Below are 113,559 nucleotides of genomic sequence, written 5' to 3' on the forward strand. Positions count from 1 at the left end.
CACCCACACCCCCCACAATCCGCCGGCCGCCGCTTTTTTTTCTCAACCCCCCCCCCCCCCCCCCCGGGGGGGCCCCCCCCCCGGGGGGGGGGGGGGGCCCCCCCCCCCCCCCGCGGCTGGTTCTTTTTGAGGGGTCAGGCCGTCTGGGCGGACCGGCCCGGGAGTCCCGGCTGGCGGGACGTGGTGGTTACTGGTTGAAGGTGTCGCTCTTGACGTCGATCCACTTGCCGCCCTCGACCTTGTAGACCGTGAGCTGCTTGTTGGTGGTGTCGCCGTACTGGTCGAAGGCGACCTTGCCGGTCACACCCTCGAAGGAGACCTTGCCGAGAGCCTCGACGACCTTGGCGCGGGCGTCGGTGGGCAGCTTGCCGCTGTTGGCGGCGACGACGGCCTTGACGGCCTGGATGACGGACCAGCCGGCGTCGTAGGAGTAGCCGCCGTAGGCCGCGTAGGGGTCCTTGTAGCCGGCTGCCTGGTAGTCGGCGATGAAGGTCTTGGCGGTGGGGAGCTTCTCGACCGGGTAGCCGATGGAGGTGGAGAGGTCGCCCTCGTTGGCCTCGCCGGAGGCGGTGATGAAGGCGGGGTCCTGGATGCCGTCGCCGCCCATGAGCGGGATGTTGGCGCCGGTCTTCTTGATCTGGTCGGCGAGCAGGCCGCCCTCGGGGTACTGGCCGCCGAAGTAGACGGAGTCGGCACCGGAGGTCTTGACCTTGTCGGCGGTGGAGGAGAAGTCGGTCTCCTTCACGGTGACGTGGTCGGTGCCGACGACCTCGCCGCCGAGCTTCTTGAACTCGTCGGAGAAGATCGCGGCCAGGCCGGCGCCGTAGGTCTGCTTGTCGTCGACGACGAAGACCTTCTTCTTGCCGGCGTCCTTGAAGAGGTACTGGGCGGCGAACTTGCCCTGGACCACGTCGGTGGCGGCGGTGCGGAAGTAGGTGTCGAAGGGGCGCTTGAACTCGCCCTTGCCCCAGTTGTCGCCCTGGCTGAGCGAGGGGTTGGTGTTGGCGGGCGAGACCTGCGCCAGCTTGGCGGAGGCGAAGACGCCCTGCATCTGCTGGGCGACGCCGGAGTTCAGGGGGCCGACGACGCCGACGACGTCCTTGTTGCCGACGAGCTTGGTGGCGTTGGCCTGACCGGAGGCGGGGACCGCCTGGTCGTCGAGGGCCTCGACCTTGAACTCGATGCCGGGGACCTCGTTGTTCTTGTTGGCCGTCTTGGCCGCGAGGTCGACCGAGTTCTTGATGCCCTGGCCGAGAGCGGAAAGCGAGCCGGTGAGGGGGGCGTCCACGCCGATGACGACGACGGTCTTCTTGCCGTCGGTCTTGTCCCCGGACTTCGCCTCGTCGCGCGATCCGCAGGCGGTGAGGGTCAGTGCTCCCGTGGTGATCACGGTGGTGAGGACGAGCAAAGAACGGTGTCGCACGATTCTTCCTTTCCCTGGCGCGGCTCCCTCTGTGAGGTGCCGTTCGGTCGCCGGGCCGCACTGGGATGTACAGCGGCCGTGCTGGTCGCGCCCAGCGGCGCGGTGACTGGCCGTGACTCTAGGCCCGAGGTGGTGAACACGGGGAGCGGAGAAAGGAGGATGTGACGCTCTTGTTATGCCAAGGCCAAGAATGCGTGGTGGGAGTGTGGACAAAACGGACGTTTTGCGACACCTGGGAATGTCCGCATCGTGAGAATTACCTGTTCCCCTAAGGGGCTTGAGGCCTCCATGCACCTGTCTTAGATCAAATCCCGCCAAATGTGGCTGCGTGTGTCCGGAAGAATTCACCGGGTGGTCATTCCCAGGGGAAAAGGCGGGATTACATACGACGTGACCATTACGCAGAGTGATGCGCGAGGGTGCGCGGGGATGGTCCACATCGCTCGGACGGATCTTGCTCTCGGGGTGAATGTGCCCCTCACCTGCGGTTCGTCCCTGCGGTGCCGAGTGCCCGGAAGGCGGACAGCGCGCTCGGGAATGCGGTGACCTGGCTCACGTCGGGGGGCGCCAGTTCTCCGAGCTCCACGTCGCGCCGCCCTGCTCGGCGCACCGCTGGGCGACGAGCCGGTCGATCAGCTCAAGTGCCTTGTCCCGCCCGGCAGTTCGCTCCTCGGCGCGGCCTGCGGCCACGGCTTCCTCGTGGATCGCGTACTGGTCGTTGGACAACCCCTTCTGCTCCCAGTCCAGACCGGACCACTTGGTGCCCAGGAGGGTCTCGTTCGCCCAGTAGGACACGAGGCTGGTGCAGATCTGTGCGGGGGAGGAAGGGCTGGACGCCGGGGTCTCGGTGCCGGCCGCGGGGGGTGGGGCGGAAGGCGAGCATCCGGTCAGGGCGAGCGCCGCGAGCAGGGTGGAGGCGGCGTACCGGACCGTGGAGCGTGGCTGGGTCCCCATGAGGGGAAGGTAGGCGGTCACCATCGGTGACACAACAGCGGCGGCCGCAACGGGCGCGGACTGGCGGATTCCGGTCGGGTCGGGGCCCGATGGGGGCAGGCCCGGACCTGCCGCGCGCGGGGCGGGGTCCGGGCCTGCTGGTGGTGCCCGTGTGCGGGCGCGCTGCCCTGTCCCGGGTGGCGGCAGGGACCGGGCGTGCTGCCGCTGTCCCGGGTGGCGGCAGGGACCGGGTGTGCCGCCGCCGCCCCGGGTGGGGTGCTGTAGGGACGGGGCGTGCTGCCCGTGTCCCGGGGGATCAGGCTCCGGCGGAGGCCTCGTCGGCCGGGGCGGCGTCGCGCAGCAGGCAGGTCAGGCGGGCGCTGCACACCCTCCGGTCCTGCTCGTCGCTGATCGCGATGTCGAAGGTGGTGGTGGAGCGGCCGCGGTGCACGGGGGTGGCGACGCCGGTGACCGTGCCGGAGCGGACGCCCCGGTGGTGGGTGCAGTTCAGGTCCACGCCGACGGCGATCTTGCTGATGCCGCCGTGCATCATCGCGCCGATGGAGCCGAGGGTCTCGGCCAGCACGGCGGAGGCGCCGCCGTGCAGCAGGCCGTACGGCTGGGTGTTGCCCTTGACCGGCATGGTGCCGACGACCCGCTCCGCGGAGGCCTCCAGGATGCGGATGTCCATCCGCTCGCCGAGGTCGCCCGCCGAGAACAGCGCGGGCAGGTCGATGCCCAGGGCCGCGTACTCGTCGAGGACGTCCTGCGGGAACTTCACTGCGTGCTGCTCGCCCATGGGCCGGCTCCGTTCGTCAACGCTCGTTAACCTGCTTGTCCTGAGGTCGTTCTATCAGGCCGGTTCGAAGCGGATGACGACGGACTTGCTCGCCGGGGTATTGCTGGTGTCCGCGGTGGAGTCGAGCGGCACCAGCACGTTGGTCTCGGGGTAGTACGCGGCCGCGCAGCCCCGGGCGGTCGGGTAGTGCACGACGCGGAAGCCGGGCGCGCGCCGCTCGACGCCGTCCCTCCACTCGCTGACCAGGTCCGTGTAGGAGCCGTCCGCGAGCCCGAGCTCCTCGGCGTCCTCGGGGTTGACCATGACGACGCGGCGGCCGCCGGTGATCCCGCGGTAGCGGTCGTCGAGGCCGTAGATGGTGGTGTTGTACTGGTCGTGGCTGCGCAGGGTCTGGAGCAGCAGCCGGCCTTCGGGGACCTTCGGGTACTCGACGGGCGCGGCGGTGAAATTGGCCTTGCCGGTATTGGTGGGGAAGCGGCGCTCGTCGCGCGGGGCGTGCGGGAGCCGGAAGCCCTCGGGGCGGGCCGCGCGGGCGTTGAAGTCCTCGAAGCCGGGGATCACGCGGGAGATCCGGTCGCGGATGGCCGCGTAGTCCCGCTCGAACTCCTCCCACGGGGTGGCGGAGGCCGGGCCGAGGACCGCGCGGGCCATGCGGGCCACGATCGCGGGCTCGGAGAGCAGGTGCGGGGAAGCCGGGGGCAGGTTGCCGCGGGAGGCGTGGACCATGCCCATGGAGTCCTCGACGGTGACGAACTGCTTGCCGGCGGCCTGTACGTCCTTGTCGGTGCGGCCGAGGGTGGGCAGGATCAGGGCGCGCCGGCCGGTGACCGCGTGGGAGCGGTTGAGCTTGGTGGAGACGTGCACGGTCAGGGAGGCGCGGCGGATCGCGGCCTCGGTGACGTCGGTGTCGGGGGTGGCGCCGACGAAGTTGCCGCCCATGGCGAAGAGGACCTTGGCCCGGCCGTCGCGCAGGGCCTCGATGGAGCGGACCACGTCGTAGCCGTGTCCGCGCGGCGAGGTGATCCGGAATTCGCGGTCGAGGGCGTCGAGGAAGGCGGGCGCGGGGCGCTCGAAGATGCCCATGGTGCGGTCGCCCTGGACGTTGGAGTGGCCGCGGACGGGGCAGACGCCCGCGCCGGGGCGGCCGATGTCGCCGCGCAGCAGGAGGAGGTTGACGACCTCGCGGATGGTGGCGACTGCGTGCTTGTGCTGGGTGAGGCCCATGGCCCAGCAGACGATGGTGCGCTTCGAGGCCAGGATCATGGCCAGCGCCCGCTCGATCTCGGGGCGGGTCAGGCCGGTGGCGGTGAGGGTCTCGGCCCAGTCGGCGTCCTTCGCGGCGGCGGCGAGCTCCTCGTAGCCGTGGGTGTGCTCGCGGATGAAGGCCTCGTCGGTGGCGCCCTCGGTCTCGATGACGAGTTTGTTGAGGAGGCGGAAGAGGGCTTGGTCGCCGCCGATGCGGATCTGCAGGAAGAGGTCGTTCAGGGCGGTGCCCTTGAGCATGCCGATCGGGGTCTGCGGGTTCTTGAAGCGTTCCAGGCCGGCCTCGGGCAGCGGATTCACCGAGATGATCTTCGCGCCCGCGGCCTTGGCCTTCTCCAGGGCGGAGAGCATGCGCGGGTGGTTGGTGCCCGGGTTCTGCCCGGCGACGATGATCAGTTCGGCCTGGTGGAGGTCTTCGAGGGAGACGCTGCCCTTGCCGATGCCGATGGTCTCGTTCAGTGCGGAGCCCGAGGACTCGTGGCACATGTTGGAGCAGTCGGGCAGGTTGTTGGTGCCGAACTCGCGGGCGAACAGCTGGAAGAGGAACGCGGCCTCGTTGCTGGTGCGGCCCGAGGTGTAGAAGAGGGCCTCGTCGGGGGAGTCGAGGGCCGTCAGCTCCTCGGCGATGATCTCGAAGGCCCGCTCCCAGGGGACGGCCTCGTACCGGTCGGCGCCCTCGGGCAGGTACATCGGCTCGGTGATCCGGCCCTGCTGGCCCAGCCAGTACCCGGAGCGGCCGGCGAGGTCGGCCAGCGGGTGCGCGGCGAAGAAGTCCGGGGTGACCCGGCGCAGCGTGGCCTCCTCGGCGACCGCCTTGGCGCCGTTCTCGCAGAACTCGGCGGTGTGCCGCTTGTCGCCCTCGGGCCAGGCGCAGCCCGGGCAGTCGAAGCCGTCCTTCTGATTGACCTTGAGCAGGGTGCGCGCGGTGCGGACGACGCCCATCTGCTGCTGCGCGATCCGCAGGGTGTGCCCGATCGCGGGCAGGCCGGCGGCGGCATGCTGGGGGGGCGCTACCTGCGGCGCGTCCTGTACGGGATCACCTGCGGGCGGCTTGGTGGCCATGTCGCTCCCCTTTGAGCAGTCGAGCATCGCAGCGTCGGCCGCTGCGCGTATTCGCGTACACGTCCGATCCTGTCACGCCCTGCGGACATCGCCGACGCCGTCATTGTCGGCGGGGCCGCCTAGGATCGGGGGCGTGGCAGAGAACGCATCGCAGAAGACCGACCAGACGACCGCAGCGGACCGCCCCCGCCTGATGCTCATGGACGGGCACTCCCTGGCGTACCGGGCGTTCTTCGCGCTGCCCGCGGAGAACTTCACGACCGCGACCGGCCAGCCGACGAACGCCATCTACGGCTTCGCGTCGATGCTGGCGAACACGTTGCGCGACGAGGCGCCCACGCACTTCGCGGTGGCGTTCGACGTGTCCCGCAAGACGTGGCGCTCGACGGAGTTCCCCGAGTACAAGGCGAACCGCTCCAAGACCCCCGACGAGTTCAAGGGGCAGGTCGAGCTGATCGGTGAGCTTCTCGACGCGATGCACGTGCCGCGGTTCGCGGTCGACGGCTTCGAGGCCGACGACGTGATCGCGACGCTGGCGACGCAGGCGGAGGCGGCCGGCTTCGACGTGCTGATCGTCACCGGCGACCGCGACTCCTTCCAGCTCGTCTCCGAGCGCACCACCGTGCTGTACCCGACCAAGGGCGTCTCCGAGCTGACCCGGTTCACCCCGCAGAAGGTGGAGGAGAAGTACGGACTCACCCCCCAGCAGTACCCGGACTTCGCGGCGCTGCGCGGTGACCCGTCCGACAACCTGCCGGGCATCCCGGGCGTCGGTGAGAAGACCGCCGCCAAGTGGATCACCCAGTTCGGTTCGTTCGCGGAGCTCGTGGAGCGCGCCGAGGAGGTCAAGGGCAAGGCCGGGCAGAACTTCCGGGACCACCTGGAGGCCGTCAAGCTCAACCGCGTCCTGACCGAGATGGTCAAGGACGTGGAGCTGTCCAGCGCCCCCGCCGACCTGGCCCGCGTCCCGTACGACCGGTCCGCCGTGACCGGGGTGCTGGACGTGCTGGAGATCCGCAACGCCTCGCTGCGCGAGCGGCTGCTGGCGGTGGACCCGGGAGCGGCCGAGGAAGCGGCCCCGGTTCCGGCGGCGGCGGGTGTGGAGCTGGACGGCTCGGTGCTGGGCGCGGGCGAGCTCGCGCCGTGGCTCGAAGCCCACGCGGGCGGGCCCCTGGGCGTGTCCACCGTCGACAGCTGGGCGCTGGGCCAGGGCAACATCAGCGAGATCGCGCTGGCCTCGGCCGCGGGTGCGGCCGCCTGGTTCGAGCCGTCCGAGCTGGACGAGGCCGACGAGCGGGCCTTCGCGGCCTGGGCGGCCGACCCGGCGAAGCCGAAGGTCGTGCACAACGCCAAGGGCCTGATGCGGGTCTTCCCCGAGCACGGCTGGAGCCTCGCGGGCGTCACCATGGACACCGCGCTGGCCGCCTACCTGGTCAAGCCGGGCCGTCGGTCCTTCGCCCTGGACGTACTGTCCAACGAGTATCTGCACCGGGAGCTCGCGCCGGCCGCCGCCGACGGCCAGCTGGCCTTCGGCGCCGACGAGACCGCCGAGGCGGAGGCGCTGATGGCGCAGGCCCGCGCCGTCCTGGACCTGGGCGAGGCCTTCACCGGCAAGCTCGCCGAGGTCGGCGCGGCCGAGCTGCTCCACGACATGGAGCTGCCCACCTCCGAGCTGCTCGCCCGGATGGAGCGGTCCGGCATCGCCGCCGACCGCGACCACCTGGAGGCCATGGAGCAGCAGTTCGCCGGAGCGGTGCAGCAGGCGGTGAAGGAGGCGCACGCGGCGGTCGGCCACGAGTTCAACCTCGGCTCGCCCAAGCAGCTCCAGGAGGTCTTCTTCGGCGAGCTGGACCTGCCGAAGACGAAGAAGACCAAGACCGGCTACACCACGGACGCGGACGCGCTGGCCTGGCTGGCCACGCAGACCGACCACGAGCTGCCGGTGATCATGCTGCGGCACCGGGAGCAGGCCAAGCTGCGCGTCACCGTCGAGGGCCTGGTCAAGACCATCGCCGCCGACGGGCGGGTGCACACCAGCTTCAGCCAGACCGTCGCCGCGACCGGACGCCTGTCCTCCACCGACCCCAACCTGCAGAACGTGCCGGTGCGCACCGACGAGGGCCGCGCGATCCGCCGCGGCTTCGTCGTCGGCGAGGGCTTCGAGTCCCTCATGACCGCCGACTACAGCCAGATCGAGCTGCGCGTGATGGCCCACCTCTCCGAGGACGAGGGCCTGATCGAGGCCTTCGCGACCGGCGAGGACCTGCACACCACCGTCGCCTCCCAGGTGTTCGGCGTGGAGCGGTCCCAGGTCGACGCCGAGATGCGCCGCAAGATCAAGGCGATGTCGTACGGCCTCGCGTACGGGCTCTCCGCGTTCGGTCTCGCCCAGCAGTTGAACATCGAGCCCGCCGAGGCGCGCGGCCTGATGGACACCTTCTTCGAGCGGTTCGGCGGGGTCCGGGACTATCTGGGCCGCGTGGTGGACGAGGCCCGGGCCACGGGCTACACGGCGACGGTCTTCGGGCGCCGCCGGTACCTGCCGGACCTCAACAGCGACAACCGCCAGCGGCGCGAGGCCGCCGAGCGGATGGCGCTCAACGCCCCGATCCAGGGCACCGCGGCCGACATCGTCAAGGTCGCGATGCTGCGCGTGGACAAGGCGATCGTGGCGGCCGGCCTGAAGTCGCGGATGCTGCTCCAGGTCCACGACGAAATCGTGCTGGAGATCGCCCCGGGCGAGCGCAAGGAGGTGGAGGAGCTGGTGCGCCGCGAGATGGGCGCCGCCGTCGAGCTGCGGGCCGCGCTGGACGTGTCGGTGGGCGTCGGCCCGGACTGGGAGTCCGCCGCGCACTGACGCCCGTACGGCAGGTCCGGCGCCCGTCCCCGTCGCTCAGGCGGTGGGGACGGGCGTTCGCGTTTCCTCGTCCGCGGGGCGCCCGGTCCGGTCGTGGCGGTGCCTCAGCCGTACGAGGATCCCGTAGACCAGCAGGGCCACGGCCAGGCCGCCGCCCGTGCCGAAGCAGATGGTCGGGATGATGTCGAGCGGCGTACGGATCCGGTCGAAGAAGGTGAAGAAGCGGATGATGCGCACGGTGACGGCGACGCCCACGCACACCACCAGCAGGGCGAGCGCACCCAGGAACTCCGCGCGGGATAGCACGGGCACCGATGCCGGGACGGCGGAGGCGGGGAGCCGGCGCAGGGCGGTCGTCGTGAACCACAGCAGCAGGCACGCCGACGCGGCCGAAGTGCCGTACTGGAGGAAGGTGTAGGGCGGGAAGCCGAAGGCGATCGGCTCGCCGAGCCAGGGCAGCGCGTTCGTCCCCCAGCGGTCCATGTGCGTGAAGCTGTCCCACACCACGTGCGTGAGGGAGCCGACGACCGCCGAGACGTAGAACCAGGCGAGGAGCGCGGCCGGCCGGGGACGCTCGCGCCACTCCTCGCCCCGTACGAAGGCGTGCACCCTGCCGCGCCGGTTGCGTGGCAGGAGCGCGATCAGCGGCTCGCGCAGCAGCAGCCAGAAGGCCACCAGGACGGCCGTCAGTACGGCGTCCAGGGTGAAGATCCCGGGCAGCGAGTGCGTGAAGCTCCCGTACGCCATGGCGCCCTCGACGACCGCGTCCGTGAAGTAGAAGGTGTCGGGCGCGAACGACCCGAGGACGAGCGCCGAGGCGACGAGGGGGCCCCGCGCACGCCCGGTCCGGCGGATGGCCGGAAGTACGGCGGCCGCGTGGCTGAGAGTGAACGGCATGGCGCCTCTCCTCGGTGTTCCCGTGGACGTTCCCTACTTCGGGCCATTGCTCCCGAAGGGTCCAGACAGTATGCGTGACCTGCCTGGGGACGTGGGGATGTGGTGAATTCCGGGCGACCTTGCGTGCTGTGTGCAGTGAGTTGACGTAGGGTCACGCGGACGTCGAGGGGGAGGGGTCCGGCTCATGTCGGCTCGAATAATCGGACGCAGGCTGCGCAGGGGTACGACAGCCGCCCTGGTGTCCGCTCTGGTGATCGCCGCGGTGACCGCGTCCCAGGGCCCGGCGGGCGGGAGCGGCGACCGGCTCTCCGCCACCGGGGAGAACGGCGCACAGCCGTCGCCGGCCGCGGACACGGCGGGTGGCGACTCCACCTACCTCACCGAACTCCCGCCGCTGGTGAGCCCGCAGCCGCCGGCCGTGCTGCTGCCGGAAGAGGGTCCGCCGGCGGCGCCGCAGGCGCCTACGGGCTCGCAGGCCGCGCCGGCGTCGGCCGTGACCGGGCCCGCGGAAGGGGCGCAGGGGATACCGGCGAGCGTGCTCGCGGCGTATTTGGGCGCGGAGCAGAAGGTCGGGCAGAGCGACCCCGGATGCGGACTGCGCTGGCAACTCCTCGCGGCGATCGGCAAGGTGGAGTCCGGGCAGGCGCGCGGCGGCCAGGTCGACGCGGGCGGGACGACACTGCGGCCGATCCTGGGGCCCGTGCTCGACGGCAACGGCTTCGCGAACATCTCGGACACGGACGGCGGGGCCTACGACGGGGACTTCCGCTACGACCGGGCGGTCGGGCCGATGCAGTTCATCCCCTCCACATGGGCGGCGTGGGGGCAGGACGCGGACGGCGACGGCCGGCGCAACCCGAACAACGTGCACGACGCGGCCCTCGCGGCCGCCCGGTACCTGTGCGCGGGGACCCGGGACCTGAGGGCGGACGCGGACCTGGACCGGGCCGTGCTGTCGTACAACCGGTCCACGGAGTACCTGCGGACGGTCCGCTCCTGGTTCGCGTACTACCTGAAGGGCGCGCACGAGATCCCGGACCGGGCCGGCACGGGCGCGGGCCCGAAGCCCACCCCGCCGAAGCCGAGCCCGACGCCCACCCCGACGCCGGACCCGAAGCCCACCCCGACGCCTTCGCCGACGCCCACTCCGACGCCGGACCCGAAGCCTTCGCCCACGCCGACCCCGACGCCTTCGCCCACGCCGACCCCGACGCCTACGCTCAGGCCGACCCCGACACCCACACCCACGCCGACACCCACACCCACGCCGACACCCACACCCACGCCGACGTCCAGCCCCACGCCGACCCCGACGTCCAGCCCGACGCCAAGCTCGTCACGCACGCCGAAGCCCACCGTGTCGCCGTCCTCCACTCCGGCGGTGCCCCGGCCGACCCCGGGGCAACGCGGCTAGGCCGTGTCTTGTGGATCAGGCCGGGCCCGCGGATCGAGTCGGGATCAGTTCGTGCAGCCGGAAATCGCCCCGACGGGCCGGCAGTTGTTGGGCGTGTTCTCGAAGATCCGGCTCCTGACGAGGGTCAGGGCGGTGCCGGCGGAGGTTCCTTGCCAGACGCCGCCGCCGTTGAGCGCGATGTTGCGCCGCACCTTTGTGTCCGTCAGCGTGGTGGTGCCGTCATTGGCGATGCCGCCACCCGTTTGGCCCGCGCGGTTGTCCGCGATGGTCGTCGAGGAGATGTGCAGCGGAGAGCGGTCGTTGTAGATTCCGCCGCCCTGCTGGAAGGCGCGGTTGCCCTCGATGCGCGAGTTCTTGATGGTCATGGAGACCCCGGCGGTGAAGATGCCGCCCCCCAGCTCCGTGGCCTGGTTCCGCACCACTTTGGTCTTCTGCAGCAGGGTGGTGCTTCCCGGCCCGTTGTAGATGGCACCACCCCGCTGGGCAGCACTGTCCCGCACGACGCTGTCGTACATCTCAAGGGTGCTGCTCTGGTTCACGAAGATGGCGCCCCCCTGGTTCGCCGTGCTGTTGGTCACGGTGCTGCGCTTGAGGATGAGCGTCCCTCCGTCCGTGGGCAGGTAGGTGCCGGCGTAGTCGAGATAGCCGCCGCCGGTCGCGGTGACACCCTCGACGGTCAGGCGCCCGCCGGGGCCGTCGATCTGCGCGATGCGGAAGCCCTCGGTCGCGTCGGGATCCCGTCGGATGGTGGTCTTGTTCCCCAGCAGCGTGACGGTGCCCGTGATCAGGGGCAGGGCGTTGGGGCCGAGACCGCCGGTCGACGCGGGAGTGAGGACGTTGTAGACGCATCTGGGTGCGAGCCGGATGGTGTGCGGTCCGGTGTTGTTGTTCGCGGCGACGATTGCGTTGTTGAGTGCGGTGACGTCGCACGGAATGGCCGCCAGGGAGGTCGCGTCCGCGGTGTTGCCGAGACTGAGCGCGGCCACGACCGGCACAACCAGGGCCGCGGCCTTGAGTCGACGTCTCTGCATCGCTTCTCCGATCATTTTGTGTAATCGTTTGATTACGTTCCGTTGATAATCAGTGTTCCATGGGGTGGGTGCCCCGCCGTGCGCAACGCGGGGGCGGGCGTGCCGGCGGGGGTCGAGGTCCCCCGGGCGGCCCAGTGGTGATCTGTGGCTCGAACGGTTCTCATCTCGCCTCCGCGTTGCTACGGTGCCCCCTCTCTGACGACTCATCAGATTTCGGAGCCCCGGCATGCGCGCATTCGTCGCCGCCGTCATCGGCCTCGCGGCCGCGCTGGCCCTCGTGTTCGCCATCACGGCCTTCGGGGTGCCCGAGGGCGAGACCTCACCCAAGCCCCTGCTCACCACCGCGCCCCCCGCGCCCGGAAAGTAGAGGAGGGCCCGGCCATGCGACGCAGAGTGAGCCTTGTCCTGCTGGCCCTAGCCGTGTTCTGCGCGGCCCTCGCGCCGCTGCTGCGCTGGTACGCGTACCCCCGCCTCGCCAAGATCCCGCCGGGCCAGTACCAGGAGGTGGTCCTGGAGGCGAAGGACGCGACGCTCCTCGACTACACCGGCGGCATGCAGCCCAAGAAGGTCGACAAGGTCACCATCGTCCAGACCCTCAAGGGGAACGTGGAGGCGTCGAGGGAGATCGAGTCGAGCGCCGGCAAGGACGTCGTCGTCTGGGACACGCTGACGTACATCATCGGGCCGGACGGGAAGATGGTCTCGCAGATCCCCGAGCGCTACATTTTCGACGCCCACACCCAGGACCCGGTGCACGCCACCGGTGAGATGGTCGACGGCGACGCCGTCACACGCGAGGGCATCGAGTTCAAGTGGCCCTTCTTCACCGAGCCGCGCGACTACCTGTACTTCGACGCGCAGACCCGTACCTCCTCGCCGATCCACTACGTCGGCCCGCGCACCTACCGGGGCATGGACGTCTACTACTTCGAGCAGACCGTCCCGTGGACCAAGGTCCCCATGCCGAAGAAGATGCCGGTCGAGGGCATCGACCCGGCGACGATCGAGGCGGCCACCGGCACCACCCTCTGGTACACGACGAAGGCCATGTTCTGGGTCGACCCGGTGACCGGGGCGCCCGTCAACGCCGAGCAGGAGATCCAGCAGGAGATGCGCGGCGGGATCGCGGCGGGCGGCCCCGACGGCAAGCTCACCGCCTTCGCCGGGCACGTGAAGATGCGCGAGGACTACGCCGACCACACCCTCGACCTGGTCGCCTCCAACCGCACGAAGGTCCTCGCACTGCACACCTACGCGCCGATCGGCCTGGCGGCCGGCGGGTCGGCGCTACTCGGGCTGGCCCTGTGGCTGGAAGCCCGCGGCCGGCGCGGGCGGGCGCAAGAGGTCAGCGCCTGAGGCGGGCGTTGGTGTGGCGGGTGGGCTCCGCGGTGGCCGGGTCCTCCGGCCAGGGGTGCTTGGGGTAGCGGCCCCGGAGCTCGGCGCGGACGGCGCGGTAGCCGCCCCGCCAGAACGAGGCGAGGTCGGCGGTGACGGCGGCGGGACGTCCGGCGGGCGACAGCAGGTGCACCAGGACGGGCACGCCCGCCACCCGGGGCGTCTCGGCCAGCCCGAACAGCTCCTGGAGCTTCACGGCCAGCACCGGCTGCTCGGCGGAATAGTCCACCCTGATCCGGGACCCGCTGGGGACCTCCAGTCGTTCCGGAGCCAGCTCGTCCAGCCGGGAGGCCTCGCCGGTGGCCCACGGCAGGAGCCGGTGCAGGGCCTGCCCGGCGTCGATCCGGCCGAGGTCCGAGCGGCGCCGGGCGCGGGACAACTCCGGCTCCAGCCAGTCGTCGGCCCGGTCCAGCAGCGCGCCGTCGTCCGCGACGTCGGGCCACGCGCCGCCGAGCGTCCGGTGCAGGAAGCCCAGCCGGGCCCTGAGCCCTTCCGCGTCCGCGGACCAGCGCAGCAGGCCGAGGCCCTCGGTGCGCAGCCCGTCGAGCAGGGCGGCCCGAACGAGGAGCGGGTCGGGGCTGCGCAGCGGGCGTACCGCGAGCTCGATCGCGCCCAGCCGCCTCGCCGCGCGGGCGACGACGTCCCCGTCCTCCCAGTGCACCTCCTCGGCGGCCGTGCGCAGGTGCCCGGCGGCGGCCATGGCGGTGTCCTCGTCGATGACGGCGGCGAGCCGGATCCGCGCGGACGCGGAGTGCGGGGGCCTGTCGGCGACGGCGACCGCGAGCCAGGGGGCGCGGCGCAGCGGTGACCCGTCGCCGAGCTCGGCCGCCGTGCCCGAGGCCATGAGGAAGGCCGTCTCCGCCCTGGCCTTCGCCACCCGCTCCGGGAACGCGAGCGCGGCCACCAGCCCGGCGGCGCCGTCGTCGGGCGCGGGCCCGCTGCCGGGGCCGCGCCCCGGAGCCCGCTCTTCGGACGCCGGAGGGGCCGGAGCCCGGCCGGTGCCGTCCGCCCGGCGAGACCCGGCCCCGCCCGGGGCCCCCGCCGGATCCGGGGCGGAGCCCGGGGAGCGGCGCCCGGCGTCGCGCGCCCCGGTGTCGGCGCGGGGCGGGGTGGGGGAGGGCCCCGCGGGGTCCTGGGCGGCCCGCTCCAGCCGACGGACCTCGGCGCGCCAGCGCGACGCGTAGGGGTCCGACCCCCGCCGCGCCTGCCGCCAGGCACCGGCCAGGTCGTCCCCGTACTCCCGCGGCGGCTCCTCGCTCAGCAGCGCCACCACCTCCGCGGCGCGGCGTGCCCCGACGGCCGAGGAGCCGTCCAGCAGGGCCCGGGCCAGCCGGGGGTGCAGGCCCAGCCGGGCCATCCGCAGCCCCCGCGGGGTCGGCCGTCCCGCCCGGTCCACGGCGCCGACCGCGACCAGTACCTCGCGCGCCGCGGCCATCGCCCCGGCGGGCGGCGGGTCCAGCAGCGCCAGACCCGCCGCGTCCGGGTCGCCCCAGCAGGCGGCCTGCAAGGCGAACTGCGCCAGGTCCGCGATGCGGATCTCCGGCGCGGGGAACGCGGGCAGGCGGACGTCCTCCGCCTCCGTCCAGCAGCGGTACACCGCACCCGGCGCCTCACGCCCGGCCCGGCCCGCCCGCTGGCGCCCGGCCGCGCGGGAGGCCCGTACCGTCGCCAGCGCGCCCAGTCCCCGCGCATGGTCCACCCGGGGCTCGCGGGCCAGCCCGGAGTCCACCACCACCCGGACACCCGGCACGGTCAGGCTGGACTCGGCGACCGCCGTCGCGAGGATCACCCGGCGGTGCGGCGAGGCCGTCAGCGCCGCGTCCTGCACGGCCGCCGGGGCCCGCCCGTGGACCTGGAGCACCTCGGCGTCCACCGCACCCAGCTGCCCGGCCACCCGGGCGATCTCCCCGACGCCGGGCAGGAAGCACAGGACGTCACCCTCGCGCTCCGCGAGGGCCCGCCGCACCACCGACGCCACGTGCGTCAGCTGGGCCGGGTCCACCCGCATCCCGTGCGGGGGCCGCACCGGCCGGGCCGGCGGGGCCCACACGGTCTCCACCGGGTACGAGACCCCGGCCGCCTCCACCACCGGCGCGTCCCCCAGTACCCGCGCCCATCCGGCGGCGTCGGTCGTCGCCGAAGCCGCGACCAGGCGCAGCTCCGGACGGAGGGTTTCCCGTACGTCCAGGAGGAAGGCGGCGACCGTGTCGGCGTCCAGGTGCCTCTCGTGGCACTCGTCCAGGACCACCAGGTCCACGCCGGCCAGCTCCTGGTCCCGCTGGAGCCGCTGCAGCAGCACTCCGGTGGTGACCACCTCCACCACGGCCGACGGGCCCACGACCCGCTCCCCGCGCACGGTGAAGCCCACCGAGTCGCCGACGGCCTCGCCGAGCAGCCAGGCCATCCGCCGCGCCGCCGCCCGGGCGGCGATCCGTCGCGGCTCGGCGACCACGACCCGGCGCCGCGGGCCGCCGCCCACCAGCCCCGCCAGCACCAGCGGCACCAGCGTGGTCTTGCCCGTGCCGGGCGGGGCGCACAGCACGGCGGTGCCGTGGACGTCCAGCGCCGAGACGAGGGCGGGCACGGCCTCCCGTACGGGAAGGGCGTCGAGGGCGGCCTGGCGGATCAAGGGATCAGTCCCTCACACAGACGAAGACCGCGGTGCCCGGGATCAGGTTGCCGCGCAGCGGGGACCAGCCGCCCCACTCCTGGCTGTTCCATTCGGGCCATTCGGGCTCGACCAGGTCGACGAGGCGGAATCCGCCCGCCACGACGTCGCGGACCCGGTCGCCGATCGTGCGGTGGTGCTCCACGTACACGGCGCGGCCCTGCTCGTCCTGTTCCACGTACGGGGTCCGGTCGAAGTAGGAGGCGGAGACGGAGAGCCCCTCGGGACCGGGTTCGTCGGGGAAGGCCCAGCGGATGGGGTGGGTGACGGAGAAGACCCAGCGGCCGCCGGGGCGCAGTACGCGGCGCACCTCGCGCATCACGTTCACCGGGTCGGCGACGAAGGGGACGGCGCCGTAGGCGGAGCAGGCGAGGTCGAAGGAGCCGTCGCGGAAGGGCAGCCGGCCGGCGTCGGCCTCCACGAGCGGAATGTCGTCACCGATGCGCAGGGCGTGCTGGAGCTGGCGGTGGGAGAGGTCGAGGGCGACGGGGCGGGCGCCCTGGGCGGCCAGCCAGCGCGAACACTGGGCGGCGCCGGCGCCGATCTCCAGGACGTCCTTGTCCTTGAGGGAGGCGGCGGGGCCGAGGAGGGCCGCCTGCGCCTCGTCCAGGCCTTCCGGCCCCCATACGAAGCGGTCGTCGCCCAGGAAGGCGCCGTGCTCGTTCTGGTACTCGTCGGCGTTGCGGTCCCACCAGCCGCGGCTCGCCCGGCTGCTCTCCGCTTCACCGGCGTCACGCCGCGTGGCCTCGGCGTCGTCGGAGTCATGGCTGGACCCCGAATCGGCCTCGTACGCGTCTTCGGGGGCGTAGTCCTCTTGGTTCATGGGGCCCGTCGTCGTAGTCTGCGAATGTCTTCGGATGGCCGCGGACGTCCGAGGATGTCCGCGGAAGTGGCAGGGACGTGCCATCACGGCCTCCCCGCCCACGAATTGTGCCGGTTATGCGGCGATCCGTCGGGGGTGTCCGCCTTCGCGCATTGACCGTGTCCGGCTGCCCCCGTATGCTACAAGTTGCGCTGCGAGCCTGTGCTCCTCAGACCTAGCAGGCTGCGCTTGCATCTGTTGATGTCCCCTCGGTTCTCGAGGCCCTTCCCGCTCAGGCGGATCCAGGGCTTCCTTGGCTGTCCGGCTTCTTCGGCAGATGCCGATAAGGGCTCCCGGCGTAGCAGTACCTACGACTTTCTGTCCGTAACCGGAGCCCTTTCCCACATGACGAGCAGCACCGAGACCACCTCTACCACTCCGCAGGTAGCGGTCAACGACATCGGTAACGAGGAAGCCTTCCTCGCCGCGATCGACGAGACGATCAAGTACTTCAACGACGGCGACATCGTCGACGGCGTCATCGTGAAGGTCGACCGGGACGAGGTCCTGCTCGACATCGGTTACAAGACCGAAGGCGTGATCCCGAGCCGTGAGCTCTCGATCAAGCACGACGTCGACCCGAACGAGGTCGTCAAGGTCGGCGACGAGATCGAGGCCCTGGTTCTCCAGAAGGAGGACAAGGAAGGCCGTCTGATCCTGTCCAAGAAGCGCGCTCAGTACGAGCGTGCCTGGGGCACGATCGAGAAGATCAAGGAAGAAGACGGCATCGTCACCGGTACCGTCATCGAGGTCGTCAAGGGTGGTCTCATCCTCGACATCGGCCTCCGCGGCTTCCTGCCGGCCTCCCTCGTCGAGATGCGTCGCGTCCGCGACCTCCAGCCCTACGTGGGCAAGGAGCTCGAGGCGAAGATCATCGAGCTGGACAAGAACCGCAACAACGTGGTCCTGTCCCGCCGCGCCTGGCTCGAGCAGACCCAGTCCGAGGTTCGCCAGACGTTCCTCACCACCCTGCAGAAGGGTCAGGTCCGCTCCGGCGTCGTTTCCTCGATCGTCAACTTCGGTGCCTTCGTGGACCTGGGTGGCGTCGACGGTCTCGTCCACGTCTCCGAGCTGTCCTGGAAGCACATCGACCACCCGTCCGAGGTCGTCGAGGTCGGCCAGGAGGTCACCGTCGAGGTTCTCGACGTGGACATGGACCGCGAGCGTGTCTCCCTGTCGCTGAAGGCGACGCAGGAGGACCCGTGGCAGCAGTTCGCCCGGACCCACCAGATCGGTCAGGTCGTCCCGGGTAAGGTCACCAAGCTGGTTCCGTTCGGTGCGTTCGTCCGCGTGGACGAGGGCATCGAGGGTCTGGTCCACATCTCCGAGCTGGCCGAGCGCCACGTGGAGATCCCGGAGCAGGTCGTCCAGGTCAACGACGAGATCTTCGTCAAGGTCATCGACATTGACCTCGAGCGTCGCCGGATCTCGCTGTCGCTGAAGCAGGCCAACGAGTCCTTCGGTGCCGACCCGGCGTCGGTCGAGTTCGACCCGACCCTGTACGGCATGGCCGCGTCTTACGACGACCAGGGCAACTACATCTACCCCGAGGGCTTCGACCCCGAGACCAACGACTGGCTCGAGGGCTTCGACAAGCAGCGCGAGGCATGGGAGACCCAGTACGCCGAGGCGCAGCAGCGCTTCGAGCAGCACCAGGCTCAGGTCATCAAGAGCCGCGAGGCCGACGAGGCCGCCGCTGCCGAGGGCGCTGCCGCCCCGGCCGCCGGTGGCAACGCCGGTGCGGGCATCTCGGGTGGTTCGTACTCCTCGGAGTCGGACGAGACCTCCGGCGCCCTGGCGTCGGACGAGGCCCTGGCCGCGCTCCGCGAGAAGCTGGCCGGCGGCCAGAGCTGATCGCAGCGCGCATCACACCCCGGTGTGAGCCGAGCTGGTTGATGTGAACGGTGAGGCCCGTCCCCTTCGGGGGGCGGGCCTTTCCGCGTCTCCCGTGATCCTTTCGGCCAACTGGGGAATGGTGGCGCCCCCTTGGACGTTCTTCGCAGGGAACGCGACGAGGGAGGAGTGGTGACGGTGCTTGATCCACAGGGTCTGTACGAATGGGACGCCAAGGGCCTGGCGGTGGCCGACCTGGCGCTCGCCCAGGACTCTGCCGGGCTGGTCATGCTGTACCACTTCGAGGGGTACATCGACGCGGGTGAGGCCGGCGAGCAGATCGTCGAGCGACTCCTGGACACCCTGCCCCACCAGGTCGTGGCGCGTTTCGACGCGGACCGGCTGGTGGACTACCGGGCCCGCCGCCCCCTGCTGACCTTCCAGCGCGACCACTGGACCGAGTTCGAGGAGCCCCGGCTGGAGGTCCGGCTCGTCCAGGACGCCACCGGAGCCCCCTTCCTGCTGCTGTCCGGCCCGGAGCCGGATGTGGAGTGGGAGCGCTTCAGCGTCGCCGTCCGGCAGATCGTCGAGCGCCTCGGCGTCCGCCTCTCGGTCAACTTCCACGGGATTCCCATGGGCGTCCCGCACACCCGGCCCGTCGGCATCACCCCGCACGGCAACAGGACCGACCTCATGCCGGGCCACCGCAGCCCCTTCGACGAGGCGCAGGTGCCGGGCAGCGCGGAGTCGCTGGTCGAGTTCCGCCTGGCCCAGGCCGGGCACGACGTGCTGGGTGTCGCCGCGCACGTACCGCACTACGTCGCGCGCTCCCCGTATCCGGACGCCGCGCTGACGGTGCTGGAGGCGATCACGGCGGCGACCGGGCTGGTCCTGCCGGCCGTGGCGCACGCCCTGCGTACGGAGGCGCACCGCACCCAGACGGAGATCGACCGGCAGATCCGCGAGGGCGACGAGGAGCTGGTCAGCCTGGTGCAGGGGCTGGAGCACCAGTACGACGCGGCGGCCGGCGCCGAGACCCGCGGCAACATGATGGCCGAGCCCGCGGAGATCCCGTCGGCGGACGAGATCGGCCGCGAGTTCGAGCGGTTCCTCGCGGAACGCGAGGGCGAAAGCTGAGGGCTGCCGCTTCGCGCCGGGCCGGGGGCCTGTGGCCCGGGCAGGGGCGGGGTTTAGGCTGCGAGCATGCTGAAAGTGGGCCTGACGGGCGGAATCGGTGCCGGTAAGAGCGAGGTCTCGCGGCTCCTGGCGGGGTACGGGGCGGTCGTCGTGGACGCCGACCGGATCGCGCGGGAGGTCGTCGAGCCCGGTACGCCGGGGCTCGCGGCCGTCGTGGCGGCCTTCGGGGAGTCGGTGCTGACCGAGGAGGGGGCGCTGGACCGGCCGAAGCTCGGATCGTTCGTGTTCGCCGACCCGGCCAAGCTCCAGACCCTCAACACGATCGTGCACCCGCTGGTCGGGGCCCGGTCGGCCGAGCTGGAGGCCGCCGCGGGGGCCGGCGCGATCGTGGTGCACGACGTACCGCTGCTCACGGAGAACGGCCTGGCGCCGCTGTACGACCTGGTGGTCGTGGTGGACGCGGCGCCGCAGACGCAGCTGGCGCGGCTCACCGCGCTGCGCGGGATGGCCGAGGAGGAGGCGCGGGCCCGGATGGCCGCGCAGGCCACGCGGGAGCAGCGGCTCGCCGTGGCGACACTCGTGATCGACAACGACGGGCCGCTGGAGGCGCTGGAGCCGCAGGTGCGCAAGGTGTGGGCCGAGCTCACGGCCCGGGCGGCGCGGGACCGGGCGGCGGAATAGCGGCTGCGGGGGCGGGCGTTGAACACGCCCGCAGAGGGAAGGAACTCACACGTGTCCGACACCACGCCGCACTCCTCGTCCTCCCCGAACCCGCCGCCGAGCCCCGAGACGCACGTCATCGACTACCGGGCCGCCGAGCAGCTGCTCGCCGCACGCGACCCGCGCGGCGCGGTCAAGCTGCTCGACTCCGTCATAGCCGCCCACCCCGAGAACACGGCGGCCCGGCTGCTGCGCGCCCGGGCCTTCTTCGCCGCCGCGCAACTGCGCCCGGCGGAGCTGGAGTTCGAGCTGGTGCTGGAGCGGGAGCCGGACAACGCCTTCGCCCACTTCGCACTGGCCCGTACGTACCAGCGATCCGGGCGGCACGAGCAGGCGCGCAAGCACTTCCGCCTCGCCGCCGCCCTGGACCCGCAGCCGGAGTACATGGCGGCGGCCCGCTTCGAGGACTGAGCCTCACGGGCCCCCGGGCGGCTCGTACGGCGGGACGTCGGGGCCGGGCTGGTAGTGCGGGCCCTGGTGGATGTGGTGGACGACCACGGCCAGGTCCACGGCCGCCAGCAGCACGACGACACCGCAGGCCACCGCCCACCCGGGACGGCCGGCCAGCGAGAACAGGGCCGTCCCCGCGGCGGCCCAGATCAGCCCCCACAGACTCAGCCAGAACCGCAGCCGCAGCGGACTGCGGGCGGTCACCGGCTCGTTCCCGGAACGCATGGGCATCGCCTCACGTCCATGGTCCCACCGCGGCCCGTACGTACGGGCCGAGCCTGCCCACGGCCGCCGCGCACCGGCGCGGCTTTCGGACGCCCCGTGCACGGATACGCACGGATACGCACAGATCCGCACGGATGCGCACGGATACTCCGCGGATCAGGGCCGCTGCGGGCGCTGATCCGCAGGTCAGGGGTGTTGTCAGTGGTCGCGCCTAGACTCGTCGGCAAAGGGGTCCGTCTGGACGTCGACCGGGGAGGGGGACACCGTGACAGTGCAGCCGCAGGCACCAACGCAGCCGCAGCCGCAGCCGCCGACATCGGCACTGCTGGGCCACGCCGCCGTCTTCCTGCCCGCCGCCGTTCCCCGGCAGGGGCGCGTCGTCTTCTGGGCGCCCGACGGGGACGCCCTGCCCGAGGCGGGTACGGCGATGCCGCTCACCGTCGTCCGCCCGCACGGCGACGGGATCCGCAGCCGGACCGTGCCCGCCGTGGCCTTCTCCGTCACCGCCGCCCTGCCCCTGCTCGCCCGGGCACCCCACAGCCCTGCCTCGCACCCCGCCACCCGGGCGTGGGGCACCGCCGCCACCCAGGCGCTCACGCTCGTCGCCCGGGGCCGCCTGCTCCCCGGGATCACCCCGGAGGGCATCGACGCCTGGCGCGCCGGGCCGCTCGACGCCGCCGACGTCGACCACCTCCGGGCGATCGCCGTCGCACTGCCCCACGAGGGGTACGCGACCCCGCTGGCCGGCCGCCGCCCGCTCCAGCTGCCCGAACCGGAGGCGCTGGTCCGCGCCTTCCTCGACGCGGTCGCCGACAGCCTGCCCCGCACCCCGGCCGCGCCGGTCGCGGCCGGACGGCCGTTCGCCGCCCGGGAGCCGCAGCGGGTGCCGGGCATACAGGAGTGGGCCGCGCAGGTCGCGGCCGGAGCGGACACCGGCGTGGGGATCTCGCTGCGCCTCGACCTGTCGTCCTTCCGCCTCTTCGACGAGGCGGAGGACGAGGACGTCCGCCGCGCCGGGGCCGCCGTGGTCCAGGTGCACAGCCTCGCCGACCCGACCCTCGTCACCGACGCCGCACAGCTGTGGGCGGGCGCGGCCGCCGCGGGCTTCGGACCGCGCGCCCGGATCGATGCCGTGCTCGCGCTGCGCCGGGCGGCGCGGGTCTGGCCGCCCCTGCTGCGCCTGCTCGACCAGCCGGTCCCCGACGCCCTCGCCCTGTCGGACCCGGAGCTCGAAGACCTGCTGGGCGCGGTCGCGACCCGGCTGGCGGCCGCAGGAGTCCTGGTCCACTGGCCGCGCGAGCTGGCCCGTACCCTGTCGGCGACCGCCGTCGTCCGGTCCACCGCGCCCGGGTCCGCCACCGACGGCACGGCCTTCTTCGACGCCGCGCACCTCTTTGCCTTCTCCTGGGAACTGGCGCTGGGCGGCGACCGGCTCACGCCGGGCGAGATGGACGCCCTCGCGCAGGCCCACCGGCCGGTGGTGCGGCTGCGGGACCAGTGGGTGCGGGTCGATCCCGAGCTGGTGCGCAAGGCCCGCAAACGGGAGCTGGGCCTGCTGGACCCGGTGGACGCGCTGGCGACCGTACTGTCGGGGACGGCCGAGGTCGACGGCGAGCCCGTCGAGGCGGTTCCGGTCGGGGCGCTGGCCGCCCTGCGCGAGCGCCTGACGGGGGAGCTGGCCCCGCTGCCGCAGCCGGCCGCGCTCAAGGCCACCCTGCGGGACTACCAGGCGCGCGGCCTGGCCTGGCTGGACCTGATGACCTCCCTCGGCCTCGGCGGCTGCCTCGCCGACGACATGGGGCTCGGCAAGACCGTCACCCTGATCGCGCTGCACCTGCACCGCGACCGCCCCGAGCCGACGCTCGTGGTGTGCCCCGCGTCCCTGCTGGGCAACTGGCAGCGGGAGATCGAGAAGTTCGCCCCCGGCACACCGGTGCGCCGCTTCCACGGCGGCGGCCGCAGCCTCGACGACGTGGAGTCCGCCGCCGGCGGGTTCGTGCTCACCACGTACGGGACGCTGCGCGCCAGCGCCCCGCTCCTGGCCGGGCAGAGCTGGGGCATGGTCGTCGCCGATGAGGCGCAGCACGTCAAGAACCCGCATTCGGCGACCGCCAAGGCGCTGCGCACGATCCCGGCGCCGGCCCGGGTGGCGCTGACCGGCACCCCGGTGGAGAACAACCTCTCCGAGCTGTGGGCGCTGCTCGACTGGACGACGCCCGGGCTGCTGGGCCCGCTCACCGCCTTCCGGGCCCGCCATGCCCGCCCGGTGGAGCACCAGCAGGAGGAGGACGGCGGCAACGAGGCGGCGGTGGCCCGGCTGTCCGCGCTCGTACGGCCGTTCCTGCTGCGGCGCAAGAAGTCGGACCCCGGCATCGCGCCCGAGCTGCCTGCGAAGACGGAGACCGACCATCCCGTCTCCCTGACCCGGGAGCAGGCCTCGCTGTACCGGGCCGCAGTGGACGAGGCGATGGCGGTGATCGAGTCGAGCGAGGGCATCGAACGACGCGGCATGATCATGAAACTGCTGGCCTCGCTCAAGCAGATCTGCAACCACCCCGCGCAGTACCTGAAGGAGGCCGAGCCGCGGATCCCGCACCGTTCCGGCAAGCTCGCCCTGCTGGACGAGCTGCTGGACACGATCCTCGCCGAGGGCGGTTCGGTGCTGGTCTTCACCCAGTACGTGACGATGGCCCGGCTCATCGAGCGGCACCTGGCGACGCGGGGGATCTCCCACCAGCTGCTGCACGGAGGGACTCCGGTCCCGCGCCGGGAGGAGCTCGTCGACCGCTTCCAGGCGGGCGAAGTCCCGGTCTTCCTGCTCTCCTTGAAGGCGGCGGGCACCGGGCTGAACCTGACGCGGGCCGGCCACGTCATCCACTTCGACCGCTGGTGGAACCCGGCCGTCGAGGAGCAGGCCACCGACCGCGCCTACCGGATCGGCCAGACCCAGCCCGTGCAGGTGCACCGGATCATCGCCGAGGGGACCGTGGAGGACCGGATCGCCGAGATGCTGGAGGCGAAGCGGGCCCTGGCCGATGCCGTGCTGGGCTCGGGGGAGTCGGCGCTGACCGAGCTGACCGACCGTGAACTGGCCGACCTCGTCTCCCTGCGGAGGCCGGCGTGATCACCGCGCGGGACGACCGCCGCCGCACCTTCGAGACCGTGCCCGCCGGGGCGGAGGCGGTGAGCTGGTGGGGCCGGGCCTGGGTGTCCGCCCTGGAATCGGTGTCCCGCGACCCGGCCCGGCTCGCTCGGGGTCGTGCGTATGCGGCGGAAGGGAACGTGGACGCCGTCACCGTCACCCCCGGCCTGATCGTGGCGTACGTCCGGGGCAGCCGGCCCCGCCCGTACCGTACCCAGCTGGCACTGCCCGCCTTCGCGGACGGGGAATGGCGGGAACTGCTGGAGACGGTCGCGGCCGACCCCGCGGTGCTCGCCGCCCTGCTGGAGCGGGAGGTTCCGCAGTCGCTCGCCGAGGCGATCCTGCCCGGCACGGGCGAGCTCGTGGCGCGCTGCTCCTGCCCGGACGTCGTGCGGCCGCCCTGCAAACATGCGGCGGCCCTCTGCTACCGGGCGGCCCGGCTCCTCGACGAGGACCCGTTCGTGCTGCTGCTCCTGCGCGGCCGCGGCGAGCGGGAGCTCCTCGACGAGCTGACCCGCCGCAACGCCGCCCACGCCGCACGCGAACAGCCCGGAGCCACACCGGACTTCCCCGGCGTCCCGGCGCGGGCGGCGCTCGCCCGCGCCAGTCTGCAGCTGCTGCCCGCGCCGCTGCCCGCGCCCGCCGCGGCGGGGCTCCCGCCCGCCTGGCCGGCCGACCCGGCCGCGCCGGACCCGCTCGCGCTGGACCAGCTCGCCTCCGACGCCGCCGCCCGCGCGCTGGCCGTCCTCACCACGGCCGAGGACCCGATCGCCGGGCTCAGCGTCTGGCAGGACGCGGTCCGGCTGGCCTCCGCGCACCCCACGGCCGGGCTCACCGGCGCCGCCCGTACCCTCTACCGCGACCTGGCCCGCGCCACCGGCCGTACCACCACCGACCTCGCCCGGGCAGCGGCGGCCTGGCGCCAGGGCGGCCTCCCCGGGCTCGCGGCCCTCGAAGAGCCCTGGGACCCGCCGGCCGGGCCCTTCGACCGGGCCCGCCCGGCGCTCCTCGCCGCCGCCCAGGGTCCTTTCCGCCCCGACCGCAACCGCCTCACGGCCCACACCCGCCAGCTCCGCCTCGGCCGCGACTCCCTCTGGTACGCCTACGAGTCCCGCCCGGACGACGACGACTGGTGGCCCACGGGCCGCCCCTCCCAGGACCCGGTCTCGGCCCTGCTGCACTGAGCGGGCCGCGCCCGGTCAGCGGCCGAGGCAGAGGAAACGGAGGTAGCGGGCGTACGAGAGTCCGCGGCTGTGGCGCTGCGCCTCGGCCAGGGAACCGCGCAGCGCCTCGTACCGGGCCGTGGTCTGCCGGAGTTGGACGGTCCGGCGGCTGAACTCCTGCCGCTGCCGCCGGGCCCGGGCACCGGCGGTGGTGGCGTCCCCTCGGGCCGGGCGGCGGGGAGCCGCAGGGGACGATCACGATCTCCCGTTACGGGCCGTCCTGTCCCGTCAGTTGGGCCGCCCAGCGGGTCAACGTGGTGAAGTCGCGGTCCCGGAGGCCGCGGCGGGGGTGGATGCGCAGGAGGAGCGCCGGGGCCGGGTGGTGGGCGCCGACCCAGACGCGATCACGGGGGGTGATCATGTCGTCGACCCAGGCGAAGGGGCGGCCGGCCGCCCAGCCGACGAGGGCGCGGGTCTTCCAGGAGAGGCCGTCCGGGTCGCGGGCGAAGAGTTCCGGCCATTCGACGACAGGATGATCACCGGGAAGCCCGATGTGCGGGGCGATCATCGTGTTGGCCTGGTGCGTCCAGGCGGTGGCCCAGGTGAGTTCGAAGGGCAGGGCCAGCAGCCGGGCGCCGTGGGAAGGGTGGAGCCGGACCCGCGCGCCGCGCCGGGCGCTGCGGGATTCCGGGTCGCGGTGGGCGAGCCAGACGTCCGGTCGCATCCGGTGGCTCCGGTAGCCGCGCAATCCGGCGAGGGGCGAGCGGAAGGGGTTGAGCGGGCCGTCCACGTCGAGGAGGAGCAGCGGTCGTTCAGTCATGAGGTAGGCACTACCCAGTACACGATGGAGTGAAATGCCTACCGGCTCTATAACCCGAATGGGTTCAGGGCGTTGTTTGCGGTGCGGGTGCAGCGCCCGTGAACTCCTCCGGAAGGCGGGAAATACTGATGCGTCACAGTCGTCGGAATGGCGTGATTGCGGCGGTGGTTGCGGGAGGCGGGCTGGCGGTCGCGGGTGTGAGCGGCCTCGCCTACGCCGATGCGGACGCGGGCGGTCAGGCCGCACGCTCGCCGGGGCTGCTGTCCGGGAACCTGGTGCAACTGCCGGTGCACGTACCGGTGAACGTGTGCGGCAACACCGTGAGCGTGATCGGTGTGCTCAACCCGGCCGCCGGCAACCGCTGCGCCAACGGGGCGCCGGGGGGCGGCGGTGGACGTCCGGAACCGAGGCCCTCGGATCCGTCGAAACACGGAGCCGGCAACGGCGGAGGGGCCACCGCCGACGGGCGCGGAAAGGGTTCGCCAGGGGTGCTGTCCGGGAACGGGCTCCAGCTTCCCGTCGACCTGCCGCTGAACATCAGCGGCAACGCGGTGAGCGTCGTCGGCGTCGGCAACGGCTCCCACGGCAACAGGTCCGTCAACGGTGAGGCGCCCGGCGAAGCCGTGCCCGCCCAGCCCCCCGCCCAGCCCCCCACCCCCTCCCGCCCCGTGACCCCGCCCGCACCTCCCGCCCCGCCCGCACCTCACACCCCGCCCCGGCACACCGAGGCGCTCGCCCACACCGGGGCCGACGGCGTCGGCTACCTGCTGCCGGGCGGGGGAGCGCTGCTGCTCGGCGGGGTGCTCCTCTACCGCCGCTTCCGCCTCAACTAGGCGCCCGGCGCCAGCCGTCCAGCACGGCGTCGATCCGGGCGGCCAGCCGGGCCCGCGCCGCGAAGCGGGGGACTCCGGCCATGAGCAGGGCGTCGTACTCGGTGTCGGTGTGCCGCACGGCCGCCCGTACCGCGTACGAGACCGCCAGTTCGTCGAGGGCCCGGCCCGCCGCGCTGCGGCCCACCCGGCCGCTTCCGCGCACCGAGGCGTGGGTGGCGATCGCCACGGCCCGGTCGGCCGGGCAGCCGGGGAACAGCCGCACTATCTCGGCCGCGAAGGCCGCCGTGAACCGGGTATCCTCCGCGGCGCGCCGCAGCCGGTCGCGCTCCCGGCGCCGGGCCCGTGCCTCGGCGTCCGCGAGGCAGGCCCGCTCCGCGCCCGCCAGGGCGGCGTCCTCGACGAGGATGCCCTGGCGTTCGTAGCGGCGGCGGCGCCTGTTGAAGCGGACGACGACGGCGCAGAGCGAACTCCCCTCGCGGGCGCGGCGGGTGAGCGCCGCGTCCCCGCGCGGGAGGTACACCAGATGCCCGAGATCGGCGCAGTCCAGGCAGCGCGGCACGCCCGCCTCGCGCACGAGGTGCCGGAGCGGGCCCTGTCGGCACTCGGCGCAGTGGATCTGCTTCGCGGACTCGAAGACGACCAGGCTCATACGGGTGTGATACCGCCGCCGGCACCTCCTATCACCTGGTGGAGAGCGGTGGTTGATGTTCGATCATCTCTTCCTCGATGACATGCGCCGCTCCTACGGTGGAGCCGGGTCGACGACGGCCGGTCCACCGAGGAGGACACGTGCACATGGCTGGACAGCAGACGATGACGATTCGGCCGACGAGGTCACGCGCGGGCGCGGGTACCGGGGCGCGAGAGGTCGTCATACCCCCGGGCGGCTGCACCGGCTGGCACTACCACCGGGTGCGGCTGAACGCCGTCGTGCTCGCCGGGACGCTGACCCGCGTCCTGCACGACCGCTCGGTCGTGGTGCACCGCGCCGGGGCCGCCTTCGTGGAGCCCGCGGGCATCCGCCACATCCACCTGGGCCACAACCTCGGCAGCGAACCGGTCGTGATCCACGTGACCCCGGCGGTTCCCGCCGGGACCGCCCTGACCCCGTTCTCCATACCCGCCCCGGCGCCGGCCGGGATCACCCCGGCCGTCTGCCGGGAGCACGCCGCGTGACAATGGGCCGGTGCAGCTGGAAGCGATCACATGGCAGCGGATGGCCGAGCGGCTCGCCGGTCACCTCGACGAGCGCGAGAGCGCCGGGGACGGCCGGCAGCGGGTGGGCATCGACGGAGCGCCGGCCGCCGGTACCGGCGTACTCGCCGGACACCTCGCCGAGGCGCTGCGGCTGCGCGGACGGGCGGTCCTCGTGGTACCGGCCGGGGGCTTCCTGAGGCCTGCCTCCCTGCGCTTCGAGTTCGGCCGCGAGGACGTGGACTCGTACCTCGGCGGCTGGTACGACACCGCCGCGCTCTGGCGGGAGGTGTTCGGCCCGACCGACCCCGGCGGGACGGGGCGGGTGCTGCCCGACCTCTGGGACCCGGTGACCGACCGGGCGACGCGCAGCCCGTACGTCGAACTCCCGCCCGGCGGCGTGCTGATCGTGCACGGCCCGCTGCTGCTGGGCCACTGGTTCCCCTTCGACCTGAGCGTCCACATCCGGCTCTCCCCGGGCGCGCTCGCCCGCCGCACCGAGGAGTCCGCACGCTGGACCCTGCCGGCCTTCGCCCGCTACGAGGCCGAGACCGACCCCGCGGCGCAGGCCGACGCGCTGGTCAGGGCCGACGACCCCCGCCACCCGGCATGGACGGGCATCCGCGACAGCTGACGGGGCCGGGCCGGGGCATCCGGGACGGCGGCCACGGCCATGACTACTGCCACTGCCACTGCACTGCACTGCCGACTGCCACGGCTACGACCACGGCCATGGTTACGGCCTTCCGCCCAGCCGGGAGACCGCCAGCGCGGCGGTACGGCAGCCGGCCCGCGCCGCCTCCACCGGGTCCGCCCCCGCCAGCCGCGCCGCCAGGAACCCCCCGGTGAACGCGTCCCCCGCACCCGTGGAGTCCACCGCCTCGGCCGGCTCCGCCGTGACCTCGGCGGTGATCCGGCCCCGCTCGGCGACCAGTGCTCCGGCCGCCCCCCGGGTCACCACCACCAGCGGCACCCGGCGGCTCAGCCGCGCCGCCGCCCGGGCCAGCCCGGCCGGCTCCGGCAGCCCGGCCAGCAGCCGCGCCTCGCCCTCGTTGGGCAGCAATACGTCCGCCCCCCTCACGGCGTCGAGGAACCGCCGCGGGCCCAGCCCGGCCAGGAATCCGGCCGAGGCGGGATCCACGCTCACCGGCACCCCCCGGGCCCGGGCCGCCCGCAGTGCGACCAGGGCCAGCTCGCGGCTGCTGTCGGCGAAGAACAGGTACCCGGACAGGTGGAGGTGGGCCACCCCGTCCAGCAGGGCCGGCGTCCAGTCGGCGGGGCACAGCCGCAGCGCGGCCCCGCTGTCGGTCAGGAAGGTCCGCTCGGCGTCCTTGCCCACCAGCGCGACCACCGTCCCGGTCGGCTCCTCCCGGTCGATCACCAGCCGGGGCCGCACTCCCGCGTCCACCAGCGCCCGCTCGTGCCACCGCGCCGACTCGGCGCCGACCCGTGCCAGGAGACGTACCTCCGCGGCCCCCGTCAGGGCCGCCCAGCAGGCGGCGTTGGCCCCGGCTCCACCGGGCAGGGTCCGGATCCGGGCGGCCGTGTCGGTGGCCGGAGTCAGTGGTTCCGGATGCACCGCCACGACATCGGTCACCACGTCCCCGACGATCAGCAGCGCTCCCGGGACGGCCGGTCCCGACGTGGTCATGCCCGCGCCGCCCAGGCCCCCGCGATCGCGGCCCCCAGCCGCACGTTGCCCCGTACCGCCGCCAGGTTCGCCTCCAGCGAGGCCCCGGCCGTCGCCCGTACCAGGAACCCCAGCAGGAACGGCGTCACCGCCTGCCCCGTGATTCCGCGCTCACGGCACTCGGCGAGCGCCTCGGCCAGCACCCGGTCGTGCAGCTCCGGATCCAGCTGCTCCGACTCCGCCACCGGATTGGCCACCAGCAGCGCCGACTCCAGGCCGCCCAGGGCGTCCTGGGCGGCCATCACCGCCGCGACCTCGTCCGGCCCCTCCACGGTCCAGTCCACCGGCTCACCGGAATCGGCCAGGTAGAAGCCGGGGAACCGCCGGGTCCGGTACCCGAGCACCCCCACCCCCAGCGTCTCCAGCCGCTGCAGGGTGGCCGGCACGTCCAGGATGGACTTCACCCCCGCGCACACCACCGTGATCCGCGTCCGTGCCAGCAGCGACAGGTCCGCCGACTCGTCCTGCGTCTGCGCCCACTCGCGGTGTACGCCGCCCAGCCCGCCGGTGGCGAAGACCCGCAGGCCCGCCCGGGCCGCCAGGAAGGCCGTCGCGGACACCGTCGTCGCCCCCGTGGCCCCCGCCGCGAGCGCGGGCGCCAGATCCCGGTGGCCGAGCTTGCGCACGCCCTCGCCGCCCGCGATCCGCTCCAGCTGCGCCTTGTCCAGACCCGCGTACGCCACCCCGTCCACGACGGCGATCGTCGCCGGAACGGCGCCTTCCGAACGGACCAGCGCCTCCAGTTCGAGCCCCACCGCCATATTGCGGGGACGCGGCAGGCCGTGCGCGATGATCGTCGACTCCAGGGCGACCACGGGCCGGTGCCGGGCGAGCGCCTCGCGTACCTCTTCCGACAGGACCGGTCCGCCGGACAGGGATGCAGTTGCTGTGTGCTGTGACATGTCCCCATCCATGGCACGGGATCCGCGCCCGCAAACGCGCTCCCGCACCACCCGTCACAAGCTGTCCGAGTACCGTTCCCCCGACGGCCGGACTGGACAGGGTGACCCGCCGAACCGGCGGTTCCTGGACGCTCTGGTCACCGCGCCGGGCGGCCGGGCCGGATTAGGGTGGCGCGCCATGAGCACCAGCGACCACTCCGCAGCCCCCGCAGCCACACCCTCCTTCGCCGTCTCCGTACCGGACGCGGAACTGGAGGCCGAAGACCTCGACCCCGCACAGATCGTCTCCGGCGAGCCCGTCGTGACGGGCAAGGTGCTCTGGGAGTCGGCGGACGGCAGGCAGGTGCGCGGGATCTGGCAGATCACCCCCGGCGTGGTCACCGACACCGAGGCCGACGAGCTGTTCGTCGTGGTCGGCGGCCGCGCCACCATCGAGGTCGAAGGCGGCGAGACCCTGGAGGTGGGCCCGGGATCCGCCTGTGTGCTCCGGGAGGGCGACAAGACCACCTGGACCGTGCACGAGACGCTCCGCAAGGCCTACCACATCAGCTGCTGACGCCCTTCGCGGGAGCGGGGTGGCGGCGCGCGGTGAACAGCGCGAGCGCCGCCATCGGCAGCAGCAGGCAGGCCCCGATGGCGTTCAGCCAGCCATAGCTCGCCTGGGACATGACCAGGCCCGCGGCGGCGCCGCCCACCCCCGCGGCCGTGTTCATCGTCAGGTCGCTCAGGCCCTGTACGGCGGCCCGCGCGGGCTGCGGCACGGAGTCCGTCAGCAGCGCCGAGCCGGACACCATCCCGGCGGACCAGCCGAGGCCGAGCAGGAACAGGCCGGCCGCGGTCTGGCCGTGGTGCGGCCCGGCCGTGCCGGCGAGCAGGGCGGCGACCGAGAGCAGCCCGGCCGCCAGGCCGATCACGGACAGCCGGCCGATCCGGTCCGCGAGCCACCCCATCAGGGGCGAGAAGGCGAACATGCCCGCGATGTGGCCGCTGATCACCAGGCCGATGAGCTCCAGCCCGGCGCCGTGGTGGCCCAGGTCCATCGGCGTCATCACCATGATCGAGACCATGGTGGTGTGGGACACGGCGACGGTGACGAGGGCGAGCCGGGCCCGCGGGGAGGCCTTGACGGCGGCGATTCCGGCCCGCAGGGAGCGGGCCTCGCGGGTCTGCCCGCCGGCCGTGGCCAGCGCACGGGCGGTCAGCAGCGGGTCCGGGCGCAGGAGTACGCCGATCAGCGTGCCGGTGAGCAGGAAGACGGCGGCGGCCCACACGAACGGGCCCGCCGTCTCGGGTATGGAGGTCCCGGCGAAGCTGCGGCTGGCCGGGGCGGACAGGTTGGGGCCGAGCACCGCGCCGATGGTGGACGCCCACACGACGACGGAGATCGCCCGGGCCCGGCGGTCCGGGGCGGCGAGGTCGGCGGCGGTGAACCGGGCCTGCAGGTTCGCGGAGGAGGCGGCGCCGAAGGCCGCCATGCCGAGCATCAGCAGCGGGAAGTTCTTGATGGTGGCGGCGAGGACGACGAGCAGCGCGCCGGCCGCGCCGATCGCGTACGCGAGGACGAGCCCCGGGCGGCGGCCGCGGGCGGTCATCAGGGCGGCGAGCGGCAGGGAGACCAGGGCCGTACCGATCACCGCGGCGGTGGAGGCGAGGCCGGACAGGGCCTCGGTGCCGCTGACCTCGGTCGCGAGGACGGGGGCCAGGGCGATGCTGATGGGCACGCCGAGCCCGCCGAGGATCTGGCTCGCGATGAGCACGCCGATGGTACGGCGCTGCAGCCGGGCCGGTTCCGGGCCGGTGGCCGTGACTGCGGGCCGGTCGGTGCCGGGCGAGGCGGTCACGCCGGGCACCCCCTTCGCGGGGACGGGTGCGGGGCGCGGGCGGACGCGGTGAGACCGGGTGCGGCGGCTGGAGTAGTCACCGCGGAAGTGTGACACCCCTTACCGCGCGGCGGAACGGGGTATCGGTGGCCGCCGCGCCGGGCAGCCCGGCCCGTGGGCCCGGCCCGTGGGCCCGGGCCGCCCGGCGCGGCGGCACCCGCTCAGAACAGCGGCCGCGGGAGGACGCCTTCCAGCGCGAGCAGCTGCCGCTTGGTCTCGACCCCGCCGCCGAAGCCCCCGATGCCCCCGTCGTTCTCCACGACCCGGTGGCAGGCCACGACCACCGGGAGCGGATTGGACCCCATGGCGTTGCCCACGGCCTGCGCGGCGCCGGGCTGGCCGACCCGGGCGGCCAGTTCCCCGTAGCCGACGACCGCTCCGTACGGCACGGAACGGTCCAGCTCCTGGAGCACCTGCCGGTTGAAGCCGGAGCTGAGGCGCCAGTCGAGCGGCAGCTCGAAGCGCCGCAGCGAACCGGAGAAGTACGCGGCCAGCTGGCGTACGGGCTCGGCCAGCAGCACCTCCTCGCCCGGTGCGGGCCGCCGGGCGTCGGCGCCGAGCCGGGAGACGAGCGAACCGATCATGGAGTCGACCCGGTCCGGCCCGGCATGGAACTCGACCCGGACCAGACCCTCCGGGGTCGCGGCCAGGAGCAGGTCCCCGATGCCGGTGCTTCCGCTGGGGACGACGGTCCATTCGAGGTGCGGCCCGCGGGGCCGCTCGGTGCTGTCCACGCGTCCACGGTACGGCGCTCCACTGACAGCGCAGGCAACCCGGGCAACGCCGCTGCCGCTGCCGCCGACGCCGACAGCACCGCCGGCCCGGGCCCGGCTCAGTAGCCGCCCACCGCCTCCCGGACGACGTCCGGGGCGTTGGTGATGATCCCGTCCACGCCCATCGACTGGACCTTCCGGGCGGTCGCGGCGTCGTCCACGATCCAGGTGTCCACCTCCATGGCCTTGCCGTGGGCTCCCAGCAGGCCGTGCACCGCCGCGACCCAGTCGGCCGAGATCGTGGTGTGCCACGGGTTGATCCGGTCGGTGAACTGCGCGTAGCGCGGCAGGTCCGCCACCGCCGGGGTGCCCAGGAAGGCCGTCACGAGGTCCGGGCGCAGACCGTGCACGATGCGGACGCTGTCGGCGCTGAAGCTCTGCACCACCAGGCGCCGCGTCACGTGGCGCTCGTCGAGCCAGCCGGCATCCTCCAGTACCGCCAGGGTCTGCTCCTCGATCCCGGGGTAGAGCTCCGGCTTCTTGATCTCCAGCAGCAGCCGCTGCTGGTTGCGCTGTACCCGGTGCAGGTACTCCCGCAGGGTCGGCACCCGCGCGCCCCCGTACTCCTCCCCGAACCAGCTGCCCGCGTCCAGCCGGGCGATCTCCGCGGCCGTGAAGTCCTTGACCCGCCACGGCTGGCGGCCGGGGAACACCTGCTCCACGTCGGTGGTCCGGGCCAGGGTGTCGTCGTGGATGACCACCAGCTCGCCGTCCCGGGTGCGCTGCACGTCGTTCTCGACCCAGTCGAAGCCCAGCTGCATCGCCAGGTCGATCGATTCGAGGGTGTTCTCCGGGGCGTAGGCCGAGGCCCCGCGGTGGGCGTACACGACGGGTCCTCCGAACGCCGCCCGGGCGGTCGTGGGGGAGTCGGGGCCGGCGACGGCGTACGAGGCCGTCCCGCCCAGCAGGGTGAGGGTGAAGCCCAGGAATGCGGCGGCGGCCGCGGCGGCGGGTCGGACGTACATGTGCGTTCTCCTCTTGTCGGGAGCCCTGTTCCTGCGTCAGACGCATGCGGAGCGGCAGACTTTGTGGCGATGCACTTCACGGCGGGTCTTCACCGCGATCATGGGGTTGAAGATCACCGGGCCGCCACCGAACTACGACAAACGGACCAGAACGGGTGAGCCGGGGCCCGAGCCGATGCGCCCGCGCGTGACGTGAGTGTCAGTGGGGGGTCGTACGGTTGAGTCATGCGGCCCGTATCGAAGATCGAACGCACGGTGGCGCCTTTCGAGGTCGTCAGCCCCTACAAGCCCAGCGGCGACCAGCCGGCGGCCATCGCCGAGCTGGAGAAGCGCATCCGTGCAGGTGAGAAGGATGTCGTCCTGCTGGGCGCGACCGGCACGGGCAAGTCGGCGACCACCGCGTGGATGATCGAGAAGCTCCAGCGCCCCACCCTGGTGATGGCGCCGAACAAGACCCTCGCCGCCCAGCTGGCGAACGAGTTCCGGGAGCTCCTGCCGAACAACGCCGTCGAGTACTTCGTCTCGTACTACGACTACTACCAGCCCGAGGCCTACGTTCCGCAGTCGGACACCTACATCGAGAAGGACTCCTCGATCAACGAGGAGGTGGAGCGGCTGCGCCACTCCGCCACCAACTCGCTCCTGACCCGGCGCGACGTCATCGTCGTCGCCTCCGTGTCCTGCATCTACGGCCTCGGCACCCCGCAGGAGTACGTCGACCGGATGGTCTCCCTCAAGGTGGGCGAGGAGACCGACCGGGACCAGCTGCTGCGCCGCTTCGTCGACATCCAGTACACCCGCAACGACGTGGCGTTCACCCGCGGCACCTTCCGGGTGCGCGGCGACACCATCGAGATCTTCCCGGTCTACGAGGAACTGGCCGTCCGCATCGAGATGTTCGGCGACGAGATCGAGGCCCTGTCCACCCTGCACCCGCTGACCGGCGAGGTCATCAGCGAGGACCGCGAGCTGTACGTCTTCCCCGCCAGCCACTACGTCGCCGGTCCCGAGCGCATGGAGAAGGCGGTCCGCGGCATCGAGGCCGAGCTGGCCCAGCGCCTCGCCGAGCTGGAGAAGCAGGGCAAGATGCTGGAGGCCCAGCGGCTGCGCATGCGCACCACGTACGACCTGGAGATGATGCGCCAGATCGGCTCCTGCTCCGGCATCGAGAACTACTCGCTGCACATGGACGACCGCGAGCCGGGCTCCGCGCCCAACACCCTCATCGACTACTTCCCGGAGGACTTCCTCCTCGTCATCGACGAGTCGCACGTCACCGTGCCGCAGATCGGCGCCATGTACGAGGGCGACGCCTCGCGCAAGCGGACCCTGGTCGACCACGGATTCCGGCTGCCGTCCGCGCTCGACAACCGGCCGCTGAAGTGGGAGGAGTTCCAGGAGCGGATCGGACAGACCGTCTACCTGTCGGCGACCCCCGGCAAGTACGAGCTCTCGCGGGGCGACGGCTTCGTCGAGCAGATCATCCGCCCGACCGGCCTCATCGACCCCGAGGTCGTGGTCAAGCCGACCGAGGGCCAGATCGACGACCTGGTGCACGAGATCCGCGAGCGGGTGGCCAAGGACGAGCGGGTCCTGGTCACCACCCTCACCAAGAAGATGGCCGAGGACCTCACGGACTACTTCCTGGAGCTCGGCATCCAGGTCCGCTACCTGCACAGCGACGTGGACACGCTGCGCCGCATCGAGCTGCTGCGCGAGCTCCGGTCCGGCGAGTTCGACGTCCTGGTCGGCATCAACCTGCTGCGCGAGGGCCTCGACCTGCCCGAGGTGTCGCTGGTGGCGATCCTCGACGCCGACAAGCAGGGCTTCCTGCGCTCGGGGACCTCCCTGATCCAGACCATCGGCCGCGCGGCGCGCAACGTGTCGGGCCAGGTCCACATGTACGCGGACAGCATCACCCCGGCGATGGCGCAGGCGATCGACGAGACCAACCGCCGGCGGGAGAAGCAGGTCGCCTACAACACGGCCAACGGGATCGACCCGCAGCCGCTGCGCAAGAAGATCAACGACATCGTCGCCACCATCGCCCGCGAGGAACTGGACACCGAGCAGCTCCTCGGCACCGGGTACCGGCAGGCGGCGGACGGCAAGGGGGCCAAGGCTCCGGTGCCGGCGCTCGGCGGCAAGGCGGCCCAGGCCAAGGGCAAGGCCGGCGGCAAGGCCGCGAAGGCCGCGGCCAAGGGCGAGGTGCTCACCGACCGGCCCGCCGCCGAACTGGCCTCGCTCATCGAGCAGATGACCGAGCGGATGCGCGCGGCGGCCGCGGAGCTGCAGTTCGAGGTCGCGGCCCGGATCCGGGACGAGGTCGGCGAGCTGAAGAAGGAGCTGCGACAGATGAAGGAAGCGGGCCTCGCCTGACCCCGGGCCTGTCAGTAGGGTTGGGTCACAGCCGCAGGTACACGCTGCGCTCCCGTTATCGGGGCGGGCTATGGAGAGGGGACAGCGCGTGACGGTCAACATGACCAAGGGTCAGGCCATCAATCTGCAGAAGGCGGACGGGGGCACGCTGACCGCGGTCCGGATGGGCCTCGGCTGGCAGGCGGCCAAGCGCCGCGGGCTGTTCGGATCGCGGACCCGGGAGATCGACCTGGACGCGTCGGCGGTACTCTTCGCCGACAAGCAGCCGGTGGACGTCGTCTTCTTCCGGCACCTGCAGAGCGACGACGGCTCGGTACGGCACACCGGTGACAACCTCGTCGGCGGCGTCGGCCAGGGCGGGGACGACGAGGCGATCCTCGTCGACCTCCAGCGCGTGCCGGTGCACATCGACCAGATCGTCTTCACGGTGAACTCCTTCACCGGCCAGACGTTCCAGGAAGTGCAGAACGCGTTCTGCCGCATCGTCGACGAGACCAACGGCCAGGAACTGGCCCGCTACACGCTCGACGGCGGCGGCCAGTACACGGCGCAGATCATGGCGAAGGTGTCGCGTTCGGGCGCGGGCTGGCAGATGACGGCCCTCGGCAACCCGGCCAACGGCCGCACGTTCCAGGACCTGATGCCGGCGATCCTGCCGCACCTGTAGTACGCAGCGAGAGAAGAAGGCACGGGGGAGGGCTGCACGATGACGGCCGAACTGGTCCGGGGGCAGAACCACCCCGTGTCCCAGAGCCGGGTGGAGATCAGGGTCTCGGCGGGCACACCCGTGCTCGCCCTGGCCTCGCTCGCCGACGAAGAGGGCCGCCTCGCCGGCCCCGGGGCACTGGCGCACCCGGGCGCGCGGACCCTCCCGGGGGTCCGCGCGCCGGGGGAGCTCGCCCAGCGGCACACGTTCGCCGTCGACCTCGACGCCGTCGCGGCGGAGGTCCACCGGCTCGGCGTACTGCTCGTCCTGCCGCCCGGCGGCCCGGCGCGCTTCGGCGCGGTCCCGGCGTCCCACGTGGCCGTGGCCGACCCGGAGGGCGCCGAACTCGCCGGATACACCCTGACCGGGCTGGAGGCCGAAACGGCCGTCGTGGCCCTGGAGCTGTACCGCCGCCAGGGTGCCTGGAAGGTCCGGGCCGTCGGCCAGGGGTACGCCGACGGCCTCGGCGCCCTGCTGGCCGACGGCGGACTGGCCGCACCGGAGGCCGCCGCGCTCGCCGCCGCCGCACTGGCGACGGCCGCGGGTACCGGGCAGGGCGACGACGCGCACGCCGCCGCCCCGAGCCTGGCCGGCGAGCTGCGCGCCCCGTGGACCGCGGCCGGGACGGCCCCCGCCCAGGGCCCCGCCCAGAGTCCCGCCCAGGCAACCGCCCCCACTCCCGAGCCCACGGACGCGGTCCCCGTCTCCGGGGTGCCGTACGCCGGTACGCCCGGCCCCGCGCCGCACCCCGCCCCGGGCGCCGCCGCGGACTCCCCGCCCACCATCAGCTACGCCCACCCGGGGCGCCGCCGCACCACCACCGAGCCGCCCGAGCCGGCGCCGCGGGCCGCCCCGCCGGCGGAGTCCGGGCAGTTCCCCCGGCCCGTCGCCGGAGACGCCAGCGGATGGTCCATGGAGGAGCGGCTCTACAACCAGGTGTGGGGCATGTTCGAGGACCTGGCCCGCACGGTCGCCGCGTACCGCAGCGCCGTCGACTTCGCCGACTCCCGCATGGACCGCGAGCTCGACGAGGCCCTGTCCGACCCGCGCCACCGCCTCGGAGGCTCCGGGAACGCGGCCCGCGACACCGCCCGGGCGCGCCGCGAGGAGCTCGTCGCCCAGGCCCGGGCCGTCCTCGACCGGGACCTCGCCCAGCTGATCGCCGAGGCGGAGGTCGTCGAGCCCGCGCTGCCGCCCGCGTACGCCCGCTGGGGCAACCCGGTCTGGCACGACAGCCGGTCGAACGGGCTGCCCGAGGAGAACCCGCTGGCCCTGCGCCTGGGCGACCTGCACCTGCCCGAGCGGCCCGATCTGCGCATCCCGATGCTGATGCGGCTCCCGCTGGAGCGCGGCATCTGGATCGACAACGGCCGCACCGGTTCCGAGTCCGCGATGGCCATGGACACCGACCGGCTGCGCCGGGCCGCCATGGACATGGCCGTCGCGCACGCGGCGCGGCTGCTCGCCGTCCACCCCGGCGACCGGTTCTCCGTCCACGTCATCGACGCGGCCGGGGCCGGGGCCGCCTCGCTGGCGCCGCTGGTCCGGGCCGGGGTGCTGGCGGCCCCGCCCGCAGCCGGGGCCGCCGCGGTCACCGAGACCCTGGCGCGGCTGACCCGGCGGGTGGACCTCGTACAGATGGCGGTGCGGGCCGGAGCGCCCGAGGACCTGCCGGCGGACGTGGACACGGCCGACCAGCTGCTCCTCGTCCACGACTTCCCGCACGGCTTCGACGACCGGGCGGTCACCCAGCTGCGCTACCTCGCCGACGAGGGTCCGGCGGTCGGCGTGCACCTGCTGATGGTCGCGGACCGTGACGAGGCCTCGGCCTACGGACCGCTGCTGGACCCGCTGTGGCGCTCGCTCATGCGGCTGTCGCCGGTGCCGGACAACCATCTCGCCGATCCCTGGGTCCACCACGCCTGGACCTTCGAGCCGGACCTGCCGCCGCACGGCAGCCGTGTCCTGGAACAGGCACTGGACCGGATCGCGGAGGCCCGCCGGCGCACCCGGCCGTGAGCGTCGGCGGCAGGTCGATGACCTGCCGCTGACCAGTCCTTGGGATTCCCTTTACCTTTCCCGTCCGCGACGGGTACCCTGGTGAGCGCGGAGGGGAGTATTCCTGCTTTCCTGCTACGGCGTACCCGTCAATACGGACCACTTCGGCGATATGAGCGAACCGGTCCCGGGGCGCCGGCCCACGGCCTCCAGGCCGCCCGGGTGGAAGAGACCTCCGGCAGCGATGACGCTGACGAAGTGCTGAGCCATCCGCCGGAGGCGTGTTTACCGTGGAAGTTTCCTGGACCCTGTGGGCGCTGACCATCCTTGGTCTCTCCCTCCTCATCGGCGCCGATTTCTTCATCGGCCGCAAACCGCACGACGTATCGATCAAGGAAGCGGGCACCTGGACGGTCGTCTGGGTCGTCCTCGCCGCGCTCTTCGGCCTCGGCCTGTGGTTCTTCGGGAACGGCCAGGCCTCCCAGGAGTTCTTCGCGGGATTCATCACCGAGAAGTCCCTGAGCGTCGACAACCTCTTCGTCTTCGTCCTGATCATGGCGAAGTTCGCGGTGCCCTCCCACCTCCAGCAGCGCGTGCTGCTCGTGGGCGTGCTGATCGCCCTGGTCCTGCGCGCGGTCTTCATCGCGGCCGGCGCGGCGATCATCGCCAGCTTCTCCTGGGTCTTCTACATCTTCGGCGCCTTCCTGATCTACACCGCGTGGAAGCTGATCCAGGAGGCCCGCAAGGACGAGGAAGAGGACGAGTTCGAGGAGAACCGTCTCCTCAAGTCCGTCGAGAAGAAGTTCGGCGTCGCCGACAGGTACCACGGCACCAAGCTCTTCATCCAGAGCAACGGCAAGCGCGTCCTGACCCCGCTGATGGTCGTTATGCTCGCCATCGGCACCACCGACGTGCTCTTCGCCCTGGACTCGATCCCCGCGATCTTCGGCCTCACCCAGGACCCGTACATCGTCTTCACCGCCAACGCCTTCGCCCTCATGGGTCTGCGCCAGCTGTACTTCCTCATCGGCGGCCTGCTCAAGAAGCTGGTGCACCTCAGCTACGGCCTGTCGGTCATCCTCGGGTTCATCGGCGTCAAGCTGGTGCTGCACGCGCTGCACGAGTCCGGGGTGCACGTCCCGGTGATCTCGATCCCGGTGTCCCTGGGCGTCATCTGCGGCGTCCTGGTCATCACCACGATCACCAGCCTGATGGCCTCGAAGAAGCAGGCGGCGGCCGAGGCCGCCGCCCGCCCGGAGAGCGTCGACGCGTAAGCGGGGCTACGGGGCTACGGGGGCTGAAGGGCTACGGGCCCACGGGTTCACGGGTCACGCGGGGGCGGCCGCTTCGGCCGTCCCCGTTCCTGTCCCCGTCCCCGTGCCCGCCCCCGGGCCCGTCTCGCGGTCCCGCACGACCAACGGAGCGGTCTCGGGCAGCAGCGCGAAGCAGGCCAGCGAGACGAGGGCCACCCCGCTCAGGTACACGGCGACCCCCCACGGCGGACCGGAGCCGCCCGCCAGAGCCGTCGCCACGATCGGGGTCAGCGCCCCGCCCAGCACGCCGCCCAGGTTGTAGCCGACGGCCGCCCCCGTACACCGCACGCGCGGCGCGTACAGCTCCGGCAGGTACGCACCCACGACCGCGAACATCGTCACCATCCCGAACAGCGCCACCACGAGACCCACCGTCATGAGCAGCGGATCCGCCGTGCGCAGCAGCGCCACGAACGGGAACATCCACAGCACGCAGGCCGCGCAGCCGATGAGGCACAGGGGACGCCGTCCGAGCCGGTCGCCGAGCAGCGCCACCATCGGGGTCGCCAGGCCCTTGAGCGCGACCGCGGCCATGATGCAGGCGAGCATCACGGTGCGGTGCACGCCGAGGCGTTCGGTGGCGTACGCGAGGGACCAGGTGGTGACCGCGTAGAAGACGGCGTACCCCACCGAGAGTGCCCCGCCGGTCAGCAGGAGCAGCCGCCAGTGGTCCCGTACGACCTCTGTCAGCGGGGCCTCGGCCCGGCGGCCGGTCTCGGTGAGCGCGCGGAACTGCGGGGTCTCCTCCACGGAGCGGCGCAGCCACAGGCCGGCCAGCGCCAGCAGCCCGGCCGCCCAGAACGGCACCCGCCAGCCCCAGGCCCGGAACTGCCCGTCGGTCAGGGTGGCGGACAGGGTCAGCATCAGGCCGTTGGCCAGCAGGAACCCCACTGCCGGGCCGATCTGCGGGAAGCTCGACCACAGTCCGCGCCGCCCCTCGGGGGCGTGCTCGGCGGTCAGCAGTACCGCGCCGCCCCATTCGCCGCCGAGCCCGAGTCCCTGCACGAAGCGCAGCAGGAGCAGGAGCACCGGGGCGGCCATGCCGATGGAGGAGTACGTCGGCACGCAGCCGACGGCCACGGTCGCGAGGCCGGTGAGCAGCAGGGAGGCGAGGAGCACCGGGCGCCGGCCGTAGCGGTCGCCGATGTGGCCGAAGACCGCTGAACCCAGCGGGCGGGCGAGGAAACCCACACCGAAGGTGCCGAAGGCGGCGAGGGTCCCGGCGAGCGGGGAGAAGGACGGGAAGAAGAGCGGGCCGAGCACGAGCGCGGCGGCCGTCCCGTAGACGAAGAAGTCGTAGAACTCGATGGCGGTCCCGGCGAGCGAGGCCGAGGCGAGGCGCAGCATCGAGGGCGCGGACGGGGCCGGGGCCGGTGCCGGTGCCGGGGATCGCGGCGAGGCCGCGGCGGAGGACGGAGGGAGGGACGGAGGGAGGGACGGGGAGAGGGACGGGGAGGAGTCTTGTTGCATGGTGCAGCAAGTACCCCGCCCCCGTCCCTCAGGACGTGAGTTCGGCCGTCATCGACCGGAAGGAGTGCACCGCGTACCGAAGTTGACGGATTGCGGGTCTACCAGCCGCGCTCGCGCCACTCCGCGAGATGCGGACGCTCGGCGCCGAGCGTGGTGTCGTCGCCGTGCCCCGGGTACACCCAGGCCTCGTCCGGCAGCTGCTCGAAGATCTTGTGCTGGACGTCGTCGATCAGCTGCGCGAAGGCCTTCGGGTCACCCCCCGTGTTGCCGACGCCGCCGGGGAAGAGGCAGTCCCCGGTGAAGACGTGCGGGTGCCCGTGCGGGTCGTCGTAGATCAGCGCGATCGAGCCGGGGGTGTGGCCGACGAGGTGGCGGGCGGTGAGCTCGACCCGCCCCACGCGCACGGTGTCCCCGTCCGTCACCAGGACGTCGGTCGCCACCGGGATGCCCTCGGCGTCGAGGGCGCCCGCGTACGTGGTCGCCCCCGTCGCGTCGACGACGGCCTGGAGGGCGCCCCAGTGGTCGCCGTGCCGGTGGGTGGTGACGACGGACTTGATGCCGTCGTCGCCGATCAGGCTCAGCAGCGTGTCCGCGTCCGCCGCCGCGTCGATCAGCAGCTGCTCGTCGGTGGCCCGGCAGCGCAGCAGGTAGGCGTTGTTGTTCATCGGGCCCACGGCGACCTTGGAAATCATCAGGTCCGCGAGTTCGTGCACGTCGGCCGGACCGCCGACCTTGACCTCTCCGGTGTACGTCATGTCTTCGATCCTAGAGCGGGGGGAGCCCGGGAAGGTGATCGCCTTCTTCCACCACCAGGTGCGCGCCCTTGTCCCCGCGCCCCGCGAGCCAGCCGAGCAGCTCGGCGCCCGTGCCCGCCAGGGTGACGGGCGAGCCCTCGGTGCCACCGGTGCGCCAGGTGGGGCCGGTGCCCTGGTGCCCCAGCCGCAGGAGCACCGGCGGGACCTCCGGACGCCCGGACCAGCGGTCGGCGAGGAAGGTGATCTCGCGCTCGGTGAACTCGTCCGAGAGGTCGTGGAGCTCGTATCCGATGTTCAGGTCGACGTGGTGCAGCTCGACCTCGATCCAGCGGCGGAAGGGCACGTTCGCGGCGAGGTCGGTGACGCCGTTGCGCAGCTCGACGGTGCGGGACCAGTCCTGGTCGGGCTCCGTGGTGGCGAGGAAGCGGGCCCCGGAATCACGGAGGTCCCCCAGGTGTTCTTCCAGGAGCCGGCCCGCGTCGCGCTCGATGTCCGTGTCGCGCGCGGTGGCGCTCTCGTACATGGGCCGGCCCTCGAAGACGTTGACGAGGGCGTCCGCGTTGCGCGCGAGGTGGGCCAGGATGTGGCCCCGGCTCCAGCCGGGGAGCCGTGACTCCGCGGCGAGGGCGGCGTTGTCCAGCTTCGCGACCGCGGCTAGGAGCCGGTCGGTCGCTTCACGTACAGATCGCAGGTCGTGCACATGATCAGTCATGAAGGCGAGCCTAGTGGTCGTGGACCCGTGGCCACACGATCGGGTGAAGCGGTCGGCGGAGTGCCGTAAATCGAATGTGCGTGCTATACGCTCGGAAGTCCAAGACAGCAAGTCCATCGCAGAGGCGCCCCCCATACCCTGGGACGGGGGCCCCGTGCCCCCCGCTCTCTCAAGAAAGGTGCGGACCGGCGTGACCGACCGTCTCATCGTTCGTGGCGCTCGCGAGCACAACCTCAAGAACGTCTCGCTCGACCTGCCCCGCGACTCACTCATCGTCTTCACCGGACTCTCCGGTTCGGGCAAGTCCTCCCTGGCCTTCGACACGATCTTCGCCGAGGGCCAGCGCCGCTACGTCGAGTCGCTCTCGTCGTACGCCCGTCAGTTCCTCGGGCAGATGGACAAGCCCGACGTCGACTTCATCGAGGGCCTCTCCCCGGCCGTCTCCATCGACCAGAAGTCGACCTCGCGCAACCCGCGCTCGACCGTGGGCACCATCACCGAGGTCTACGACTACCTCCGCCTCCTCTTCGCCCGCATCGGCAAGCCGCACTGCCCCGAGTGCCGCCGGCCGATCTCGCGCCAGTCGCCGCAGGCCATCGTCGACAAGGTGCTCGCGCTCCCCGAGGGCAGCCGTTTCCAGGTGCTCTCGCCGCTGGTGCGCGAGCGCAAGGGCGAGTTCGTCGACCTCTTCGCCGACCTGCAGACCAAGGGCTACAGCCGGGCGCGGGTGGACGGGGAGACCATCCAGCTCTCCGAGCCGCCGACGCTGAAGAAGCAGGAGAAGCACACCATCGAGGTGGTCATCGACCGCCTCACCGTCAAGGACAGCGCCAAGCGCCGGCTCACCGACTCGGTGGAGACCGCCCTCGGCCTCTCCGGCGGCATGGTCATCCTGGACTTCGTCGACCTCGCAGAGGACGACCCCGAGCGTGAGCGGATGTACTCCGAGCACCTCTACTGCCCGTACGACGACCTGTCCTTCGAGGAGCTGGAGCCGCGCTCCTTCTCCTTCAACTCGCCGTTCGGCGCCTGCCCCGAGTGCACCGGCATCGGCACGCGCATGGAGGTGGACCCGGAGCTGATCGTTCCGGACGAGGAGAAGTCGCTGGACGAGGGTGCGGTCTCGCCGTGGTCGCTCGGCCACACCAAGGACTACTTCCAGCGGCTGGTCGGCGCGCTCGCCGGGGAGCTGGGCTTCCGCACCGACATCCCGTGGGCCGGGCTGCCGGTGCGCGCGAAGAAGGCCCTGCTCTACGGGCACAAGACGCAGATCGAGGTCCGCTACCGCAACCGGTACGGGCGGGAGCGGGCGTACACCACGGCCTTCGAGGGCGCCGTGCCCTTCGTCAAGCGCCGGCACTCGGAGTCCGAGAGCGACGCCAGCCGCGAGCGCTTCGAGGGCTACATGCGCGAGGTGCCCTGCCCGACCTGTGAGGGCACCCGCCTCAAGCCGATCGTGCTCGCCGTCACGGTGATGGAGAAGTCCATCGCCGAGGTCGCGGCGATGTCGATCAGCGAGTGCGCGGACTTCCTCGGCCGGATGCGGCTCGACGCCCGCGACAAGAAGATCGCCGAGCGGGTCCTGAAGGAGGTCAACGAGCGGCTCCGCTTCCTCGTCGACGTCGGCCTGGACTACCTCTCGCTGAACCGCGCCGCCGGCACCCTGTCGGGCGGCGAGGCCCAGCGCATCCGCCTCGCGACGCAGATCGGCTCCGGCCTGGTCGGCGTGCTCTACGTGCTGGACGAACCCTCCATCGGCCTGCACCAGCGCGACAACCACCGGCTGATCGAGACGCTGGTGCGGCTGCGGGACATGGGCAACACGCTCATCGTGGTCGAGCACGACGAGGACACCATCAAGGTGGCCGACTGGGTCGTGGACATCGGCCCCGGCGCGGGCGAGCACGGCGGCAAGGTGGTGCACAGCGGTTCGCTGAAGGACCTGCTGAAGAACACCGACTCGATGACCGGGCAGTACCTGTCCGGCAAGCGGTCCATCGCGATCCCGGACGTACGCCGGCCCGTGGACGGTGAGCGGAAGCTGACCGTCCACGGTGCCAAGGAGAACAACCTCCAGGACATCGACGTCGCCTTCCCGCTGGGCGTGCTCACGGCCGTGACGGGTGTGTCGGGCTCGGGCAAGTCGACGCTGGTCAACGACATCCTCTACACGCACCTGGCGCGCGAGCTCAACGGTGCGCGGTCGGTGCCGGGACGGCACACCCGGGTGGACGGGGACGACCTCGTCGACAAGGTCGTGCACGTCGACCAGTCGCCGATCGGCCGGACCCCGCGCTCCAACCCGGCGACGTACACGGGTGTCTTCGACCACGTGCGCAAGCTGTTCGCGGAGACGATGGAGGCGAAGGTGCGCGGCTACCTGCCGGGCCGCTTCTCCTTCAACGTGAAGGGCGGCCGGTGCGAGAACTGCTCCGGCGACGGCACGATCAAGATCGAGATGAACTTCCTGCCGGACGTCTACGTCCCGTGCGAGGTCTGCCACGGTGACCGGTACAACCGGGAGACGCTGGAGGTCCACTACAAGGGCAAGTCCATCGCGGAAGTCCTGAACATGCCGATCGAGGAGGCGCTGGACTTCTTCGAGGCGGTGCCGACGATCGCGCGCCACCTGCGGACGCTGAACGAGGTCGGGCTGGGCTACGTCCGCCTCGGCCAGTCCGCGCCGACCCTGTCGGGTGGTGAGGCGCAGCGCGTAAAGCTGGCCTCGGAGCTCCAGAAGCGGTCGACGGGCCGCACGGTGTACGTGCTGGACGAGCCGACGACGGGTCTGCACTTCGAGGACATCTCGAAGCTGATCAAGGTGCTGTCGGGGCTGGTGGACAAGGGGAACTCGGTGATCGTCATCGAGCACAACCTGGACGTCATCAAGACCGCGGACTGGGTCATCGACATGGGCCCGGAGGGCGGATACGGCGGCGGCCTGGTGGTGGCCGAGGGCACGCCGGAGCAGGTCGCGTCGGTGGGAGCGAGCCACACGGGCAAGTTCCTGCGGGACATCCTGGGGGCGGACCGTGTCTCCGACGCGGTGCTGCCTCCGGTCAGGGCCGCGGCGAAGAAGGCCCCGGCCAGGAAGGCCCCGGCCAAGAAGGCCCCGGCCAAGAAGGCGGAGGCGGCCACGGCCGCTGCCGCGAAGAAGGCGGCCCCGGCCAAGAAGACGGCGGCGCGGGCCCGCAAGGCGTAGCACTGCGCGGAGCGGGATCAGGGGAAGGGCCCGGCCTGACGGCCGGGCCCTTCGCCGTCCGTGTACGGGCCCCTGGGGGATTGCCCGGTGCGGTCGGATGCGGCGCCGTCGCCGGGGGGGCGAGCCGCCCGCCCCGACGCCGCGCCTCACGCGGCGGGGTGCTTCGCCCCGCGGGCGGGAGCCCGCGTCGGCGGACGCCACCCGTCGGATCCAGCCGATCCAGCCCTGCCGTCGTACGAGGTTCCCGGACGGAGCCCGGCGGAGGGGCCGGTGCGGAGCCCCGGGGCTCCGAGGCGCGCCCGCGAGCGGGTGGGGCAGCGCGGAGGCCGGTCGGGCCGCGACGCCCACCGCGTGGCCGGTGCGGGCGACCCTGCGGGGACGACCAGCTGCACGTGGTCGTCGTAGAGCCGCGTGCAGCCGCGCACGTCCGCCCCGGGTCCGTCAGGGATGCCGCAAGGGCGTGGGCCGCGTCCGCGCGGGGGCTGACGCGACAGGCCGGAACGCCGGCGCCGATCACGCGGCTCGGCGCCTGCTGCCGGCGGGCCTTCTCCCCGCACTTCTCCGGGGCGGACGGGGTCCGGCCGGTGGCGGAATCCGCCCCCGTGGCCCGGGCCGTCCGGGCGGGGCCGCGCCGGAGCGCTACAGCTCCGCCGCGTACGGCGGCTCCGCGCCCGCCCGCGTACAGGTCAGGGCCGCCGCGTGCGCGGCGTAGGCCAGCACGTCGGGCCAGTCCACCGCCCGGTCCGGCGCGCCCGAAAGCCGGTGCAGCAGAGCGGCGCTGACGGTGTCGCCCGCCCCGATCGTGTCCGCCACCGCGACCCGGCGGGCCGGCGCCGAGTGCTCCGCCCCCTCCCGCGTCCAGACCGTCAGTCCCGCCGCGCCCCGGGTCAGCACCACGGCCGACGGCCCCGCCGCCAGCCAGTCGCGGGGCCGGCCCCCCAGCCAGAACGCGTCCTCCTCCGACAGCTTGAGGACGGACGCGTGCGGCAGCAGCCGGGTCAGGAACCGATCCCGGTAGGCCACCGGCTCCGAGATCAGCGCCGGCCGGATGTTGGGGTCCAGCAAGGTCAGCAGCCCGCGCCGCGACTCCCGGCGCAGCAGGGCCTCGTACGCGCTCGCGCCCGGCTCCAGCACCAGCGAGCAGGTGCCGAGCGCGAGGGCCCGTACGGAGGCCGGGAGGGTGGGCGGCAGGGTGAACAGCCGGTCCGCGGTGCCCTCGACGTAGAAGCCGTACGAGGCCGAGCCGTCCGGGGCAAGGGAGGGCACGGCGAGGGTGGTCGGCTCCGGCCCGCGCTGTACGAGCGACAGGTCCACGCCGGCCGCCCGCAGCCCGCTCAGCAGGCTCTCGCCGAAGCCGTCGGCCGACACCCGGGAGCAGAAGGCCGCCTCGGCGCCGAGGCGGCCGAGCGCGAGCGCGGTGTTGTACGGTCCGCCGCCCGGCCGGGGCAGCAGGGCGCCCGGCGGCCGTGCCACGGGCACCAGGTCGATGAGGGCTTCTCCGCCGACGACGATCACGCGGGGGAAGGTACCCCATCGGACGGCGGTATCGTCGGGTGCGCCGTGCCCCGCCCGCTTCTCCAGGAGAGTTCCATGTCCGCGTCGCCGTCCCCCGCCCGCCGTACCGTGCTCAGGGGCGCCGCCGCGCTCGCGGGAGCGGCCGGCGCCGGAGCGGCCCTCGCAGCCTGCTCCACCGCGACCAATTCCGGCGGGAACACCCCCGCGACGCCCACCGCCCCGGTGGAGCTGGGGGCCGCGGCCGACGTCCCGGTCGGCGGGGCGAAGCTGTACCGGGAGCGGAAGCTGATCGTCAGCTGCCCGGCGGAGGGCGAGTACAAGGCGTTCAGCGCCCAGTGCACGCACGCCGGCTGCGTACTGGACAAGATCGTCGAAGGTGCGGGCAACTGCCCCTGCCACGGCAGCCGCTTCGACGTGGCGACCGGCAAGGTGCTGCGCGGCCCGGCCACCGACCCGCTTCCCGCGGTCCCCGTCAAGGCGGAGAACGGCAGACTCGTCGCGGGCTGACCCGTGAGGCCGGCCGGTCAGTCCCAGTCCCAGAGGATCCCGAGGATCCCGCGCCGTACCCCCTGCTCCACCAGGTGCACCGCCCGGTGCCGGCCGCTCGGCGTGAGGTCCGCGAGGCCGGTGCGCGGGGCCATGGGCCCGCTGCGCGCGAAGCGGCGGCAGCGCACCGGCAGGGCGGACTCGTCGAAGCGGACCTGGAGCATGTACTGGCCGCCCGCGTAGTTGAAGCCGCGCACGTACTCGCCGCTGCGGGCGCCCGTGCCGTCCTCGATGCCGTAGCCGAAGACGTACGTGTCCTCGCGCCGCAGCCGGGCGTCGAAGAGCAGTTCCGCGACCACGACCCCGGCTTCCGGGTGGCACCGCACACGGCCCGTGCGGCAGTTCTCGTACGCCGTCACGCGGATCCGGGACACGTCGCAGCCCGGATCGCCGTGGTGGACGGCGAGGTAGCGGTCGACGCCGTCCCGGTGGGCCCGGACGATCTGCTGCGACTCCCGGGCCAGCATCTCGCCCGCCGGTCCGATGCGGACCCGCTCGTGGTGGGCGAGCGTGTGCAGTCCGCCGTCCGACGGGAGCTCCATCCCGTCCAGCAGCCGCTCCACCGTCCCGCCGACGCTGAACAGGGCCCGGTACGAGCGGGCGGCCGGGCGGGCGGGCCCCGGCGCGGCTTCCGGGGCGAGGAGCAGCCGGACGAGGGCCCCGTCGGGCAGCTCCAGGATCTGCTCCAGCGCGGTCACGGCCCGCAGGGACTCGGCGTGCCGTGGCCGCCGGGCGCCTCGCTGCCAGTAACTGAGGCTGGTGACACCGAGCTTGATGCCCTGCGCCGCGAGCCGGTGCTGCACCCGGTGCAGGGGCAGCCCGCGGGCGGCGAGGGCGGCGCGCAGGGCGAGGTGGAAGGGGCCGCCGCGCAACAGCCGGCTGAGTTCCGCCGGGTCCGCCGGGTCTGCCGTGTCCCCGGTCGGCCGCATGGCACCTCCACTGTGAACGTTCACGCGCGCGGGCACGGGGGACCGCGCAGGATGCCGGCGGCTCTGGCGGACCAGGTGAAACGACAGTCACCGTTCACACCGCAGCCCCACCGTTCACACTGCGACGTCATCGCGTATTGAAGCGTGTTGACCGGATCCCGACAACACCCCGATGCTCCTCCACAGCGTCCGGACGCGCTCCTCCACCCCCACATCCCCGCCTCGGGAGGAACGCGATGCGCAACAGAATCCGGCGGCCGTCCCCAGCCGCCTTCATCTCCGCCCTGATCCTCGCCCTGACCCTCGGCGCCGGCACCGCCACCGCCGCCGATACCGCCACCGATACGGCCACCACCGCCACCGCCACCGCCACCGCCGCTGACACCGCCACCGCCACCGGAAGCGCCGCCCTCGCGTCCAAGCGCCTGAACATCACCATGCAGGCGCAAGAGAAGACCAACTGGTGCTGGGCCGCCGGCGGCAACACCATCGCCACCTGGTTCGGCCGCAACTACAGCCAGAACCAGTTCTGCAATGCCGCCTTCAACCGCCAGCAGGGCTACGACTGCCCCAACGACCAGGCCACCCTCGGCAACGTCCAGACCGGCCTGCGCTGGGCGGGCATCAACTCCGGCTCCTACGTGACCGGGTGGCTCCAGTACTCCACCGTCCAGACCGAGATCGACAACAACCGTCCCGTCGAGACCCGGATCCAATGGGCCAACGGCGGTGGCCACATGCACGTGGTCTACGGCTACGACACCGCGAACAACTGGGTCTACTGGGGCGACCCGTGGCCCTCCAGCTACCGCTACAACTGGGCCTCGCACGCCTGGTACGTGGACAACGGCACCTTCTCCTGGACCCACTCCCTCTACCGGATCGGGGCGTGAGCGCCATGACCCTGCGCGCCACCCCCACCGCCGGAACCATCGCCGCCGCCGTCCTCGCGGCCACCGCCCTCCTCGGCCTCGCCCCGCGGGCCGTCGCCGCCCCCGTACCGCAGCCCCAGGCCGCCACGGCCGAGACCCGGGCCGCCGCCGCGCAGGCGGCGGCCGCCCCCGAGACCCTGGCCACGCTCTCCCGCTTCTTCGCCCGGGAGGGCAGGGTCTCGCCGACGGCCGCGCAGCCCCGGATCGAGGGGGAGGCGATACCGGTGAGCTACCTCTCCCCGGAGTTCGTCGCGGGCAGGGCGGGGGCGCCGGTCGCCCGCCTGGAGTTCCTCGCCAGCAGGGCGGTCTCCTCCGACGGGCAGCAGGCCGCCCTGTGGACCGCGCGGACGGAGGCCGGCTGGCAGGTCGTGAACATCGCCACCGGCGACGACGAATTCCGCTACGCGCGGCTGGGCGCCGAGAAGCTGCCCGGCGGGACCGTGTTCCGTGAGCCGCAGATCGACGCCTGGTACGTGGCCGGGGGCAGCAGGGTGCTGCCGCTGGACGAGGACGCGGTGCGGGCCGTGGGAGCCGGGGGGACGAGCCTGGGCGCGTACCGGGCGCGGGTCGCCAAGGCGTACGGGGACAAGCTGCCCGGCTCGGCCTATGCCAAGGGGGGCGCGGCCGGTGGTTTCGCGGCCTCCCCGGAACCCGACGCGACGCGGACGGCCCCGGGGACGGTGACGGCCGCGGCCGCGGCCGCCGGGGCGCTCGCGCTGGCCGGTGCCGGGGCGCTGGCCCTGCGCCGTCGGCGCACCACCGCCGCGGCGTAGCCCGCACGCCCCCGCGGGGCCTGGCTTCCGCCAGGGGCCAGGCCCTGCGGGCACCACCAACGGGCGCCGCCGGGCGCCCCGCCGCCGGGGCTCGCGCCCCCGGAGCCTCCCGGCTCCGTCCGGGGCACCCCACGCCCTGGACTTTCCCGGCCGCCTCCCCCGGACCCCACCGAGGGAGGCGGCCGGGGGAGGCGCCCCCGGGCGGGGGCCGGATCCGGCCGGTGCCCTCCGCCCGGCGAGGGCGCGGCCGGGGGGCGGGCTCCGCGGTGCGGACCACCCGGCCCCGGCCGGAGGCGACGGGTACGGCCCGTTGTCAGCACGCGCCAGTAGGGTGGTTGGCATGGCCGACCCTTCCAGCTACCGCCCCAAGCCGGGACAGATCCCCGACTCCCCGGGGGTCTACCGATTCCGCGACGAGCACCGCCGGGTGATCTACGTCGGGAAGGCCAAGAGCCTGCGCCAGCGCCTGGCCAGCTACTTCCAGGACCTCGCCGGGCTGCACCCCCGTACCGCCACCATGGTGACCACCGCCGCCTCCGTCGAGTGGACGGTCGTCTCCACCGAGGTCGAGGCGCTCCAGCTGGAGTACTCCTGGATCAAGGAGTACGACCCGCGGTTCAACGTCAAGTACCGCGACGACAAGAGCTACCCCTCCCTCGCCGTCACCCTGGGCGAGGAGTACCCGCGGGTCCAGGTCATGCGCGGGCCCAAGAAGAAGGGCGTGCGCTACTTCGGTCCGTACGGGCACGCCTGGGCCATCCGCGAGACCGTCGACCTGATGCTCCGGGTGTTTCCGGTACGGACGTGCTCGGCGGGCGTGTTCAAGCGCTCCGCGCAGATCGGCCGGCCCTGCCTGCTCGGCTACATCGGCAAGTGCTCCGCGCCCTGCGTCGGCCGGGTCACCCCCGAGGAGCACCGCGAACTGGCCGAGGACTTCTGCGACTTCATGGCGGGCAGGACCGGGACGTACCTCTCCCGCCTGGAGAAGGAGATGCACGAGGCCGCCGAGGAGATGGAGTACGAGAAGGCCGCCCGGCTGCGCGACGACATAGGGGCGCTGCGCCGCGCCATGGAGAAGAACGCGGTCGTCCTCGCCGACGCCACCGACGCCGACCTCGTCGCGGTCGCCGAGGACGAGCTCGAAGCCGCCGTGCAGATCTTCCACGTGCGCGGCGGCCGGGTCCGCGGCCAGCGCGGCTGGGTCACCGACAAGGTCGAGGCCGTCGACACCGCCGGCCTCGTCGAGCACGCCCTCCAGCAGCTGTACGGCGAGGAGCAGGGCGAGGCCGTCCCCAAGGAGGTGCTCGTTCCGGCGCTCCCCGAGGACACGCCCGCGCTGAGCCAGTGGCTCGCCGAGCGGCGCGGGTCTCAGGTCAGCCTGCGCATCCCGCAGCGCGGCGACAAGAAGGCCCTCATGGAGACCGTCCACCGCAACGCGCAGCAGTCCCTCGCCCTCCACAAGACCAAGCGCGCCAGCGACCTGACGACCCGCTCCCGGGCCCTGGAGGAGATCGCCGAGGCCCTGGAGCTGGACAGCGCGCCGCTGCGCATCGAGTGCTTCGACATCTCGCACCTCCAGGGCGACGACGTCGTCGCCTCCATGGTCGTCTTCGAGGACGGGCTGGCGCGCAAGGGCGAGTACCGGCGCTTCCAGATCAAATCCTTCGAGGGGCAGGACGACGTCCGCTCCATGCACGAGGTCGTCTCGCGGCGCTTCCGCCGCTACCTGCAGGAGAAGCTCAAGACCGGGGAGTGGGAACCGGAGGAGGGCGACGGCGGGTCGCCCGAGGACGACGGGCGGCCCAGGCGCTTCGCGTACCCGCCGCAGCTCGTCGTGGTCGACGGCGGGCAGCCGCAGGTCGCCGCCGCCAAGCGGGCCCTGGAGGAGCTCGGGGTCGACGACGTGGCCGTGTGCGGGCTGGCCAAGCGGCTGGAGGAGGTCTGGCTGCCCGGCGAGGACGACCCGGTGGTGCTGCCCCGCACCAGCGAGGGCCTCTACCTGCTCCAGCGGGTACGTGACGAAGCCCACCGGTTCGCCATCCAGTACCAGCGCAACAAGCGCGGAAAACGGCTCAAGGCGGGCCCGCTGGACGAGGTGCCCGGGCTGGGCGAGACGCGCAAGCAGGCCCTGGTCAAGCACTTCGGTTCGGTGAAGAAGCTGAGACAGGCGACAATCGACCAGATCTGCGAGGTCCCCGGCATAGGCCGCAAGACGGCGGAGACCGTGGCCGCGGCCCTCGCCGGGGCGGTTCCCGCCGGTCCTGCCGTCAACACGGCCACAGGAGAGATCATTGAGGATGAGAACCCCGCCCCGGCGGGCGGGGGCTCCTCCCAGCGGTAGCCGGGTGGGGGCACCTCCCAGCGCCAGCTGGGGGAACATCGTCCGAACGGGGGTTCGAGCAATGACCGAACACGAGACCACGCGCGACCGAGACGGAGCACAGGTGAGTACGGGCACGACAGTGGAGCCCGGCGAGACCGCCGAGGCGGCCATCCCCGAGCTGGTGATCATCTCCGGGATGTCCGGGGCCGGCCGCAGTACGGCGGCCAAGTGTCTGGAGGACCTCGGCTGGTTCGTCGTCGACAACCTTCCGCCCGCGCTGATCCCCACCATGGTGGAGCTCGGCGCCCGCTCCCAGGGCAACGTGGCGCGCATCGCCGTCGTGGTCGACGTCCGCGGCCGCCAGTTCTTCGACGCCCTGCGCGAGTCGCTCGCCGACCTCGACAGCAAGGGCGTCACCCGCCGCATCGTCTTCCTGGAGTCCTCCGACGACGCGCTGGTCCGCCGCTTCGAATCGGTCCGCCGCCCGCACCCCCTCCAGGGCGACGGGCGCATCACCGACGGCATCGCCGCCGAGCGCGACCTGCTGCGCGAGCTGCGCGGCGACGCCGACCTGGTGATCGACACCTCCAGCCTGAACGTGCACGAGCTGCGCGCCAAGATGGACGCCCAGTTCGCCGGGGACGAGGAGCCCGAGCTGCGGGCCACCGTCATGTCCTTCGGCTACAAGTACGGCCTCCCCGTCGACGCCGACCTCGTCGTCGACTGCCGCTTCATCCCCAACCCGCACTGGGTGCCGGAGCTGCGCCCCTTCACCGGGCTCAACGAGGAGGTGTCGGGGTACGTCTTCAACCAGCCCGGCGCCAAGGAGTTCCTCGACCGCTACACCGAGCTGCTCCAGCTCATCGCCACCGGCTACCGCCGCGAGGGCAAGAGGTACGTGACCATCGCGGTCGGGTGCACGGGCGGCAAGCACCGCAGCGTGGCCATGTCCGAGAAGCTCGCCGCCCGCCTCGCCGCCGAGGGAGTCGAGACCGTCGTAGTCCACAGGGACATGGGGCGCGAGTGACCGCACGGACCCCGCGCCTGAGCCGCCTGCGCCGTCTGGCCCCCTCCCGGGGCGAGGACGGCGCACGCCGCTCCGGCCGCCGGCGCGGCACCGCGCCCAAGGTGGTCGCGCTGGGCGGCGGACAGGGCCTGTCGGCCTCCCTCGCCGCCCTGCGCCGGATCACCGGTGACCTCACCGCCGTGGTCACCGTCGCCGACGACGGCGGCTCCAGCGGCCGGCTCCGCGAGGAGCTCGGCGTGCTGCCGCCCGGAGACCTGCGCAAGGCGCTGGCCGCGCTGTGCGGGGACGACGACTGGGGCCAGACCTGGGCCCGCGTCATCCAGCACCGCTTCCAGTCCGAGGGAGACCTGCACGGACACGCCGTCGGCAACCTGCTGATCGTCGCCCTGTGGGAACAGCTCGGCGACCCCGTCCAGGCCCTCGACCTGGTCGGCAAGCTGCTCGGCGCCCAGGGCCGCGTGCTGCCCATGTCGGCCGTGCCGCTGGAGCTCCAGGCCCTGGTCAGGGGTCACGACCCGGCGCGCCCCGAGGACGTCGACACCGTCCGGGGGCAGGCCACCGTCGCCCTCACCCCCGGCGAGGTGCTGTCCGTACAGGTCGTGCCCAGCGACCCGCCGGCGGTGCCGGAGGCCGTCGCGGCCGTCCTGGACGCCGACTGGGTGGTACTCGGCCCCGGGTCCTGGTTCTCCTCCGTGATCCCCCACCTGCTGGTGCCGGAACTGCTGGACGCACTGGTCGAGACGAAGGCCCGCAGGGTCCTCTCGCTGAACCTCGCGCCGCAGCCCGGCGAAACAGAGGGCTTCTCTCCGCAGCGTCATTTGGAGGTTTTGGCCCGACACGCCCCTAAACTCGCCCTGGACGTGGTGCTGGCCGACGAGGCCGCCGTGCCCGACCGCGAGTCCCTGGCCGATGCCGCAAAACGGTTCGGTGCCGCGGTCGAGCTGGCGCCGGTGGCCAGGGAAGACGGCTCTCCGAAGCATGATCCGGAGCTGCTCGCCGCCGCGTACGACCGTATTTTTCGGATGCATGGAAGGATCGGCCCATGGCGATGACGCCCGCGGTGAAGGATGAGATCTCCCGCCTCCCCGTCACCCGGACCTGCTGCAGGAAGGCGGAGGTCTCGGCGATCCTTCGGTTCGCGGGCGGGCTGCACCTGGTGAGCGGCCGCATCGTCATCGAAGCGGAGCTGGACACCGGGATCGCCGCCCGCCGGCTGCGCAAGGACATCCTGGAGATCTTCGGCCACTCCTCGGACCTCGTGGTCATGGCCCCCGGCGGACTGCGCCGCGGCAGCCGCTACGTGGTCCGGGTCGTGGCCGGGGGCGACCAGCTGGCGCGCCAGACGGGCCTCGTGGACGGCCGTGGGCGCCCCATCCGGGGTCTGCCGCCCCAGGTGGTCTCCGGTGCCACCTGTGACGCCGAGGCGGCCTGGCGCGGCGCCTTCCTGGCCCACGGCTCGCTCACCGAGCCGGGCCGGTCCTCCTCCCTGGAGGTCACCTGCCCCGGTCCGGAGGCCGCCCTGGCCCTGGTGGGCGCCGCCCGCAGGCTCTCCATCGCCGCCAAGGCGCGCGAGGTGCGCGGTGTCGACCGGGTCGTGGTCCGCGACGGCGACGCGATCGGCGCGCTGCTGACCCGGCTCGGCGCCCACGAGTCGGTGCTGGCCTGGGAGGAGCGGCGGATGCGGCGCGAGGTGCGCGCCACCGCCAACCGCCTCGCCAACTTCGACGACGCCAACCTGCGCCGCTCGGCGCGCGCCGCGGTGGCCGCCGGAGCCCGCGTCCAGCGTGCGCTGGAGATCCTCGGCGAGGAGGTCCCCGAGCACCTCGCCGCAGCCGGCCGGCTGCGCATGGAGCACAAGCAGGCCTCCCTGGAGGAGCTCGGCGCGCTCGCCGACCCGCCGCTGACCAAGGACGCCGTCGCGGGCCGGATCCGCCGTCTGCTGGCGATGGCCGACAAGCGGGCCCAGGACCTCGGCATCCCGGGCACGGAGTCCAACCTCGACCTCAGCGAGGAGATGGCCGACAACATGGCCGGCTAGCACGTACGAGCCGTACGTCGAAGGGACCCGCCCGGGTGACCGCGCGGGTCCCGTTCCCCAGGGCCCGTCGTGCCGGTCGGGCCGACCCGCGGGGTTCGGCGCCGCGCCGGGCCCCGTTCCCGTCGGTGGCCGGCGCCCCGCGTCGACCCCTCCCCGGCCCTGCGGAGCACGGCACCGAACCCTGCGAGCTGATCCAGCCTGACCGGCACGACAGGCCCGACGCCCCATTGACATGAGCACGGGCCGGTCTTGAGGCTGGCGTTCGAACGCTTTCGTGGCAGACGACGCCCAGGGGGGCACATGAGGCACCGCGCGAGATCGATCCTCGCCGCAAGCGCACTCGTCTTCGGAACCACAATTGCCGTACTGCCCGGCGCGGCGCAGGCCCAGCCGGGTTCCACCACCGCATCCACCAACGCCTCCGATGCCGAGGTGCGGGTCTACGACGCCGACATCACCCGGGAGCAGGTCCCGCTCGTCCTCGCCGCCGGCCAGGACGCCCACGAGCTCAGCGAGCAGGTCCCGCAGACCGGCACCGCCGGCGTCGAACTCTTCCTCACCGGCGCCCAGGCCAAGGAGCTCGCCGCCCAGGGCGTCAAGCTCACCGAACACAAGGTCCCGGCCGAGGGCCTGGCCCGCGCCAAGGCCGCCGGGGACGGCGTGTTCCGCCCGTACAGCGGCAAGGGCGGCCTCCAGGAGGAGATCCTGCGGACCGCCCAGCAGAACCCGGGGCTCGCCAAGGTCGTCTCCATCGGCAAGACCGTCCAGGGCAAGGACATCCTCGCCCTCAAGGTCAGCAAGAACGCCAGGAAGACCAAGGACGGCGACAAGCCGTCCGTGCTCTACATGTCCAACCAGCACGCCCGTGAGTGGATCACCCCCGAGATGACCCGGCGGCTGATGCACCACACCCTCGACAACTACGGCAAGGACCCGCGGATCACCGGCCTCGTGGACTCCACGGAGCTGTGGTTCCTGCTCTCGGCCAACCCCGACGGGTACGACTTCACGCACGCGCCCGACGGCGAGCGGCTGTGGCGCAAGAACCTGCGCGACAACAACGGCGACGGCAAGATCACCACCGGCGACGGGGTCGACCTCAACCGGAACTTCGCCTTCAAGTGGGGTTACGACAACGAGGGTTCCTCGCCCAGGCAGGCGAGCGAGACCTATCGCGGCCCCAAGGCGTCCTCCGAGCCCGAGACCGCCGCCCTCGACGCCTTCGAGAAGCGCATCGGCTTCGAGTACGCCGTCAACTACCACTCCGCCGCCGAGCTGCTGCTCTACGGCGTGGGCTGGCAGGTGGCCACCCCCACCCCCGACGACATCGTCTACAAGGCGCTCGCCGGCACCCCGGAGAACCCGGCCGTGCCCGGCTACTACCCGCAGGTCTCCTCCGAGCTCTACACCACCAACGGCGAGGCCGACGGCCACGCCTCCAACGTCAACGGCATCATGATGTTCACGCCGGAGATGACCACCTGCCAGACGGCCTCCGCGAGCGACCCGAACGACCAGTGGAATCCGGAGGACTGCGCCTCCGGATTCAACTTCCCGGACGACGAGAAGCTCATCCAGGCGGAATTCGCCAAGAACATCTCCTTCGCCCTCTCGGTCGGCGAGAGCGCCGCGCACCCGGACCGGCCGGCCTCCTCCGTGGGACTGGGCGCCGCCGACTTCACGCTCGACCCCTTCACCACCTCCTACGCCGCCCGCGGCCAGGACCAGACGGTCGCCGTCACGGCCCGCAAGGCGCTGAAGGACAAGGAGCTCAACTTCAGGATCAACGGCGGCCGCACGCACGACGAGGACCTCAGGGCCTGGAAGGGCGGCGACGTCTACGGCGGCGACGACAACAACTGGTTCGACGAGTACCGGGGCGAGGTGGACGGCGCCAGGCCCGGCGACAAGGTCGAGGTCTGGTTCACCGGCCGCGACCGTTCCGGCAAGAGGGTGTCCAGCGAGCACTTCACGTACACGGTCGCCGAGCGGCCGCGCGCGGACGTACTGGTGATCGCGGAGGAGGGCGCCAAGGCCCAGCACGCCCAGACCTACGTCGACGCCCTGCGCGCAGGCGGCAGGTCCGCCGCGGTCTGGGACGTCGCCGCCCAGGGCGTCCCGCACCACCTCGCAGTGCTCTCCCACTTCGGTACGGCCGTCCACTACACCGGCGCCAAGACCCCCGGCGGGGACACCCAGCTGGCGGTGCGCGACTATCTGAACGAGGGCGGCAAGCTGATCGAGGCCGGTGAGCTGGCGGGCGGCAACGCCCAGGTCGGCCGCGCCGTGACCAACGACTTCAGCCAGTACTGGCTCGGGGCGTACGGGCGTACCAGCACCCCCGGAGCCACCGGATTCACCGGCGCCGGGCCCCTGAACGGCGCGAAGGGCGGCCTCGGCGACGCCGCGGGCAACCCGCTGAACGCCCCCGGCTCCTACACCGTGACCTCCGAGACCCTGGCCCCCGAGCAGTTCCCGCAGTTCAAGAGCGCGCAGGGGGGCCGGTTCACGGGGGTCGTGAACCCGTACGCCCCCTACGCCGGCACCTCGATGGCCTCGGCCCTCCACGAGGACGACGACTGGAAGCGGCTGGTCCGCACGGTCGACCTCACCAAGGTCACCGCCGCCGACAAGCCGCAGCTGGCAATGGCCCTGAGCTGGAACACCGAGGAGGCCTACGACCACGCCGTGCTGGAGGCGCGCACCGTGGGAGGGGACGACTGGACCACCCTGCCGGACGCCGGCGGCCTGAGCAGCGCCACCGTTCCCGAGGAGTGCGGGGCCGGGTTCTTCGTCAACGGCCACCCGTTCCTGCGCCATTACCTCACCCTGGAGGGCGGCGGCTGCACCCCCAAGGGCACCAGCGGCGCGTGGAACAGCTTCACGGGCTCCTCCGGCGGCTGGAAGCAGGTCTCCTTCGACCTGAGCGCCTACGCGGGCAAGACCGTCGAGGTCTCGCTCTCCTACATCACCGACGGAGGCTCCGGCGGCCGCGGCGTCTTCGCGGACGAGGCGCGCCTGAAGGTCGGCGGCGCCGACCAGACCGTGGAGGGGTTCGAGGCGTCCCTCGGTGCCTGGACCGTCCAGAGCGCCCCCGCCGGAAGCCCGGAAGTTCCGGGCGATTGGTCCCGGACCGGGGAACTGTTCAAGTCCTATGCGGCGGTCACTACGCGTGACACCGTGCTCCTCGGCTTCGGCCTGGAACACCTGCCGGCCGCCGCGGACCGCGCCCTACTCGTCGGTAAGGCGCTGCGCACGCTGAACCGCTGATCAGCGGGCCTCCCGGCACTCACCGTGAGTGACGGGGGGCAAGGTCCCGAGGCCCCGTTCCGGCCTGTCCGGTACGGGTCCCCGGGGCGTGTCAGGTCCCCGCCGATGTCACTCCGAAGCTCACGGAGAGGTAGGGTCGTAAGCGGTCGGGGACATCCCATACAGCTCTCGCCGGCGCACTTACCGGCGCACCAACGAGGAGATCGGTTCGTGACGATCCGCGTAGGCATCAACGGTTTTGGCCGAATTGGCCGCAACTACTTCCGGGCGCTCCTTGAGCAGGGAGCGGACATCGAGATCGTCGGTGTCAACGACCTGACTGACAACGCCACCCTGGTGCACCTGCTCAAGTACGACACGATCCTGGGCCGCCTCAAGCACGAGGTCTCCCACACCGCCGACACCATCACGGTCGGCGGCAACACCTTCAAGACCTTCGCCGAGCGCGACCCCGCGAACCTCCCCTGGGGTGAGCTGGGCGCCGACATCGTCATCGAGTCGACCGGCATCTTCACCAAGAAGGCCGACGCGGCCAAGCACATCGCCGCCGGCGCGAAGAAGGTCCTCATCTCGGCTCCGGCCAAGGACGAGGACATCACGATCGTGATGGGCGTCAACCAGGACAAGTACGACGCGGCCAGCCACCACGTCATCTCCAACGCCTCCTGCACCACCAACTGCGTGGCGCCGATGGCCAAGGTCCTCGACGAGAACTTCGGCATCGTCAAGGGCATGATGACGACGGTCCACGCGTACACGAACGACCAGCGGATCCTGGACTTCCCGCACTCGGACCTGCGCCGCGCCCGCGCCGCCGCCGAGAACATCATCCCGACCTCGACCGGAGCCGCCAAGGCCACCGCGCTGGTCCTCCCGCAGCTCAAGGGCAAGCTGGACGGCATCGCCATGCGCGTGCCGGTCCCGACCGGCTCGGTCACGGACCTGGTCCTCGAGCTCTCCCGCGAGACCACCGTGGAAGAGATCAACGCGGCCTTCCAGAAGGCCTCGGAGGGCCAGCTCAAGGGCATCCTCGACTACACCGAGGACGCGATCGTCTCTTCCGACATCGTGAACTGGCCCGCTTCCTGCACCTTCGACTCCTCCCTGACGATGGTCCAGGACGGGACGCAGGTTAAGGTCGTCGGCTGGTACGACAACGAGTGGGGCTACTCCAACCGTCTCGTCGACCTCACGGTCTTCGTCGGTGGCCAGCTCTAAGGTCGCCCGGTTCTAGGTAAGGCACCACGGTGTGAGCACAGGGTCCGGCAGCGCGACGAAGCGCCGCACGGGCCCTGTTGCTTGCCTCGTTCTCCCTTCCTCGCCCTTCGAGCGAAGGGCACAAAGGAGTAGAAACACATGAAGACGATCGACGAACTGCTCGCCGAAGGCGTCAAGGGCAAGCGGGTCTTCGTCCGCGCGGACCTCAACGTTCCGCTGGCCGGGGGCACCATCACCGACGACGGCCGCATCCGCGCCGTCCAGCCCACGATCGCGAAGCTCGCCGCCTCCGGCGCCCGCGTCATCGTGGCCTCGCACCTGGGCCGCCCCAAGGGCGCCCCGGACCCGGCCTTCTCGCTGGCCCCGGCTGCCGCACGGCTCGGCGAACTGCTCGGTGCGGACGTCGCGTTCGCCACCGACACCATCGGCGACTCCGCCAAGGAGACCGTCGCCGCCCTCACCGACGGCCAGGTCGCCGTCATCGAGAACCTGCGCTTCAACGCCGGTGAGACCGCGAAGGACGACGCCGAGCGCGGCGCCTTCGCGGACCAGCTCGCGGAGCTCGCCGACATCTACGTCGGCGACGGTTTCGGCGCCGTCCACCGCAAGCACGCCTCGGTCTTCGACCTCCCCGCGCGCCTCCCGCACGCGGCCGGCTACCTCATCGCCACCGAGGTCGGCGTCCTGAAGAAGCTGACCGCCGAGGTCGAGCGCCCCTACGTCGTCGTCCTCGGCGGCGCCAAGGTCTCCGACAAGCTGGCGGTCATCGACGAGCTGCTCGGCAAGGCCGACCGCATCCTCATCGGCGGCGGCATGGCGTACACCTTCCTCAAGGCCCTCGGCCACGAGGTCGGGATCTCCCTCCTCCAGGAAGACCAGATCCCGCAGGTCACGGAGTACATGAAGCGCGCGAAGGAGACCGGCGTCGAGCTGGTCCTCCCGGTCGACGTGCTGGTCTCGGCGGAGTTCCCCGACCTCAAGGGCAAGACCCCGGCGACCTTCGAGACGGTCGACGCGGACGGCATCCCCGCGGACAAGGAGGGCCTGGACATCGGCCCCAAGACCCGCGAGCTCTACGCGTCCAAGATCGCCGATGCCCGGACCGTCTTCTGGAACGGCCCGGTCGGCGTCTTCGAGCACCCGGACTACGCGGGCGGCACCTCGGCCGTCGCGCAGGCCCTCGTGGACAGCAGCGCCTTCACCGTCGTCGGCGGCGGCGACTCGGCCGCGGCCGTGCGTACGCTCGGTTTCGACGAGAAGGCTTTCGGCCACATTTCCACCGGTGGTGGCGCTTCCCTCGAATACCTCGAGGGCAAGACGCTCCCCGGCCTCGCCGCCCTGGAGGGCTGACCCGCAATGACCGCAGTAGAGAACGGCCGCACCCCGCTGATGGCGGGCAACTGGAAGATGAACCTCAACCACCTCGAGGCCATCGCCCACACCCAGAAGCTCGCCTTCGCGCTCGCCGACAAGGACTACGACGCCGTCGAGGTCGCGGTCCTGCCGCCCTTCGTCGACCTCCGCTCGGTCCAGACCCTGGTCGAAGGCGACAAGCTGAAGATCAAGTACGGCGCGCAGGACATCTCCGCGCACGACTCCGGTGCCTACACCGGCGAGATCTCCGGTTCGATGCTCTCGAAGCTGAAGTGCACGTACGTGGCCGTCGGCCACAGCGAGCGCCGCCAGTACCACGGCGAGAGCGACGAGCTCTGCAACGCCAAGGTCAAGGCCGCCTACCGCCACGGGCTCACCCCGATCCTGTGCGTCGGCGAGGGCCTCGACGTCCGCAAGGCCGGCCAGCAGGTCGCGTACACGCTGAACCAGGTCGACGGCGGCCTCAAGGACGTCCCGGCCGAGCAGGTCGAGTCCATCGTGATCGCGTACGAGCCCGTGTGGGCCATCGGGACCGGCGAGGTCGCCACCCCCGAGGACGCCCAGGAGGTCTGCGGGGCGATCCGCGGCCGTCTCGCGGAGCTGTACTCGCAGGAGCTGGCCGACAAGGTCCGCATCCAGTACGGCGGCTCGGTGAAGTCCGGGAACATCGCGGCGATCATGGCCCAGCCCGACGTCGACGGCGCCCTGATCGGCGGTGCCGCGCTGGACGCGGACGAGTTCGTCAAGATCGTCCGCTTCCGCGACCAGTGAGTATGCGGTAGGACGGATCCGTCGTACTCTTGCGGGGGCCAGGAGGCTGAACACCAGCCACTGGCCCCCGCGCACATCCAGCACAGCCGGAAAGCCAGAAAAGCCAGAAAGTAGGAATCAGCCGTGATTATGGGGTTCTCGATCGCCCTGATCGTCTTCAGCGCCCTGCTGATGCTGCTCGTGCTGATGCACAAGGGCAAGGGCGGCGGCCTTTCCGACATGTTCGGCGGCGGCATGCAGTCGTCCGTCGGTGGCTCCTCCGTCGCGGAGCGCAACCTGGACCGCATCACCGTCGTGGTCGGTCTGCTGTGGTTCGCGTGCATCATGGCGCTCGGCCTCCTGATGAAGTCGAGCAGCTGACCGTTCTGGCCATTCGGGCAGTCCGGTCGGCTCCGCCCGGCCTATCATGAGGTCCGGCGTCCAGCCGTGGAACCAGTAACTCCGCTCGCTGGACGTGCGTTGGGCCTTACGTAGACTTGGGCGCCCGCGGCGGAAATTCCACTCACGCTCCGCGGCACCATCACGCAGGGAGTTACGACCGTGGCAAGTGGCAACGCGATCCGTGGTAGCCGGGTCGGCGCGGGGCCGATGGGTGAGGCCGAGCGCGGCGAGTCCGCGCCCCGCCTGCGCATCTCCTTCTGGTGCTCGAACGGGCACGAGACGCAGCCGAGCTTCGCCAGCGACGCGCAGGTGCCGGACACCTGGGACTGCCCGCGCTGCGGGTTCCCGGCCGGCCAGGACCGGGACAACCCGCCGGCGCCGCCGCGCACCGAGCCGTACAAGACGCACCTGGCGTACGTACGGGAGCGGCGCACGGACGCCGACGGCGAGGCGATCCTCGCCGAGGCCCTCGCCAAACTGCGCGGCGAGATCTGAATCCGCCCGGCACGTGGGAATTGAGGCCCGGTCACTCAGGAGACTTCTCCTGCGTGACCGGGCCTCTTCGTGCGTCCGGGCCGAAGGCGATGTCCGATACGCCGCTTCGGATCCCTTAAGTTGGAGCCCGGCGGGGCACGACAGGACGGAAGAAGTGGGTTGATGTCCGAGATGAACGCAGACAGCCGTGGGAAGCTCAACCGGACGCCGGAGTGGCTCGCACTCGGCAAGCACCGGGAGGAGCTCGGGCAGACGCATCTGCGGGAGCTGTTCGAGGAGAATCCTGGCCGCGGCGCCGGCTACACCCTGCGGGCCGGGGACCTGCACATCGACTACTCGAAGCACCTCGTGACGGACGAGACGCTGACGCTGCTGCGCGAACTGGCGGCGGCGACGGGCGTGGCCGGGCTGCGCGAGGCGATGTTCCGCGGCGAGAAGATCAACGTGACCGAGGGCCGGGCGGTCCTGCACACAGCCCTGCGCGCCCCCGCGGACGCCGTCGTCGAGGTGGACGGCGAGAACGTCGTCCCAGAGGTGCACGCCGTCCTCGACAAGATGGCGGCCTTCTCCGGCCAGGTCAGGTCGGGGCAGTGGACCGGCTTCACCGGCAAGCGCATCAGGAACGTCGTCAACATCGGCATCGGCGGCTCCGACCTGGGTCCCGCGATGGCGTACGAGGCGCTGCGCGCCTTCGCCGACCGCGACCTGACCGTGCGCTTCGTGTCCAACGTGGACGGCGCGGACCTGCACGAGGCCGTGCGCGACCTGGACCCGGCCGAGACGCTGTTCATCATCGCCTCCAAGACCTTCACCACCATCGAGACCATCACCAACGCCACCTCGGCGCGCGAATGGCTGCTGGCGGGGCTCGGTGGTGACCCGGCGGCCGTGGCACGGCACTTCGTGGCGCTGTCGACCAACGCCGAGAAGGTGACCGGCTTCGGCATCGATCCGGCCAACATGTTCGGCTTCTGGGACTGGGTCGGCGGCCGCTACTCCTTCGACTCGGCCATCGGCCTCTCCCTGATGATCGCGATCGGCCCGGACGCCTTCCGCGAGCTGCTCGGCGGCTTCCACACCATGGACCGGCACTTCCGCACGGCGCCGCCGGAGGAGAACGCCCCGCTGCTGCTGGGCCTGTTGGGCATCTGGTACGGCAACTTCTTCGACGCGCAGTCGCACGCCGTGCTCCCGTACAGCCACTACCTCTCCCGCTTCACCGCCTACTTGCAGCAGCTGGACATGGAGTCCAACGGCAAGTCGGTGGACCGCGAAGGCAGTCCGGTGGAGTGGCAGACGGGTCCGGTGGTGTGGGGCACGCCCGGCACCAACGGGCAGCACGCCTACTACCAGCTGATCCACCAGGGGACGAAGATGATCCCCGCGGACTTCATCGGCTTCGCGCGCCCGGTGGCGGAGCTGGGGTCCTCGCTCGCCGCCCAGCACGACCTGCTGATGGCGAACTTCTTCGCGCAGACCCAGGCGCTGGCCTTCGGCAAGACGGCCGACGAGGTACGGGCGGAGGGCGCCCCGGAGTCGCTGGTCCCGCACAAGACCTTCCACGGGAACCACCCGACGACCACCATCCTGGCCGCCGAACTCACCCCGGCGGTGCTGGGCCAGCTGATCGCGCTGTACGAGCACAAGGTGTTCGTACAGGGCGCGGTGTGGAACATCGACTCCTTCGACCAGTGGGGCGTGGAGCTCGGCAAGGTCCTCGCCAAGCGGGTCGAGCCCGCGCTGACGGAGGGCGCGGACGTCCCGGGCCTGGACGCCTCGACGAAGGCCCTGGTGGCCGCCTACCGCGAGCTGCGCGGCCGCGGCTGACACGCCTGACATGAGGAAGCGCCCCGCACCGGTCGGTGCGGGGCGCTTCGCCGTACGTCAGGAGGCCGGCGGGTACATCCCGGAGGGGAGCTTCGCGGCCGCCGCGCGGTCCAGGAGCCACAGGGTGCGGGAGCGGCCGTAGGCGGCCGCCGCCGGGGCCTGGAACTCCCCGGCGCCGCCGAGGGCGAGGGACACCGCGCCGGCCTTGTCCTCGCCCGCCGCGAGGAGCCAGACCTCCCGGGCCGCCCGGATCGCCGGGAGCGTCAGGGAGATCCGGGTGGGCGGGGGCTTCGGGGCGCCGTGGACGCCGACGACCGTGCGTTCGGCCTCGCGGGTCGCCGGGTGCTCCGGGAAGAGCGAGGCCACGTGGGTGTCCGGGCCGACGCCGAGCATCAGCACGTCGAAGCGGGGGACCGGGCCGTGGTCCTCCGGACCGGCCGCCGCCGCCAGCTCGGCCGCGTACGCCGCCGCGGCGGCGTCCACGTCGTCCTCGTACGGGCCGTCCGAGGCCGGCATGACGTGTACCCGGGCGGGATCCACCGGGACGGAGTCCAGGAGGGCCGCACGGGCCTGGGTGTGGTTGCGCTCGGGGTCGTCGGCGGGGACGTAACGCTCGTCGCCCCACCACAGGTCGAGGCGCGACCAGTCGACCGCGTCCCGGGCCGGGGCGGCGGCGAGCGCCGCGAGGAGGCCGTTGCCGTTGCGGCCGCCGGTGAGGACGACGGACGCGGTGCCGCGAGCCGTCTGCGCGTCCACGATCTTCGTGATGAGCCGGGCCGCCGTGGCCTGGGCCATCAGCTCCTTGTCCCGGTGGACGACGACCTGGGGAGTCGTCATACCCATGTGCTGCCGCCTTCGTTGGTAGTGCGGGTGGGCCGCCGCGCGGAGCCGTTCCCCCACCCCGCCCCTTTCTCCGTTTCCCGGGGCTCTGCCCGGACCCCGGTTTCCCGGGGCACCTCCCAGCGGTAGCCGGGGGAGAAGGGGCGGGGCGGGGGAAGCCCCGCAGGGTACGGCTACTTGGCCGTTGCCTTCTTCGCCGGCTTGGCCGCCGGCTTCGCGGGCTCGGCCTTGGCGGGGGCCTCGGCCTTGGCACGAGCCCCGGTCCCGGCCCCGGCCCCGGTGCCGGCCCCGGACCCGGCCGGAGCCTCGACCGGGCCGGAGTCCGCGGACTGCAGCTTCGACACGCCGAACTTCAGTGAAGCCTCGAACGTGTTGTCCGGGTCCAGCCGGCGCAGCTCCTCCGCCAGGAGCTCGGCCGTGTCGCGGCGCTTGAGCGCCACCGCACGGTCGGGCTGCCCCGGCATGCACAGCGTGGCCAGCGCCCCGTCCGCCCGGTCCAGGACGATCGCGCCGTCCTTGGTCTCCAGCCGCACGGCCGTCAGGCCGGGGCCCGACGACAGCGTGCGCGTGACGGGGACCTGGAGCCGGTCCGCCAGCCACATGGCCAGCAGCTCGCAACTCGGGTTGTCGGCCTCGCCCTCGACGGTCGCCGAGGACACCGACAGGCTCTGCTGGTCCAGCGCGGCCGCCAGCATGGAGCGCCACGGCGTGATCCGGGTCCACGACAGGTCCGTGTCCCCGGGCGCGTACGCAGCGGCCCGCGCACCGAGGGCCCCGATCGGGTCCTCGGTGGAGTACGTGTCCGAGATCCGGCGCTGGCCCAGCGCACCCAGCGGGTCGCCCGCCAGGTCCGAGGGGGCGCCGTCCGGCCACCAGACCACCACGGGGGCGTCCGGCAGCAGAAGAGGGAGAACCACGGACTGGGCGTGGTCGACCAGTTCGCCGTGAAGGCGGAGCACGACCGTCTCGCCGGTGCCGGAGTCCGCCCCGACACGGACTTCCGCGTCGAGACGGGCGACCTGGCGGCTGCGCGGCGAGCGGCTGACCCGCTTGACGACGACGACGATCCGCGAGGGGTGTTCGTGGGACGCGTCGTTCGCCGACTTGAGCGCGTCGTACGCGTTCTCCTCGTCGGTCACGATCACCAGCGTGAGGACCATGCCGATGGCAGGCGTGCCGATGTCCCGGCGCGCCTGCACCAACGCGGCGTTGATCTTGCTGGAGTTGGTCTCCGTCAGGTCGATCTTCATGGCCGGCGCCAGCTCCGTCCGTCTCGTGCGAGCATCTCGTCCGCCTCGACCGGACCCCAGGTGCCCGCCGGGTACTGCGCGGGCTTGCCGTGCTTGTCCCAGTACTCCTCGATCGGGTCGAGGATGTTCCAGGAGAGCTCGACCTCCTGGTGACGCGGGAAGAGGTTCGCGTCGCCGAGGAGCACGTCGAGGATGAGCCGCTCGTACGCCTCGGGGCTCGACTCCGTGAAGGACTCGCCGTAGGCGAAGTCCATCGTGACGTCCCGGACCTCCATGGAGGTGCCCGGAACCTTGGAGCCGAAGCGGACCGTCACGCCCTCGTCCGGCTGGACCCGGATGACCAGGGCGTTCTGCCCCAGCTCCTCGGTCGCGCCCGACTCGAACGGGAGGTACGGGGCCCGCTTGAAGACCACCGCGATCTCGGTCACCCGGCGGCCCAGGCGCTTGCCGGTCCGCAGGTAGAACGGGACGCCCGCCCAGCGGCGGTTGTTGATCTCCAGGCGGATGGCCGCGTAGGTGTCGGTCTTCGACTTGGGGTCGATGCCGTCCTCTTCGAGGTACCCGACGACCTTCTCGCCGCCCTGCCACGCCGCCGAGTACTGGCCGCGCACGGTGTGCTTGCCCAGGTCGTCGGGCAGCTCCACGGCGGTCAGCACCTTGAGCTTCTCGGCCACCAGCGCCTTGGGGTGGAAGGAGCCCGGCTCCTCCATCGCCGTCAGCGCGAGCAGCTGCAGCAGGTGGTTCTGGATGACGTCACGGGCCGCGCCGATGCCGTCGTAGTAGCCGGCCCGGCCGCCGATGCCGATGTCCTCGGCCATGGTGATCTGCACGTGGTCGACGTACGACCGGTTCCAGATCGGCTCGAACATGGTGTTGGCGAAGCGGAGCGCCAGGATGTTCTGGACGGTCTCCTTGCCGAGGTAGTGGTCGATCCGGAAGACCTCGTCACGCGGGAAGACCTCGTGGACGACCTTGTTGAGTTCCTCGGCGCTCTTCAGGTTGTGGCCGAAGGGCTTCTCGATGACGGCGCGCCGCCAGGAGCCCTCCTTCTGCGCGAGACCGTGGTCCTTGAGCTGCTGGACCACCTTGGGGAAGAACTTCGGCGGGACGGACAGGTAGAAGGCGAAGTTCCCGCCCGTTCCCTGCGCCTTGTCGAGCTCCTCTATCGTCGCCTTCAGCGTCTCGAAGGCGGCGTCGTCGTCGAAGTCGCCCTGGACGAAGCGGCAGCCCTGCACCAGCTGCTGCCAGACCTCCTCGCGGAAGGGCGTGCGGGAGTGCTCCTTGACCGCGTCGTGGACCTCCTGCGCGAAGTCCTCGTCCTGCCACTCGCGACGGGCGAACCCGATCAGCGAGAAGCCCGGCGGGAGGAGACCGCGGTTGGCCAGGTCGTAGACGGCAGGCATCAGCTTCTTGCGCGACAGGTCACCCGTAACGCCGAAAATGACCAGGCCGGACGGCCCCGCGATGCGCGGGAGCCGCCGGTCCTGTGCGTCACGAAGCGGGTTCGCTCCGTTTACAGACAAGGTGTTCAGGCCTCCGTGGGGGCGAGGCGCTCAAGCTCCGCCTCGGTCGACTTCAGCAGGTCGTTCCAGGACGCCTCGAACTTCTCGACGCCCTCGTCCTCGAGCAGCTGCACCACATCGTCGTACGAGATGCCCAGCTTCGCGACCGCGTCGAGCTCGGCGCGCGCCTGCCCGTAGGTCCCGCGCACGGTGTCGCCCGTGATCTGCCCGTGGTCGGCGGTGGCCTCCAGCGTGGCCTCCGGCATGGTGTTCACCGTGTTCGGGGCGACCAGGTCGTCCACGTACAGGGTGTCCTTGTACGCCGGGTCCTTGACGCCCGTCGAGGCCCACAGCGCACGCTGCTTGTTGGCGCCGACACGCTCCAGGGCGTTCCACCGGTCGGAGGAGAAGACCTCCTCGTACGCCTCGTAGGCCAGACGGGCGTTGGCGAGTGCCGCCTTGCCCTTGAGGGCCTTCGCCTCGTCGGTGCCGACGGCGTCCAGGCGCTTGTCGATCTCGCTGTCCACACGGGACACGAAGAAGGAGGCGACCGAGTGGATCAGGGAGAGGTCCAGGCCCGCGGCCTTGGCCTTCTCCAGACCCGCGAGGTACGCGTCCATGACCTCGCGGTAGCGCTCCAGCGAGAAGATCAGCGTGACGTTGACGCTGATGCCCTTGCCGATGACCTCGGTGATCGCCGGCAGGCCGGCCTTGGTCGCCGGGATCTTGATGAGCGTGTTCGGGCGGTCCACCAGCCAGGCCAGCTGCTTGGCCTCGGCGACGGTCGCCGTGGTCTGGTGTGCCAGACGGGGGTCGACCTCGATGGACACGCGGCCGTCCTGGCCGTCGGTGCGGTCGTAGACCGGGCGCAGGATGTCGGCGGCGTCGCGGACGTCCGCCGTCGTGATCATGCGGATGGCCTCGTCGACGGTGACCTTGCGGGCGGCGAGGTCGGCGAGCTGCTGCTCGTAGCCGTCACCGCTGCTGATCGCCTTCTGGAAGATGGACGGGTTGGTGGTGACACCGACCACGTGCGACTGGTCGATGAGCTCGGCCAGGTTGCCGGACGTGATGCGCTTGCGGGACAGGTCGTCCAGCCAGATCGCCACGCCCTCGTCGGAGAGGCGCTTGAGTGCGTCTGTCATGGGATTTGCATCTCCTACTGGTGTTGTACGGGCGTCAGCGCGCGGCTGCGGCGAGGCGTGCCGATTCGATGCTGGCCTTGGCGGCGGCGGTCACGGCCTCGGCGGTGAAGCCGAACTCGCGGAACAGCACCTTCGCGTCGGCGGAGGCGCCGAAGTGCTCCAGCGACACGATCCGGCCGGCGTCGCCGACGTACCGGTGCCAGGTCAGGCCGATGCCGGCCTCGACCGCGACGCGGGCCCTGACCGAGGAGGGCAGGACGCTGTCCTTGTACTCCTGGTCCTGCTCCTCGAACCATTCGACGGACGGCATGGAGACGACCCGGGTGGGGATGCCCTCGGCCTGGAGCTGCTCGCGGGCCTCGACGGCCAGGTGCACCTCGGAGCCGGTGCCGATGAGGACGACCTCGGCGGCTGTGCTCTCCCCCTCGGAGCCCTCGGCCTCGAACATCACGTAACCGCCCTTGGCGGTGTCCTCGTTGCGCTCGTAGGTCGGCACGCCCTGGCGGGTGAGCGCCAGGCCGTGCGGGGCGCCCTTGCCGAACACCTTGGTGTGGCGGCGCAGGATCTCGCGCCAGGCGATGGCGGTCTCGTTGGCGTCGGCCGGGCGGACGACGTTGAGGCCCGGGATGGCGCGCAGCGAGGCCAGGTGCTCGACCGGCTGGTGGGTCGGGCCGTCCTCGCCGAGACCGATGGAGTCGTGCGTCCACACGTACGTCACCGGGACGTGCATCAGCGCGGAGAGGCGGACGGCGTTGCGCATGTAGTCGGAGAACACCAGGAAGGTGCCGCCGTACACGCGGGTGTGGCCGTGCAGGGCGATGCCGTTCATGGCCGCGGCCATGGCGTGCTCGCGGATGCCGAAGTGGATGGTGCGGCCGTACGGGTCGGCCTCCGGCAGCGGGTTGCCCACCGGCAGGAACGAGGAGTCCTTGTCGATGGTCGTGTTGTTGGAGCCGGCCAGGTCGGCCGAGCCGCCCCACAGCTCCGGGATGACCGCGCCGAGCGCCTGGAGCACCTTGCCGGAGGCGGCGCGGGTGGCGACACCCTTGCCGGCCTCGAAGACGGGGAGCTCGTCCTCCCAGCCCGCGGGCAGCTCGTTCGCGTTGACGCGGTCGAACTCGGCGGCGCGCTCCGGGTTGGCGGTGCGCCAGGCGGAGAAGTCCTTCTCCCACGCGGCCTTGGCCTCGCGGCCGCGGTCGAGCGCCTTGCGGGTGTGGGAGATGACCTCGTCGGAGACCTCGAAGGTCTTCTCCGGGTCGAAGCCGAGCACGCGCTTGGTGGCCGCGACCTCGTCGTCGCCGAGCGCGGAGCCGTGCGAGGCCTCGGTGCCCTGGGCGTGCGGGGCCGGCCAGGCGATGATCGAGCGCATCGCGATGAAGGAGGGGCGCTCGGTCTCGGCCTTGGCGGCCTGGAGGGCGGCGAACAGCGCCTTCGGGTCGAGGTCGCCGTTCTCCTGCTGCGCGACGCGCTGGACGTGCCAGCCGTACGCCTCGTACCGCTTGAGGGTGTCCTCGGAGACGGCCGTCTCGGTGTCACCCTCGATGGAGATGTGGTTGTCGTCCCACAGCAGCACCAGGTTGCCGAGCTTCTGGTGGCCGGCCAGCGCGGACGCCTCGTGGGAGATGCCCTCCTGGAGGCAGCCGTCGCCCGCGATCGCGTAGATCATGTGATCGAACGGGGAGGCGCCCTGCGGGGTCTGCGGGTCGAACAGGCCGCGCTCGTAGCGGGCGGCCATGGCCATGCCCACCGCGTTGGCGATGCCCTGGCCCAGCGGGCCGGTGGTGGTCTCGACGGCGGCCGTGTGGCCGTACTCCGGGTGACCGGGGGTCTTGGAACCCCAGGTGCGGAACGCCTTGAGGTCGTCCAGCTCCAGGCCGAAGCCACCGAGGTAGAGCTGGGTGTAAAGGGTGAGGGACGAGTGCCCCGCGGAGAGCACGAAGCGGTCGCGGCCGACCCACTCATGGTCCGCCGGGTCGTGCCGCATCACCTTCTGGAAGAGGGTGTACGCGGCGGGGGCCAGGCTCATCGCCGTACCGGGGTGGCCGTTTCCGACCTTCTGGACCGCGTCAGCGGCCAGGATGCGGGCGGTGTCGACGGCCCGCTGGTCCAGTTCGGTCCACTCGAGCTCTGTGGTGGTCGGCTTGGTGCTCACCGTTGGTCAGGGCTCCTCTCCACATGTCTGTTCCCGGTGACGAACGGTCGCACCGGCGCGATTCCGAGCCTACCCCCGCAACGGCGTGGGGCTATTCGAGTGCCCACGGTCCGTCACCACGCCGGCAGCCCGTGTTCACCTGCCCGCCCCGTCCGATCGGCCCAACACGAAGCGACCCCGGCGCGGGGCGACCGAAGCGCAACGTCTAGAGTGGCGTGGTACGCGCAAGCCTCCACCGGCCCTTCATTTACTGAACGGTGCGAGCCGGGGCTTGCTGGATTCTCTCTCAGGGGTGCGTGTGACGGCCGTCGAATCCCGTCCAGCGGGGGTGCTCGGGACGAGCCCCGTCCACCGGCCGTTCGGGGCCCGGGTCATGGCTTTCGTGGCTTTGACCAAGCCGCGGATCATCGAACTTCTGCTGATCACCACAGTGCCGGTGATGTTCCTCGCCGAGCAGGGTGTGCCGTCGCTGTGGCTGGTCCTCGCGACCTGCTTCGGCGGCTACCTGTCCGCGGGCGGCGCCAACGCGCTGAACATGTACATCGACCGCGACATCGACGCCCTGATGGACCGGACCTCGCAGCGCCCGTTGGTGACCGGCATGGTCAGCCCACGGGAGTGCCTGGCCTTCGGCATCACCCTCGGTGTGGTCTCCACGCTCTTCTTCGGCCTGCTGATCAACTGGCTCTCGGCCGCCCTCGCGCTCGGCGCGCTCCTCTTCTACGTCGTGGTCTACACGATGCTGCTGAAGCGGCGCACCGCCCAGAACATCGTCTGGGGCGGCATCGCGGGCTGCATGCCGGTGCTCATCGGCTGGTCCGCGGTCAAGGACGAGGTCTCCTGGGCCGCGGTCATCCTCTTCCTCGTCATCTTCTTCTGGACGCCGCCGCACTACTGGCCGCTGTCCATGAAGGTGAAGGACGACTACGCGCGTGTCGGCGTGCCGATGCTCCCGGTCGTGGCGGGCAACAAGGTCGTGGCCCGGCAGATCGTCCTCTACAGCTGGGTGATGGTGGCGGTCTCGCTGCTGCTGACCCCGCTGGGCTACACCGGATGGTTCTACACGGCGGTCGCGCTGGTCGCGGGCGGCTGGTGGCTGTGGGAGGCGCACGCGCTGCACGCTCGCGCCAAGGCCGGCGTGACAGGGGCGAAGCTCAAGGAGATGCGCCTGTTCCACTGGTCCATCACCTATGTGTCGCTGCTGTTCGTGGCGGTGGCCGTGGATCCCTTCCTCCGCTGATTACTCACCGGTAGCATGCCTTTCATGGCAGACACCACCGCAGACAAGAAGCAGGACCGCACGGCGGCGAAGCTGGCCAGGCAGATCGGTGCCTTCGCCGGCCTGCACGGCGGCGCCGAGGGCCACCTCGCCCACATCGGCCAGGCCGGCACCCGGATCGTGCTCGTGGGCACGGACGGCGAATGGGGCGACCTGGTCGCCCCGACCTTCGCAGTGGCCCGGCTGGCCGCCGAGAAGGCCGGGCTGACCCTCCACGAGGAGTTCGACGGGGAGTTCGCCGCGCGCGTGCGCACCGGCCCGTACGAGTGGACGCGGATGGCCGGCATCCAGCTCGGCGGGCAGCAGAACCCGGCGGCCTAGCCCTCCCGGAGGCCGCCGGGGGCGCGGAGTGGCCGCTCGGTCAACAGCACGAGCAACACCTCGCACCCCGCTCACCCGTTAGGACGTGTGGAAGCTCCTTCCCCACGTCCGCAACGGGATGCCCGGATGATCGAAACGCCGCCCCTGGTGGACCAGTACTGCCACGGATTCCTCCGTACGGAGCTGGGCCTGGCCACCTTCGAGGCCCAGCTGATCCGCTCGGTCGGCCCGCCCGCCGCGGGCACCACCTTCTTCGACACGCAGGCCGGTTTCGCGGTGCGCCGCTGGTGCCCGCCGCTGCTCGGGCTGGAGCCGCACTGTGCGCCCGCCCGGTACCTGGCCCGGCGGCGCGAGCTGGGCGCGGCCGAGTCCGCGCGGCTGCTGCTGCGGGGCTCGGGGGTCGGCGCCCACCTGGTCGACACCGGCGCGGCGGGTGACGTCACCGGCCCCAAGGAGCTGGCCCTCGCCGGGGACGCCGAGAGCTTCGAGGTGGTCCGGCCCGAACTGCTGGCCGAGCAGGTCGCCGACACCTCCGGGACGGTGGCCGCCTTCCTCGCCAATCTCGCCGAGGCCATGCACCACACCGCCGCCGGGGCAGTGGCCTTCAGCTGCGGCGCTGCCGCCGACTACCCGGTCGTCCTGGACCGGGCGCCCGAGCCGCCCGATCCGGGCGAGGTGCGCGGGGCGGCCGGCCGGTGGCTGGCCCGCCGGGTCAAGGGCGAGCCCGTACGCGACCCCGTACTCCTGCGGCACCTGCTGTGGAGCGCGGTGGCGTCCGGGCTGCCGCTCCAGCTGCACACGGGCGCGGGGGACCCGGTGCGCCTCACGCGGTTCGTGCAGGCCACCGCCGGTCAGGGGACGCGGCTGGTGCTGCTCGGCGGATACCCCTACCACCGGCACACGGCGCAGCTGGCCGCGTCCTTCCCGCACGTCCACGCCGACGCCGGCGCGGCCCTCGGGCGGACCGGGGCGCGGGCCGCGGCGGTCCTGGCCGAGCTGCTGGAGATCGTCCCGTTCGGGAAGCTGCTGTTCTCCAGTGGCGGGCGGCAGCTGCCCGAGCTGCACGCGGTGGGTGCCCTGGTGTTCCGGGAGGCGCTGGGCCGGGTGCTGGGCGGCTGGGTCGGCGAGGGGTCCTGGTCCTGGCGGGACGCGGGCCGGGTGGCCTCCATGGTCGCGGCGGGCAACGCCCGCCGCGTCTACCGGCTGGACGGGCGGGGTTGAACCCCGCGGTTCAGACGGTGGAGAGCTGGGGGTCGCCCTGAGCGGGGATCTCCGCCTGCCCGGCCGGCCGCTCGCGCAGGCTCAGCGCGAGCCGGAGCACCGAGATCCACACCAGGCAGGAGCCCAGCATGTGGGCGGCGACGAGGAGCTCGGGCAGCTCGGTGAAGAACTGCACGTAGCCGATGGCGCCCTGCGCGAGCAGCACGATCAGCAGGTCACGGGCGCGGGCCCGGGTGTCCGCGGGGGCGTCGACCACGCGCAGCACCAGCCACATCGCCACAGCCAGCGCGCACACCACCCAGGCGGCGACGGCGTGCACATGGGCGGTGGCCGACCAGTCGAACGGCATCCGCTCGATCTCGCTGCGGTCACCGGCGTGCGGTCCGGAACCGGTGACCACCGTGCCCGCCGCGATCAGTACGAAGGTCACCGCGAGCAGCGCCCACGCCAGCTTGCGCACCGGGCCGGGCACACGCGGCCGGGGGGCGCGGTCGCCCTCCCGGGTGCGCTGCCAGGTCACCGTCGTCACGGTGATCAGCGAGGTGGCGAGCAGGAAGTGCCCGGCCACGCTGTAGGGGTTGAGACCCGTCATGACGGTGATGCCGCCGAGCACGGCGTTGGCCACCACGATGGCGAACTGGACCCACCCGAGCTTCGTCAGCGCGGCGCGCCAGGGCTTGGCCGAGCGGGCCGCGAGGATGACCCAGCCGACGGCCGCGCTGAGCACGTACGTCAGCATCCGGTTGCCGAACTCGATGGCGCCGTGGAAGCCCTGGGCCGGAGTCGCGACGAGGCTGTCGTCGGTGCACTTGGGCCAGGTGTCGCAGCCGAGTCCGGATCCGGTCAGCCGCACCGCGCCGCCGGTGACGACGATGACCACGCTCATGAGGAGCGCGGCGGCCGCGGCCCGCCGGACGATCCGGGGTGACGGAGTCCAGCGACTGGCGATGTATGCGAATGGGTTCAACACGGCACCTATCGTAGGCCGAGCCTTGTGCAAAGTTTCACGAGGGGGTGTCCGTGGGGGCGTCGGGGCCGGAGGCCAGCCGGAAGAGCGCTCCGGCCGGGTCGCCCTCCGCGTGCCACCACAGGAGGACGCGCCAGTGGCCGCCGTCGCCGGGGTGGTCCGCCGAGCCCAGGAACTCTCTTACTAATTCAGTTCCTATGTCCTGGGCCGTCCTGTTCCTCACCTCTGTGGCGCTGTGCCATGGATGCTCCAGTACGTTCCACATGCCGTCAGGGCCGCGCACCTCGACGCGCCACACCGCGAGCCAGGGCGTGACCTCCAGCATCGTGCGCACCTGCCCGGCGCCGAGGCGCAGCCGGGCCGCGATCTCGGACTCCTCGAACCCCTGGGCGCGGGCGGCCACCACGGCCTGGGGCAGCAGCCGTTCCGGCAGCAGCCGCTCGGCGCGCAGGCTCACCAGGGAGCCGAAGGCCAGGAAGCGCAGGCGCAGTTCCAGCTGCCTGCCGATGTGGTCGAGCGCCTCCTCGGCCTCCTCGGACGCCTCCGGGCCGTGGCCCGCGAGCAGCAGCTCGCGGAAGTCCGACTCGGCGTCCACCGCCCAGGCCACCGCGTCCTCGGTGGAACCCAGCTCCGCGAGACGGTCCCCGAGGAACACCTTGGCCTGGGCGAGGCCCCGGCGGTTGACCGGGTCGTTCTGGTCCAGGCCCGCCCACACCCCCACCGCCGTGCGGGTCAGATCGCGGGCCCGCTCACCGGCCGCCCGCTCCATGGCGCTCGGCCCCTCCGTGGCGGTCCGGCCCAGCGGGTGCTTGGGCAGCCGGTCCCCGTCGCTCAGCGGCCAGGCCAGCCACACCCCGTGGTTGATCAGCCCGCGGGCGTACCAGCGGGTGAAGTCGGGGGAGTACGCGGCCGCCCGCTGGGAGCTGCGCAGCCCCTCCTCGATCGTGGCGAGGGCGGTCGCGCGGTCCCCCTCGGCGAACCGCAGGGCGGCCCGGTCGGCGAGGCGCAGTCCCAGCAGCGCGATGCAGTCGGGGTCGTCGGGTCGGGTGCGCAGGGCCGCGACCAGCTCGTCGAGCAGCCGCTCGCGCTCCGCCGGCTCCGCGTGCGCCGCCCCCGACCGCACGTGTGCCCATTGCTCGTCCAGCCGTAGAACGGCCTCCCGCTGCACCATGTCCGCCCCCCCGGCTTCATGTGTGGAGGCGCCCATCCTCGCGGCTGCGCCGCCGCGAGGGGAAGGGTTTCATTCCCAGCGGAAGAAGCGCGCCGCGGCGCCCAGGCCGAGTGCGGCCCAGGCCGCCAGCACGGCCGCGTCGCCCCAGGGCAGGGCGGCCCCGTGCTGGAGCACCTCGCGCAGCCCGTCGGACAGGGCCGAGATGGGCAGCAGCTCCAGTACGGACCGCAGGGCGCCCGGGAACTTCTCCATCGGCACGATCACCCCGCCGCCGACCAGCAGCAGGAGGAACACCAGATTGGCGGCGGCCAGGGTCATCTCGGCCTTGAGGGTGCCCGCCATCAGCAGGCCCAGCCCGGAGAACGCGGCGGTGCCGAGCAGGATCAGCGCGGCCGCCGACAGCGGGTTCCCGTGCGGGGACCAGCCGAGCGCGAAGGCGATCGCGGTGAGCAGGGCGATCTGGAGCACCTCGGTGACCAGGACGGACAGGGTCTTGGCGGCCATCAGAGCCCAGCGCGGCAGCGGGGAGGCCCCGAGGCGCTTGAGGACCCCGTAGCGGCGGTCGAACCCGGTGGCGATGGCCTGGCCGGTGAAGGCCGTGGACATCACGGCGAGGGCCAGGACGCCCGGGGCGAGGAAGTCCACGGACTTCTCGGCACCGCCCTCTTGAATGGGCACGGTCACGATGTCCACGGCGGAGAAGAGGGTCAGCAGCAGCGCCGGGATGATCACGGTCAGCAGCAGCTGCTCCCCGTTGCGCAGCAGCATCCGGGTCTCCAGTGCCGTCTGCGCGAGGATCATGCGGGAGACGGGGGCCGCCCCCGGGGCGGGGGTGAACGTGCCGGCGCTCATCGGCGCAGCTCCTTGCGGGTCGGTTCCGGGCTCATGAACGCAACTCCTTGCCGGTCAGCTCCAGGCTGTGTCTTCCCGGGGGGGCGACCCCCGGACCCCCGGCGGGTGCCGGGCCCGTGCGCGGTCATGAACGCAACTCCTTGCCGGTCAGCTCCAGGCTGTGTCTTCCCGGGGGGCGACCCCCGGACCCCCGGCGGGTGCCGGGCCCGTGCGCGGTCATGAACGCAACTCCTTGCCGGTCAGCTCCAGGAACACGTCCTCCAGGGTGTGCCGCTCCACCGAGAGGCTGTCCGGCATGACGCCGTGCTGCGCGCACCAGGAGGCGACGGTGGCGAGCAGCTGGGGGTGGACGTCGCCGGTGACCCGGTAGACGCCCGGGGTGAGCTCGGCGGCCTGGGTGCCGTCGGGCAGCGCCTTCAGCAGCGAGGCGAGGTCCAGGGAGGGCCGGCCGGTGAAGCGCAGCGTGTTCTCGGCGCCGCCCCGGCACAGCTGCTCGGGGCTGCCGTGGGTGATGACCTTGCCCGCGTCCACGATGGCGACCTCGTCGGCGAGCTGCTCGGCCTCGTCCATGTGGTGGGTGGTGAGCACGACGGTGACCCCGTCCGCGCGCAGCTCCCGTACGAGGTCCCACGTCGCCCGGCGGGCCTGCGGGTCCAGTCCGGCGGTGGGCTCGTCCAGGAAGACCAGCTCGGGACGGCCGACGACGGCCATGGCGAGGGCCAGACGCTGCTGCTGGCCGCCGGAGAGCCTGCGGTAGGGGGTGCGGCCGCAGCTGCCGAGGCCGAGGCGTTCCGCCAGCGTGCCGACGTCGAGCGGGTCGGCGTACAGCCCGGCCATGTGGCGCAGCATCTCGACGGCGCGGGCCCCGGAGTAGACGCCCCCGGACTGGAGCATCACGCCGATCCGCGGGCGCAGGGCCCCGGCCTGGGCGACCGGGTCGAGGCCGAGGACGCGGACGGTGCCGGCGTCGGGGCGGAGGTAGCCCTCGCAGGTCTCCACCGTGGTCGTCTTGCCCGCGCCGTTGGGGCCGAGGACCGCGGTGACGGAGGCCCTGCGGACGGTGAGGTCCAGGCCGTCCACCGCTGTTTTGGGGCCGTACCGCTTCACCAGTCCGCGGATCTCCACGGCGGGGTCGTTGCTCATGGGGGATGAGTCTACGGAGCCGGGCGGGCGCCGTTTTCGTCGCCTTCGGGTTCGCACATCGTGCTGTGATCGCGACTGTTTCCGGGGTGTCGCTCCCGGACGGCCCAGCGTCGTTCAGTGAGCTTTTCCTGAATCCGGTGTTGCGGTGCCGGGAATCGCCATGGGTGGAGGATTGCTGGTGGGAGCCCTGCAACGGCTCGTCGGCGGCTCCTGGCGAGAGTGCGGAGCACTTCCTTCCGAATAACTCTGCGTCGACAAATTAGGTAACCCTTAGTGATGGAGGCCACCAGGGGTGGCGTCCGTCACGGCTTGTCGCCGCTCGACTAATTACGCAACAATGGCGTTGTGAAATACGGCGAACGGCAGATCGAGGCCCCCCAGGGGGAGCTCGCGACCGGGGAGCGGTCCACCCGCAACCGGGTCGCGCGGTCCATCCTGGACCACGGCCCGTCCACCGTCGCCGACCTCGCCCAGCGCCTCGGCCTCACCCAGGCCGCCGTCCGCCGCCACCTCGACACGCTCGTCACCGACGACGTCGTCGCATCCCGTGAGCAGCGCGTGTACGGCGCGCGCACCCGCGGCCGGCCCGCCAAGGTCTTCGCGCTCACCGACTGCGGCCGCGATGCCTTCGACCAGTCCTACGACACGCTCGCCGCGGACGCCCTGCGCTGGATCGCGCAGTCCGTCGGCGGCGGAGAGCGGGGAGAGGCGGCCGTCGCCGCCTTCGCCCGGTCGCGGATGGAAGAGCAGGCGAAGACCTACCGGGAAGCCGTCGACGCGGCCACCCCGCAGGAGCGCGCGGAGGCCCTTGCCAGGGCGTTGACCGCCGACGGGTACGCTGCTACGGCGAAGAGCGCTCCCGGTCCGCACAGCGGTGAACAGCTCTGCCAGCACCATTGCCCGGTCGCACACGTCGCCGAGCAGTTCCCGCAGCTCTGCGAGGCGGAGACCGAGGTCTTCTCCCGCCTGCTCGGGACCCATGTGCAGCGTCTCGCCACGATCGCCCACGGCGACGGGGTGTGCACGACGTTCATTCCGCGTAGCGCGGGCACCACACAGACCGACACATCAGTATCTGCAAGTACGGCCGGGAGGAACCCCGCATGACCACGGAGACTGCTCACCCTGAGCTCGATGGCCTGGGCACCTACGAATACGGCTGGGCCGACTCCGACGCGGCTGGCGCCGCTGCCAAGCGGGGTCTGTCCGAGGATGTCGTGCGCGACATCTCGGCGAAGAAGTCCGAGCCGGAGTGGATGCTGAAGCTCCGCCTCAAGGGTCTCAAGCTGTTCGACAAGAAGCCCATGCCGAACTGGGGCTCCGACCTCTCGGGCATCGACTTCGACAACATCAAGTACTTCGTGCGCTCCACCGAGAAGCAGGCCGCTTCCTGGGAAGAGCTGCCGGAGGACATCAAGAACACGTACGACAAGCTCGGCATCCCGGAGGCGGAGAAGCAGCGCCTCGTCGCCGGCGTCGCGGCCCAGTACGAGTCCGAGGTCGTCTACCACCAGATCCGCGAGGACCTGGAGGAGCAGGGCGTCATCTTCCTGGACACCGACACGGCGCTCAAGGAGCACCCGGAGCTCTTCCAGGAGTACTTCGGCACGGTCATCCCGGTCGGCGACAACAAGTTCGCCTCGCTGAACACCGCGGTGTGGTCGGGCGGCTCGTTCATCTACGTCCCCAAGGGCGTCAAGGTCGACATCCCGCTCCAGGCCTACTTCCGCATCAACACGGAGAACATGGGCCAGTTCGAGCGGACGCTGATCATCGTCGACGAGGACGCCTACGTCCACTACGTCGAGGGCTGCACCGCCCCGATCTACTCCTCGGACTCGCTGCACAGCGCCGTGGTCGAGATCATCGTGAAGAAGGGCGGCCGCTGCCGCTACACGACGATCCAGAACTGGTCGAACAACGTCTACAACCTGGTCACCAAGCGCGCCGTGGCCTACGAGGGCGCGACCATGGAGTGGATCGACGGCAACATCGGTTCCAAGGTCACCATGAAGTACCCGGCCGTCTACCTGATGGGCGAGCACGCCAAGGGCGAGACCCTGTCCATCGCCTTCGCGGGCGAGGGCCAGCACCAGGACGCCGGCTCCAAGATGGTCCACATGGCGCCGAACACCTCCTCGAACATCGTCTCGAAGTCGGTGGCGCGGGGCGGCGGCCGCACCTCCTACCGGGGTCTGGTCGAGATCGGCGAGGGCGCGCACGGCTCGAAGTCCAACGTGCTGTGCGACGCGCTCCTGGTCGACACGATCTCCCGCTCGGACACGTACCCCTACGTGGACGTGCGCGAGGACGACGTCTCCATGGGCCACGAGGCCACCGTTTCCAAGGTCTCCGACGACCAGCTCTTCTACCTGATGAGCCGCGGTCTGACGGAGTTCGAGGCGATGGCCATGATCGTGCGCGGCTTCGTCGAGCCCATCGCGCGCGAGTTGCCCATGGAGTACGCCCTGGAGCTGAACCGGCTGATCGAGCTGCAGATGGAGGGCTCGGTCGGTTAGTCCCGGCCGCCCCACCACCAGCTCCGCGGTCCGCGCCCCTGCGGGCCGAGGATCGCAACGACGTAGACCGTGTTCTTTTAAGAGAGTGAGCAAGACGACAGCCATGGCTGAGGCTCAGAACATTCCGGCGGGGTCGACCACCGCCGGCGCGATCGCGGTGGCCGCCGAGTCCACCGTCGCCACCCGGATGAGTGCGCCCCCGTCCTTCGACGTGGCGGACTTCCCCGTGCCCCACGGCCGCGAGGAGGAGTGGCGGTTCACCCCGCTCGCCCGCCTGCGCGGTCTCCACGACGGCACCGCGGTCGCCAACGGCACCATGAAGGCCCAGATCGACGCGCCCGAGGGCGTCACCGTCGAGTCGGTGGAGCGCGGCGACGCGCGCATCGGCAAGGCCGGCACCCCGGTGGACCGGATCGCCGCCCAGGCGTTCTCGTCCTTCGCCAAGGCCACGGTCGTCACCGTGCCCAAGGAGGCCGTCCTGACCGAGCCGGTGCGCGTCACGCTGCACGGCGAGGGCGGCACGACCTTCGGCCACACCGTCTTCGACGTGCAGGCCTTCGCCGAGGCCGTCATCGTCATCGACCACACCGGTGACGGCGTGCGCGCCGCCAACGTCGACTTCCTGGTCGGCGACGGCGCCAAGCTCACCGTCGTGTCCGTGCAGGACTGGGACGACACCGCCGTCCACGTCTCCCAGCACAACGCGCTGGTCGGCCGTGACGCGACCTTCAAGTCGATCGTGATCACCTTCGGCGGCGACGTCGTGCGCCTGCACCCGCGCGTCAGCTACGCCGGTCCCGGCGGCGAGGCCGAGCTCTTCGGCCTGTACTTCACGGACGCCGGCCAGCACCAGGAGCACCGCCTCCTGGTCACGCACGACGCCCCGCACTGCAAGTCGAACGTGGTCTACAAGGGCGCGCTCCAGGGCCAGGACGCCCACGCCGTCTGGATCGGTGACGTGCTCATCGAGAAGACCGCCGAGGGCACCGACACCTACGAGATGAACCGCAACCTCGTCCTCACGGACGGCGCGCGGGTCGACTCGGTGCCGAACCTGGAGATCGAGACCGGCGAGATCGTCGGCGCCGGCCACGCCTCCGCGACCGGCCGTTTCGACGACGAGCAGCTCTTCTACCTGCAGTCCCGCGGCATCCCGGCCGACGACGCCCGCCGCCTGGTCGTGCGCGGCTTCTTCGCCGAGCTCGTCCAGCAGATCGGTGTCGACGACATCGAGGAGCGCCTGCTCGCCAAGATCGAGACCGAGCTCCAGGGCTCCGTCTGATGAACTACGTCAAGGCCTGTGCGCTGAGCGAGCTGGAGGAGAACTCCCCCAAGCGGGTGGAGCTCGACGGCACGCCGGTGTCCATCGTCCGCGCCGAGGGCGAGGTGTTCGCGATCAACGACATCTGCTCGCACGCGAACGTCTCGCTCTCGGAGGGCGAGGTCGAGGACTGCATGATCGAGTGCTGGCTGCACGGGTCTGCCTTCGACCTGCGCACCGGTAAGCCCTCGGGCCTGCCCGCGACGCGCCCCGTACCCGTATACCCCGTAAAGATCGAAGGGGACGACGTGCTCGTCTCCCTCACCCAGGAGTCCTGAGGTATCCATGGCAACGCTTGAAATCCACGACCTGCACGTCTCCGTCGAGGCCGAGAACGGCGCCCGCGAGATCCTCAAGGGCGTCGACCTCACCGTCAGGCAGGGTGAGACGCACGCCATCATGGGTCCGAACGGCTCCGGCAAGTCCACCCTGGCGTACTCGCTCGCCGGTCACCCGAAGTACACCATCACCGGTGGCACCGTGACCCTCGACGGCGAAGACGTCCTGGAGATGACCGTCGACGAGCGCGCCCGCGCCGGCGTCTTCCTCGCCATGCAGTACCCGGTCGAGGTCCCCGGCGTCTCGGTCTCCAACTTCCTGCGCACCTCCGCCACCGCCATCCGCGGCGAGGCCCCGAAGCTGCGTACCTGGGTGAAGGAGGTCAAGTCCGCGATGGAGCAGCTCCAGATGGACCCGGCCTTCGCCGAGCGCAACGTGAACGAGGGCTTCTCCGGCGGTGAGAAGAAGCGCCACGAGATCCTGCAGCTGGAGCTCCTGAAGCCGAAGATCGCGATCCTCGACGAGACCGACTCCGGCCTCGACGTCGACGCGCTGCGCCAGGTCTCCGAGGGCGTCAACCGCGTCCGCGCGACCGGCGAGGTCGGCACCCTGCTGATCACGCACTACACGCGGATCCTCCGCTACATCAAGCCCGACTTCGTCCACGTCTTCTCGGAAGGCCGCATCGTCGAGTCCGGTGGCGCCGAACTCGCCGACAAGCTGGAGGCGGAAGGCTACGAGGCGTACAGCACGAAGGGTGGCGCGACCGCGTGACACAGCTGCCTGGCCTCCTCGACATCGAGGCGATCCGCAAGGACTTCCCCCTGCTGGATCGTGTGGTCCACGACGGGAAGAAGATCGTTTACCTGGACAACGCGGCGACCTCGCAGAAGCCGCGCCAGGTACTCGACGCGCTGAACGAGTACTACGAGCAGCACAACGCCAACGTCCACCGCGGCGTGCACGTGCTCGCCGAGGAGGCCACGGCGCTGTACGAGGGCGCCCGCGACAAGGTCGCCGCCTTCATCAACGCACCGAGCCGCGACGAGGTGATCTTCACCAAGAACGCCTCGGAGTCGCTCAACCTGGTCGCGAACATGCTCGGCTGGGCGGACGAGCCCTACCGGGTCGACCGCGAGACCGAGATCGCCATCACGGAGATGGAGCACCACTCCAACATCGTGCCGTGGCAGCTGCTCTCGCAGCGCACCGGCGCGAAGCTGAAGTGGTTCGGCCTCACCGACGACGGCCGGCTCGACCTGTCCAACATCGAAGAGGTCATCACGGAGAAGACGAAGATCGTCTCCTTCACGCTGGTCTCCAACATCATGGGCACGGTCAACCCGGTCGAGGCGATCGTCCGGCGCGCCCAGGACGTCGGCGCCCTCGTGCTGATCGACGCCTCCCAGGCCGCGCCGCACATGCCGCTGGACGTGCAGGCGCTCGGCGCCGACTTCGTGGCCTTCACCGGCCACAAGATGTGCGGCCCGACCGGCATCGGTGTCCTGTGGGGCCGCCAGGAGCTGCTGGAGGACCTGCCCCCGTTCCTCGGCGGCGGCGAGATGATCGAGACCGTGTCGATGCACGCCTCGACGTACGCTCCGGCACCCCACAAGTTCGAGGCGGGTACGCCCCCGATCGCCCAGGCCGTCGGCCTCGGCGCGGCCGTGGACTACCTGTCGGCGATCGGCATGGACAAGATCGCCGCGCATGAGCACGCGATCACCGAGTACGCGATCAAGCGCCTCGCCGAGGTGCCCGATCTGCGGATCATCGGCCCCACCACGGCCGAGGACCGCGGCGCGGCGATCTCCTTCGTGCTCGGCGACATCCACCCGCACGACGTCGGCCAGGTGCTGGACGAGCAGGGCATCGCGGTCCGCGTGGGCCACCACTGCGCCCGCCCGGTCTGCCTGCGCTACGGAATTCCCGCGACGACGCGAGCGTCTTTCTACCTGTACTCCTCTCCCGCCGACGTCGACGCGCTGATCGACGGGCTGGAGCACGTACGGAACTTCTTCGGCTGACCGAGGGCGACGAGGACGAGGACGCTGTGAAGCTGGATTCGATGTACCAGGAACTGATCCTGGACCACTACAAGCACCCGCACGGGCGTGGCCTGCGCGACGGCGATGCCGAGGTGCACCACGTCAACCCGACGTGCGGCGACGAGATCACGCTCCGTGTGAAGTACGACGGCGAGACGCTGACCGACGTCTCGTACGAGGGCCAGGGCTGCTCCATCAGCCAGGCCAGCGCGTCCGTGCTGAACGAGCTGCTCGTCGGCAAGGAGCTGGCCGAGGCGCAGAAGATCCAGGGCGTGTTCCTGGAGATGATGCAGTCGAAGGGCAAGATCGAGCCCGACGAGGCCATGGAGGAGGTGCTGGAGGACGCGGTCGCGTTCGTCGGCGTCTCCAAGTACCCGGCTCGCGTGAAGTGTGCTCTGCTGAGTTGGATGGCCTGGAAGGACGCGACCGCCCAGGCACTGGGCGACGCGGAGAGGAAGACGGCATGACCGAGAACGCGACGCCCGAGGCGTCGATCAAGCCGGCCACCGAGGAGGAGGTCCGCGAGGCCCTCTACGACGTGGTCGACCCCGAGCTGGGGATCGACGTGGTCAACCTGGGCCTGATCTACGGCATCCACATCGACGACGCGAACATCGCCACCCTCGACATGACGCTGACCTCCGCGGCCTGCCCGCTGACGGACGTCATCGAGGACCAGGCGAAGTCGGCGACGGACGGCATCGTCAACGAACTTCGCATCAACTGGGTCTGGATGCCCCCGTGGGGCCCGGACAAGATCACGGACGACGGTCGCGAGCAGCTCCGCGCGCTCGGCTTCAACGTCTGATCACTCGCAGGTGAGGGGCCCCGGCACGGTCGTGCCGGGGGCCCTCGTCGTTTTGCGCAGGAGTCCCGGGTGCTGCTCGTGTTCCTGCCGAGTGGCGCATGTGTACGGTCGTACACATCGTTGTGTACTCTTGTACACATGCCTTACGCACTGCTTGCCGCGGCCATCGCCGCCGAGGTCGCCGGGACCACCGCCATGAAGTACAGCGACGGCTTCACGAAGCTGTGGCCCTCGCTGGGCACGCTGCTGGGCTACGTCATCGCCTTCACCCTGCTCGCACAGACGCTGAAGACGATGTCGGTGGGCACGGCGTACGCGATATGGGCCGGGGTCGGGACCGCCGCGATCGCCGCCATAGGCATGGTGTTCATGGGCGAGGCGGCCACCGCCGCGAAGATCGCCGGGATCGCCCTGGTGATCGGTGGCGTGGTGCTGCTGAATCTGGGAGGCGCGCACTGATGGCCCCCGGCGCGCGCAGGTACGACCCCGAGCGGCGGCAGCGGATCATCGACGCGGCGATCCGGGTGGTGGCCGCCAAGGGCATCGCGGGGCTGAGCCACCGCAGCGCGGCCGCGGAGGCCGACGTACCGCTCGGGTCGACCACCTACCACTTCAAGACCCTGGACGACCTGCTGGTAGCGGCCCTGCGGCAGGCCTGCGAGGCCTTCGCCCCGGCCCTGGCCGTACGGGACGGCGAGGACCTCGCGGGCGCGCTGGCACGGCTGCTGGGCGAGCTCCTGTCGGCCGACCGGGGCCGGGCGGAGCTGGAGTACGAGCTCTACCTGGCGGCCTTGCGGCGGCCCGCGCTGCGGCCGGTGGCGGCGGAGTGGTGCGAGGCCGTCGCGGCGGCCCTGGCCCCGTGGACCGACCCGGTGACGGCGCGCGCCCTGGTCGCCGTCATGGACGGCATCAGCCTGCAGGTCCTCCTGACGAACGCCGAGTACGACGAGTCGGGCGCCCGCGAGATCCTGAGCCGGGTGCTGCGTCCCGCGCGGCGCGGCGCTTGAAGCGCGGGGCCGACTGCGGGTCCGGTCACGGGTCCGGCTGCGGCTCCGGTTACGGCTCCGGCTACGGCCGGCCCGAGCGGACCGCCGTCAGGGCCGCCTGGACGCTCGCTTCGATGTCCTGGATCGGGTAGAACACCTCGCGCACGGTGCGGTCGCGGTCGAGGACCAGGGTCAGCCGCTTCATCCGGGTCACGCCCCCCGCGCGGAAGGTCGGCAGCCGCAGCGCCGCCGTCAGGGCCAGCTCCGCGTCCGAGAGGAGCGGGAAGCGCAGCCGCTCCCGCTCCGCGAACTCCCGCTGCTCGTCCGGCCGCTGGGTCGACACCCCGTGCACGGTGGCGCCGGCCGCGGTGAACTCGGCGAGCTGGTCGCGGTAGGTGCACGACTCGAACGTGCAGCCCTTGGCGCCCGGTATCCCGGCCCAGCCGGGCGGATAGGACTCGGCGCGCGCGTACGCGCCCGGGAAGCAGTACAGGACCGTGAACGCGCTGTCCGCCACCGGATCGCGCAGCTCGCCGAAACGGTCCGGCAGGACCAGCTCGGGCAGCCGGGTTCCGCGCAGCGCGTGCACCCGTTCCGCCTCCCGCGAGGCCTCTACGGTCGTCGCCGTCATCTCTCCCTCTCCCAGGATCCAGGTGTCCCCCCAGTCCTGGAGGGCCACCAGCACCGGCAGCAGCCCCCGCCCGCGCGGGGTCAGCCGGTACTCGTGCCGCACCGGACGTTCCCGGTACGGCTCGCGCGCCAGCACCCCGGCCTCGACCAGCAGCTTCAGCCGCTCGGCCAGGACCTTCCGGGACATCCCCAGCTCGCGCTGGAGCTCCTCGAAGCGGTGCAGACCGCGCGCGGTGTCGCGCACGATCAGCAGCGTCCACCAGTCGCCCACCACGTCGAGGGCCTGGGCGATGGAGCAGTCCGCGTCGCCGAGGTGCGTGCGCTGGGCCATGGGAACTCCTTTGTCCGTTGACCCAAGGCTGTCATGCTGACATAGTCCGTTCCCAAAAGGAACTGACTCACTGGATCCGGGGGACACGGGTGTGCTGCAGGGGTTCAAAGACGTACCGAGGACTGTGTGGCTGCTGGCTGCGGGGGTGTTCGTCAACGCCGTCGTCAGCTGCACGTTCGTCTTCGTCTTCGTCTACCTGACCGGGCCGCGCGGCCTCGGGGCCGCCCAGGCGGGCCTGATCGTGGGCATCGGCGGTGTCGGGCTGGTCGCCGGGAACTTCACCGGCGGCTGGTACGGGGACCGCTTCGGCCACCGCGGCGTGCTGCTCACCGCCTCCGCGCTCGGCGGAGCCGTCCTCGTCGTCCTGCCGCTGCTCCCCACCGCACTGCTCGCCCTCGCCCTGCCGCTCGCCCAGTACGCCTCGGGGGTGGTGCGCGCCGCCAACTCCGCGCTGGTCGCCGTCACCGTGCCGGAGGGATCCCGGCGCCAGGCCTTCGCCGTCACCCGCTGCCTGTCCAACGGCGGCTTCACCCTGGGCGCACCGCTCGGTGCGCTGATCGCGACCGGGCTCTCGTACGACTGGCTCTTCGTCGCGGACGGCCTCGGCACCCTCTTCTTCGCCCTCTGGACGGCCTGGGTCGTCCCGGCCGGGGGCGCCGCCCGCCCCGGCGAGACCGCGCACGGGAGCCCGCCGGGCCGCGGAGGCCTGTGGCGGGAGCTCCGGACCCGGCCCGCCCTGCTCGTCCTGCTCGGCGCGATCGTCGTCATCGACCTCGTCTACCGGCAGCACTACACGACCTTCCCCGTCTTCCTCGCCGACCACGGCCTGGACACCCGCGCCTACGGACTCCTCATCGCGATCAACGGCGGCGTCATCCTGCTCCTGGAGATCCCCGCCGCCCTCGCCCTGCGCCGGTGCTCCCCGCTGCACCTCATCGGCACCGGGCTGGTGCTGGTGGGCGCCGGCTACGCGATGCTGATGCTCGGCGTCGGCATGCCCGCCGCCGTGGCGATGATGGTCCTCCTCACGCTCGGCGAGATCCTCTACAAGACCACGGCCACCGCGTACGTGGCGGACGAGTCGCCCGAGCACGCCGTGGGCCGGTTCCAGAGCCTGTACGCGGGCGTCTCCGTCAGCGGCGTCGTGCTCGCCGCACCGCTCGGCGGAGCCCTCTACGACACCGCACCGGACCTGCTGTGGCCCCTGTGCGCGGTACTCGGCGCGGCCGCCGGGGCGACCGTGCTGGTCATGGGTGCGCCGGGGGCGCGGCGACGCGCGCGACCGGCACATGAGACCGGTTCGCGACCGCGGGCCGTCGCCGGTTAGGTTTCTGGCATGACTGCTACGCGTACCACCGGCGCCGTCGCCGCCGGACTTGCCACCATCACCGCCGACGGCACCGTCCTCGACACCTGGTTCCCCGCCCCCGAGCTCGTCGCCGAGCCCGGCCCGGCCGGCACCGAGCGCCTCACGGCCGAGCAGGCCGTGGAGCAGCTGGGCGCCGCCGCGTCGAGGGCGATCCGCCAGGACGCGGTCCGCGGCGTCGAGGTCGTGGCCGTCCGTACGGTGATCTCCTCCCTGGAGGACAAGCCGCTGGACGCGCACGACGCGTACCTGCGCCTGCACCTGCTCAGCCACCGCCTGGTCAAGCCCCACGGCCAGAACCTCGACGGCGTCTTCGGCCTGCTGGCCAACGTCGCCTGGACCTCGCTGGGCCCGGTGGCGGTCGACCAGGTCGAGACCGTCCGCCTCAACGCGCGCGCCGAGGGCCTGCACCTCCAGGTCACCTCGATCGACAAGTTCCCCCGGATGACGGACTACGTCGCCCCCAAGGGCGTGCGCATCGCCGACGCGGACCGCGTCCGCCTCGGCGCGCACCTCGCCGAGGGCACCACCGTCATGCACGAGGGCTTCGTCAACTTCAACGCCGGCACGCTCGGCACCTCCATGGTCGAGGGCCGCATCTCCGCGGGTGTCGTGGTCGGCGACGGCTCCGACATCGGCGGCGGCGCCTCCACCATGGGCACCCTCTCGGGCGGCGGCAAGCAGATCATCTCGATCGGCCGGCGCACCCTGATCGGCGCCGAGGCGGGCGTCGGCATCGCGCTGGGCGACGAGTGCGTCGTCGAGGCCGGCCTCTACGTGACCGCGGGCACCCGCGTGACCCTGCCGGACGGCCAGATCGTCAAGGCCCTGGAGCTCTCGGGCGCCAACAACATCCTCTTCCGCCGCAACTCGGTCACCGGCGCCGTCGAGGCCCGCCCGTACAAGGCGGCCTGGGGCGGCCTGAACGAGGTCCTGCACAGCCACAACTGACGCCCCGGGCATCGGCGAGCGCCCTCCCACGGCCCTCACGGGTCGCGGGAGGGCGCTCTTCCATGTCAGGAGGAGCGCGAAGCCGGTGGGTCCGCCCTCGGCGCCGGGGCCGGGCCAGGCGCCGGGTCCGGAGTCACCGAGGAAGCCGTCGCCGCCGCGGGCCGGCTCGTGCCGGTCGCGGTGGACGCGGTGGACGCAGTGGACGCGGTGGACACCGGAGGGATCGCAGCCCCCGACAGCACGGCGGTGGACGCGATGATCATCGCGAGGAGGAAGCGCCGCTCGGGCCGGCCCTCGTGGTGAGCGTGAACGTTTCGTGTCATGGCGGTACTCCTCCTGCAAGGGCTGCCGGCATTCCGCGGCGAGGAGTCGTCCGCCCGTGCCGTGCCGCCCCGTTCCGTTTCCGGTGGGGCCGGCCCTACAAGTAGCCCCCACGGGCCGGAGGCGGTCATGTCCCGGGAACCCGTGACTTGACCGGTTCCACGGAGCCCCTTGTCGGCCGGGCCGTCTCTTTCGGATCCGGCCTAGTCGGCGGCGTCCCACTGTGCCTGCACCCAGGTCAGCTGCACGTCGCTCAGCGGGGGGTCGAACCCTGCCGGGAACATCAGCATCTTCGGCTGCGGCCACATGTTCTCCGGCCCGTGCCCGTCGCAGTGCAGGGCGATGAGATGCGGCCCTTCCCCGCAGCCCTCGTGCCAGTAGGGGCGGTCATGCGCCTGGCAGAAGTACCCGAACCGCCAGCAGTCGTCTTCTTCGCTCGGCTCGTAGAAGCCGGGATCGCGAATGATCGTGGTCACCGGCTCCTGCCGGTTGAACCGGGGGATGGGCCGGGGGTCACACCACAGCAGTCGGGGCGGTATCACGCTCCCATCCTGGCCCGAGGCCGACCTGTTCGGATCACTGGGCCGTTGGTCCGGTCATGTCGTTGACCGAAGTGCAGTGGTCGCGGACTGAGCCGCTGCCTCGGGACCGGACCGCGCGACGTGGTGGGCGGCGGAAGGCGCGCAGGGGAGGCGCCGGGGGCGCTGCGTGGGGGTCAGCGGAGCGGGATCGTGCGGATCAGGCCCGCGAAGGCCTGCTGCTCCGCCTCGGTCAGCTCCACCGACTCCATCGGGTGGGCGGCGGAGGTGCGCTGGGCGGGGATCACCGGCAGGCCCTCGTACGCGGCCGGCTCCGGGAGGTCGGAGCGGCTGCCCCGCAGCATGTGGCCGAGGCCGACGACCCAGGCGAGAGCGGCCACGATAAGGAGGGCGAGGCCGATTTCCTGGGCGAGGGACATGGAGGGGAACACGTGGGCCTCCGGCGAGTGCGGGGTACGAGGCGGCACAAGATCGGGCGTGCAGACACTCAACACCACACGAGGTCGATTCGGTAGGGATGTGTCGAGCGTCACGTCAGGGCCGAAAGTCCCCGTCTTGTCCCGGAACGGCCCCGCCCGGAGCCACTTCGACGACAGGACCCGGCTAGGACTCCAGGCGCAGCTTGAAGCCCTCGTGGCTGCGCGTGAAGCCCAGCCGTTCGTAGAAGCGGTGGGCGGCCGTGCGCCGCTTGTCGCTGGTCAGCTGGACCAGGCCGCAGCCGCGCTCGCGGGCCCGGTCGGCGGCCAGTTCCATCAGCTCCGCACCCAGCCCCTCGCCCCGCCGGTCCGGGCGGATCCGTACCGCCTCCACCAGTGCCCGGTCCCGGCCCCCTTGGCCCAGGCCGGGGATGTACGTGAGCTGGAGGCATCCCAGTACCGCGGCGCCGTCGTCGTCCGTCAGGACCAGCACCTCGTTGCGCGCGTCCGCCGCGATGGCGGCGAAGGCCCGCTCCCGCGCCTCGTCGACGACGACCGCAGCCGGGTCCACGACCCGCTCCTCGTCGGCCAGCAGGGCGAGTACGGCGGGCAGGTCCGCGCGCGTGGCTGTACGGAAGATCATGGCCAGGAGTGTGGCAGAGGGCCCGGACGGGACGGCGTCCGGGCCCTCTGCGGTCTCAGGGGTCAGGCGGCCGCGACTACGGCTTGAAGCGCAGCACCTGCGGGTCGTGGTCGCTGTTCTGGGCGGCGAACTCCGCGTTGATGTGGACGCTGTCGTACGTGAACTTCTTGATCGCCGGGCTGGTCAGGATCTGGTCCAGCACCTGGGCGTTGCCCTGGTAGACGTACGAGTACCGCTCCGCCTTCGGCAGCGACTTGATCGCCGAGTAGAGCGCCCCGCCGTCCTCGAGCGCCTTCGTGGTCCCGGAGAACTCGAAGTCGTTGATGTCGCCGAGGGCGAGGACGTTGGCGTTCTTGTCCGCCGCCAGGATCTCCTTGACGAAGCCGTTCACGGCCTGCGCCTGGAGCAGCCGCTTGGCCTCCGAGGAGCGCACCGGCGGCTGGTGGTGCGAGGTCAGGCCCTCGTCGCCGCCCTTGGAGCCGAAGTGGTTGGCGATCACGAAGACCGTCTTGCCGCGGAAGACGAACTCGCCCGCCAGCGGCTTGCGGCTGTCCGCCCACGCCGGGTTCGCGGGGTCGACACGGCCGGGGGAGTGGGTCAGGGCGGCCTTGTCGTTCTCCTTGACCACGCCGGTCGCCGTCACCGCGTCACCCGGGGCGCGCTCGGTGAAGGAGACCCGCTCCGGGTTGAAGAGGAACACCTGGCGGATGTTGCCGCCGGGCTCGCCGCCGTCCTTCTTGTCCTCCGGGTTGACGGTCCGCCACTGGTAGGCCGGGCCGCCCGCCGCGGCGATCGCCGCGGTGAACTTCGTCAGCGTCTGCTCGGCCGAGACCGTGCCGTCGTTCTTGGCGCCGTTGTCGTCCTGGATCTCCTCCAGGGCGAGGATGTCGGGGGAGGCCAGGTTCTCGACGACCGCCTTCGCCAGCGCGTCGAACTTCGCCTGCGGGTCGGTCGGGTCGAGGTTCTCGACGTTGTACGTGGCCACCGCGAGCTCGTGCGCGTCCTGCGCCTTGGTCTTCTCGGGGGCGAGGGTGCCGGCCTGGACCGTGCCGAGAGTGCGGGCCACGAGCGTGTAGCCGCCGAACTGGTTGAAGTCCAGCGGGCCTTCGGTGACGCCGGTCAGCTTGTCGCCGACGTTGGCCACCGGGAAGGGCTGCTGCGCGAGCGGCGCGAGCTGCTGGATCTGGAGGCGGCCCGTGTTCTGGGACCCGTAGGAGCCGTAGATCGTCCCGCCGCGCTTGGCGGCGTTCTCCCAGCCCTTCACGGTGACCCACAGCTCCGAGTACGGGTCGGTGGCGCCGACCACGCGCGAGGTGCCGATCTTGACGTTCATGCCCTCGAGGGACTCGTAGAAGTCCAGGGCGTAGCGCGAGGGGTCCAGGGCCAGCCCGTTGATGCTGCCGCCGGCGGCCGGGTCGCCTTCCGGGGCGTACTCGGCGGGCACCGTGTACTCGTTGACCGCGGTGGCCTCGGGCAGCGCGTTGCCCGAGGAGACCACCGTGACGGCTGGCTTGGATATCTGGGTCACCGACTGGTTGCCCGAGTTGACGCCGCCCGGGATGTACTCGCCGACCGTGCCGGAGACCTTGACCGCGTCGCCCACGGCGACGGTCGGGACCGAGCTGGTGAAGACGAACACGCCCTCGCTGGTGGCGGCGTCGTCGTCGGCGTCGGGGTCCTGGATCCAGAAGCCGCGCGAGCCGTACGTCCGCACCCCCGTCACGATGCCCTCGACATCGGCGACCTGCTTGCCGGCGAGCGGGGATGTCCGGGTGGTGCCCTGGATGTCGTGGATGCGTACCTGGCCGGCGGCGGAGCCTTCGGCCGCGTCGGCGGAGCCCGCCAGCAGGCCGGTGGCCAGCGCGGTGGCGACGAGGGCCGAGACGGCGGCGGAACGGGGATGCGAGGAGCGCATGAGCGGGAACTCCGGTGTGGGATGAGGGAGACGGCGTTGAAGCGGCAGGAGATCTGCGGGAGACTTGCGGCTCCCGAAACATCTACGCGCGTCAATTTCCTGTGTGGCCGCCAAAGTTGTCAAGGCCTCCAGGAAATACGACAGCTGACTGTGGGATGAACCAAAGGGGATGACCCGCCGGAGCCGCCCGAAATGCGTCTACGCTGGGTCGCCTGACAAGGTTGCGCCGGGCGTCCGTCGATCCGTCCGCATGCCCGTCCCGTCCGCATGCCCGTCCCGTCCGGCTGACCGGCCGAACGCCGGCAGGCCGAACGCCGGCAGGCCGACTGACCGGCCGACTGATGTCACGGCCCGTGTCACCCCGCCCCACCGCGTCCGCGAGGAGAACCGCTTCATGTCCGCAGAGCCGCACCCCACGTTGCCGCCGGTACGGCTGCACTCCGATGCGGAGCTGGCCCGCGACGCCCTCGTCGCCCCCCTGTTCGCCCGCGCCGTGCGGCTGGCCCGCTGGGCCGGAGACGACACCCGGGTCGACATCGGCGGCGAACTCGTCGCCGCCCAACTCCCCGAGGCCGCCGCGGTGCTCGGCCTCGACGTCGCCGACGCGGACTCCGCGGTGCACGCGAGCCGGGCCTGGCGCGTGGCCGTGGACACCGGGCTGGTGGACGTCACCGAGCCGGAGGAGGACGCGGGTGAGGGCGCCGAAGGGGCCGACGGCGGCGGGGAGGAGTCCGGCACCGCCCTGCCCGGTGAGGACCTGGCACTGGTGACGAGCGGCGCGCCCGGCGACGTACTCGACCTGTGGCTGGCCGCGCTGGACTCCGTACTGGCCGACGCGGCCGTGCCCGACCTGGACGACCTGGTCGACGCGCTGGACGCGGGCGGCGAGATCGACTTCGACCAGCTGGACTGGAACCCGCGGCGCGAGGAGGACTTCCTCGACGGGGTCCTCGCCAATCTGTACCTGCTCACCGTGTCAGCGGGCGGGGCGGCGGACCGGCCGGTTCCGCTGCCCGTGCTCGCCGCGTCCATGGTGGTGCCCGACGACATGGGCGAGCCGACCGACGCCGTGCTGCAGCAGGTCTCCGACGCGATGATGCGCCTCGACGACCAGTTCCGGCAGCTGGAGCCCATCGGGCTGGTCGAGTTCCGGCCCGTCGACGAGGAGCTGATGGCCGACGCGGACGACGAGCCGGCCGCCTCCGGCGCGGCCGCCGGCCGGGACGATGCCGACGAGGACGTCTCCCGCTACGGGATGGTCCGCCTGACCCCGCTCGGGCTGTACGGGGTCCGCGCCCGGATGCTGGAGGCCGGGGTCGAGGCACCCGCCGTCGGTGAACTGGCCGACAAGGGGGCGGACGTGCTGCTCGACGCCGTCTGCGCCTACCCGGAGAGCGCCGCCGAGGCCGAGATCGAGGCGTGGCTGGCCGGACGCGAAGTCCCCGCGGCCGTGGCCGAGCTGCTGGACGCCGCGCGCGGTGACGACGAGGGCGCCCCGCTGCGCCGGCTGCGATGCCAGCAGGCCCTCGCCCCCGCCGGTCCCGAGGCCGAGCCCGCGGTCCGCGCGGTGCTGGACGACCCGGAGCTGGGCGGCCTCGCCCGGGTCTGGCTGGCCGAGCGCGGGGCGGCCGACGTACCGGCACCGGACGGGGCGATGGTGTTCTGGCTGACGGTCGACACGATCGCCGCGCAACTGGCCGCCGACGGGGAGACCGAGGAGCTCCCGCTGCTGATGGAGACCCTGACCGCCCATCACACCGGGTTCTTCGAGCAGGTGTGGCGGGTGGAGCACCCGGCGACGGCGTACGTCCTGGAGGCGATGGGCCGGCTGCACCCGGACAAGAAGACGGCGAAAGAGGCCCGCAAGGCCGCGTTCAAGGCGCGTTCCCGGCGGCCGTGACGGGACGGACGTGACGGGGCGTGACGGGGCGGCCGTGACGGGGCGTGACGGGGCGGCCGTGACGGGGCGGGCGGTGCGCTCGGGGAGGGCGGGACGGGCGGGGTGGGCGGGACGGGCGGGGTGGGCGGGACCCTGAAGGGCGCCGGACGCTGACGCCTGTGCCGGGGCATCGACAATGAGCCGATCCTGGGCAGGAGCTGGCCATTCCGCCCGCAGGCACGGAGTCGGCTCCTCGTGCCGGGTAGTTCAGCCGCCGTTCACGTGCGGGCGGGAGCGTGTGCGCCGACGACCGCACGACAGGCGCACCACCTCCCCACCCCTGGAGACCCGATGCCGCTCAGCCGCAGAGACTTCACCGCCCGCACCGTCCTCGCCGGCGCGGGAGTCGCGCTCACCGGGACGGTCGGCGCCCTGGCCACCGCCCCGGGCGCGCTGGCGGCCGAGGACGACACCCGCCGCGACGAGCACGGACGGCCCTGCGAGCCCGGCTACGGCCCCCTCGTCGCCGACCCGGCCGGCCTCCTCGCCCTTCCCGCCGGATTCTCGTACCGGGTGATCACGCACAGCGGGGTCACCAAGCTGGACTCCGGCGAGATCACCCCGTCCAACCACGACGGGACCGCCGCCTTCGAGGGCCACCGCGGGGTCACCCTCCTCGTCAACAACCACGAACTCAAGGGCAAGCGGGAGAACTGGGCCCACCCCGTCCCGCTCACCGAGGGCCTGGTCTACGACCCGGCCGCGGCCGGCGGCTGCACGGTCGTCGAGGTCCGGCGCGGCGGCGAGGTCGCCGAGTGGGTGGGCGTCGCCGGTACGTCCACCAACTGCGCCGGCGGCTCCACCCCTTGGGACACCTGGCTCACCTGCGAGGAGACCGAGGACCTGGCCGGCAAGAACGGCATGACCAAGGACCACGGCTACGTCTTCGAGGTCGACCCGCACGACCGCCGCGCCAACCGCGACCCGCGGCCGATCAAGGCTTTCGGACGGTACGCGCACGAGGCCGTGGTCATCGATCCGCGCCAGGGCCACGCCTACCTGACCGAGGACGCCTCCGGCCCCAGCGGGCTGTTCTACCGCTGGAGCCCGCCGGCCGGTTTCCGCCACGGGCGCGGCAGACTCCGTACGCTCTCCGCCGACGCCGGCCTGCTGCAGGCCGCCAAGTGCATCGACAGCTCGGGCCGGTTCGTCGACGACCTCTCGCGCGCGACGAAGACCGGCACCGTGTACGGGGTCGACTGGGTCGACGTGGCGGACCGCGACGCGCGGACGGTGCCGGTGCGCAAGCAGTTCGCGGAGGGCGCCGTGACGCGGGCGCGCAAGCTGGAGGGCATGTGGTGGGCCGACGGCGGCGCGTACTTCGTCTCCTCCTACGCCCGTGAGGAGAGCCCGGGCGCGGCGCACGACGGCCAGGTGTGGTTCTACGACCCCAAGCGGCGGACGGTCCGGCTGACCGTCCTGATCGGCGTCAACGCGGACCCGGCGGCGGACGGCGGCTACGACGGCCCCGACAACATCACCGTGTCGCCGTACGGAGGGCTCGTCATCGCGGAGGACGGCTCGGGGCTGCAGCACCTGTTCGGCGCGACCGGATCGGGCCGCACCTACCCGCTGGCGCGCAACGAGCTGAACATCGGGACCGCCGAGGAGCCGGAGTACTCGGAGTTCACCGGTGTCTGCTTCTCCCCGGACGGGCGCACGCTGTACGCCAACATCCAGGACCCGGGCATCATGCTGGCGATCACCGGCCCGTGGCGGCGCGCACACTGACGCCTGCGCAGGCGAGACCGGGCGGGTCCGGGGCCACGGGGCTCCGGACCGGCGGGTCCGGGGCCGACGAGGTCCGGGGCTGACGAGGTCCGGGGCTGACGGGGCTCCGGACCGACAGGGTTCCGGATCGGCGGTGCTCCGGACCGGCGGGTCCGGGGCCGGTGGGCTGCTGGTCCCGGTGGCCGCCGGCGGTGCCGAAGGCGGTCCCCGGGCCGCGGGCCGCGCCTACCGGGCTGCGGAAACCTCCGCGCGGGACGCCTCGGCCCACTCGGCGAGAAGGAACTCATACGCCTCCGAGGGCCACTCGCCGTCCACCCGGGTCTCGACAAGGTGCCGTATCGCCTCGTTCGCCTCGGCGGCGGACGGGCGGGCGGGCCCCGCGGGGGTGAGTGACTCGTGCATGAGTTCAAGGCTACGGGCGGGCACTGACAGCCACCCCCGGATTACGCGTGGCATCCATCACCCGCGACCGGGCCCCATGGCGCCATGTGCCCGCCCACCTGCTCAGAGCGCCTGCGAGGCGGGCTTGACCATGCCGCGCACTGTGCGGGACTTCACAAAGTCACCCAGGGCCGTCATCTCCCACTCGCCGGTGAACTGCTTGATCAGCTTGGCCATCATCACCCCGGTCTGCGGCTCGGCGCCGGTGAGGTCGAAGCGCACCAGCTCCTCGCCGCTCGCCGCGTCGATCAGACGGCAGTAGGCCTTGGCCACCTCGGTGAACTTCTGGCCGGAGAAGGAATTGACCGTGAAGACCAGCCCCGTCGCGTCCGCGGGGAGCCGGCCCAGGTCCACGACGATGACCTCGTCGTCGCCCGCGCCCTCGCCCGTCAGGTTGTCGCCCGAGTGCTTGATCGCGCCGCCGAGGATGGACAGCTTGCCGAAGTAGCAGCTGTCGATGTGGTTGCGCTGGGGGCCGTACGCGATGACGGAGGCGTCGAGGTCGATGTCGCGGCCGCCGAAGGCGGGCTCCCAGCCGAGGCCCATCTTGACCTGGGAGAGCAGCGGGCGGCCGCCCTTGACCAGGGAGACGGTCTGGTTCTTCTGGAGGTTCACCCGGCCCTTGTCGAGGTTGATCTTCCCCCCGGCGGGCGGGGCGGCGGCCGCGACCGGGGCGGGGGCGGGTGCGGGTGCGGGGGCGGCGTGGACCGGCGGGGCGGCGGGCGTGGTGGCACCGCCGAGCCAGGGGGAGGCCGGGTAGGCGACCGGCGGGGCGGGCGGCGCCGGAGGCGCCGGCGGGGCGACGGGTGCGGGTGCGGCGGCCGGTTCTTCGTCCACGGAGACCCCGAAGTCGGTGGCGATGCCGGCGAGACCGTTCGCGTACCCCTGGCCGACCGCGCGCACCTTCCACACGCCGCCGCGCTGGTAGACCTCGACGACGACGAGCGCGGTCTCGGCTCCCAGCTGCGGCGGGGTGAAGGTGGCGATCACCGCGCCGCCGTCCGCGTTGCGCACGGTGGCGGTGGGCTCGACGCCCTGGAAGGTCTGCCCGGCCGCGTCGGGGCTGGCCGTGACCACGATCCGCTCGATGCCCGGGGGCAGCGCGCCGGTGTCCACGGTGATCGAGTCCGGTGCCGCGCCGCCGCCGGACCGGTACGTCACACCGGGCCCGGAGGGCTGGTTGTAGAAGATGAAGTCGGCGTCGGAGCGCACCTTGCCGTCCGCCGTGAGGAGGAGTCCCGACACGTCGAGCCGCACCGGGGCAGCCACGTCCACCGTCACACGGACGGCATTGAGCGGCAGGTTGGATCCAGGGGTCATAGCGGTCATGCCCTGGAGAACGACCGGAGGCCCTTTGCCGTTCCCTTACTCTCGCGTGAGATTTCGACCGGGATTTCGACCGGGATTCGACCGGGATGCCGATCGGATTCCGGCCGCGACTCCGGCCGAGCCCTCGACCGGGGCCCCGCCGGTGCCCAGCCCGCGCCCGACGGGGGTCAGCGCCGGTTGCGGGGGTGGTTCCTCGCCGTGCGCTCGTTGCCGAACTTGTAGGCGCCGGTCCAGCGGGCCATCACCAGCTGCGCGTCGCCGGACCCCACCTCGGCCAGGAACTTGTCCGCCCGGCCCCCGCGCAGGGTCGCTGCGGTGCGGCCCTGGTGGGTGATGACGACGGAGTCGTCCTGGTGCTGTCGGTACGAGAATCCGTGCGGCTTCGGCATGAGCCGCAGCCTGCCCCGCACCCGGCGGGGCGGGCAACGGATTTACCGGCGGGTCTGCCGGGGGCCCGGGCCGTCCGCCCTGCCGCCCGCCCCGCGGCCACGCGGCTGCCTCAGGCCCCCGTCACGCGGCGCGGGAGCCCCAGCGGATTGGCCTCGCGCAGCTCGGGCGGCAGGAGCGGGTCCGGCACCGACTGGTACGCCACCGGCCGCAGCCAGCGCTCGATCGCCGTCCCGCCGACGGAGGTGGAGTGCGAGGTGGCCGCCGGGTACGGGCCGCCGTGGTGCTGGGCCGGGGCCACCGCGACCCCGGTCGGCCAGCCGTTCACCACGATCCGGCCCGCCAGCCCCGTGACCTGCGCGATCAGCTCTGAGGCGGGGCCCGGCTCGCCCTCGGTCTCGGCCTGCGACAGCTGGAGCGTGGCGCTCAGGTTCCCGGCGAGCCGCCCGAGCACCGCGCCGGCCTCGCGCTGGTCGGCGTACCGCACGACGACGGTCACGGGACCGAAGCACTCCTCCAGCAGTACCTCGTACTCCGCGTCCGGGGCGCCGTCCAGGAGGCGGGCGGCCGGCACGGTCAGGTAGCCCGCGCCGACCGTGTGCTCACCGCCGGAGCCCGGGGTTACGGGTGCGTCGACGCCGGGCAGCGCGGCCCTCTCACGGACCCCCGAGACGAAGTTGTCCCGCATCCGGTGGTCGAGCAGCACCCCCGGCTCGGTCTCCCCGAGTGCCTTGGTGAGCGCGCCGGTCAGGCGGTCGCCCGCCGCGCCCTCGGGGACCAGGACCAGGCCGGGCTTCACGCAGAACTGGCCGACGCCCAGGGTGACCGAGCCCGCGAGTCCGCTGCCGATCTCCTCGGCGCGTTCGGCGGCCGCGGCCGGGGTGACCACGACGGGGTTGAGGGAGCCGAGTTCACCGTGGAAGGGGATGGGCACGGGCCGGGCGGCGGCCGCGTCGAACAGGGCCCGCCCGCCGCGGATGGAGCCGGTGAACCCGGCTGCGGACACCAGCGGGTGGCGGATCAGCTCCAGCCCGGCGTCGAACCCGTGGACCAGGCCGACCACGTCCGCCGGGAGCCCGGTGGCGACGGCCGCCCGGCGCAGCAGCGAGGCGCACAGCTCGGACGTGGCCGGGTGGTCGGGATGCGCCTTGACGATCACCGGGCAGCCGGCGGCCAGCGCGCTCGCGGTGTCCCCGCCGGGGACGGAGAAGGCGAGCGGGAAGTTGGAGGCGGCGTAGACCGCGACCACGCCCAGTGGCACCTTGTAGCGGCGCAGTTCGGGGCGCGGGGGGCTGAGGGAGGGGTCGGCGCGGTCGATCCGGATGTCGAGGTAGGCCCCTTCGTCCACGGCGTCGGCGAAGGCGCGCAGCTGGCCGGTGGTGCGGGCCAGTTCGCCGGTGAGCCGGCCCGGGCCGAGCGCGGTCTCGGCGTCCGCGGCCTCGATGACGTGTGCGGCGGCCTCGTCGAGCAGCGTGGCGGCGGCGCGCAGGAAGGCGGCGCGGGCAGTGGCGTCGGCCAGCGCGTGACGGGCCGCGTGGGCGGCCCGTACGGCTTCGTCCACCTCGCGGGAAGTGGCCTCCACCGCAACCTGCTCGCGCTGCTTCCCGGTGCGGGGGTCCACACTCCAGACTGGTGTCGTTGTCATGGCCCACTGCCTCCTGGATCGTTCAGTATTCTGAACGCCGTTCCGGTGGATGAATGATCACATCTGCTGCGGACTCTATTTCCGCGTCCTCCGCGTGACAAGAGGCGACCAGAGGGGAAGCAGGCGTATGACGACGACCGAGTCGGGTGGTGCCGCCCCGGCACCGCCGGTCAAATCGGCGGTGCGTACGGTCCTGTTGCTGGAGCACTTCGCGGCGCGGCCGGGCCTGCACAGCCTCGCCGACATCCAGAACGACCTCTCCCTGCCCAAGTCCAGCCTGTACATGCTGCTGCGCACCCTGGTGAACCTGGGGTGGGTGGAGACGGACGCGACGGGCACGCGGTACGGCATCGGCGTCCGGGCCCTGCTGGTCGGCAGCTCGTACATCGACGGCGACGAGGTGGTCGCGGCCGCCCGGCCCACGCTGGACCGGCTGTCCGACGACACGACGGAGACCATCCACCTGGCCCGGATGGACGGGACGAGCGTGGTGTACCTCGCGACCCGCCAGTCCCAGCACTACTTGCGGCCCTTCACCCGGGTCGGGCGGCGGCTGCCCGTCCACTCGACCGCGCTCGGCAAGGCGCTGCTGGCCACCCACACCGACGAAGAGGTGCGGACCCTGCTGCCGCGCCGTCTGGAGGCGGTCACCGAGCACACCGTCACCGACCGCGAGCGGCTCATCGAGGAGCTGGCGCTGGTACGGGAGCAGGGGTACGCGGTGGACCGGGAGGAGAACACGCTCGGGCTGCGCTGCTTCGGGGTGGCCGTGCCGTACCGGACTCCGGCCCGGGACGCGGTGAGCTGCTCGGTGCCGGTGGCCCGGCTGACGGACGGGCACGAGCAGGCCATCAAGGCGGCGCTGTTCGAGGCGCGGGACCGGCTGTCGGTGGTGACGCGGCGCATGTGAGGCGGTGCAAGTGGGGCGGTGGAAACGGTGGTTCCTCCCCCGAGCGGGGGAGGCGGTTCCCCTTCGAGGGGGAGGCGGCGGGGCCGCGCGCGCGGGACCGTTGAGCCATGACCACACGAGCCGTTCCCACGACGTACGCGAATCAGCCGTCGGCCCCCGCCCCGGGGACCGGGCGGCGCGTCCTGCGGGCGGTGGCCCTGGCCGCCACCGCGCCGTATCTGACGCTCAAGAGCGCCTGGCTGGCCGGGAGCCACGTCGGGATACCGGACGGCAGCGTGCTCAGGGAGCCCGGGCTGTACTTCACGGTGGCCAACTCCGTGACGCTGGCCATGGACGCCTGTGTGATCCTGCTCGTGCTGGTGCTCACCCGGCCCTCGGGCATACGGTTCCCGGCCTGGCTGCTGACCGTCCCGGTCTTCGTCGCCACCGGGCTGCTGACCCCGATCCTGCTCGGGTTCCCGGGCCAACTGCTGGTGCGGGCGCTGGGCTTCGGGCTGGAAGAGGCGACGAAGGCGGCCCGGGCGCCGTTCCTGGACCCGTGGGTGTTCAACGTCGTCTACACGGGCTTCACTATTCAAGGACTCGCCCTGGCCGGGCTGTTCGTGCCCTATGCGCGGGAGCGCTGGGGCCGGCGGTGGCAGGGCGTGCTGGGGCCGCAGGTGATCCCGGACGGAGTCCGGGGGAGGTTCCCGTCATCCACGGGGGTGGTGGCGGGAGCCGCTGCGGCGGCCGGCCTGGCGGTCGCGGCCGTGCATGCCTACTGGGCCTTCGGCGGTACGGCCTGGCTGGGCGCCGAGCGGGCGGCCGCGTACTCCGCGGAGACAGCCGTGGTGTCCGCGGCCCACGGGTTGTGCGCGCTCGCCGCCGGAGCCGGAGCACTGCTCCTGGCCCGGGGCGGGAAGTCGCGGGCGTGGTGGCCGCTCGGCCTCGCCTGGATCGGCGCGGGGGCGACGCTGACCTGGGGGACGTGGATGTTGATCACCTCGCTGGGACCGCAGGTGGACGGCGGCGAAGGGCCTGCCACCGCGACCCTGTTGACCTACGCTGGCCAGATGATCACCGGAGCGCTCGCCGCCGCCGTCCTCACCCGATTCCTCATATCCCGCCGCGAGGTGTGATGCGCGGCGGTCTGAGCCGGCTGCTGGGGGCGCGGGCGCGGCTGCGCTGGGTCCACCTGATACTCGGCGGGGCACTGCTGATGCCTTACTTCCTCCTCGCCCAGGTGGGGGCCGGTCTGGCGACCGGCGGGCAGAACGCCTTCAGCTCGTTCCCGCTGACCCTCGCCACCTACGCGGCCGCCCTGCCACTGGCCTCGGCCACCTCCGTGTTCGGGCTGGTCCGGCCGCTGTCGGTGACCGCCGTCCGGGCCATGTGCGGGGTTCCGGGGGAGCAGCTCGCCGAGGGGCCCGCGCGGTCCTGGGCCGCCCGGGGGCGGACCTCCGCCTGGTGGACCCTCCACCTGGGGGTCGGCGCGGTGATCAGCGGAATGAGTCTCGCCGTCCCGCCCATGGCGGTGGTGCTGATCACGCTGCCGTTCGTGAGCGGACTGCGGGACGCCATGCTCGGACTGGGCTGGTTCTCCACCGCCGCCAGTCCGTACGCGGCCCCTCTGCTCGGGACGGGCCTGCTGGCCGGGCTCGTCCTGTGCGCCGCCGGGGCCGGGGCGCTGCTGGCCCGGCTGGCGCCCGTACTGCTCGGGCCGACCGCGGCGGACCGGCTGGCCGCGGCCGAGGAGCGGGCCGCCGACCTGGCCGTGCGCAACCGGCTTGCCCGGGAGCTGCACGACGCGGTCGGGCACGCGCTGAGCGCCGTCACCCTCCAGGCGAGTGCCGCCCGGCGGGTGCTGGAGCGCGACCCCGACTTCGTGAGGGAGGCGCTGGCCGCGATCGAGGACACGACTCGGCGGACGGTCGGCGAGCTGGACGCGGTACTGGGCCTGCTGCGTGACGGGGACGCGAGCCGGCCGGACGCCGCGCCCGCGCCGACGCTGGCCGCCGATCTCGACGGGCTGCTGGCCCGGACCCGGGCCGCGGGCGCCTCCGTCACCGCCCACCAGGACCCCGGCCCCGTCGGGGACTGGGCGAGGCTTCCGGCGATCGCCTCCCGAGAGGCCTACCGGATCGTGCAGGAGGGCCTCAGCAACGCGCTGCGCCACGGCGCGGGCCCCGTGGAACTGCGGATACGCGTACACGGCGGGGCAGAGACCGGACACCGTGAACTGGAGATCACCATGACCAATCCGCCCGCCCCACCGGAGGGCCGGGAGCCCCGCACCACCGGAGGCCGCGGCCTGCGGGGAGCCGCCGAGCGGGCCGCGCTGCTCGGCGGCCGGGTCGAGGCCGGCCCGCACGAGGACCGGTGGCGGCTGCGGGCCGTCCTCCCGCTCGCCGGAGGCAACCGATGACCCATCCGACCCCGACTCCCGCCCCGACCCCGGCCCTGGCCCCGACTCCACCCCCGGCCCCGTTGGCGACCCCGGCCCCGGTTCCGGCTCCGGCCCCGACTCCGCCCCCGGGCCCGGGCCCGTTGGCGACCTCGGCCCCGGGCCCGGCGCCCACCGCGGCCCCGTTGGCGAAGCCGGCTGCGGCCTTGTCGCCGACGGGCCGACCGTCGCTGCGCATCGTGCTCTGCGACGACGAGCGGATGGTCCGCACCGCGCTGCGGGTCATCCTCGAAGCCGAAGCCGACCTGGAGGTCGTCGGCGAGGCGGCCACCGGGGCGGAGGCCGTCCCGCTGGTCCGCTCCCTCGCCCCCGACGTCGTGCTGATGGACGTGCGGATGCCCGAGATCGACGGGATCCGGGCCACCGAGCAGATCCTCGCGACCATGGCCGAGCCGCCCCGCATCGTGGTGGTTACCACCTTCGAGAACGACTCGTACGTGTACGGGGCGCTGCGGGCGGGTGCCGCCGGGTTCCTCCTCAAGCGGGCCGATCCCGACGAGCTGATCGGCGCCGTCCGGCTCGTCGCCCGCGGAGACTCGCTGCTCTTCCCGGCAGCCGTCCGCTCCCTCGCCGCGGCGTACACGGCCGACTCCCGGCCCGCCGCGTCCTGGGTGGCCCGGCTCACCGACCGTGAGGCCGACGTACTGCGGCTGATGGCCACCGGCCTGTCCAACCACGAGATGAGCGAGCGCCTCGGGGTCGGCCCGCAGACGGTCAAGACCCACGTCGCGTCCGTTCTGGCCAAGACCGGTGCCCGCGACCGCACCCAGGCGGTCATCGCGGCCTACGAGGGAGGCTTCATGAGGAAAAGCTGAGAACCCCGCCACAATCGGGGCAGAGCGGAACGCGCGGGACCACTGGTGCGTCCTTCTGGGGGATGAACAAGACGATCAGGCGCGCGTCGGTCTTCTGTCTGCTTCTGGTGCTGGCCCTGCTGGTCCGCGTCACCTGGGTGCAGGCATACCAAGGCCAGGCCCTCGCAGACGACCAGCACAACCGACGGAACCTCATCGGGCAGTACGAGAACCCGCTGGGCAACATCATCGTGGGCGGGGAGGCGATCACCGGTTCGACGAAGACGGGCGGCAAGGACTTCGGCTACAAGCGGACGTACACCGACGGTCCGCTCTACGCGCCGATCACCGGCTACAGCTCCCAGGCCTACGGCACGAGCATGCTGGAGGGCATCTACAAGAACGTCCTCAACGGCTCCGACAGCCGGCTGAAGACCGTGATGGACACGCTCACCAACAAGCGTGCCGCCCCGGGCAACGTCCTGACCACCATCGACAAGGACGTGCAGAAGGCCGCCTACGACGCGCTCCAGGGCAAGCAGGGCGCCGCCGTGGCCCTCGACCCCGCGACCGGCCAGATCCTCGGCGTGGTGAACAACCCCTCCTTCGACCCGGGCCGCATCACCGGCGCCAACGACGCCGAGGCTTGGGCGGAGCTCTCCGCCGACAAGGGCAAGGCCATGGAGAACGTGGCCCTGCGCAAGCCGCAGGCACCCGGTTCCACCTTCAAGCTCGTCACCCTCGCCGCGGCGATCGAGAACGGCCTCGTCACCAGCATCGACCAGCAGACCGGCATTCCCGACCCGTACACCATCCCCGGCACCCGCACCCTGCTGCCGAGCGAGGCGGGCTCCGCGGCCTGCAACAACGTTTCGGTGCGCACCGCCCTGCGGCTGTCCTGCAACAACGTCTTCGCCGAGCTCGCCTCCAAGCTCGGTCAGGACAAGATGCGCGCGACGGCCGAGAAGCTCGGCTTCAACATGCAGATCGACACCCCGGTCCGCACCAACCCGCCGAGCAAGTACCCGGCGAAGAAGATGTCGGTCGACCAGGTCGCGCAGACCGGTATCGGCCAGTTCGACGTCCAGGCCACCCCGCTCCAGATGGCGATGGTCACGGCCGCGATCGAGAACGGCGGCAAGCTCGTCGCCCCGCACATGGTCTCCGAGGTCACCGACGCCAACGGCAACGTGCTGGAGAGCTTCAAGGATCCCGAGTCCCGGCAGGTCATGAGCGAGAAGACGGCCTCGATGATCCGGGACGCGATGCGGACGGTCGCCACCGAGGGCGGCGGCAAGCCGGCCCAGGTGTCGGGCGCCGAGGTGGGCGGCAAGACGGGCACCGCCCAGCGCGGCGTCAACAACAGCCTCGCGCCGCTGGCCTGGTTCACCTCGTACGGCACGATGAACGGCAAGCAGATCGCCGTGGCCGTGGTGATCGAGAACTCGGACACCGACCGCTCCGAGATCGGCGGCGGGAGGCTGGCCGCGCCCATCGCCCAGAAGATGATGGAGGCGTGGCTGAAGAAGTAGCCACGACGCCCGCGCACGCGGCGCGCCGGGAACCGCCACGGTTCCCGGCGCGTTCCCCTTTTCATGATCAGAGCCGCGCGTCCCGCCGACCTCGACGCCATCGCCGCCCTCCACACCCGGGCCCGCGCCACCTACTACCGGGGGCGGATTCCCGAAGAGGCGTACGGCGGCGCGGCCGAACTCGCCCGCACCCGCGAGGGCTGGTCCCGGGCCATCGCACGGGCCGCCGCCGACGGCGGGGTCCTGTGCGCCGAACAGGACGGCGAGCTCACCGGGGTCGCGGCCTTCCGCACCGCGGACGGCGAGACGACCCTCACCCAGCTCCACGTCGACCCGGTGCACTGGCGCCGCGGCACCGGGGCCGCCCTCCACGCGGCCTGCCTCGACGTCTGGCGGCGCGCCGGCGTCCGCCGGGTCCGCCTGGAGGTGTACGAGCACAACCTCCGCGCCCAGGCCTTCTACGCCACCCACGGCTGGCTGCCGGAGCCGGAGCCCGCCGGCTCCGGCTCCCACCTCGTCCTCTGGCTCACGGTGGCCCCGCAGTCCGGGGAATGAGACCCGACCCCGGTTCGTTGAAGCGAGAACTGTTCCATTTCGAACAGCGAACCCATGTTCGGTCACCCACGGACCCGGAGAGAAGAAGGATCATGCGCGTCGAGATCTGGAGCGACATCGCCTGCCCCTGGTGCTACATCGGCAAGGCCCGCTTCACCAAGGGGCTGGCCGAGTTCGCGCACCGTGACGAGGTGGAGGTCGTCTTCCGGTCCTTCGAGCTCGACCCGGGCGGCGCCAAGGGCGTCACCGCGCCCGTCGTCGAGATGCTCGCCAAGAAGTACGGCCGCACCCTCGACGAGGCGCGCGCCATGGAGGAGCACGTCGCGGCCAGCGCCCGCGCCGAGGGGCTGACGTACCGCACCGACGGGCGCGACCACGGCAACACCTTCGACATCCACCGCCTGCTGCACCTGGCCGCCGCCCGAGGCCGCCAGGAGGAGCTGCTCGACCTCGCCTACCGGGCCAACTTCGGCGAGGAGCGGTCCGTCTTCGACCCCGAGGTGCTGGTCACGCTCGCCGTCGAGGCCGGGCTGGACGAGGCCGAGGCCCGTGCCGTCATCGCCGACGGCGACGCCTACGCCGAGCAGGTGCGCGCCGACGAGCGCGAGGCCGCCGAACTGGGGGCGAACGCGGTGCCGTTCTTCGTCCTCGACCGCCGTTACGGGATCTCCGGCGGACAGCCGGCCGAGGTGTTCACCCGGGCCCTGGAGCAGGCCTGGGCCGGGCGCGAGGTCGAGGAGCCGGCCGCCGGGGCCGAGGCGTGCGAGCCCGACGGTGCGTGCGCCGTCCCGCAGGTATAAGGATTCCTTGAGGTTGAAACACATAAATCGGTAATGGACTTTGGGTCGGACTCGGCGCAGAGTGGACGCATGGATCTTCTCGTCGAAGCTGCCCGTGCCGAGTTCGCCCATTCCACGACCTACCTCAACACCGCCAACTGCGGGGTGCTGCCGCGTTCCGCCGTCGCCGCCGTGCGGGAACTCGCCGAGGCGGCGGGGGCCGGAGTCCCCGCCGGATTCGGCGACTTCGACCGGGTGAACCGGGTCCGGGCCGCCTTCGCCCGGCTGGTCGGAGTCGGCGCCGACCGGGTCGCCATCGGCTCGGGGGTGGCCACCCACGTCGGCCTGGTCTCGGCCTCGCTCCCGTCCGGGGCCGAAGTCCTCTGCCCGGAGGGCGACTTCGCCTCCGTGATCAACCCCTTCGTGGTGCGCGGCGACCTCAAGGTCCGCTTCGCGCCACTGGAATCCCTCGCCGAGGCCGTCGGTCCGGACACCGCGCTCGTCTCGCTGAGCGCCGTACAGTCCGCGGACGGGCGGATGGCCGACCTGGCCGCGGTCCGCGCGGCGACGACCGCGCACGGGGCCCGCATGCTGGTGGACGCGACCCAGGCGGCGGGCTGGCTGCCCTTCGACGCGTCACCGTACGACTACACGGTCACCGCCGGCTACAAGTGGCTGCTCGGCAGCCGCGGAGCCTCGTACCTGACCGTGTCGGAGGAGGCCCAGCACACCCTGACCCCGCTGCACGCCGGCTGGGTGGCGGCCGAATCCATGTGGGACGCCACCTACGGGCCCATGCCGCAACTGGCCCACGGAGCCCGCCGGTTCGACGAGTCCCCCACGTTCCTCGCCTACCACGCGGCCGAGGCCTCGCTGGCCCTGCTGGAGCGGATCGGCATCGGGGCCGTCCACGCCCACGACACCGCCCTCGCCGCCCGCTACCGGGCCGGTCTCGCCCGCCTCGGCCACGAGCCGGTCCCCGGCGGGTCGGCCATCGTCTCGGTCCCGGGCCTCGCCGACCGGCAGCCGGCGCTCCTGGCCGCCGGCATCGCCACCTCCGCCCGCGCGGGCGCCCTGCGCGCCTCGTTCCACCTCTACGCCACCGAGGCGGACGTGGACCGGCTGCTGGACGCCCTCGCCTGACGCCGGTGCGGCCCTGCCGACGCCGGTGCGGTCCGCCCGACCCCGGCGTGGGTCTGCCTGCGGTCGGTGCGGTCCGCCTGACGCCGGTGCGGCCCCGCCGACGTCCGTGCGGTCCGCCTGACGCCGGTGCGGCCCTGCCGACGCCGGTGCGGTCCGCCCGCCCCCGGCGTGGTCCGCCTGAGGCCGGTGCCGTGCCGCCCGACCCCGGCGCGTCAGCGCAGGGCCGCGGCCCAGGCCGATTCCGCGGCGGCGAGGGCCGCGGCGGAATCGGTCCCCAGGGCGGTCGCGAGCGCCGCCAGGGCGCCCCGGACCACGGGCAGCGAGGCCGCGGGACCGTAGTGGTTGACCCGGAGCATCTCCCGCGCCAGCGCACCGCCGCCCGCGCACAGCGGCGCCGCCGGATCCGCGGCCACGGCCTTGGCCGCCACCAGCGAGGCGTCCGCCACCCGGAGGGTGGTGGCCACCGGCGCGGCCTCCGCCGCCCGGCCCACGTACGGGGCCACCCCGAGCTCCGCGGCGCCGGCGCGGGTCGCCGCCGCGGCGGCCGCGTGCCGGGCCGTCACCGAGGCCAGCCCCTCGCCCGCGATCCGGTCGAGGCAGGCCTCCAGCGCCAGCATCTCCAGCTGCGCCGGGGCGTGCGGCAGCGTCTTGCGCCCGCCGTCGATCCAGCGCTCCTTCCAGTCCAGGAGCGACAGGTACGAGCGGCGCGGCGCAGCCGGGTTCAGCGCGAACCGGTTCCACGCGCGGTCCGAGACCGACACCGCGGACACGCCCGCCGGGCCGCCCATCGCCTTCTGCGCGCCGATCACGCACAGGTCCACGCCCCAGGCGTCCGGCAGCAGCGGCTCCGCGCCCACCGACGCCACCGCGTCCAGCATGAACAGTGCCCCGTGGGCCCGTACGGCCTCGCCGATCTCCGCGACCGGGTTCGTGTTGCCGGTCGCCGCCTCCGCGTGGACCAGCGAGACGAAGTCGGTCCGCGGGTGCTCGGCCAGCGCCCGGGCCACCTGGCCGGCCGTCACCGCCGTGTCGAAGGGCACCTCCAGGTCCACCACGCTCGCCCCGCAGTCGCGCAGCCAGTTGCCGAAGGTGGTCCCGTACGGGCCGGTGACGATGTTCAGCGCGGTCGATCCGGGCCGCGCGCCCGACCGGATGCACCCCTCCAGCGGCAGCAGCGCCTCGCCCTGCGTGATCACCACGTCGTGCCGGGTGCCGAGCAGGTCCGCGACCCCCTGCTCGATCGACGCGAAGCGCTCCGCGGTGAGCGGCGGGAGGTCCAGGAAGGGGTGGGTCACGGTGGTGCTCTCTTCGTCCGGGGCTACCGCATGAGCCTACCGAGCGCGCCGTTACAGTCTCGGCATGAGCGATGTGCTGCACGTGAAGGGGCGGGTGCTGGTCGGGCCCCACGAGGTCCGCGACGAGCTCTGGGTGGTCGGGGGCCGGATCTCCTACGACCGCCCCGCCACGGCCGGGGAGGTCACGACGGTGACCGGCTGGGCCCTGCCGGGGCTGGTCGACGCGCACTGCCACGTGGGACTGGACTCCCACGGTCCGGTCGACGCCGCGACCGCCGAGCGGCAGGCGCTGACCGACCGCGACGCCGGAACCCTCCTGATCCGCGACGCCGGGTCGCCCTCCGACACCCGCTGGATCGACGACCGCGAGGACCTGCCGAAGATCATTCGGGCGGGCCGGCACATCGCGCGCACCCGCCGCTACATCCGCAACTACGCCCACGAGATCGAGCCGGCCGACCTGGTCGCGTACGTGGCCCGCGAGGCGGTGCGCGGCGACGGCTGGGTGAAGCTGGTCGGCGACTGGATCGACCGCGAGGCCGGGGACCTGACGGCCTGCTGGCCGCGCGCCGAGGTCGAGGCGGCCATCGCCGAGGCGCACCGGCTGGGCGCCCGGGTCACGGCGCACTGCTTCGCCGAGGACTCGCTGCGCGACCTGGTCGAGGCGGGCATCGACTGCGTCGAACACGCCACCGGCCTGACCGAGGACACCATCCCGCTGTTCGCGGAGCGGGGGGTCGCGATCGTCCCGACCCTCGTGAACATCGCGACGTTCCCGAAGATGGCGGCGGGCGGCGAGGCGAAGTTCCCGCGGTGGTCGGCGCACATGCGGCGGCTCCACGAACGGCGCTACGACACCGTGCGCGCCGCCTATGACGCGGGCATCGCGGTGTACGTCGGCACCGACGCGGGGGGTTCCCTGCCGCACGGCCTGGTCGCGGCGGAGGTCGAGGAACTGGTGAAGGCGGGGATCCCGCCGCTGGACGCGCTGTCCGCGACGGCCTGGGCGGCCCGTGAGTGGCTCGGCAGGCCGGGTCTGACCGAGGGGGCGCCGGCGGACCTCGTGGTCTACGACGCCGATCCACGGGCCGACGTACGCGCCCTCGCCAGGCCGTTGCGGGTCGTCGTGGACGGCAAGGTCCGGGCCTGAGCGACGGGTTGACACCGCGTGACATCGCGGGCCCGGCCGTCGTTAGGAAGGGCCGTGCTCGCCGGATGTCCGCGAAAGGAGAGAACTCGCGTTCTTCCCGAAGCGCAGTTAATCGAATGTGTGCATGGAAACCACCCCTTGGGGTGAACTCACGCCAGGTGCCTGACCGTTCACCCACAGTGCGTAAAGATTCCGGGGTCGAGGCCGTCGGCGCGCGCGATGTCCCCCATTGGCCGCGCGGCGGCACCCATCTCCCCGGGGGTTCCACCACCTTGAACAGCAACA

At 72.2% G+C, this 113,559-nt stretch carries 101 protein-coding genes (1 of these 101 only partly in view); 60 read left to right on the top strand and 41 right to left on the bottom strand.

The features are described from left to right. Window positions 1–187: 187 nt before the first annotated feature. The 4 genes from ACFCZ1_RS17695 to ACFCZ1_RS17710 form a co-directional block, all read right to left on the bottom strand. Complete coding sequence (locus tag ACFCZ1_RS17695) at window positions 188–1,423, bottom strand: branched-chain amino acid ABC transporter substrate-binding protein (RefSeq protein ID WP_376679189.1); 1,236 nt, start codon at window positions 1,421–1,423, stop codon at window positions 188–190. Window positions 1,424–1,975: 552 nt separating this feature from the next. Beyond that, window positions 1,976–2,377: a hypothetical protein gene (locus ACFCZ1_RS17700; protein WP_376679190.1), complete on the bottom strand. Its 402-nt coding sequence runs from the start codon at window positions 2,375–2,377 to the stop codon at window positions 1,976–1,978. Between the two features lie 295 nt (window positions 2,378–2,672). Continuing rightward, window positions 2,673–3,155, bottom strand: a complete 483-nt coding sequence (locus tag ACFCZ1_RS17705; RefSeq protein ID WP_376679191.1) for a PaaI family thioesterase — start codon at window positions 3,153–3,155, stop codon at window positions 2,673–2,675. Between the two features lie 54 nt (window positions 3,156–3,209). Beyond that, on the bottom strand, window positions 3,210–5,480 hold the full coding sequence (locus ACFCZ1_RS17710) for an FdhF/YdeP family oxidoreductase (RefSeq protein ID WP_376679192.1): 2,271 nt from the start codon (window positions 5,478–5,480) through the stop codon (window positions 3,210–3,212). 133 nt (window positions 5,481–5,613) lie between these two features. Between ACFCZ1_RS17710 and polA the strand changes: the two genes are divergently transcribed. Further along, window positions 5,614–8,337, top strand: coding sequence for a DNA polymerase I (gene polA, locus ACFCZ1_RS17715; RefSeq protein WP_376679193.1), 2,724 nt, complete (start codon window positions 5,614–5,616; stop codon window positions 8,335–8,337). 36 nt (window positions 8,338–8,373) lie between these two features. On the opposite strand, the gene ACFCZ1_RS17720 is transcribed toward polA, so the two are convergent. Further along, on the bottom strand, window positions 8,374–9,234 hold the full coding sequence (locus tag ACFCZ1_RS17720) for a DUF4184 family protein (RefSeq protein ID WP_376679194.1): 861 nt from the start codon (window positions 9,232–9,234) through the stop codon (window positions 8,374–8,376). Between the two features lie 184 nt (window positions 9,235–9,418). Here ACFCZ1_RS17720 and ACFCZ1_RS17725 point away from each other — a divergent pair, with 184 nt between their 5' ends. Beyond that, a complete protein-coding gene (locus ACFCZ1_RS17725; protein WP_376679195.1) occupies window positions 9,419–10,648 on the top strand; it encodes a lytic murein transglycosylase in 1,230 nt (409 codons plus the stop codon). 44 nt (window positions 10,649–10,692) lie between these two features. On the opposite strand, the gene ACFCZ1_RS17730 is transcribed toward ACFCZ1_RS17725, so the two are convergent. Next, entirely contained in the window at window positions 10,693–11,679 is a 987-nt protein-coding gene (locus ACFCZ1_RS17730) for a hypothetical protein (RefSeq protein WP_376679196.1), read from the bottom strand. A gap of 226 nt (window positions 11,680–11,905) precedes the next feature. Between ACFCZ1_RS17730 and ACFCZ1_RS17735 the strand changes: the two genes are divergently transcribed. Next, entirely contained in the window at window positions 11,906–12,046 is a 141-nt protein-coding gene (locus ACFCZ1_RS17735) for an SPW_0924 family protein (RefSeq protein ID WP_106971437.1), read from the top strand. A 14-nt stretch (window positions 12,047–12,060) separates the two neighbouring features. Beyond that, a complete protein-coding gene (locus ACFCZ1_RS17740; RefSeq protein ID WP_376679197.1) occupies window positions 12,061–13,035 on the top strand; it encodes a DUF3068 domain-containing protein in 975 nt (324 codons plus the stop codon). Here the strand turns inward: ACFCZ1_RS17740 and ACFCZ1_RS17745 are convergent. Next, entirely contained in the window at window positions 13,025–15,703 is a 2,679-nt protein-coding gene (locus ACFCZ1_RS17745; RefSeq protein WP_376679198.1) for an ATP-dependent RNA helicase, read from the bottom strand. The genes ACFCZ1_RS17740 and ACFCZ1_RS17745 overlap by 11 nt on opposite strands. 4 nt (window positions 15,704–15,707) lie before the next feature. Then, complete coding sequence (locus ACFCZ1_RS17750) at window positions 15,708–16,565, bottom strand: class I SAM-dependent methyltransferase (RefSeq protein WP_376679199.1); 858 nt, start codon at window positions 16,563–16,565, stop codon at window positions 15,708–15,710. Between the two features lie 384 nt (window positions 16,566–16,949). Between ACFCZ1_RS17750 and rpsA the strand changes: the two genes are divergently transcribed. The 4 genes from rpsA (at window position 16,950) to ACFCZ1_RS17770 (ending at window position 20,705) form a co-directional block, all read left to right on the top strand. Further along, window positions 16,950–18,458, top strand: coding sequence for a 30S ribosomal protein S1 (gene rpsA, locus ACFCZ1_RS17755; protein WP_030010959.1), 1,509 nt, complete (start codon window positions 16,950–16,952; stop codon window positions 18,456–18,458). A 177-nt stretch (window positions 18,459–18,635) separates the two neighbouring features. Next, window positions 18,636–19,574, top strand: a complete 939-nt coding sequence (locus tag ACFCZ1_RS17760) for a PAC2 family protein (RefSeq protein WP_328925119.1) — start codon at window positions 18,636–18,638, stop codon at window positions 19,572–19,574. A 66-nt stretch (window positions 19,575–19,640) separates the two neighbouring features. After that, window positions 19,641–20,255 (top strand): dephospho-CoA kinase, encoded by a 615-nt coding sequence (coaE, locus tag ACFCZ1_RS17765; protein WP_376679200.1) that lies wholly within the window; start codon window positions 19,641–19,643, stop codon window positions 20,253–20,255. 51 nt (window positions 20,256–20,306) lie between these two features. Beyond that, the gene (locus ACFCZ1_RS17770; protein WP_376679201.1) at window positions 20,307–20,705 is read left to right on the top strand and encodes a tetratricopeptide repeat protein; all 399 of its coding nucleotides are present in this window, start codon (window positions 20,307–20,309) and stop codon (window positions 20,703–20,705) included. Between the two features lie 3 nt (window positions 20,706–20,708). Here ACFCZ1_RS17770 and ACFCZ1_RS17775 read toward each other — a convergent pair whose 3' ends face one another. After that, the gene (locus ACFCZ1_RS17775; protein ID WP_376679310.1) at window positions 20,709–20,969 is read right to left on the bottom strand and encodes a DUF6343 family protein; all 261 of its coding nucleotides are present in this window, start codon (window positions 20,967–20,969) and stop codon (window positions 20,709–20,711) included. A 322-nt stretch (window positions 20,970–21,291) separates the two neighbouring features. Between ACFCZ1_RS17775 and ACFCZ1_RS17780 the strand changes: the two genes are divergently transcribed. Together ACFCZ1_RS17780 and ACFCZ1_RS17785 are read left to right on the top strand one after the other, a co-directional pair. Beyond that, window positions 21,292–24,093 (top strand): DEAD/DEAH box helicase, encoded by a 2,802-nt coding sequence (locus ACFCZ1_RS17780; RefSeq protein WP_376679311.1) that lies wholly within the window; start codon window positions 21,292–21,294, stop codon window positions 24,091–24,093. Next, a complete protein-coding gene (locus ACFCZ1_RS17785; protein ID WP_376679202.1) occupies window positions 24,090–25,295 on the top strand; it encodes an SWIM zinc finger family protein in 1,206 nt (401 codons plus the stop codon). The genes ACFCZ1_RS17780 and ACFCZ1_RS17785 overlap by 4 nt, the downstream gene beginning before the upstream one ends. 247 nt (window positions 25,296–25,542) lie before the next feature. On the opposite strand, the gene ACFCZ1_RS17790 is transcribed toward ACFCZ1_RS17785, so the two are convergent. Continuing rightward, complete coding sequence (locus ACFCZ1_RS17790; RefSeq protein ID WP_376679203.1) at window positions 25,543–26,094, bottom strand: hypothetical protein; 552 nt, start codon at window positions 26,092–26,094, stop codon at window positions 25,543–25,545. Window positions 26,095–26,258: 164 nt separating this feature from the next. Between ACFCZ1_RS17790 and ACFCZ1_RS17795 the strand changes: the two genes are divergently transcribed. Beyond that, complete coding sequence (locus ACFCZ1_RS17795; RefSeq protein WP_376679204.1) at window positions 26,259–26,927, top strand: chaplin; 669 nt, start codon at window positions 26,259–26,261, stop codon at window positions 26,925–26,927. Here ACFCZ1_RS17795 and ACFCZ1_RS17800 read toward each other — a convergent pair. Next, window positions 26,920–27,576, bottom strand: a complete 657-nt coding sequence (locus ACFCZ1_RS17800; protein ID WP_376679205.1) for a DUF2293 domain-containing protein — start codon at window positions 27,574–27,576, stop codon at window positions 26,920–26,922. The genes ACFCZ1_RS17795 and ACFCZ1_RS17800 overlap by 8 nt on opposite strands. Before the next feature lie 146 nt (window positions 27,577–27,722). On the opposite strand from ACFCZ1_RS17800, the gene ACFCZ1_RS17805 reads away from it, so the two are divergent. Both ACFCZ1_RS17805 and ACFCZ1_RS17810 read left to right on the top strand, forming a co-directional pair. Continuing rightward, window positions 27,723–28,103, top strand: a complete 381-nt coding sequence (locus ACFCZ1_RS17805) for a cupin domain-containing protein (protein ID WP_376679206.1) — start codon at window positions 27,723–27,725, stop codon at window positions 28,101–28,103. A gap of 10 nt (window positions 28,104–28,113) precedes the next feature. After that, window positions 28,114–28,755, top strand: a complete 642-nt coding sequence (locus ACFCZ1_RS17810) for a uridine kinase (RefSeq protein WP_376679207.1) — start codon at window positions 28,114–28,116, stop codon at window positions 28,753–28,755. Window positions 28,756–28,857: 102 nt separating this feature from the next. Here ACFCZ1_RS17810 and ACFCZ1_RS17815 read toward each other — a convergent pair whose 3' ends face one another. Next, window positions 28,858–29,772: a carbohydrate kinase family protein gene (locus tag ACFCZ1_RS17815; protein WP_376679208.1), complete on the bottom strand. Its 915-nt coding sequence runs from the start codon at window positions 29,770–29,772 to the stop codon at window positions 28,858–28,860. Then, window positions 29,769–30,713, bottom strand: coding sequence for a pseudouridine-5'-phosphate glycosidase (locus ACFCZ1_RS17820; protein WP_376679209.1), 945 nt, complete (start codon window positions 30,711–30,713; stop codon window positions 29,769–29,771). Before ACFCZ1_RS17820 ends, ACFCZ1_RS17815 begins: the two co-directional genes overlap by 4 nt. A 178-nt stretch (window positions 30,714–30,891) precedes the next feature. On the opposite strand from ACFCZ1_RS17820, the gene ACFCZ1_RS17825 reads away from it, so the two are divergent. Further along, window positions 30,892–31,269 carry a cupin domain-containing protein gene (locus ACFCZ1_RS17825; protein ID WP_376679210.1) on the top strand — a complete coding sequence of 126 codons (378 nt, stop codon included), beginning with the start codon at window positions 30,892–30,894 and terminating at the stop codon, window positions 31,267–31,269. Here ACFCZ1_RS17825 and ACFCZ1_RS17830 read toward each other — a convergent pair. The 3 genes from ACFCZ1_RS17830 to ACFCZ1_RS17840 form a co-directional block, all read right to left on the bottom strand. Continuing rightward, window positions 31,259–32,554 carry an MFS transporter gene (locus ACFCZ1_RS17830; protein ID WP_376679211.1) on the bottom strand — a complete coding sequence of 432 codons (1,296 nt, stop codon included), beginning with the start codon at window positions 32,552–32,554 and terminating at the stop codon, window positions 31,259–31,261. The two genes, ACFCZ1_RS17825 and ACFCZ1_RS17830, sit on opposite strands and share 11 nt — an antisense overlap. Before the next feature lie 200 nt (window positions 32,555–32,754). After that, window positions 32,755–33,327, bottom strand: a complete 573-nt coding sequence (locus tag ACFCZ1_RS17835; protein ID WP_376679212.1) for a methylated-DNA--[protein]-cysteine S-methyltransferase — start codon at window positions 33,325–33,327, stop codon at window positions 32,755–32,757. Window positions 33,328–33,425: 98 nt separating this feature from the next. Continuing rightward, window positions 33,426–34,331, bottom strand: coding sequence for a glycerophosphodiester phosphodiesterase (locus tag ACFCZ1_RS17840; protein ID WP_376679213.1), 906 nt, complete (start codon window positions 34,329–34,331; stop codon window positions 33,426–33,428). A gap of 225 nt (window positions 34,332–34,556) precedes the next feature. Between ACFCZ1_RS17840 and uvrB the strand changes: the two genes are divergently transcribed. The 4 genes from uvrB to ACFCZ1_RS17860 all read left to right on the top strand — a co-directional run bounded on the left by uvrB (window position 34,557) and on the right by ACFCZ1_RS17860 (window position 40,688). Next, a complete protein-coding gene (gene uvrB, locus ACFCZ1_RS17845) occupies window positions 34,557–36,710 on the top strand; it encodes an excinuclease ABC subunit UvrB (protein WP_376679214.1) in 2,154 nt (717 codons plus the stop codon). Between the two features lie 88 nt (window positions 36,711–36,798). Then, a complete protein-coding gene (locus ACFCZ1_RS17850) occupies window positions 36,799–37,377 on the top strand; it encodes a TerD family protein (RefSeq protein WP_376679215.1) in 579 nt (192 codons plus the stop codon). A gap of 39 nt (window positions 37,378–37,416) precedes the next feature. Continuing rightward, a complete protein-coding gene (locus tag ACFCZ1_RS17855; protein WP_376679216.1) occupies window positions 37,417–39,435 on the top strand; it encodes a TerD family protein in 2,019 nt (672 codons plus the stop codon). Between the two features lie 269 nt (window positions 39,436–39,704). Further along, the gene (locus ACFCZ1_RS17860; protein WP_376679217.1) at window positions 39,705–40,688 is read left to right on the top strand and encodes a TerC family protein; all 984 of its coding nucleotides are present in this window, start codon (window positions 39,705–39,707) and stop codon (window positions 40,686–40,688) included. A 54-nt stretch (window positions 40,689–40,742) separates the two neighbouring features. Here ACFCZ1_RS17860 and ACFCZ1_RS17865 read toward each other — a convergent pair whose 3' ends face one another. The 3 genes from ACFCZ1_RS17865 to ACFCZ1_RS17875 form a co-directional block, all read right to left on the bottom strand. Beyond that, on the bottom strand, window positions 40,743–42,074 hold the full coding sequence (locus ACFCZ1_RS17865) for an MFS transporter (protein WP_376679218.1): 1,332 nt from the start codon (window positions 42,072–42,074) through the stop codon (window positions 40,743–40,745). Window positions 42,075–42,295: 221 nt separating this feature from the next. Next, window positions 42,296–42,952 (bottom strand): MBL fold metallo-hydrolase, encoded by a 657-nt coding sequence (locus ACFCZ1_RS17870; RefSeq protein WP_376679219.1) that lies wholly within the window; start codon window positions 42,950–42,952, stop codon window positions 42,296–42,298. A 10-nt stretch (window positions 42,953–42,962) separates the two neighbouring features. After that, window positions 42,963–43,664, bottom strand: coding sequence for a maleylpyruvate isomerase family mycothiol-dependent enzyme (locus tag ACFCZ1_RS17875; RefSeq protein WP_376679220.1), 702 nt, complete (start codon window positions 43,662–43,664; stop codon window positions 42,963–42,965). Window positions 43,665–43,854: 190 nt separating this feature from the next. On the opposite strand from ACFCZ1_RS17875, the gene uvrA reads away from it, so the two are divergent. Continuing rightward, on the top strand, window positions 43,855–46,866 hold the full coding sequence (gene uvrA, locus ACFCZ1_RS17880; RefSeq protein WP_376679221.1) for an excinuclease ABC subunit UvrA: 3,012 nt from the start codon (window positions 43,855–43,857) through the stop codon (window positions 46,864–46,866). Between the two features lie 639 nt (window positions 46,867–47,505). On the opposite strand, the gene ACFCZ1_RS17885 is transcribed toward uvrA, so the two are convergent. Then, entirely contained in the window at window positions 47,506–48,381 is an 876-nt protein-coding gene (locus ACFCZ1_RS17885) for a carbohydrate kinase (RefSeq protein ID WP_376679222.1), read from the bottom strand. Between the two features lie 75 nt (window positions 48,382–48,456). Between ACFCZ1_RS17885 and ACFCZ1_RS17890 the strand changes: the two genes are divergently transcribed. Then, on the top strand, window positions 48,457–48,888 hold the full coding sequence (locus ACFCZ1_RS17890) for a Rieske (2Fe-2S) protein (protein WP_376679223.1): 432 nt from the start codon (window positions 48,457–48,459) through the stop codon (window positions 48,886–48,888). Window positions 48,889–48,905: 17 nt separating this feature from the next. Here the strand turns inward: ACFCZ1_RS17890 and ACFCZ1_RS17895 are convergent, their stop codons facing one another. Next, entirely contained in the window at window positions 48,906–49,856 is a 951-nt protein-coding gene (locus ACFCZ1_RS17895) for a hypothetical protein (RefSeq protein ID WP_376679224.1), read from the bottom strand. A 236-nt stretch (window positions 49,857–50,092) separates the two neighbouring features. On the opposite strand from ACFCZ1_RS17895, the gene ACFCZ1_RS17900 reads away from it, so the two are divergent. The 13 genes from ACFCZ1_RS17900 (at window position 50,093) to pgi (ending at window position 66,285) form a co-directional block, all read left to right on the top strand. Continuing rightward, a complete protein-coding gene (locus ACFCZ1_RS17900) occupies window positions 50,093–50,749 on the top strand; it encodes a papain-like cysteine protease family protein (RefSeq protein WP_376679225.1) in 657 nt (218 codons plus the stop codon). A gap of 5 nt (window positions 50,750–50,754) precedes the next feature. After that, a complete protein-coding gene (locus ACFCZ1_RS17905; protein ID WP_376679312.1) occupies window positions 50,755–51,561 on the top strand; it encodes a hypothetical protein in 807 nt (268 codons plus the stop codon). Window positions 51,562–51,901: 340 nt separating this feature from the next. Continuing rightward, window positions 51,902–53,902 carry an excinuclease ABC subunit UvrC gene (uvrC, locus tag ACFCZ1_RS17910; RefSeq protein ID WP_376679226.1) on the top strand — a complete coding sequence of 667 codons (2,001 nt, stop codon included), beginning with the start codon at window positions 51,902–51,904 and terminating at the stop codon, window positions 53,900–53,902. Window positions 53,903–53,963: 61 nt separating this feature from the next. After that, entirely contained in the window at window positions 53,964–54,911 is a 948-nt protein-coding gene (gene rapZ / locus ACFCZ1_RS17915; protein ID WP_376679227.1) for an RNase adapter RapZ, read from the top strand. Continuing rightward, window positions 54,908–55,963, top strand: a complete 1,056-nt coding sequence (yvcK, locus tag ACFCZ1_RS17920) for a uridine diphosphate-N-acetylglucosamine-binding protein YvcK (protein ID WP_376679228.1) — start codon at window positions 54,908–54,910, stop codon at window positions 55,961–55,963. Before rapZ ends, yvcK begins: the two co-directional genes overlap by 4 nt. After that, entirely contained in the window at window positions 55,954–56,949 is a 996-nt protein-coding gene (whiA, locus tag ACFCZ1_RS17925) for a DNA-binding protein WhiA (RefSeq protein ID WP_030009075.1), read from the top strand. Before yvcK ends, whiA begins: the two co-directional genes overlap by 10 nt. A gap of 300 nt (window positions 56,950–57,249) precedes the next feature. Further along, window positions 57,250–60,219, top strand: coding sequence for a M14 family zinc carboxypeptidase (locus tag ACFCZ1_RS17930; RefSeq protein ID WP_376679229.1), 2,970 nt, complete (start codon window positions 57,250–57,252; stop codon window positions 60,217–60,219). A 210-nt stretch (window positions 60,220–60,429) separates the two neighbouring features. Next, on the top strand, window positions 60,430–61,437 hold the full coding sequence (gene gap / locus ACFCZ1_RS17935; RefSeq protein WP_376679230.1) for a type I glyceraldehyde-3-phosphate dehydrogenase: 1,008 nt from the start codon (window positions 60,430–60,432) through the stop codon (window positions 61,435–61,437). A 138-nt stretch (window positions 61,438–61,575) separates the two neighbouring features. Then, window positions 61,576–62,787: a phosphoglycerate kinase gene (locus ACFCZ1_RS17940; protein WP_376679231.1), complete on the top strand. Its 1,212-nt coding sequence runs from the start codon at window positions 61,576–61,578 to the stop codon at window positions 62,785–62,787. 6 nt (window positions 62,788–62,793) lie between these two features. Beyond that, a complete protein-coding gene (gene tpiA, locus ACFCZ1_RS17945) occupies window positions 62,794–63,582 on the top strand; it encodes a triose-phosphate isomerase (protein ID WP_376679232.1) in 789 nt (262 codons plus the stop codon). A 129-nt stretch (window positions 63,583–63,711) separates the two neighbouring features. Further along, window positions 63,712–63,942 carry a preprotein translocase subunit SecG gene (gene secG / locus ACFCZ1_RS17950; RefSeq protein ID WP_150522109.1) on the top strand — a complete coding sequence of 77 codons (231 nt, stop codon included), beginning with the start codon at window positions 63,712–63,714 and terminating at the stop codon, window positions 63,940–63,942. Between the two features lie 180 nt (window positions 63,943–64,122). Beyond that, window positions 64,123–64,458, top strand: a complete 336-nt coding sequence (locus ACFCZ1_RS17955; RefSeq protein WP_007263454.1) for an RNA polymerase-binding protein RbpA — start codon at window positions 64,123–64,125, stop codon at window positions 64,456–64,458. Window positions 64,459–64,629: 171 nt separating this feature from the next. Next, a complete protein-coding gene (gene pgi / locus ACFCZ1_RS17960) occupies window positions 64,630–66,285 on the top strand; it encodes a glucose-6-phosphate isomerase (RefSeq protein WP_376679313.1) in 1,656 nt (551 codons plus the stop codon). Between the two features lie 57 nt (window positions 66,286–66,342). Here the strand turns inward: pgi and pgl are convergent, their stop codons facing one another. From pgl to tkt, 5 genes are all read right to left on the bottom strand, one after another. Continuing rightward, window positions 66,343–67,122 (bottom strand): 6-phosphogluconolactonase, encoded by a 780-nt coding sequence (gene pgl, locus ACFCZ1_RS17965; protein ID WP_376679233.1) that lies wholly within the window; start codon window positions 67,120–67,122, stop codon window positions 66,343–66,345. Window positions 67,123–67,298: 176 nt separating this feature from the next. Next, entirely contained in the window at window positions 67,299–68,375 is a 1,077-nt protein-coding gene (gene opcA / locus ACFCZ1_RS17970; RefSeq protein WP_376679234.1) for a glucose-6-phosphate dehydrogenase assembly protein OpcA, read from the bottom strand. Further along, a complete protein-coding gene (gene zwf, locus ACFCZ1_RS17975) occupies window positions 68,372–69,898 on the bottom strand; it encodes a glucose-6-phosphate dehydrogenase (RefSeq protein WP_376679235.1) in 1,527 nt (508 codons plus the stop codon). Before zwf ends, opcA begins: the two co-directional genes overlap by 4 nt. 5 nt (window positions 69,899–69,903) lie before the next feature. After that, window positions 69,904–71,022 (bottom strand): transaldolase, encoded by a 1,119-nt coding sequence (tal, locus tag ACFCZ1_RS17980; protein ID WP_376679236.1) that lies wholly within the window; start codon window positions 71,020–71,022, stop codon window positions 69,904–69,906. A 34-nt stretch (window positions 71,023–71,056) separates the two neighbouring features. Next, window positions 71,057–73,174, bottom strand: coding sequence for a transketolase (gene tkt, locus ACFCZ1_RS17985; RefSeq protein ID WP_376679237.1), 2,118 nt, complete (start codon window positions 73,172–73,174; stop codon window positions 71,057–71,059). Window positions 73,175–73,472: 298 nt separating this feature from the next. On the opposite strand from tkt, the gene ACFCZ1_RS17990 reads away from it, so the two are divergent. The 3 genes from ACFCZ1_RS17990 to ACFCZ1_RS18000 all read left to right on the top strand — a co-directional run bounded on the left by ACFCZ1_RS17990 (window position 73,473) and on the right by ACFCZ1_RS18000 (window position 75,995). Beyond that, complete coding sequence (locus ACFCZ1_RS17990) at window positions 73,473–74,414, top strand: heme o synthase (RefSeq protein WP_376679238.1); 942 nt, start codon at window positions 73,473–73,475, stop codon at window positions 74,412–74,414. Between the two features lie 24 nt (window positions 74,415–74,438). Beyond that, window positions 74,439–74,774 (top strand): hypothetical protein, encoded by a 336-nt coding sequence (locus ACFCZ1_RS17995; protein WP_376679239.1) that lies wholly within the window; start codon window positions 74,439–74,441, stop codon window positions 74,772–74,774. Between the two features lie 126 nt (window positions 74,775–74,900). Then, entirely contained in the window at window positions 74,901–75,995 is a 1,095-nt protein-coding gene (locus tag ACFCZ1_RS18000) for an amidohydrolase family protein (RefSeq protein WP_376679240.1), read from the top strand. Between the two features lie 10 nt (window positions 75,996–76,005). Here ACFCZ1_RS18000 and ACFCZ1_RS18005 read toward each other — a convergent pair whose 3' ends face one another. From ACFCZ1_RS18005 to ACFCZ1_RS18020, 4 genes are all read right to left on the bottom strand, one after another. Then, entirely contained in the window at window positions 76,006–76,995 is a 990-nt protein-coding gene (locus ACFCZ1_RS18005) for a heme A synthase (protein WP_376679241.1), read from the bottom strand. Between the two features lie 4 nt (window positions 76,996–76,999). Continuing rightward, window positions 77,000–78,133: a hypothetical protein gene (locus ACFCZ1_RS18010; RefSeq protein ID WP_376679242.1), complete on the bottom strand. Its 1,134-nt coding sequence runs from the start codon at window positions 78,131–78,133 to the stop codon at window positions 77,000–77,002. A gap of 69 nt (window positions 78,134–78,202) precedes the next feature. Beyond that, a complete protein-coding gene (locus ACFCZ1_RS18015; protein WP_376679243.1) occupies window positions 78,203–78,985 on the bottom strand; it encodes an ABC transporter permease in 783 nt (260 codons plus the stop codon). 216 nt (window positions 78,986–79,201) lie between these two features. After that, window positions 79,202–80,128, bottom strand: coding sequence for an ABC transporter ATP-binding protein (locus tag ACFCZ1_RS18020; protein ID WP_376679244.1), 927 nt, complete (start codon window positions 80,126–80,128; stop codon window positions 79,202–79,204). Window positions 80,129–80,473: 345 nt separating this feature from the next. On the opposite strand from ACFCZ1_RS18020, the gene ACFCZ1_RS18025 reads away from it, so the two are divergent. The 10 genes from ACFCZ1_RS18025 (at window position 80,474) to ACFCZ1_RS18070 (ending at window position 88,110) form a co-directional block, all read left to right on the top strand. Further along, window positions 80,474–81,235: a helix-turn-helix transcriptional regulator gene (locus ACFCZ1_RS18025; protein WP_376679245.1), complete on the top strand. Its 762-nt coding sequence runs from the start codon at window positions 80,474–80,476 to the stop codon at window positions 81,233–81,235. After that, on the top strand, window positions 81,232–82,647 hold the full coding sequence (gene sufB / locus ACFCZ1_RS18030) for a Fe-S cluster assembly protein SufB (protein ID WP_215142058.1): 1,416 nt from the start codon (window positions 81,232–81,234) through the stop codon (window positions 82,645–82,647). The genes ACFCZ1_RS18025 and sufB overlap by 4 nt, the downstream gene beginning before the upstream one ends. Before the next feature lie 103 nt (window positions 82,648–82,750). After that, the gene (gene sufD, locus ACFCZ1_RS18035) at window positions 82,751–83,929 is read left to right on the top strand and encodes a Fe-S cluster assembly protein SufD (RefSeq protein ID WP_376679246.1); all 1,179 of its coding nucleotides are present in this window, start codon (window positions 82,751–82,753) and stop codon (window positions 83,927–83,929) included. Further along, a complete protein-coding gene (locus ACFCZ1_RS18040; protein ID WP_376679247.1) occupies window positions 83,929–84,246 on the top strand; it encodes a bifunctional 3-phenylpropionate/cinnamic acid dioxygenase ferredoxin subunit in 318 nt (105 codons plus the stop codon). The genes sufD and ACFCZ1_RS18040 overlap by 1 nt, the downstream gene beginning before the upstream one ends. A 7-nt stretch (window positions 84,247–84,253) precedes the next feature. Continuing rightward, complete coding sequence (gene sufC / locus ACFCZ1_RS18045) at window positions 84,254–85,021, top strand: Fe-S cluster assembly ATPase SufC (protein WP_376679248.1); 768 nt, start codon at window positions 84,254–84,256, stop codon at window positions 85,019–85,021. Beyond that, window positions 85,018–86,274: a cysteine desulfurase gene (locus tag ACFCZ1_RS18050; RefSeq protein ID WP_150256906.1), complete on the top strand. Its 1,257-nt coding sequence runs from the start codon at window positions 85,018–85,020 to the stop codon at window positions 86,272–86,274. The genes sufC and ACFCZ1_RS18050 overlap by 4 nt, the downstream gene beginning before the upstream one ends. Window positions 86,275–86,300: 26 nt before the next feature. Then, window positions 86,301–86,762 (top strand): Fe-S cluster assembly sulfur transfer protein SufU, encoded by a 462-nt coding sequence (sufU, locus tag ACFCZ1_RS18055; protein WP_030292254.1) that lies wholly within the window; start codon window positions 86,301–86,303, stop codon window positions 86,760–86,762. After that, window positions 86,759–87,103 (top strand): metal-sulfur cluster assembly factor, encoded by a 345-nt coding sequence (locus tag ACFCZ1_RS18060; RefSeq protein WP_030388904.1) that lies wholly within the window; start codon window positions 86,759–86,761, stop codon window positions 87,101–87,103. The genes sufU and ACFCZ1_RS18060 overlap by 4 nt, the downstream gene beginning before the upstream one ends. Before the next feature lie 138 nt (window positions 87,104–87,241). Further along, window positions 87,242–87,562: a multidrug efflux SMR transporter gene (locus ACFCZ1_RS18065; protein ID WP_328925061.1), complete on the top strand. Its 321-nt coding sequence runs from the start codon at window positions 87,242–87,244 to the stop codon at window positions 87,560–87,562. Then, the gene (locus ACFCZ1_RS18070; RefSeq protein WP_376679249.1) at window positions 87,562–88,110 is read left to right on the top strand and encodes a TetR/AcrR family transcriptional regulator; all 549 of its coding nucleotides are present in this window, start codon (window positions 87,562–87,564) and stop codon (window positions 88,108–88,110) included. Before ACFCZ1_RS18065 ends, ACFCZ1_RS18070 begins: the two co-directional genes overlap by 1 nt. A 61-nt stretch (window positions 88,111–88,171) precedes the next feature. On the opposite strand, the gene ACFCZ1_RS18075 is transcribed toward ACFCZ1_RS18070, so the two are convergent. Further along, window positions 88,172–89,050, bottom strand: coding sequence for a winged helix-turn-helix transcriptional regulator (locus ACFCZ1_RS18075; RefSeq protein WP_376679250.1), 879 nt, complete (start codon window positions 89,048–89,050; stop codon window positions 88,172–88,174). Between the two features lie 94 nt (window positions 89,051–89,144). Between ACFCZ1_RS18075 and ACFCZ1_RS18080 the strand changes: the two genes are divergently transcribed. After that, window positions 89,145–90,377, top strand: a complete 1,233-nt coding sequence (locus ACFCZ1_RS18080) for an MFS transporter (RefSeq protein ID WP_376679314.1) — start codon at window positions 89,145–89,147, stop codon at window positions 90,375–90,377. A 9-nt stretch (window positions 90,378–90,386) separates the two neighbouring features. Further along, a complete protein-coding gene (gene dapD / locus ACFCZ1_RS18085) occupies window positions 90,387–91,367 on the top strand; it encodes a 2,3,4,5-tetrahydropyridine-2,6-dicarboxylate N-succinyltransferase (protein ID WP_376679251.1) in 981 nt (326 codons plus the stop codon). 65 nt (window positions 91,368–91,432) lie between these two features. Here the strand turns inward: dapD and ACFCZ1_RS18090 are convergent, their stop codons facing one another. From ACFCZ1_RS18090 to ACFCZ1_RS18110, 5 genes are all read right to left on the bottom strand, one after another. After that, window positions 91,433–91,690 (bottom strand): hypothetical protein, encoded by a 258-nt coding sequence (locus ACFCZ1_RS18090; protein ID WP_376679252.1) that lies wholly within the window; start codon window positions 91,688–91,690, stop codon window positions 91,433–91,435. 201 nt (window positions 91,691–91,891) lie between these two features. Continuing rightward, the gene (locus tag ACFCZ1_RS18095) at window positions 91,892–92,164 is read right to left on the bottom strand and encodes a hypothetical protein (protein WP_376679253.1); all 273 of its coding nucleotides are present in this window, start codon (window positions 92,162–92,164) and stop codon (window positions 91,892–91,894) included. A gap of 239 nt (window positions 92,165–92,403) precedes the next feature. Further along, window positions 92,404–92,658: a hypothetical protein gene (locus tag ACFCZ1_RS18100; protein WP_376679254.1), complete on the bottom strand. Its 255-nt coding sequence runs from the start codon at window positions 92,656–92,658 to the stop codon at window positions 92,404–92,406. Between the two features lie 172 nt (window positions 92,659–92,830). Then, complete coding sequence (locus tag ACFCZ1_RS18105) at window positions 92,831–93,286, bottom strand: GNAT family N-acetyltransferase (protein ID WP_376679255.1); 456 nt, start codon at window positions 93,284–93,286, stop codon at window positions 92,831–92,833. Between the two features lie 76 nt (window positions 93,287–93,362). Further along, window positions 93,363–95,201, bottom strand: coding sequence for an endonuclease/exonuclease/phosphatase family protein (locus ACFCZ1_RS18110; RefSeq protein WP_376679256.1), 1,839 nt, complete (start codon window positions 95,199–95,201; stop codon window positions 93,363–93,365). 394 nt (window positions 95,202–95,595) lie between these two features. Between ACFCZ1_RS18110 and ACFCZ1_RS18115 the strand changes: the two genes are divergently transcribed. Together ACFCZ1_RS18115 and ACFCZ1_RS18120 are read left to right on the top strand one after the other, a co-directional pair. Further along, on the top strand, window positions 95,596–97,101 hold the full coding sequence (locus ACFCZ1_RS18115) for a hypothetical protein (protein ID WP_376679257.1): 1,506 nt from the start codon (window positions 95,596–95,598) through the stop codon (window positions 97,099–97,101). Between the two features lie 330 nt (window positions 97,102–97,431). After that, the gene (locus ACFCZ1_RS18120; protein WP_376679258.1) at window positions 97,432–98,871 is read left to right on the top strand and encodes an alkaline phosphatase PhoX; all 1,440 of its coding nucleotides are present in this window, start codon (window positions 97,432–97,434) and stop codon (window positions 98,869–98,871) included. 225 nt (window positions 98,872–99,096) lie between these two features. On the opposite strand, the gene ACFCZ1_RS18125 is transcribed toward ACFCZ1_RS18120, so the two are convergent. The 4 genes from ACFCZ1_RS18125 to ACFCZ1_RS18140 all read right to left on the bottom strand — a co-directional run bounded on the left by ACFCZ1_RS18125 (window position 99,097) and on the right by ACFCZ1_RS18140 (window position 102,673). Continuing rightward, on the bottom strand, window positions 99,097–99,273 hold the full coding sequence (locus ACFCZ1_RS18125; protein ID WP_376679259.1) for a hypothetical protein: 177 nt from the start codon (window positions 99,271–99,273) through the stop codon (window positions 99,097–99,099). Window positions 99,274–99,375: 102 nt separating this feature from the next. After that, window positions 99,376–100,641, bottom strand: a complete 1,266-nt coding sequence (locus ACFCZ1_RS18130; protein WP_376679260.1) for a TerD family protein — start codon at window positions 100,639–100,641, stop codon at window positions 99,376–99,378. A gap of 167 nt (window positions 100,642–100,808) precedes the next feature. Then, window positions 100,809–101,030: a hypothetical protein gene (locus tag ACFCZ1_RS18135; RefSeq protein WP_376679261.1), complete on the bottom strand. Its 222-nt coding sequence runs from the start codon at window positions 101,028–101,030 to the stop codon at window positions 100,809–100,811. A gap of 110 nt (window positions 101,031–101,140) precedes the next feature. Then, the gene (locus ACFCZ1_RS18140; protein WP_376679262.1) at window positions 101,141–102,673 is read right to left on the bottom strand and encodes an aldehyde dehydrogenase (NADP(+)); all 1,533 of its coding nucleotides are present in this window, start codon (window positions 102,671–102,673) and stop codon (window positions 101,141–101,143) included. 127 nt (window positions 102,674–102,800) lie between these two features. Here ACFCZ1_RS18140 and ACFCZ1_RS18145 point away from each other — a divergent pair, with 127 nt between their 5' ends. The 8 genes from ACFCZ1_RS18145 to ACFCZ1_RS18180 all read left to right on the top strand — a co-directional run bounded on the left by ACFCZ1_RS18145 (window position 102,801) and on the right by ACFCZ1_RS18180 (window position 110,829). Beyond that, entirely contained in the window at window positions 102,801–103,583 is a 783-nt protein-coding gene (locus tag ACFCZ1_RS18145) for an IclR family transcriptional regulator (protein WP_376679263.1), read from the top strand. Between the two features lie 107 nt (window positions 103,584–103,690). Next, window positions 103,691–104,701 carry a hypothetical protein gene (locus ACFCZ1_RS18150; protein WP_376679264.1) on the top strand — a complete coding sequence of 337 codons (1,011 nt, stop codon included), beginning with the start codon at window positions 103,691–103,693 and terminating at the stop codon, window positions 104,699–104,701. Further along, window positions 104,701–105,987 carry a sensor histidine kinase gene (locus ACFCZ1_RS18155; protein WP_376679265.1) on the top strand — a complete coding sequence of 429 codons (1,287 nt, stop codon included), beginning with the start codon at window positions 104,701–104,703 and terminating at the stop codon, window positions 105,985–105,987. Before ACFCZ1_RS18150 ends, ACFCZ1_RS18155 begins: the two co-directional genes overlap by 1 nt. Before the next feature lie 209 nt (window positions 105,988–106,196). Further along, window positions 106,197–106,841 carry a response regulator gene (locus ACFCZ1_RS18160; RefSeq protein WP_376679315.1) on the top strand — a complete coding sequence of 215 codons (645 nt, stop codon included), beginning with the start codon at window positions 106,197–106,199 and terminating at the stop codon, window positions 106,839–106,841. Between the two features lie 62 nt (window positions 106,842–106,903). Continuing rightward, window positions 106,904–108,352, top strand: a complete 1,449-nt coding sequence (locus ACFCZ1_RS18165) for a peptidoglycan D,D-transpeptidase FtsI family protein (protein WP_376679266.1) — start codon at window positions 106,904–106,906, stop codon at window positions 108,350–108,352. Window positions 108,353–108,415: 63 nt separating this feature from the next. Continuing rightward, complete coding sequence (locus tag ACFCZ1_RS18170) at window positions 108,416–108,907, top strand: GNAT family N-acetyltransferase (protein ID WP_376679267.1); 492 nt, start codon at window positions 108,416–108,418, stop codon at window positions 108,905–108,907. Window positions 108,908–108,999: 92 nt separating this feature from the next. Continuing rightward, entirely contained in the window at window positions 109,000–109,707 is a 708-nt protein-coding gene (locus ACFCZ1_RS18175) for a DsbA family oxidoreductase (protein ID WP_376679268.1), read from the top strand. A gap of 69 nt (window positions 109,708–109,776) precedes the next feature. Then, the gene (locus ACFCZ1_RS18180) at window positions 109,777–110,829 is read left to right on the top strand and encodes an aminotransferase class V-fold PLP-dependent enzyme (protein WP_376679269.1); all 1,053 of its coding nucleotides are present in this window, start codon (window positions 109,777–109,779) and stop codon (window positions 110,827–110,829) included. A gap of 212 nt (window positions 110,830–111,041) precedes the next feature. On the opposite strand, the gene ACFCZ1_RS18185 is transcribed toward ACFCZ1_RS18180, so the two are convergent. After that, the gene (locus ACFCZ1_RS18185) at window positions 111,042–112,124 is read right to left on the bottom strand and encodes a pyridoxal-phosphate-dependent aminotransferase family protein (RefSeq protein ID WP_376679270.1); all 1,083 of its coding nucleotides are present in this window, start codon (window positions 112,122–112,124) and stop codon (window positions 111,042–111,044) included. Window positions 112,125–112,188: 64 nt separating this feature from the next. Here ACFCZ1_RS18185 and ACFCZ1_RS18190 point away from each other — a divergent pair, with 64 nt between their 5' ends. Next, the gene (locus ACFCZ1_RS18190) at window positions 112,189–113,274 is read left to right on the top strand and encodes an amidohydrolase family protein (protein ID WP_376679271.1); all 1,086 of its coding nucleotides are present in this window, start codon (window positions 112,189–112,191) and stop codon (window positions 113,272–113,274) included. A 272-nt stretch (window positions 113,275–113,546) separates the two neighbouring features. Then, window positions 113,547–113,559, top strand: partial view of an SCO1860 family LAETG-anchored protein gene (locus tag ACFCZ1_RS18195; RefSeq protein WP_376679272.1) — the 5' end (the start) only. The gene runs 899 nt beyond the window's last position; 13 of the gene's 912 nt are visible here — the first part of the coding sequence; it begins with the start codon at window positions 113,547–113,549; the stop codon falls past the right edge of the window.

This window comes from Streptomyces sp. NPDC056224 (genome assembly GCF_042267665.1).
Lineage (GTDB): Bacteria > Actinomycetota > Actinomycetes > Streptomycetales > Streptomycetaceae > Streptomyces.

Bases quoted from the DNA above. Each gene is read 5' to 3' on its own strand.
- ACFCZ1_RS18155 (WP_376679265.1), top strand. From the start codon at position 104,701: ATGCGCGGCGGTCTGAGCCGGCTGCTGGGGGCGCGGGCGCGGCTGCGC.
- ACFCZ1_RS17895 (WP_376679224.1), bottom strand. From the start codon at position 49,856: ATGCGGCCGACCGGGGACACGGCAGACCCGGCGGACCCGGCGGAACTC.
- ACFCZ1_RS18140 (WP_376679262.1), bottom strand. From the start codon at position 102,673: ATGACAACGACACCAGTCTGGAGTGTGGACCCCCGCACCGGGAAGCAG.
- opcA (WP_376679234.1), bottom strand. From the start codon at position 68,375: ATGAAGATCGACCTGACGGAGACCAACTCCAGCAAGATCAACGCCGCG.
- sufD (WP_376679246.1), top strand. From the start codon at position 82,751: ATGGCTGAGGCTCAGAACATTCCGGCGGGGTCGACCACCGCCGGCGCG.
- tal (WP_376679236.1), bottom strand. From the start codon at position 71,022: ATGACAGACGCACTCAAGCGCCTCTCCGACGAGGGCGTGGCGATCTGG.
- ACFCZ1_RS17995 (WP_376679239.1), top strand. From the start codon at position 74,439: ATGGCAGACACCACCGCAGACAAGAAGCAGGACCGCACGGCGGCGAAG.
- ACFCZ1_RS18130 (WP_376679260.1), bottom strand. From the start codon at position 100,641: ATGACCGCTATGACCCCTGGATCCAACCTGCCGCTCAATGCCGTCCGT.
- ACFCZ1_RS18110 (WP_376679256.1), bottom strand. From the start codon at position 95,201: ATGCGCTCCTCGCATCCCCGTTCCGCCGCCGTCTCGGCCCTCGTCGCC.
- ACFCZ1_RS18190 (WP_376679271.1), top strand. From the start codon at position 112,189: ATGAGCGATGTGCTGCACGTGAAGGGGCGGGTGCTGGTCGGGCCCCAC.
- pgi (WP_376679313.1), top strand. From the start codon at position 64,630: ATGAACGCAGACAGCCGTGGGAAGCTCAACCGGACGCCGGAGTGGCTC.
- ACFCZ1_RS18015 (WP_376679243.1), bottom strand. From the start codon at position 78,985: ATGAGCGCCGGCACGTTCACCCCCGCCCCGGGGGCGGCCCCCGTCTCC.
- ACFCZ1_RS17710 (WP_376679192.1), bottom strand. From the start codon at position 5,480: ATGGCCACCAAGCCGCCCGCAGGTGATCCCGTACAGGACGCGCCGCAG.
- ACFCZ1_RS17735 (WP_106971437.1), top strand. From the start codon at position 11,906: ATGCGCGCATTCGTCGCCGCCGTCATCGGCCTCGCGGCCGCGCTGGCC.
- coaE (WP_376679200.1), top strand. From the start codon at position 19,641: ATGCTGAAAGTGGGCCTGACGGGCGGAATCGGTGCCGGTAAGAGCGAG.
- secG (WP_150522109.1), top strand. From the start codon at position 63,712: ATGGGGTTCTCGATCGCCCTGATCGTCTTCAGCGCCCTGCTGATGCTG.
- ACFCZ1_RS17805 (WP_376679206.1), top strand. From the start codon at position 27,723: ATGGCTGGACAGCAGACGATGACGATTCGGCCGACGAGGTCACGCGCG.
- rapZ (WP_376679227.1), top strand. From the start codon at position 53,964: ATGACCGAACACGAGACCACGCGCGACCGAGACGGAGCACAGGTGAGT.
- ACFCZ1_RS17750 (WP_376679199.1), bottom strand. From the start codon at position 16,565: ATGAACCAAGAGGACTACGCCCCCGAAGACGCGTACGAGGCCGATTCG.
- ACFCZ1_RS18180 (WP_376679269.1), top strand. From the start codon at position 109,777: ATGGATCTTCTCGTCGAAGCTGCCCGTGCCGAGTTCGCCCATTCCACG.
- ACFCZ1_RS18090 (WP_376679252.1), bottom strand. From the start codon at position 91,690: ATGACACGAAACGTTCACGCTCACCACGAGGGCCGGCCCGAGCGGCGC.
- ACFCZ1_RS18150 (WP_376679264.1), top strand. From the start codon at position 103,691: ATGACCACACGAGCCGTTCCCACGACGTACGCGAATCAGCCGTCGGCC.
- ACFCZ1_RS18105 (WP_376679255.1), bottom strand. From the start codon at position 93,286: ATGATCTTCCGTACAGCCACGCGCGCGGACCTGCCCGCCGTACTCGCC.
- ACFCZ1_RS18020 (WP_376679244.1), bottom strand. From the start codon at position 80,128: ATGAGCAACGACCCCGCCGTGGAGATCCGCGGACTGGTGAAGCGGTAC.
- whiA (WP_030009075.1), top strand. From the start codon at position 55,954: ATGGCGATGACGCCCGCGGTGAAGGATGAGATCTCCCGCCTCCCCGTC.
- ACFCZ1_RS18145 (WP_376679263.1), top strand. From the start codon at position 102,801: ATGACGACGACCGAGTCGGGTGGTGCCGCCCCGGCACCGCCGGTCAAA.
- ACFCZ1_RS17720 (WP_376679194.1), bottom strand. From the start codon at position 9,234: ATGCCGTTCACTCTCAGCCACGCGGCCGCCGTACTTCCGGCCATCCGC.
- ACFCZ1_RS18070 (WP_376679249.1), top strand. From the start codon at position 87,562: ATGGCCCCCGGCGCGCGCAGGTACGACCCCGAGCGGCGGCAGCGGATC.
- ACFCZ1_RS17700 (WP_376679190.1), bottom strand. From the start codon at position 2,377: ATGGGGACCCAGCCACGCTCCACGGTCCGGTACGCCGCCTCCACCCTG.
- uvrB (WP_376679214.1), top strand. From the start codon at position 34,557: ATGCGGCCCGTATCGAAGATCGAACGCACGGTGGCGCCTTTCGAGGTC.
- ACFCZ1_RS17900 (WP_376679225.1), top strand. From the start codon at position 50,093: ATGCGCAACAGAATCCGGCGGCCGTCCCCAGCCGCCTTCATCTCCGCC.
- uvrC (WP_376679226.1), top strand. From the start codon at position 51,902: ATGGCCGACCCTTCCAGCTACCGCCCCAAGCCGGGACAGATCCCCGAC.
- ACFCZ1_RS17790 (WP_376679203.1), bottom strand. From the start codon at position 26,094: ATGACTGAACGACCGCTGCTCCTCCTCGACGTGGACGGCCCGCTCAAC.
- ACFCZ1_RS18175 (WP_376679268.1), top strand. From the start codon at position 109,000: ATGCGCGTCGAGATCTGGAGCGACATCGCCTGCCCCTGGTGCTACATC.
- ACFCZ1_RS17825 (WP_376679210.1), top strand. From the start codon at position 30,892: ATGAGCACCAGCGACCACTCCGCAGCCCCCGCAGCCACACCCTCCTTC.
- ACFCZ1_RS17865 (WP_376679218.1), bottom strand. From the start codon at position 42,074: ATGCTGCGCCTCGCCTCGGCCTCGCTCGCCGGGACCGCCATCGAGTTC.
- ACFCZ1_RS17815 (WP_376679208.1), bottom strand. From the start codon at position 29,772: ATGACCACGTCGGGACCGGCCGTCCCGGGAGCGCTGCTGATCGTCGGG.
- ACFCZ1_RS17890 (WP_376679223.1), top strand. From the start codon at position 48,457: ATGTCCGCGTCGCCGTCCCCCGCCCGCCGTACCGTGCTCAGGGGCGCC.
- ACFCZ1_RS17800 (WP_376679205.1), bottom strand. From the start codon at position 27,576: ATGAGCCTGGTCGTCTTCGAGTCCGCGAAGCAGATCCACTGCGCCGAG.
- ACFCZ1_RS18040 (WP_376679247.1), top strand. From the start codon at position 83,929: ATGAACTACGTCAAGGCCTGTGCGCTGAGCGAGCTGGAGGAGAACTCC.
- ACFCZ1_RS18010 (WP_376679242.1), bottom strand. From the start codon at position 78,133: ATGGTGCAGCGGGAGGCCGTTCTACGGCTGGACGAGCAATGGGCACAC.
- dapD (WP_376679251.1), top strand. From the start codon at position 90,387: ATGACTGCTACGCGTACCACCGGCGCCGTCGCCGCCGGACTTGCCACC.
- pgl (WP_376679233.1), bottom strand. From the start codon at position 67,122: ATGACGACTCCCCAGGTCGTCGTCCACCGGGACAAGGAGCTGATGGCC.
- ACFCZ1_RS17775 (WP_376679310.1), bottom strand. From the start codon at position 20,969: ATGCGTTCCGGGAACGAGCCGGTGACCGCCCGCAGTCCGCTGCGGCTG.
- ACFCZ1_RS18000 (WP_376679240.1), top strand. From the start codon at position 74,901: ATGATCGAAACGCCGCCCCTGGTGGACCAGTACTGCCACGGATTCCTC.
- ACFCZ1_RS18060 (WP_030388904.1), top strand. From the start codon at position 86,759: ATGACCGAGAACGCGACGCCCGAGGCGTCGATCAAGCCGGCCACCGAG.
- ACFCZ1_RS17705 (WP_376679191.1), bottom strand. From the start codon at position 3,155: ATGGGCGAGCAGCACGCAGTGAAGTTCCCGCAGGACGTCCTCGACGAG.
- ACFCZ1_RS17875 (WP_376679220.1), bottom strand. From the start codon at position 43,664: ATGACTGATCATGTGCACGACCTGCGATCTGTACGTGAAGCGACCGAC.
- ACFCZ1_RS17840 (WP_376679213.1), bottom strand. From the start codon at position 34,331: ATGTACGTCCGACCCGCCGCCGCGGCCGCCGCCGCATTCCTGGGCTTC.
- ACFCZ1_RS17725 (WP_376679195.1), top strand. From the start codon at position 9,419: ATGTCGGCTCGAATAATCGGACGCAGGCTGCGCAGGGGTACGACAGCC.
- ACFCZ1_RS18115 (WP_376679257.1), top strand. From the start codon at position 95,596: ATGTCCGCAGAGCCGCACCCCACGTTGCCGCCGGTACGGCTGCACTCC.
- ACFCZ1_RS17905 (WP_376679312.1), top strand. From the start codon at position 50,755: ATGACCCTGCGCGCCACCCCCACCGCCGGAACCATCGCCGCCGCCGTC.
- ACFCZ1_RS17930 (WP_376679229.1), top strand. From the start codon at position 57,250: ATGAGGCACCGCGCGAGATCGATCCTCGCCGCAAGCGCACTCGTCTTC.
- rpsA (WP_030010959.1), top strand. From the start codon at position 16,950: ATGACGAGCAGCACCGAGACCACCTCTACCACTCCGCAGGTAGCGGTC.
- ACFCZ1_RS18075 (WP_376679250.1), bottom strand. From the start codon at position 89,050: ATGGCCCAGCGCACGCACCTCGGCGACGCGGACTGCTCCATCGCCCAG.
- sufC (WP_376679248.1), top strand. From the start codon at position 84,254: ATGGCAACGCTTGAAATCCACGACCTGCACGTCTCCGTCGAGGCCGAG.
- sufB (WP_215142058.1), top strand. From the start codon at position 81,232: ATGACCACGGAGACTGCTCACCCTGAGCTCGATGGCCTGGGCACCTAC.
- ACFCZ1_RS17820 (WP_376679209.1), bottom strand. From the start codon at position 30,713: ATGTCACAGCACACAGCAACTGCATCCCTGTCCGGCGGACCGGTCCTG.
- ACFCZ1_RS18120 (WP_376679258.1), top strand. From the start codon at position 97,432: ATGCCGCTCAGCCGCAGAGACTTCACCGCCCGCACCGTCCTCGCCGGC.
- ACFCZ1_RS17740 (WP_376679197.1), top strand. From the start codon at position 12,061: ATGCGACGCAGAGTGAGCCTTGTCCTGCTGGCCCTAGCCGTGTTCTGC.
- tpiA (WP_376679232.1), top strand. From the start codon at position 62,794: ATGACCGCAGTAGAGAACGGCCGCACCCCGCTGATGGCGGGCAACTGG.
- ACFCZ1_RS18065 (WP_328925061.1), top strand. From the start codon at position 87,242: ATGCCTTACGCACTGCTTGCCGCGGCCATCGCCGCCGAGGTCGCCGGG.
- ACFCZ1_RS17940 (WP_376679231.1), top strand. From the start codon at position 61,576: ATGAAGACGATCGACGAACTGCTCGCCGAAGGCGTCAAGGGCAAGCGG.
- ACFCZ1_RS17870 (WP_376679219.1), bottom strand. From the start codon at position 42,952: ATGACGTACACCGGAGAGGTCAAGGTCGGCGGTCCGGCCGACGTGCAC.
- ACFCZ1_RS18170 (WP_376679267.1), top strand. From the start codon at position 108,416: ATGATCAGAGCCGCGCGTCCCGCCGACCTCGACGCCATCGCCGCCCTC.
- ACFCZ1_RS18165 (WP_376679266.1), top strand. From the start codon at position 106,904: ATGAACAAGACGATCAGGCGCGCGTCGGTCTTCTGTCTGCTTCTGGTG.
- ACFCZ1_RS18125 (WP_376679259.1), bottom strand. From the start codon at position 99,273: ATGCACGAGTCACTCACCCCCGCGGGGCCCGCCCGCCCGTCCGCCGCC.
- ACFCZ1_RS17855 (WP_376679216.1), top strand. From the start codon at position 37,417: ATGACGGCCGAACTGGTCCGGGGGCAGAACCACCCCGTGTCCCAGAGC.
- ACFCZ1_RS18135 (WP_376679261.1), bottom strand. From the start codon at position 101,030: ATGCCGAAGCCGCACGGATTCTCGTACCGACAGCACCAGGACGACTCC.
- ACFCZ1_RS17730 (WP_376679196.1), bottom strand. From the start codon at position 11,679: ATGCAGAGACGTCGACTCAAGGCCGCGGCCCTGGTTGTGCCGGTCGTG.